Genomic DNA, 115343 nt, shown 5'->3' with positions numbered 1-115343 from the left:
TTGTTACCAGTATTGCTGCGATACACTGATTTCCTGAAACTAACTGAAGATGAAGCCAAGCTGCTCTTTCGGTTAACTAGTCCTGCGGCGATCGCTCAAGCCTATAGCCATCTTGAAGGCATTATCATTACCAATGGCGATAAGGACTGTCGCTATTATTTAGGCGAAAAACAGAGCAAACATCCTGCTTTTCCTGTCTATTCGATTGATACAACAGGTGCGGGGGATGCATTTTTAGCTGCCTTCATTCATAAGATCTATCATCGACCACTGACCCACCTGCAAGATCCGCAATTTGCCGATGAGGTAATTGCCTATGCCAGTGCCGCAGGTGCATTATCCACTCTGGATATGGGAGCGATCGCAGGACAACCAAACGATCGCCAAATTCGTGAATTTTTAGCTATGCGCGAAGCAAAACACTAAGTTTTATAGGTGGCGCTTCGCACCACCTATAAACAAGAACAGAAACTACTATGCACGCTCTCTCTTTGCCAACTTGGATAATTCATGTCTCTAGCGTGATCGAATGGGTTTTAGCGATTTGGCTCATTTGGCAATATGACAAGCAAAATCCCGATCGCGGATGGCGCGGTTTAGCATGGGCGATGTTTCCCGCTTTGGTGAGTGCCATGTGTGCTGTGACTTGGCATTTTTTTGATAATGCTGACTCTTTAGAATGGTTAGTAACCGTTCAAGCTGCCATGACCTTAGTGGGTAATTGCACTTTAGCGATCGCTACCTATTTCATTTGGAAAATTTCGCGATCGGTCGAAACTTGATAAATCTATGTCAAAAGAAACCCTATTCGGATTATCTCTATTTCCCTATCTTGCCTTTCTCTGGTTTGCGACCAAATCCAAGCAATTTCCTAAATTAGGACTCTGGGGTTTTTATGGCACATTAGTGTTTGTGGCAATTACCATCCCTGCAGGGATTTATGCTCAAACTAAATATCACGATGTCTTAGCGAATGTCGATTGGCTACATGGTAGTGCCGAATCTTTTTTGACAATGACCAATATTTTGTTGGTCTTGGGATTTAAAAATGCCCTCAAAGCCAAGAAATAACTCTATTTAAAACCCAAGAAACGAGTTGCGGCGCTCCGCGCCGCAACTCGTTTCTTGGGTTTTGATTTGTTCTAGCTATCTCTTTCGTTGCTATATGTGGCGCACCTCCTTTTTTGGGGTTGTGATGGCTATAATGAGCAATTATGCGGATCATGTTGCTAACCGCCGAGACGAGGAATTTATGAACAAATATTATCAATACATTTCTCAAGTTTCTATGGTCGCAATTTTGGCGATCGCTGGTGCTGCAAGTCCAGTATGGGCACAACAACAAGATTCGCTCCAGCCCCATAAAGGCGATGCGGAGCGGTTACGACCTGCCCAAGGTCAACCGATTGTGCCGACTAATACCGACCAATTTTCCCTAGAACGCGATTTACCAAATTCCAATCTCAAGATTCAGAATATCAATCTTGAGGTTGAGGCTATTCAGCCAGTCATCCCCGGTAATTACAATGCGTCGCCTCAAAAAGTTAATCGCTCTGGCACTTTCAGTAGCGATCCTCTCAATGCTGTGCAGATTTTCCAAGAGTCAGGCACATCGCGTCGCGAAAAATAATTAGCAACAGGGCAAAGCCCTGTTGCTAATTATTTTGATGTCGCCTGCATAGCGGACGACATCAAAATCTAGTAATGCTAAGGGACTTGCTATTAATTAAAGTACCTCTGGCTTCGACTCCGCTCAGCCAACGTTAGCTGAGCGAAGTCGAAGCTAGATAACTTTGGTGGGACATTTTTATTCGTAAGAGCCTAAGCTACTTATTTTTCAATCAGTAAATGACCTGTGGCTAAACCGCAAGCTCTCTTAATTGGTAAAGCGGCGGCTAGCTCAAAAGCGGCTTGTCGAGCGATCGCACCATCAATAGTTGTCGTCACCACTACATCTAAGCCCGCTTGCAAAGCCATGAATGCCGCATGATGGGCAGTTAGGATACCCCCTAATGCCATTGGTTTGAGAATAATAATATCGGCGGCTTGAGATGTAATCACCTGCTGTAATTGGGTGAGATTATTGACAGACTCATCGGCGGCGACAGGAATTGATTGAGATCGCCTTACTGCTGCCATACCTGTTAAATCTAAAGCCGCAACAGGCTGCTCGACATATTCGATTTGCAGAAATGCTAATTTTGTTAAATTCGCGATCGCCTCAGCCACAGACCATGCCTGATTAGCATCGATGCGAATTTGAATATCATGACCAACTTGCGATCGCACTGCTTCGACTCTTCGCAAATCTGAGCTAAAATCCTGAGTACCAACTTTAATTTTGAGGCAACGATAGCCTTGAGTAATATATTCTTGAGCTTTGGCGGCAGCGAGTTCTGGCGCGATCGCCCCAATCACCGCATTCATGGAGACTTGATCGCGGACTATTCCATTCACAGAATTTGCTAATAATTGCGCCAATGATAGGTTTTGAGATTGGGCCAATAAATTGATTAAGGCTAACTCAAGTCCATGTTTTGCCGCAGGTGTGCGATCGCATTCTCTCAGTAATTCCTCAATATCACACAGATTCTCGATTTCGGCATTAATTAATGATTTTGAGAACTGTCTTAAAATCGCTTCGGACTCCACAAGTGATTCCATACCAAAGCCATCTAATGGCGCAGTTTCTCCTAAGCCAATGCGATTTTGGCGATCGCGAATTTCAATCACAAATCCTTCCCGATGGGAAAGTATGCCTAAAGCAGTCCGAAAAGGTTCATAGAAGGCTAGGCGATAGGGCTTAAAGAGAATGGATTGAATAGTGAAAGACACAGGATAAAATTGGTGTTTTAGGGATAGGATAGGCGGCGCTTCGATCTGCCCATCCTACAGCAGTTTTCGATCAAAAGAACCACAAGAAATTTTTTAAAAGCGTTGCTTTGCAACGCTTTTAAAAAATTTCTTGGTTTGGGTTTGAGCGCAAAGTGCTGTAATTCTATGCAGAAATTGTTAGATGAAAATTATGTCAGTAGTTTCTGGATAGCTAGAGATAATTCTTTTAATTTCACAGGTTTTGAGAGATATTCATCGGCTCCTGCCTCCAAACAACGTTCACGATCGCCACTCATGGCTAATGCAGTAAGCGCCACAATTGGCACTTTCTCCAAACTTGGATCAAGACGAATTTGTCTGATCGCTTCTAATCCATCGAGTCTGGGCATTTGAATATCCATCAAGATCAGATTTGGTCTCTGCGATTTTGCTAAAGCGATCGCTTCTTCCCCATTTTTTGCGACGACAAGACGATATTCCTTTGCATGAAGGTAAGCAGAAATGGAAATGATATTCGCTTCATTATCTTCTGCTAATAAAACTAGCGGTGATGTCAATTTATCTGATTGTATCGATGGCATCAACTGCTCACTGGGAGAAAGCTTTTTCGCTACATCTGGAAGAGGCACTTCTATCTCTTCATAGGGTAAATCAATCGTAAAGCAACTGCCTACACCAAGCTGACTGCTAATCGTTACAACACCACCATGTAGTTCCACTAGCCGTTTCACCAAGGTCAGTCCTAAACCTGTACCCTCATATTGACGATTAAGATCGCTATCGACTTGGACAAAGGGCTGGAAGAGGCGATCAATATCTTCGGGAGCTATGCCTACACCAGTATCAATAATACCGAAACGTAAATAAGTTTTTGATGATGGCAATTCTTGCTTAACTAATGGGAATGTCACTTCTAAGGTAATAGTTCCACCCTCAGGCGTGAATTTGACCGCATTGGTAAGCAGATTGATTAAAGCTTGGCAGATCCGCCGTTCATCGACTCTTAAGTTAGGTAAATTAATTGGTAACTTAATGAGTATTTGAATTCCTTTCTTTTGAGCCTGTTGCTTAATAAAAGTTAGACTAGCTTGGCAAAGTTGGTCAACGCTGACAATACTATAATCAAGATTGATTTGTCCTGATTCAATTTTGGCAACATCGAGAATGTCATTAATTAGGGATAGTAAATGGTAAGCACTGCTTTCCACAATTTGACAGGCTTTAACTTGTTTCTCGTTGATTTCTCCAAAAACTTCGTCCTGTAATCCTTCAGTAATTCCTAAAATTGCATTGAGGGGAGTCCGCAGTTCATGACTCATATTTGCCAGAAATTGACTTTTGGCAATATTGGCTTTCTCCGCAGCTTCTTTAGCTTGCTTGAGGGAAATGACCTGCTCTGCAACTTCCTTTTCTAAATGTTTAGTAAGTTTGCTTAATTGTAAGTGGGTTTTAATGCGAGCTAAAACTTCTCGATCTTGAAAGGGTTTAGTAATGTAGTCTAAAGCGCCTAGATCAAAGCCCTTCATTTTACTGTCTAAATCCGTTAAGGCAGTCATAAAAATGACAGGGATTTGAGCAGTTTCAGGAGATGATTTGAGCTTTTGACAGACACTAAAGCCATCCATCTCAGGCATTTGAATATCCAGCAAAATGAGATCAGGTAATATCCGCGATATTTGGAGTAAGGCACGTTCCCCGCTCGTCGCGATCGACACATCATAGCCTTCATGACTCAAAGTTTCTGATAGAACATCTAGATTGGCTGGGACATCATCAACAATGAGGATTAGGCTGGGAGATTTTGGTGGTTGGGCAGTCATATGTTTACTTTTTATTTTTTATAATTTCGCTTTAATGCTGCTCAAGTTGCAGATATTGCAACATTAGAGACTCAATCTCTTCAATTTGGAACTGTTTTGCCATTTGCGTGATCTTCTTTGTGAAAGGAAGATAGCGATTGCTCTGCTGACCAATCTGTTCTGCAATCTGGACTAATTTGAGTAATAGACCATTTTGGGCTAATTCTAAGAGTTGCCGCAAATACTCTGAAGGCGGAATAACCATGTCAACAACCTGATAATCTTGACTAGTATCTTCTATTGGTGAGGAGAATGGCTGGACTTGAGTATATTGCCACTTCAACTGGAGATGGTTGGCAATGAGGCTAAATAACTCCTCAACATTAACAGGCTTGGGCAAGAAATCATTGCCACCCATTTGTAGGCTTTTCTGACGATCAATATCCGATACGGATGCCGAGGACACGATCACAGGCACTGATTTAATGGGTTCTTCACTTCGTACTAGTTTTAAAAATTCAAAGCCATTCATCACAGGCATCACGATATCTGTGATGACTAAATCTACAGGCTGTTGTTGTAACTTTGCTAATGCTTGTTCCCCATGTTCTGCCTCGATTAATTGAAAGCCAACTGCTTCCAATAAACTGACCAGCACTGAGCGATTTTCCCAACGATCATCAACGACTAAAATTCGTCTTGGTGCGCCTTCATAGCCCGTTATTTGCTGCTCGCGATCGCTCAACAGATATTTCACCCAGTCATGAGAGGTGTCACAGTTAATCTCAAAGCTGAAGGTACTACCTACACCGAGTTCGCTCTTGACTTGAATACTACTGCCCATGATTTGGACAATTCTTTGACTAATTGCTAAGCCTAAGCCTGTACCTTCGCTATAGCGTTTTTTGTCGCCAACCTGTTCAAAGGCATGGAAGATGCTCTCTAGATTTGCCGCATCAATACCCACACCTGTATCAGCAACTTGAAACAGAATGCGAGTTTGAGACTGTGATTCTACAGCTTCAGGAGTAACATTGTGAACGCTAAAGTTCACATGACCTTGATCGGTAAACTTAATGGCATTATTGATCAGATTCAGCAAGACTTGGCGCAGACGCTTTTCATCAAAAACAATTGCCGATGGGAGATGAGAATCTACTTGGTAAATAAACTGAATATTTTTTTTGTCTGCCCTGACTCGACAAATTTCTGCTATACCCTGCAAAAATGAGGTTAAATGAACGGGTTGAAGATCTAAGTCCAGTTTCCTTGCTTCAATTTTGGATAGATCGAGAACATCATTAATGAGAGTGAGTAAATGGGTTCCGCATTGATGAATGATTTGGATACCATGCCGTTCTTTTTCGGATAAGGTTGTTGAGCGACTGAGAATCTGAGTATAGCCAAGAATGCCATTGAGGGGAGTGCGTAACTCATGGCTCATGTTGGCAAGAAACTCACTCTTGGCTTGATTAGCAGCATCAGCAATATCCTTGGCTTCACGAATCTTATCGGTATAGTCCTGTTGTGTTTGCAGTAGCTCCTGCACATAATGAATCATACGATTGATGGAAGAAGCTAAAATCCCAACTTCGTCTTCAGTTTCTATAGGAACTTGCAGATTGAAGTTAGATTCGTTCGTAACTTGTAAAGCAATCTTGTTAACTGTCTGAATTGGTTTAGCGATCGTTTGACTTACATATAAGGCGATAACAATAGCAATGATTATCGAGATTAATAGACTAGAGATAATAATTTGGGTGCGGATAGTTTCTGCATTAAGCAGACTAATATTTGCTGAGTTTTCTAGATCTTCAGCTTTTTCATAAAAGGCTCTTAAGCGATCGGGAAATTCAATAAATTTAACAAATTCTTTGCTTTGGACAAGATTGACCACCATTGTTTGCAATTTTTGACTGTCCACTGGTTCATTGTTAAAAATTGCATTACTCTCTTCTACAAAATCTTGAGCTTTTTGAGTAAAGGTGGTAACAGTGACTTCATAATCTTGCAAAATTGGCTGTAATCCCTCAAGAGAAGACGGTTTCCCAGATTGATTATGTTTGATTACAAGGGACTTGATTTTATTAACTCTTTCCACTAGTTTCAAGCTTTCTTCTCGAAAAGCCTGTGGATTTTTGATTAAAGGTGTCAGTTGTTTAGCAGGGCGATTATATAAAATATCAACTTGCAATGTACTCAGTAGTTTCCTTTCTCGAAAGGCATTTTGCAGTGTTTGCAAGGCTTGTTGTTGATAGTAGTTACCTGCTATTAATCCTCCACCAGTTCCCATGAGTGCTATGCCTAATGCTAGTACATAGCCATAAACTATTTTCTCTTTAATTTTCATATTCTCAATCTCTTTTTAGTTGACTAATTAACTATTCGGTAGTCCTAAAAAGTAAAGGATGTATATAGCTAAGGATAGACCGTACAAATCACCATCTATCCTTACTCTTTTAGAACTACCAACTATTCAAGTTGTCAAGATATTGCTGTCAAACCAGTCAAATATCCCCCCGCTACCCATCATTATAATTACTATTTATCTATTCATTTTTGTTTTTTTGATAACTATTATTACTATTCAGTTTGAAAGCAAGACGAAGACACACTTTCAAAACTATTTTTTTCTTTATTGTTGAGAAGAATCTACTAAAAATGTCACTAGTGGTGAACACATAACCGTGGTTACGATCGCCATAATCACCATGATCGTAAATAAAGTGGGTGTGATTAACCCCTGCTCTAAACCAATATTTAAAATAATTAATTCCATCATCCCCCGCGTATTCATCAAAGCCCCTACGGTCATCGAATTGCGCCAATTCTCGCCTGAATATTTAGCGGCAAGTGTACAGGCTAGCCCTTTGCCCAGTACCGCAATCAGGATAATTAGCAAGGCGATCGCCCATAAATGCGGTGCATTCAGTAGCCCCAGTTGCGTATTCAATCCTGAAAATACAAAGAAAATCGGTACGAGTAATGAGGTGGTCAGATATTCCAGATGCTTATGGACTGATTCGGCGAAATGACCACGTGGCATGACGATACCTAAAACAAATGCGCCAAAAATAGCATGAACACCCACAAAATCAGTGTAATAAGCACAAACCATCATGATGATAAACACAAAGGTTAAGGTTTGAATCGTCACCTCACCATCGCGTCTAGTCCAATAACTAAAGACTCGAAGAAGGCGTTGCCCGAAAAACCACATGAAGATCACGTAGGCTAATGTGCCACCGATCGCAATAAACGCCACATTAATAGAGCTTTTAATACTGGCAAGAACCAATGCTAGTAAACACCATGCGATCGCGTCATCAAGTGAACCTGCGGCTAACACCAGCGTACCGAGTTTAGTTTTGATCAACCCCCGTTCATGCAAAATTCTTGCCAACATCGGAAAGGCAGTAATCGACATGGAAGCGCCCATATACAAAGCGGCTGCCCAAGGCGTAATGTTGGGACTGAATAAGTCCTTGCCATGCAAACCAAAAGCGGCGATCGCTCCCAAGCTAAACGGTACGAGAATTCCTGCGATCGAGACAATGCCTGCACTTTTCGCCCGATTGCGTAATAGATCCATGTTTAGATCTAAGCCCACCAAAAACATATAAATCATTAGCCCAATTTGGCTGAGCGCATACAAAATCGACATCGAAGGGTTCGGTAAGAGATGTGTTGCATCGGCAATAATTGGGCTTTTGGGAAATAGCCATTGCTGGAGATCTGGTGCAATCATGCCAAATAATGAAGGTCCCAGCATAATCCCAGCCAACATTTCCCCTACGACCTCAGTTTGTCCTAAATAGCGTTTTCCAAAGTAAGACACTAATTTGCAAGCAGACAAAATCACGGTCAATTGCAACAATAGCTCAAGCAGTAGTTCTGAATTTGTCATAAATTCTGGTGCTTTAATAGGGCGATCGCAATAAAAAAAGTATCCTCTCGCAAGGATACTTGAAATATCAAGATATTACAAAAAAGAAAAAAAGGTGGTTTAGCACCTTTTTTAAGTTTATGGGGTTGATTCAAGAACGCGATCGATCAGACCATATTCCAGAGCTTCCTGTGAAGACATGTAGTAGTCACGGTTCATGTCCCGCTCAATTTTTTCGAGGGGCTTACCAGTGCGCTTAGCATATTCCTCATTCAACTTATGGCGGATGCGAATAATTTCCTTTGCCTCAATCTCAATATCAGAGGCTTGACCTCTTGTACCGCCTGAAGGCTGGTGGATCATGATCCGCGCATTGGGCAGAGCATAGCGCTTGCCCTTAGAGCCAGCCATCAGCAGGTAGGAACCCATCGAGGCAGCAAGACCAACGCAAATAGTGGTGACATCTGACTTGATATGCTGCATGGTGTCAAAGATCGCCAACCCTGCGGAAACCGATCCACCGGGGGAGTTGATATACATGTAGATATCTTTGTTTTGATCTTCAGAATCAAAGTAGAGCAGACGGGCAATGATCGAGTTTGCCATGCCATCTGTAACTTCTCCACTCAAAAAGATGATGCGCTCCATCGATAGACGCTCGTAGATGCTGATCCACTGCGTAAAGGAGTCACCGGGATAGCGATAGGGAACTCTAGGAACACCGATAGGCATAGTTTTAGAATTGGTAATTAAGTGATTGGCTTTGGCTTTTAGCTTTTAGCTTTTAGCTTTTAGCTTTTAGCTTTTAGCTTTTAGCTTTTAGCTTTTAGCTTTTAGCTTTTAGCTTTTAGCTTTTAGCTTTTAGCTTTTAGCTTTTAGCTTTTAGCTTTTAGCTTTTAGCTTTTAGCTTTTAGCTTTTGATAGCTATCTTGATGTTGGCTATGGAATTTGAAATTAACTGAGCTAACGGCTAATAGCTAACAGCTAACAGCTAATGGCTAACAGCTAAACAAGGGCAGGAACAGCTTTCGGTAAGTCCTTAGTACTTTCGAGAACGCGATCGATGATGCCATATTCCTTGGCTTGCTCAGGAGTCATGTAGAACATCCGATCCATATCTTTAGTCAGTACTTCGGGCGTTTTACCAGTAGTGCGCGATAGGATGCGTAACATCGCTTCGCGGTTAGTTAAGACTTCCTTTGCCTGAATTTGAAGGTCAGAGGCTTGTCCTCTAGTTTGGCGACGTGCTTGGTGCAGGACAATGCTGGCATTGGGTAAACTGGCGCGGAAACCTTTAGTGCCACTGGCGAGGATCATCGCTGCTGTTCCCATTGCTTGTCCGAGGCAAATGGTATGGACGGGAGGCTTGATATAGTTGAGTGTGTCACAGATGGCAAAGGCTTCGGTTTCAAAGCCGATCGCATCACCTGTGTACCAAGATGTCCCCGTGGAGTTGATATATAGGAAAATCGGTTTTTCAGGATCTTCGTATTGCAAATAGAGGAGTTGGGCGATGAGCAATTCTGTAACATCGACACCAAGCTGCTGTTTGTATTCGTCGGGTGATACAAGAGGCAACCCAAAGTAAATAATCCGCTCTTTTAGCAATAGCGAAGGTAAGTCAGGCGGCGGTGTGCGTCCGTATGACGAATCCCCGTAATAGGCGGCTTGTGCGGCTTGGGGAACAGAGCGAGAAGGTCGATCCATGTTTATTCGTGTTAATGACACTAACACTGTTAGCTTATCACAGCGATCCCACTGCAATTGCCGATCTGAGCCAAGATTGATGTAGGGTTAGCCGCCTAAGTCTCGATTTTGAGAGCGATCGCCTCTAGTGTCAGCAAGCCAATTTTCTCGTTTTAATATCATTGATGTGACATCTAGAGCTTTTATCTTTGCTGCATATTTAACTGCTAAGAGACTGCTAAGAGACTGCTAAGAGCGATCGCATTGTCGTCTCAGCTTGCGGTGTGGTCAACTATGGATATTTAGTAGAGAAGTCAAGGCGGGTAAGTTGGGATGCGTTTGAGAAGGTGTTGGCGAAAGTACCTCATGGGGAACCTGATGAGCACGATCGCTTGTAAGCGATCGCCAAAAATAATACCAATCTGTAGGGGCAATCCCCTCGTGGTTGCCCTGCTGTGCTAGCAGCAAGAAGTTCATACCCTGAGTTCCACGTAACTTCCTAAGAAAGTTGTCTCGCCCAGACTTCGCTAATAGTTTCTAAAACCCAAGGTATAACTTGGCAGGGAATAGACTTTTATCCTAGAGTTTACGCTTTCGTATTAGAAGTTACAAAACATCCTTCAATGCAGCGCTTACTCTCAGGACAAGCTATCAAAAGGGAAGTTCGTAAATGCAAAATCATTATTCCGTAATCATAGTTGGTGGCGGTCAGGCTGGGCTGTCTATGAGCTATTGCTTAAAGGAAAGAGGTATCGATCATATTATTTTTGAAAAAAATAGAATTGGACATTCATGGCGCGATCGCCGATGGGATTCTTTTTGTTTAGTTACGCCTAATTGGCAATGTCAACTTCCTGGTTATCACTACAATGGCAACGATCCTCATGGGTTTATGCAAAAGGATGACATTGTTAAATATATTGAGGAATATGCCGCGTCATTCTCGCCACCGATTAAGGAAAGCGTAGAGGTCTTAAAAGTAAGTAAGAATCACACCTTGAATGCATATGAAATCATTACTTCGATTGGTGATTTTACAGCCGATCAGGTCGTGGTTGCGGTGGGCGGCTATCACAATCCCAAAATACCTAAAATTGCAGAAAGATTCCCAGAAAATATCGCGCAGATCCATTCGTCTCAATACCAAAATCCAGAGTCACTACCTGATGGCGCAATCTTGGTGGTCGGGACAGGGCAATCGGGCTGTCAGATTGCCGAAGATTTGCACCTAGCAGGTAAGCAGGTGCATCTATGTGTTGGCAGTGCACCGCGATCGCCTCGGCGTTATCGTGGACAAGATGTGGTGGATTGGCTAGATCGCATGGGCTATTATGATTTGACGATCGATGAGCATCCTCAAAAAGATAAGGTCAGAGCGAAGGCAAACCATTATGTGACAGGGCGAGATGGTGGTCGGGAAATTAATTTACGTCAATTTGCGATCGAAGGGATGCAATTGCATGGGCGATTGAAGTCGGTTAATCACGAAAAATTAGAGTTTTTTGATGACTTAGCTCAAAATCTTGATGCTGCTGATGCGGTGGCGGAGAGCATCAAGAAAACTATTGATGAATTTATAGAGAAGAATCAGATTCAAGCACCTGTCGATCCGCCCTATCAACCTGTATGGCAACCTCAGGAATCAATCTTAGAGATCGATTGGGTCGTAGCGAATATTAGCACTGTGATCTGGTGTACGGGCTACCATAGTGATTTTAGTTGGATTGAGATTCCTGTGTTTGATGGCAAGGGTTATCCAGGACATAAGCGTGGTGTCACTGATGCGAGTGGCTTTTACTTCTTGGGACTTCCTTGGCTATACACTTGGGGTTCAGGAAGATTTTCGGGAGTGGCGAGGGATGCTAATTATTTAGCTGACCATATTATTTCTAGTAAAAAAGTCACTCAGTCTAGTGCTTGGAATGTTGTCAATGAGTTTTTATTAGGTTCGTAAGTGGAATGTTTTACATGCTAAGCGTGCGAAATATTTTTTGAAATTCGTAACATTGGTTACAGCTTTGCCTCTTCCGTATTCAGTGTTACAAAAGTTCATACAAAAGAGCGCTTAATCTAAACGTGATTGATTGCATTTGATCAAGCATTTCATCAATCAATATCCATCATCTTATTAAAGATAAAAATTATGCCTCAGGTTACGACCCCTGCTCATCAAAGTGGTGACTGCTTTGTTGATTACGAAGAGAAAGTATTTCCAGATGTCAAAGCGGATCCGGGAGAGAAAGCACTGGTGACTTTTCATACAGTTGCTTTTGAAGGTTCGATTGGGTTTGTAAACTTGCTGCAAGCAACCCGCCTACAGAGAAAAGGATTTGAGACTTCTATTCTGCTCTATGGACCTGGGGTAACTTTAGGAATTCAGCGCGGTTTTCCTAAATTAGGTGATAGCGCCTTCCCAGGACATCAGAATTTTGGCGATCAAATCACCAAATTTATATCTGAAGGTGGCAAGGTCTACGCTTGTCGGTTTGCGCTCCAAGCTCTCTATGGTCATGGAGAACCATCTCTCCTCCCTGGAATTCGTCCAATTAGCCCCCTTGATGTGTTGGATATTATCCTGATGCATCGCAAGGATGGTGCTTTTATTCTCGATACTTGGACTCTGTAGGTTACTATTTCCCATGGATTATTCGCGCACAGTTAGAGCCGCCGCCGTTCAAATTAGCCCTGTTCTGTTTAGTCGCGATGGTACAACTGAGAAGGTTCTCGATGCGATCGCTAAAGCCGCAAAAGAAGGCGCTCAACTGGTTGTTTTTCCAGAAACATTTATTCCTTACTATCCCTATTTCTCCTTTGTGCAGCCGCCCGTATTAATGGGTAAAGAACATATGCGTCTTTACGAAGAGGCGGTGACTGTACCCAGTCCTGTGACTGAGGCGGTCGGTGATGCTGCTAAAGCCTATGAGATCGCGGTGGTGCTAGGGATAAATGAACGTGATCGCGGTTCGCTGTACAATACGCAGCTAATTTTTGATGCCGATGGCACTTTGTTGTTAAAGCGGCGCAAAATTACGCCAACCTATCACGAACGTATGGTTTGGGGACAAGGTGATGGCGCGGGGCTAATTGTGGTGGATAGTGCTGTGGGAAAACTTGGAGCTTTGGCATGTTGGGAGCATTACAATCCTTTAGCAAGATATGCGCTGATGTCCCAACATGAGCAAATCCATTGCGCTCAGTTCCCTGGTTCGATGGTTGGACAGATTTTTACGGATCAGATTGAAGTGACAATTCGTCATCATGCTTTGGAGTCGGGTTGCTTTGTAGTAAATTCCACAGGTTGGCTGTCACCAGAACAGGTCGCGCAGATTACTACTGACGAAAAGTTACAAAAAGTACTCAGTGGTGGTTGTAACACTGCCATTATTGGACCAGAGGGCAATCATCTCTGTCCGCCAATTACGGAAGGGGAAGGTATGGCGATCGCTGATCTTGATTTTTCGCTGATCACGAAACGTAAGCGGATGATGGATTCAGTTGGTCACTATTCCCGCCCCGATCTTCTGCAATTGCATCTCAACTCCCAGCCTTGGTCGGCGATGGATAACCGATTTTCTAGCCAATTCCCCGATCAATTAACTAATGTAGCCGATGAATAAGCAACAATTAATTACAGACATTCAAACGCAGGGTTTGAGTTGGGTAGAGCCGAATATTGGGGTGGCGGGTCGTAAAGGTGGTGCAGGTCCTTCCGATCACAAGGCGATCGCCATTGATGGCACTACGGTAATGGTTCCCATTTATACTGACTCATCGTCGCGATCGCCCTATACGGCAGCGATCGATCCAGAGACCGATCAGCTAGTACTGCGAATGGATGGGCAGGAAATCATGCCGATCGCCTTTCCGCAGGAACCTAAATTTTACAGCCTGACAACTGCGGATGGAATTCCCTATCGCAAAATTGCTTTGTTACATAGCCGTGATGTGCTAGCCACAACGGTTTTACAAACCTGTATGCGTTACAACAACACTGAAACATCCTGTCAATTTTGCGCGATCGGTGCATCCCTAGAAGCAGGGCGGACGATCGCCAAAAAGACTCCATCACAACTTGCGGAAGTTGCCGAAGCTGCTGTACGTCTTGACGGGGTTAAACATCTGGTGATGACTACAGGTACACCAAATACTAGCGATCGCGGTGCAGCTTATTTAACTGAATGCGCTAAGGCAATTAAGGCAAAAGTGGATATTCCAATTCAGGCGCAATGCGAACCGCCCGATGATTTTATCTGGTTTGAGAGGATGAAGGCGGCTGGAATTGATACTTTAGGGATGCATTTGGAAGCAGCCGATCCAAAGGTGCGATCGTGGATTATGGCAGGTAAAGCATCAGTACCAATCGAATATTATTTTGAAGCGTTTGCGGCGGCGGTGAAAGTATTTGGTTGGGGACAGGTGAGTACCTATTTACTAGCTGGCTTGGGTGATAGTTTTGAGACGCTAGTGGAAATTAGCGATCGCCTGATTAAGTGTGGTGTTTATCCCTTTGTGGTTCCCTTTGTGCCGATCTCTGGAACACCTTTAGCCAATCATCCTGCTCCCAAGAGTGAGTTTATGTTTGCGCTCTATGAAAAGATTGGGCAAATGCTCAAGCAAGCAGGAATGTCTTCGGCAGATATGAAAGCGGGTTGCGGTAAGTGCGGCGCTTGCTCGGCGCTTTCTACTTTTGAAAAATTATAGAAAGAAGAATATGACACAACCTTATATTTTTAAACTTGCCACCTCTCCTAAAGAAATAAAAGATTACTTCGATTTAAGAAGGGCGATCTTTGTGGAAGAGCAGGATGTATTTGAAGAAGACGATCTTGATGATATCGATAAAACCGCTTATCCCATTGTTGCCATAGAAACCGCCAGCGATCGCGTTGTCGGTGTGGTCAGAATATACGAAACCCAGCCCAGACTTTGGTATGGGGGGAGATTGGGGACTCATCCAGAATTTCGTCGTGGTTGGCAGATTGGCAAAGGATTGATCCATAAGGCTGTCACCACGGCAAATACTTGGGGCTGCGATCGCTTTTTGGCAACAGTCCAATTACAGAACGTGCGCTTTTTCCAGCGTCTCCATTGGGAATCTCTAAAAGAGATCACGATTTGCGATCGCCCTCATCACTTAATGGAAGCCGATCTCAATTTCTATCCTGCGGCGATCGAGCTATGTCCTAGTCTCCTTTGGCAAAGTCACAAGGTATCTTAGTAAGAATGGGCAGCGCGAAGCGTCGCCTATTCTTATCCATATTTTATTAGGACTACAATGCTTTCAGAACTGGTAAAAAGATTGCAGCGATCGCTTAGTTTGCCACAAAAGCAAGATATTCAAACGGCGGCAAAGGCGTTATATCGGGCGAGGCAAGCTGACATATGGCAAAGCGATCGGGTTTTAATCGGTGATGACTGTGCAGCGATTCCCGATAGCGATGGCTATTTACTATTAGCTTCTGAGGGAATGTTACCCCAACTAATTGAAACTGACCCTTGGTTTGCGGGTTGGTGTGCGGTGATGGTCAATGTGAGCGATATCTACGCGATGGGAGGCGTGCCGATCGCCGTTGTCGATAGCATTTGGAGTCAAACCCGCGAACAGACCGCACCAATATGGGAAGGAATGTGCGCTGCATCTCTTGCCTATCAAGTTCCCATTGTTGGCGGTCATACTAATTGTCATAGTATTTACAATGCTCTATCTGTGGCTATTTTAGGACGCGCTCACCATCTGATCTCTAGTTTCAAGGCTCAGCCCAACGATTTGTTATTAATCGCAACGGATTTTCGCGGGCAATGTCATTCCGATTATGCCTTTTGGAATGCTGCCACCACCGCCGAGCCTGAGCGATTGCGCCAAAATCTAGCCATCTTACCAAGACTAGCGGCGAATGGTTGGTGTGACGCAGGTAAGGATATCAGCATGGGTGGAATTGTTGGCACATTGCTGATGCTCTTAGAAACCTCTAAATGTGGCGCAATTCTCGATCTCGATCGCGTTCCTTGCCCTGATTCACTTTCGCTCGAAAAATGGTTAACTTCATTTCCTAGCTATGGATTTCTCTTGAGCATCCGACCCGAACATTTAGCTAATGTACAAGCGGAATTTGAGCAACAGGATTTAGTCTGCGCGGTGATTGGGGAAGTACAAGCAAACACTCAATTGATATTGCGATCGCAAGGTGAATCATGTTTGTTTTGGGATTTCAAGCATGAAGCTTTAACTGGATTTTGAGTTGCAGTTTTGAGAAACAAGAGATTGTAAAATAGTAAATCACCTACGGTTTGTTAAGTTTTCAATAGTAAATGATTTTCGTTTGTCTAGCTTTTTAACCATTAATTATTAGGGATTAATTTCTTAGAAATGTTATCATCGATAACATACATATAACAACATAAAAATCAATGAAAATATAGCAAATTGCAGCTTGGTGAGGTACAGCATAGGAGAAAGGATAAAAGTTTTTTAGATATAAATCAGCATGAGAGTATATTCAATAGTCTTTCTAGTTCAGATTTTCAACCTTGGTTTACTCTCTCTTGCTACTGTACTCGCCAAGCTAAAATTTGCTATATTTTTCGCTGAAATATTGAATAAACCAAACAAATCAAACATCAGGAAATCCTCACGTAGCTATGAGACAATTTATCGAATGATCTATTGTATTTCATCCTCACTACATCTTTAGAATTGGTGAATCAATAGGTTGTAAACGATACAATCTCCATTTTTGTGAGTTCTATAATAGTTATCACGTAGCTAAGTGAAATTAAACATATAATCCTAAAACTTTTGACGCACGCGCAGCCTGCACTATAGTTTTTGGATATTGGTTTTAATTATACCTAGATACTTAACTGTTAATATCCTTGCTAAGACTTCGTAAATCAAGAACAAATATTGTTGTTGATTCTTTTATTAAATTAGCTATGGATTTGAGTTGTATTTATTAATTATAAAATGTTTAGCAATCAAATTAAGAAGCAAGAGTAATTATTATTATTTCTCAGCACGTCTTTTGCAGCTAAACAAAATCTAAATTTATTTATAATAAGTAGAGGATTTTATGTCTTATCATGGCGATATATCTTCGAGCGAAGATGCCGTTGGAGTTGCGGTTGTTAATTACAAAATGCCGCGCCTGCATACCAAGGAAGAAGTCATTGAAAATTGCAAGAAAATTGCTTCAATGATTGATGGAATGAAGGTTGGCTTACCTGGTATGGATCTGGTGATCTTTCCAGAATATTCTACCCACGGCATCATGTACGATCCTAAGGAAATGATGGAAACTGCCGCAACAGTTCCTGGTGAAGAAACTGCAATCTTTTCACAAGCTTGTATTAGGAATAAAGTCTGGGGAGTATTTTCTTTAACAGGTGAAAAACATGAGGCTCATCCAAATAAAGTGCCTTATAACACCTTGATTTTAATGAATGATCGCGGTGAAATTGTTCAGAAATATCGCAAGATCATGCCTTGGACTCCAATAGAAGGTTGGTATCCTGGCGACTGCACCTACGTCTCAGAGGGTCCTAAGGGCTTGAAGATCAGCTTGATTATTTGTGATGATGGTAACTATCCTGAAATTTGGCGCGATTGTGTCATGCGTGGCGCAGAGTTGGTTGTGCGCTGTCAGGGTTATATGTATCCCGCTAAGGAGCAGCAAATCATTGTTTCTAAGGCGATGGCATGGATGAATAATACCTATGTGGCGGTGGCAAATGCCTCTGGATTTGATGGGGTTTATAGTTACTTTGGTCATTCGGCGATCGTTGGATTTGATGGGCGCACCCTTGGTGAATGCGGAGAAGAAGAAAATGGTATTCAATATGCTGCTTTGTCTAAGTTTGCGATCCGCGACTTCCGTAAGAATGCCCAATCGCAGAATCACATCTTCAAGCTGATGCATCGTGGCTATACTGGAATGCTCAATTCAGGTGATGGCAATCAAGGTAAGGGAGAATGTCCCTTTGAATTCTATCGAGATTGGGTTCTTGATCCAAAGAAGGCAAAAGAAAGTTCCGAGGCAATTACTCGTTCAACTGTTGGTACAGCAGAATGTCCAATTGTTGGTATTCCGAACCAGCAGGCTATCCCCTCGGTAGAAAAAGCCAAACCCGAAACCGTTCCAGTTTCAGTTAAGGGCTAGTTTTATAGCGCTTTTCAAGCAAGCGAGATACATAGGTTTGGTTCCCCGCCAAAGGCAGGGAACCAAACCTGAACTTCACTAGGTTGGTAAACGCTATAACTAGATTATTTTTAATTACAGTGCAAATTAGTGAAGAAAAAGGTTTTTATTGAAACTATTGCAAAGTAGCAGTTTCAATAAAAGCCTTCTTTTTTGATATTGCAGTTCTCTATATAGCATTCCTAAATCATTTGTAGATTTTTGGATTTGTGGAAGCGCACCCCTTTGGGGTGCGCTTCCACAAACCATTTAGGATTGCTATATATTAGCGATCGCATTTCCAGTTTTGCAGTATTACACCACCAACCCCAGAAAATTTTAATGAATTAGATTTAATCTTTTTTCAAATTTGCGAGAAGTACTACATCGTAACCGAGGCGATCGCCTGCATTTGTCTTTTCGGCTTTTCATGTTGCCCACAAAATATAAACGATGCTTCAGACTTCTAGATTGCGTATCGCTCTATTTACTTACTCCACCAAGCCGAGAGGCAGTGTCATCCATACTTTAGAACTAGCCGAAGCATTACAGGCTTTAGGACATCAGGTTTGTATTTTTGCTTTAGATAAAGATGGAACGGGATTCGATCGCAATTTATCCTGTGAATTTCGCCTGATTCCTGCTAGGGATGCGCCAAAAGAAATTGATTTATTGATTAAGCAACGCATTCAAGAATTTGTGAATTATCTAATCGATGATTCGCAAAATTCGCAACTGGATTATGACATTTACCATGCTCAAGACTGCATCAGTGCCAATGCTCTAGCTATCGTGCGATCGCAACAAATCATCCCCCACTTTATCCGCACGATTCACCATATCGAAGATTACAATAGCCCCTATTTACGAGCATGTCAGGATCGTTCTATTCGCGAAGCTTCGTTATGTCTATGTGTGAGTGATAGTTGGCAAAAGCAGATTCAAAAAGATTATCAAATTCATGCGCCGCGAGTCATAAATGGTATTAATGTAAGCAGATTTTCCGATCGCAAAGATGGTTCTGAGGATTCACTCAAAGAACATTTTGGGCTAACTGGATCGCCAATTTATCTGACGGTGGGCGGCATCGAACCAAGGAAAAATTCTATTAATCTCTTAAAAGCATTTTCACAGGTATTGACAGATTTCCCTAATGCTCAGTTAGCGATCGCGGGTGGTTCTACACTCTTTGATTACCAAGATTATCGCGATCGTTTTTTGACTACGGCTCAGCAATTAGGGATTGCCATCGGTAAATCTGTTGTGATTACGGGTGTACTATCCGATGCAGAAATATGTACGATTTATCGTTGTGCGGATATATTTGTATTTCCCTCAATCAAGGAAGGTTGGGGACTGGTAATCTTTGAAGCGATCGCTTCGGGTTTACCGATGATCACCTCCAATATGTTGCCGTTTACTGAGTTCTTAACATCTACACAAGCCTTATTAGTCGATCCTAATGCAGTGGAAGCGATCGCCCAAGCCATGCGATCGCTCAATAATCCCGATCTTGCTAATTCCTTAATCCAAGCCAGTCGGTGTATTTTGGCTGATTATCTTTGGGAGCGATCGGCAAAAACACATCTTCACGAATATCAAAAACTTCTTTTATAGAAACTGTTTGAGGAGAGAAAGCTATAATTTAATTACGAATTACGAATTACGAATTACGAATTATCAACAACTAATCACCAATCACCTATGCCTCAAATCAATTTCCAAATTAGCTGGCCCGATGGTTCCGAACAAACTTGCTATTCTCCATCGTTGATCGTCAAAGAATATTTTGCTCCTGATGTTGAATACAAATTAGATGAGTTTGTAGAATCTGCACGAATTGCTCTTAATATTGCTAGCGATCGCGTTAAAGCAAAATATGGTAGACCATGCGGATTAGCGATCGGGCAGTTACAGGATATTGAGGCAAGGGCATCTGAGTATCAAAATCTGGAAAACCCAAAAGTCAAGTTCATCCGATTTATTGAGTAGAGAATATCGATCTCTCCGATTTGTTAAAACGATCTCGATTTTTTTGATTGATGTCCCGATCGCCTCATTATTGCAAGCTACTTTGATCGAGTCGCTCATGGTTTATCGCCTTCAGCGCGATCGCTATTTGGCAAACCATAAGGCTCGATACCGTTTTGTTTAAGCAATGACTCAAAATAATCACGCTCTCTACGGATCTCATCATCTAGAGCAAACCCTTCACTCAAATTAGCAAGGTCACTTTCGAGAGCCTTGATTCTTGCTGTAGTTACCTCATTGCGCTCTTGTTCGGTGCGAATCACACCAAAAGCATTGTCAAATCTACGTTCTAGGGATTCAGACAGTAATGCCCAAACTAGAGCTAGAGCTTTTTGATTGCCCTGACTGCTTTGATACAGCCAATAAGCGGTTACAACGTCCAAGGGGAGTGCATTAAAGCGAGTTTGACCTCTCTTGTCGGAGAGTGACTCAATTTCAATACTGTCGGGCGTATAACCCTCTCCTCGTATGGCGTTGATGTTCTTAGAAGACAAAAACCGTCGGGCGTTAATTTCGTCTTTGCCAACAGTTTCAGCCGCCTGAGTTTGTGACATCCGATAACTGCCATCGGGCAGCATGAAGCCATCGATAGTTAAAGAACCGATCGCCACATTAGCGCGGGTTGCTTTGATTGACTCACTCATGTTTTTTGGCTGCGGTGCGATCGCCTAAGCTGTAGAGATGATCTATATGACTCAAGAAACTTATAGAGAGCTATATGACTTAATGCTGATGTTACGTGGAAGGAATTCCTACAATGGTTGAAGTATGGGGCTGGCACAGGGGCGCAGCCCCTACAAGATATAAAATTTACAGGTAGGGGCAATCCCCCCGTGGTTGCCCTGCTTCGCTAGCAGCAAGAGATTTATCATCTGCGTTCCACGTAACATCAGTTAATGTATGGTTTAACCGCCGATCTACCAATCAGAAAGTTAAGGCGGCTCTGCAAAGGTTGGAGGTAGCGAAGATTGCTAGCTAGATTGACTTTGATGACTATCTTGCCCTTTTTTTTACGTATCCTTTATCTACCCAGATTGGATAAAGAGATAAAGGTAATATCTGCATATATTGAAGCCAGTCAGGATAATGTAGAGCAATTGCTACATGAGATTGATCAGCTTAAGTCTAGGCTGTCAGGAGTAACTGGTGCGATTAGGGTGGAAATGGAAGCTGAAATAGTATTTGTAGAGAATGAGCTTAAAATAGCGCGGCAAATAGTAGAAGATGGCAAGGACTATCTCAAAGTTTTACTGGATTACCAAGCTTTACTTAAATAATTATTTCACCACTTCACAGTCTCTAAAATATGCTTGGATATTAATCCCCAAGAGTTTCTCAGTATGGTTTAGCCACCGAGTTATGGGGGTGTTCGTGGTGTGGATGATGCTTTGGAGTTTTCCGCAAGTTAGTGATCATGTTTGCTCCACTCAGTTGGCAACTATATGTATTTTTTTATACAAGAAATATCTATGCATAGTTGATTTCTTCTAAGAAATATAAGTATGAGAATGCTTATATTTATGCAGGAGTGAAATATGAAATCATTCTCTTTTTCCAATTTTTTGAAGACTTTTGGTGTGACATTATTTAGCGCACTGATTATGTTTGGTGAACGGGTTTGTGGTGAAAATTATGATAACAAACAAGTTGCCAAACAAAGAGATTTAACAGGAGTTTGGACAATTGACTACACACCTTTGTTTACATCTAACGAGGGATGTTCTATTAATACTATTGCTAAATTTTCTCAGATAAAACGTACATACATAAATGGGAGAGATTTAGGGAATAAAATAACCTTGGTTCAAAAGGCTAACAAACTGATATCGCCTCCAATACTTGTATTTTCTCCTTTACTCTATACTCAAGATATTGGTAAGCCGATAATATCGTCTGGAATAATATTCTCTACACCTAACAATCCTGTTTTTGCTAATTATTCGTCAGGTAGTATAAACGGGAATCAAATTGTTTTTGATAAATATGCAGTTGAACAAAATATATTATCTAGCGTGTTGAATTACACTGGAACAATCAGTGCTGATGGCAATAAGATTGTGGGTACGGTGGTTTGTCATGCTTCTAGCGGTTCACGGACTGCTCAGGGGAATTTCCAGTGGACAAGACATGCTGAAGATCAGCTTTCCCTTATAAACTTACTGGCGCGTTTTTACGATTTTCCAAGTTTTCCATAGTTTTTCCTTTTAAATTTTGCTCATCACGGAGTTAAGCAGGTTGGTCTGTTTGCTTTCTGCTGCGTCAATTTGTTTTTCTAGCTCGTCGCGAAGGGGCATCAGGCGATCGATTTTGGCAATGACTTACTTTTACTTACTTGTTTTCTGTTGATGGTTGACGTAGGTGCGTAGGACATTATTAATAGTTGATTGATAGCCTTTACCTTGGCTTTTAAACCATTCAAGGATGTCGCTGTCTAAGCGAATAGATACGGCTTGTTTGGTAATTGGCGTTACCATTTTGGCGTTTGCCCAAAATTGATCATCTAGTTCTGGGATATCTGATGTATCAATTTCTTCATCAGGGATATTTTGAATTTCTTCAAGACGTTTGCGTGAGATATTCATAGTATTTTCTCCTTTCTTTTGGAGTTGCTTTTCGGGCTGAAATAATGCGAATTTTTCCCTGTCGATCTGTGTGAACTACGGCAACAACTACAAGGTTTTGGATCGCACCGATACTAAGTTCTCGGATTTCGCCATAGTCGATCTTGTTGCTTACAGAGGTAAATGTAACTCCCTGAAAAATTTCTGTTGCTTCTTCAAAGCTAATGTGGTGTTTTTGTTGATTTTGCTGGTTTTTGGTTTCGTCCCATTCAAATTGCATGAGATTTAAGATACAAATTGTATATACAATATCACACTATAGTCTTAAACCTTTGCCATCAATGAGTTAAGCAGGTTGGTCTGTTTGCTTTCTGCTGCGTCAATTTGTTTTTCTAGCTCGTCGCAAAGGGTCATGAGTTGATCGATTTTGGCAACGATGCGATGTTGTTCGGCGAGGGGAGGAAGTGGAAAAAGTAGTGACGATATATGATTTTGATTAACTGTTTTCTGACCAGCAGTTGTAATAAATTTAGAAATTATTTGCTCTCGCAAAATTTTGCTTTTAGCTACCTTACATAAATAAACACTTGAGCTAAAGTTTTGAGAAATACGCAATCGAATAAAGTGGTCACAATAAGTCAATCCATTTTTACTTTTAATAAGTGTAAAATTACCGATTAAATCAGTACTTCCATTGACACGAGTAATCAAAATATCGTTTGTAGCTAATTCCTAAGTACAGGACAAAAATTTAATGGAGTTAAAGAAGGCTTGAGAATTGAGATGTAAGTCAAAGATGATGTGACGAAGGAAATCAAAACCAAGGCGAAAAATGCTTTTAGGAAGACGACCGTGTTTTTTAGGCTTGAGGGGATTTAGTTGAGCCAACCAAAGCCCAGAAGAAAAAGCCCAACATAAAGCCAGAGTAAGCAAAGCAATTAGTTTGGAAAGACGTTCAGGATCTTGAAGATGAGTGGACTCCAAACAAAAGCCACGGGTTTTAAAGCACCCGAATAAAGTCTCAATAGCCCAACGCTTAGCATAGTCAGCAATAGCCGTATCAGGGTCATGAGTCGTCGCGACAATTAATAAATCGCCATCATCAAGACGCATAGCGGCTATACGAAGCCAATGGTTCCAAACCTTTCTGGGCTTGGACAATACTTTGGACTGACCAACTTGGAGGTCTTGAAAACAAATGTCGGCACGCAGTTTTTTCTGCCCGTCATTGAGCAAAGTATTTTTACGGCGGATACGAAAACGGTTACATGGTTCACACAACAAGTAATCTAACCAATCCTCCCCGACAAACTCTCGGTCTGCACTCAAAAAGTCGATTTTGCGGTCTCCAAATATTTCCAGAAATCGATTACACAATTCACAGCGCTCACGGGTGTTTGAGTTACCTTTTTTGTCCAGCATCATCCATACCAACGGGAATGCAATACCGTAATGCACTATTCCCAATGTCAGCACATTAAACACGGTTTTACCGAATTCCCAATCGGTGCGGTCGATAGAAATTACCCAAGGTTCGGGGATTTGCATGACTTTGACGACCATGAGTGCGATCTTTTCATAGTCCACTTCAAAGTCTCGAAAAAATCTCTGTAACCTCTTATAGTGTGATTCGACTTTGGCATAACCACTAAATCCTGTGGCAATTTCAGCTAGGTTTACTGTCTTTACTCGCATTAGCGCGATCAAGAACATGGACACAAAGGCTAGTCTTGCTCTATTCCATTGCAGATGTTGCTGCAACTTTTCTCGGAATAGGTTAATCTCTTTCATAGGGGTTTTATTTACGATGTGGTTATCTTTTATAAAACCCCTCCCTGCCTACTTTTGCAACTTTTTGTCCTGTACTAAGCGATATTAGTAAAAATGAGATTTATATAAGTCGAAATACTATTCGAGATCAAATCGCCTCTACATCCTATTGCAGAAAAAATGAAACTAGCACTTAGGCTCTTGTCAGTATTTTTTATCGGTTCAGGAATAGCTTTCGCGACCTGTAGCGTTGTCATCATCGTGCATGTAATTCGAGAACCTTCTGTAAAATCCGACCTTTTTATAATCGCCACTAGCATTGTTTTGGTACTTCTAGGGTTTATCTGCTGCCAAAAAGGAATTTCTCTATGGAAAAGTTTAAAAAGAGATCGGTTGCTACCATAACTCTCAACTTTAGGCGATCGCGGGATAGCTACAGGATACTTTTATAAATTGTCGATGTTGCCAATTAGCATCTCATGCGAGGGATTCCAATTGGCATCCGTTAGTTGTACTCTCCCGGAATATCAGCTTTTCTAACCGTAACCCTATCAACCTTCTTCCCTGACATTCTCAATAACTCATCACCTGAAAATTCAAAACCAAACTTTAGTGCTATTCGCGCAACATCATCGGCGGTTGATGCTCCGAGTACCTCGTTTTTAAGTTCAGGTTCAGACTGCATTTTCTTTAAAAATGCTTCAATTTGCTCAAAAGCCATATTTATAATTCCTATTCTCGCTAGTTACTCGTAATGTAAAGAAAAAAAGCAGCATATTCTTTAAGACTATCAGCTTTGAGATTTTTCCCCCATCGGTAATAAAGTATCTTTAAATGCGATCGCAATCACAGGCACGAACTTACAAGCGCAGCTTCGCTATATCTTTACCGTATGGGCTAACTCTCTTACACACTGGAGTTTAGACTAAAAAAGGTAAAAAAGGCAGAGTAAAAGAGATACAAACTGCCTAAAGTAGATGAAAAGTAAAGAGACATCTACAGCCATGATTATTGATAAACTACAAGACTTTCGTCAACAGGTATATAGATTTTTAGGGAACGGACGGGATGCAATATTTGACTTGATGGATGCAGTATTGACCAGTCCGAGAGTGAAATCATTTGTAGAATTATCGTTATCCGCAGTGTATCGAAGAAATGGTCAAGTCTGTATGAATCATTAAAAGACAGTCGCCCCAACCGAGGCAGGATAAGACGGTTATGTGTGGAACAAATACCCAAAGACATCCGCCCTTTGCTAGCAGGAGACCATACAGGATGGGGAAGACCCCATGCCAAAACGCTAAAAGACAGGAGTTTTGTGCATCAACCGAATTTGGTAGAAGGGAACAAACCGATCGTGTTAGGGCATGACTACAGCACCTTGGCATGGATACCAGAGATGACAGGGAGTTGGGCAATCCCGTTATGTCACGAGCGGATCAGTAGTTTTGAGACAGCAGGGCAAAGAGCCGCATTCCAACTGAGTCAAGTATGTCGAGATTTAACGGTAAGACCAATCGCTACTTACGACAGTGAATATGGCAGTGCCGTCTTTATGAATTTGACTGAGGATATCCCTGCCGATTTACTAATACGTCTACGTCCTAACCGATGCTTATACAAAGCCCCTGCGCCCTACAGTGGTTATGGTCGTCCTCGTAAGCATGGGGATAAATTCCAACTTGCCAATGCTGATAGTTGGGGAGAGCCATCGGCAACTTTTAGCTTAGAAGATGAGACGGTTGGACAGGTGCAAATCCAGCAATGGTCTAACTTACACTTTCGGCAAGCAGCCCAACGACATATTCAAGTTATTCGAGTTACACATTCTCATTGCTCTGGTTTGTGGTTAGCTTGGGTGGGTGAACAGATGCCGACTTTAGACTCCCTTTGGCGCTTGTACTTACGTCGTTTTGCCATCGACCATTGTATCGTTTTGCCAAACAAAGATTACATTGGACTCTTCCCCATTTGTTGACTCCTCAGCAAGCTTTGCGTTGGAGTGACCTTATGCCTTTACTCTCTTGGCAATTGTGGTTGGCTCGTCAACTGGTTATTGATACTCCTTTGCCTTGGCAGAAACCTCAAACCAATCTTAATTTTGGTCGAGTCGCTCAGGGCTTTGCCGCACTTTTGGTCAGGATTGGCTCTCCTGCTTGTTCTCCCCAACCTCGTGGTAAGTCTCTCGGTTGGAAATCTGGACGCAAGCGTTCTCCTTTTTCTCGCTTTCCTGTCGTCAAAAAACGAGCTTCTCGCTCGAAAAAGGTCAATCAAGACTACCTTAATTCCTAACTTTCAATATTCTCTTTTTCTCCTGATTGACTGACAAAAGTGGTAAGAGAAGTTGCGAGAAAGTATACAGAGATTGAATTTGAGTAAAAAAGAGGCGTATGCTGTTTTTTGAAGAAAAAGGAGCATAGGACAAATGACCAAAACGCCTCACGTATCTATAATGAAACTAATAAAATTCGGGAGTCAATACAGCCAGTGGTCAGATGTGCGCCATTTGGGAGTAATGGCGTGGATGATGGTGGGAATGATCGCCACAGGGAGTGTGAATTTAACGAAGTGGTTAAGCCATATCAACACAAAAGCATTGATCGCCCAAAGCACGCAAAGACAACTATCAAGATGGCTGAACAATCCGCGCATAAATCCAGCTAAGCTATACAGTCCAGTAATCAAAGAGTTAATCGCTAAATGGAAAGAGCCAGAAATATATCTGAGTTTTGATACCAGTCAACTGTGGGAAGAATACAGCATGATCCGATTGTGTGTAGTTCATCAGGGAAGAGCTTTACCGTTATGTTGGCGTGTAATCAAACATCGCAGTAGTAGTGTGGAGATGAGTAGCTATCAAGACATGCTCAAACGCGCATCGAAACTGTTGCCGTGAATGTCAAAGTAGTTTTATTAGCAGACCGAGCATTTGCTAATCCAGAACTGGTGCGCTATGTGTGGGAATTAAAATGGCAATGTCGGATCGGATCAAGGGTAATTTCTGGATATATGCCCCCAAGCATGGCTGGCAAACAGTCAAACAATTACATCTTCGTCTTGGTGAAGCTAAGTTGATCCACAATGTTAAAGTTCACAAAACTGAGTCCAAGCGTCTTACCGATGTGCATATTGCGGCGGCTTGGGAATCTGGGAGCCGAGAGTATTGGTATATTCTCAGTACTGAACCTACCACACTCCAAACTTTTTGGGAGTATGGTCTGAGATTCGATATTGAGGAGAATTTCTTGGATGATAAATCTAATGGCTTTGATTTAGAATCTTCGCGTTTACGTTCGGCTCCTGCCATTTCTCGCCTTTGTTTTGTGATAGCACTGACCACCTTTGTTTTTAACGGCTCAAGGACTGGCGGTTGCTGATTCTGGCTATCGTCGTTTGGTTGATCCTCATTGGTTTCGTGGGCTTAGTTATCTCAAGATTGGCTGGAACTGGATTCACACCGCTATCACTAAAAACTGGGCTTTCTTGCCTTTCTACTCTTTTACTTTATCTTGACTCTCACCCTGCTATTGCTTCTCGTCGAAAACATCTTCAGAAATTATTCCGCATTGAGTTCTATGCTTCTACTCTCGACTATGCTTCATAGACTTTTGTCAGTCAATCAGCTGTTGGAGATTTAATTAATATATCTTTAAGTTCTTGTAAATGTCCTGAGATCCTAGTGTCTGGTACATATAAATAAGATGCTATAGAATTTCTTGAAATTTCATCTTTTGGATTTAAAATCTTTATAGCCTTAAGTAAATTTACAATCAAGGCTCCTTGGTCTAAAGAATCTGACATATATTAAATAAATTCAATAGGTTCTTTGGCTATAGCAATTACATCAAAAGACATCTCGTCATAGTCTTCAATAGTTTCTCTACATTCAGGACAAGTCCAAGGTAAGGTAGGGAAACTGAGATCTTGCACCAATCTAAAAAAAGGTTGCAAAAAAAGTAGAGATGTGAAAAAAAGGGCGTAGTAGAAAATTCAATAACGATTATGGAAAGCATCGTTAAGTACGCCCAAGGGCTAGTGTATAGCCTAATTTGTCTGATGCCAAGTGTGTATCAAAAAGCAAGTCTGAATGCAATATTGGGACTATTCCTCGAAGCACAAGGGCATCCATATCCAGAACATACACAGATAAAATCAGCCAGTTCGTTAAGTCGATTTCTCAATCACTATAACTGGTCAACGAAAGGGTTGATTCGAGAAACAAGGCAGGCAGTTTTGGGACAAATCGCCAAGTATCGTCCATCGAAACAAGTGCCATTAAAGATACTGATAGACTTGACCACCCTAGAAAAAAGCGGCAAGTTTTTACATTTGAGTAATCCCCCTAAAGACGAACCTGACCCATGGGTGAGAATACTCAACGGCAAGCGAGGACTACATTTGGTTGTACTGTATCTGGTCTATGGAGAGTGGCGCGTACCGTGGAGTTTTAGAGTATGGCGAGGTAAAGGATACCCCAGTCCCTCTGACTTAGCCTGTAAATTATTGGGGACAGTCCCGAAGCAACTAACCCAAAACAGAACTGTGATTGTCCTTGCTGATACTGAGTTTAGTACCATCAAGTTTTTCAACTCTGTCCGAGTCAAGTCTTGGCGCATTGTTGTCGGTGTACGCAACAATCGTAAACTTCAAGATGGACGTACTGTCAAACAACTTTATCGCCATGGCAAACGTGGACAACAAGAGATGCTCGAAGGGCTAACTACGCCTTTGAGCATCTCTTGGTTCTGGCTCAAAAGAGCCGATAATAAACGTGAGTTACGCTTTGTTGTCTCTTCTCATCCTTATTCTGGTGCTTATCTGGTTATATTGGGGCGTAAGCGTTGGGCAATTGAGGGTTTCTTCAAAACCATCAAACATCGTTTTGGTTTGCATTGTTTTGGACAATCGACAAAACTTGGTGTTTACCGTTGGCTTATCCTCTCTCTCCTTGCTTATCTTTTGGCTCATTGGATTGATCAATGGTCGAGTCCTCCTATCTTGGATTGGAAAGCTACATCTGATTTAACTCTTTCAGTTTTATTCCCTTCTGTCCTTTGGTTGAAGCTTCTCCGATACATCCGAATTAATGCCGATATTGCTGCTCGTCATGACTTTGAAATTGTTCTTAAACCTATTCCCATTTAGAATATTCAGGAATGGTGCAAGATCTGAGTTAAGCTTCTATTTTCTTCCTTTGTTCTACCAAACTGGTGTTATCTGCCTGTGACTCACTGCTAACTCTTAGATAACCTACCAGTTTCATCGTTATTTCCTTTCTCTGTATGTCATAGGATACGATCAAGCGTACAGATTATTACAATATTTTGTACGCTTGCTTGATTGAAAGCTCTAATCAACAATGGCTTTGTTGCATGAATAAAAAGAAGCCAAAAGATGGAGGATCTTAGAAAATTAACGAACAACAGGAGAGGAGAGAGGTTTAGCCAGTTGAATCATGCGATTAAGAGCAGCACATTTGATGAACAACTCAACCGCCTGATTGTCAAATTTACGAGAACATAAAGTAGCACCAAAGATTTTTTTGAAACGAAACATCGTAGTTTCTGCCAAAGAGCGCCGATGATAACCTGAGTCACGTTTCCATTTTTTACGCCCATGTTTACGGATATAACGGAGATTTTGGTCACGCGGATGTGGTGGAGCATTGGTATTGCCATGCTGCCAGATTTTGGCATCTTTGCGCGGAGGAATCACGGCTTTAGCACCATGTTGGGCAATCTCGTCATAACAATGACGATGGTCATAAGCTCCATCTGCGGAAACTTGAGCAATTTCAGCATCAATCGCATCGAGAATATCGGCGAGTACTTCTCCATCGTGGCAATCATTCGTGGTGACGACCGCAGCCAGTATTTCTCCTGTTGATTCATCGGCTCCTAGGTGTAATTTGCGCCATGTCCGTCTCTTACTAATTCCATGCTGCCGTGTTTTCCATTCCCCTTCGCCGTATACTTTGATCCCTGTCGAATCAACTACTACATGCACTGCTCCCTGTTTCGGGATTACTGGTAAGGTCACACTTAAACTTGCTGTCCGTCTTGACACGGTGCTGTGGTCTGGTACTGGTAAATCTATTCCCATCAAGGCAAATATTGACTCTAACAGTCCTTGCGTTTGTCTTCCTGCTTGCTGATATACCGCTTTGACCGTGATAAATGTCGCTATTGCTATATCACTGTAATCTTTGGAAGCTCCCCGTTTGCCACTTAATGTTTGATTTAACCATCCTTCAATTACTTCTTCGCTCATCCAAAAAGTCAGGCTTCCTCTTTGTTTTAGCCCTGCGTTATACTCTGTCCAGTGCGGATCTCATGTTTCTGTGTCATTTGCTGGGACTCCATCTCCTGATTTTTATCTAATTTACCTTCTCTTCCCCTTTTTATGCAACAACGCCATCAACAATTATTAGAAAGTGTAAAAGGTTTTATCAAGTGCTTTACCTTGCAAAGTGCTGTACAAAGTAAATTGCAGATTACTGTGCAAAGCTTGATCGATACTGCTATCAACGATCGCATCAAGTCTTGATGATTTCGATCAGCGAATCAATTTGCTTGCTGTTATTACAAGTTCGGATATTCAAGGCGATCTACAAAGATTTGCAGCTTTAGGGATAACGATCGCCTGTCTACAAAAGTCTCTAATTTCAGGCGATCGCATGGCAGAAGTTAGCAACATCGCTGCGAGGGATGACGGCTTTGTTATTTCTGAATGGGAAAGCATTACCCACCTATCTCTTCATGATGAGCAGCAATTCAAGGTTCAAAATATTTTGATGCAATTTTAATTTGACGGGGGAGTTTGGCGATCGCGTAGATACTGGAGATTATTGCGAACAGTTTTTGTATTTGGATGTTCCATACCTAGCGACACTTCCATAATTTCTAATGCTTTCACATATAGAGGTTTTGCTTCCTCATATCTTCCTTGCGACTCGTACAGCCCTGCAAGGTTGTTAAAACTGGATGCGATATCGGGATGGCGCTCTCCTAACAGTTCTTGCCTCAGTGCAAGGGCTTGTTTATACAGTGGTTCTGCTTCTTCATATCTTCTTTGCGAATCGTACAGCGAGGCAATGTTATTGAGACTGGTGGCGACATCGGGATGGCGCTCTCCCAGAACTTCTTTCATCAGTGTAAGGGCTTGTTTATACAGTGATTCTGCTTCTTCATATCTTCCTTGCGATTTGTACAGAAATGCGATGTCGTTGATACTGGTCGCGACAGAGGGATGGAGATCGCCTAACAGTTCTTGCCTCAGTGCAAGGGCTTGTTTCAACATTGGTTCTGATTCCTCATATCTCCCTTGCAAACAGTATAGAAACGCGAGGTTGTGAATACTGGTCGCGACAGAGGGATGGCGCTCTCCTAACATTTCTTGTTGCTGGGATAGAGCTTGTTTCAACAGTAGTTCTGCTTCCTCATATCTTCCTTTCGATTTGTACAGAAATGCAAGGTTGTGGATACCGATCGCGATAGAGGGATGGCGCTCTCCTAATAGTTCTTGCTTAAGTGATAGAGCTTGTTTATACAGTGGTTCTGCTTCCTCATATCTCCCTTGCGACTCGTACAGCCCTGCGAGGTTGTTAAGAATACTCGCGATAGAAGGATGGCGATCAGCTAACAGTTCCTGCATCAGTGTAAGGGCTTGTTTATACAGTGGTTCTGCTTCCTCATATCTCCCTTGTGATTCGTAAAACCTTGCGAGGTTATTGAGGTAGAGTGACAAATTGAGAGTTTTTGCTTTTGTTTCAGCAATTTTGACGGCTTCTTCGGCGGGAGAAATACCTACGCTATAGTTCCCTAATTTATAAAATAATTGAGATATCTGATAGAGATAACCTGCCAAGATCATACTATTTTTAGGCAATGCCACTCGCGCTTGCTCAATCGCTCTCTGGTAACCTTTTATCGCCTCATCAAAATAATTTTGAGCAATTGCATTTTGCCCCTTAGCCAAAGCCGCCTTTGCACTGTCATGCTTACCGATCGCTTGGCGATAGGTTGCCTCAAAAATTGGTGCTTGATTTAACCGAAAACAGCCAGCCATGAGATTGTTGGCTTGGCTTTTATAGACAGCGATCGCCGCAGGACTCTTAGCTGTATGGCGCAAATTTTCGGCAATTTTCTTCGCTGATTCCAAATGAGGGCGCAAGGGTTGCCAAGTCGTCACTTGCTCCCAATCCGCAGAGGCAGGAATCTCTTGGGCGCGATCGCTCAATCCACGCACCCACGCATTTACCCAACCTTCGCGATCGGCATCTGCCCATTGCCTTCCCAAGAACTCATGGGTCAACCGATGTAAGCGATAGGTTTTACCATCTTCCACACTTTGAAGCAGATTTTTTGTCCGTAGCTCTATTTCCGCTTTCTTCAGATTGCGAATGTGGACAAAGACTGATTGAGTCTGCATCACGGGTTTTGCTAAGAATGGTAATAGCTGCCTCAGCAATTGCCCTAACGAATCCCTAAACCTTTGCCACCAACTTTTGCGAACGGGTGGTGCTTCTGACTGGTTGGGATAGGCTTGCACCACAAACACCACCAATTCCCAAGGCAAATTTATCGCTTCAAATAAACTCAAAACTCTTCCAAGTTGCTGGGCATCAGGTGACAACTGTTGCCAAATCACCATCAGTACTGCTTTCAAACCCTGCTTAATGTTCTTGCCAGAATCGATATTTTCGGGAGCTACTTCATAGGGTTCCAATACTTCGCTTTCTAGCCCATTTTGTTCTAATTCCGCGATCGCTTTCGGTAAAGTTGCTTGGGAATTCTTGAGCCAACTACCTACCAAAGTTAGGGCTAAGGGCAAACAACCTAAACGATTGCAAAGACTGGTGGCGATCGCAGGATGGTCTAGCAAGGTTTGCTGATTTGGTTCTGCCCATTTGGTCAATAACTGTAATGCTGCCTCGGTCTGCAATTCCTCAATTTCCAGCACTGCTAATTTACCCTGCAATCGCGATCGCGAGGTCAGCACAAATCGAAACGGCTGGACATCTCCTAAATTCTTCGGCAAATATGGCAAAACCTGTGTTTGATATTCGGTCACGTCATCGATCAGGATCAGCGCTATTTTCTCCTCGCCGCAAAATTTTTGCCACTGCTGCCAGCCTTCCTCTACCTGTGTTTCTAATTTGGTGAAATGCCGTAAATCCCCATCTTCACAAAATCTCAACTGCATAAAGTCTCTCAGGGATTCACCAAACTGCGCCGCCTCGAATATTCCCACCCCACCCGCATACTCATCTAAGTGCAATTTGCCATACTGTCGCGCCATTTCGCTTTTCCCCATCCCTGCCATGCCAGAAATTAACACCATTGGCAAAGGCGAGCTTTCGCTTTGCGTCTGCAATAAATTATGCAATTCCTCTAAATCCTGCTCCCGCCCAACAAAGTTTCCAGCCCGATCAATTTCGCGATCGCCTAGATTATGATAAAAGCTATTTTGGTGGAGGAATTTTGCCGAGCGATCGCGATTCTGAGGATAGTTGACATTTATTGTCCCAATATTCACAGTACTGTCAGGTTGTGCCAATACCCCAATGGTTTCCGCAATTTTATTCGGTTCGTGATGTATTTCCTGCGTGATTGTGGCATTGATATCGCCGCCAGCATTCACGTTTTCTAGGGCGGTTTGCTTGACCTGTGGCTGTAACTTCAGCACATCTGCTAAAACCCGTTGCAAGATTTCCTGCAACATCTCTGGCTGCACATCATTGAGGTAAGTATTGCCAATATTAGCTACACCTCCCGCAACCCAAGTTTGATAACCGTTGCTCCCATCTCGATTAATCTGCGTTAACTGGCGATCGCTTTGGATTGCCTCACCTAACTGGGAATCAGCATCGATGCTTTTTTTCACCAACTCCACCAACTCAGCCAAATCCCCTTGAGGATTAGCTTTCAGTGTCTCTGCCGTTAGCTGACATAGTTGCGTAATTAAATCTGACATGAGCGATCGCCTGCTTTTAAAATCACAGATGTGCGGAAAATCTATGTACAGTTAGTAAGCATCTTTGCGATGACTAACGCTTAGCAACAGAATGATGAGTTCTTTGTCTTGAACTTTATAAATGACTTGATAATCACCAAATCTAATCCGATAAGTTTCCTCATAGCCCTTGAGCTTTTTGACTCCAGTTGGGCGCGGCTCATCAGTCAGCGATCGCACTGCTGCAATTGCCCGATCGCGTTGAGTTTTTGGCAAGCTATCTAGTTGTTTTTGAACTGGTTTGGGGATAATAATTTGATAGCTCATACCTGATTTACTTCGTATTGTTCGAGGGTGAGATAGTCTCCTAATTCATAGGCAGCTTGAGATAAAAGGATTGTGTCTTGTTCTTCGGTGGTGATTTCGGTATCAAGGTAACGAGTTTTGAGAAATAGCACAAAGTCAAGTGCTTCGGCTAGGAGCGCATCAGGAAATGTTTCTACTTCTTGAATGAGTTGTTCTTTGATGGTCATAGTCGAGTTTGTTGATCAATTAATTTGGGCTGATTTGATTTTACAGTGCCTTTTGAAGTGAATGTAATCAACTGAATGATTAACTTAAGCGCGATCGCCTAAATCAATATCAAAATACACTCGCGATCAGCAGAGATATTTTAAGCACAAGTAACGGTCTGTACTTTGATATCGACTTGAAGGGTTTTACGCAGGACTTTGAGAATAGCGGTGAGATTATCCATTGTGGGATTCCCTTTTGCAGAGAGCATTCTATGAAGGCTTTTACTAGGTTTAGATGTGGCGATCGCTAGTTCTTCAAATCCGATGGTTGCATTGACCAGATCTCTCAGTATGAGTCTCGCGGTTTCTGGTTCGCCATTGAAGAAAAGGGAAATAGCTTCATCAAGTAAAGCGGCGGCAAATGCGGAATCTCTTTGGACTCTTGCATTGACTGTTTCTTTAAAGTCGCGTGTTAGGGGTGTAGTTGTCATTTTTTCTTATCAATTTTGCCGCAGCGATCGCTCAATAATCCCAAGGATTAATAATTGTGATTTGGCAATCTAGGAAGTCGTCAACATTGCGAGTGCTGATCGCTGCATTATTAGCCAGACATATAGAGGCGATCAGAGCGTCTGCTTAAGCTATTGGTTTACCTTTTTTGCGGCGATCGCTTGTAATTTGAGCAAAACAGTTTGCTGAGTCTGAGTCAAAAACTAAAATCTGTCCCGCGAAGTCTTCAGTAAACATAGCCTGTGCAAGTTCTTGTAAAGCTTTGCTGCGTTTACCTTCTGGCATAATAGCGATACCGCCAAGGATCTCGGCTTGGTTAATACTGGTGGTAAATAGGTTTTCTCTAGGCTGGGCTGCAACCCAAGATTTGACAGTCTGTGAACCTTGGGGCTTCATCAGTTCTGACAAGACGTTGGTATCAAGAACAATTTTCATAGATCGCCCATGTCAAAGGTCGGTAAGGAACGCATGGGTTCTCTAGGAATTTCGGGAATTTCAAAGTCTCCAAAGTCTGCAAAGCGTCTATTAATGGCTGTAGCGAGGTCAATATTGCTTAACTTTTTGGGTGCTAATACGCTTTTGAGAATTGCCTTAATTTCAAGCTCGATGGTACGCCCATGTTGGGCGGCGCGTTGTTCTAGCTGTTGGGCAATGTCTGGCTCTAGTTGATGAATAGTTATGGTTGACATGGCATTGGGTAATAGTGGAAAAGTGTCATTAAAATTGTAACAATCCATCCGTAACCAAGGTTTGCGTTTTAACTAAGCGTTTTAACTAAGAATTTGGAGTTTGACCATGCTGAATGTGAATCTCGCCAATATAAGCCGTACCACCCTCAACCTTAGTCTGCCAACCTCTCGCATTATCAGAATTATTCTGCATCATCGTACTGTTATCTTGAATCTTGCCAGCTTGAATCGTTTGCGCCAAAAGTTTTAGTTCATTCGCAAATTCTGGATCTGTAATCAACTCTGTACCAAGCACCGTGCTAACCGTTTCAATAGCAGCGAGATCGCCCGATTCTACCTTTACCAAAGTCTCATCGACCGTTGGATGTTTCCCTGACAACTTGTTCTTAATTTTTTGCTATAGCTCAGGAATCTTCGCGATCGCCTCAGTCGTAAATTTCTTGGCTAGCTCACCCGCACTCGACTCAACGAATTTTTGTGCCGCTAATGCCACCAATGCCCCAGCCGTTAAAGGATCTGCCATAACCTTTACTTTTTCTCTAAATTATCAGCAATAATAACATGACCGAAAAAGTTGGTACAGGAAGAGAACCATCATTGAAGTCCCCCAGAATGAAAGGTATAGATAATTCAAATAAGAACTACAGCTTCGACTTCGCTCAGCTAGCTTACACCGATGGCTGAGCGGAGTCGAAGCCCCTCTGCAAATTATTTAAAACAACTATAGCTAATCAAGGAGTTTATTTCAACGCGATCGCTGGTAATCCTTTCAAATCTTCAAACTGATGTCGCACCAACCACGACTCCCACTCAGCCTGAATTCGCTGATTGCTAGGATTATTTCGGCGCAACAAATCTAAGACCATCAAAGCATCATACTCAAACGCTCGATAGCGTTCCCATAAAGTCAACTGAGAAGGAACATTAGCATCAACCAAAGCCACCCTTTGCAATTCACCTACCAGAAAATCATCAATGCCACGATTTTCTGGATCACAAACGATATTAAATTCCCATCTATAGCTTTGCCCTACAGCAAGCTTTTGGCTGTTAGTTTCATTAGGTAAAACTATCCGCAAAATCCCCGACTGACCTGACAAACTAAAAGTCTGTCGATAAATCGACTTGCGATCTCCATCGCGCTCGCGAATTGAGAACTGTAACTGACGCGCTGTTGTGGTCGGCACAAAAAACAGAAACGTAGGATAATCAGTCGTTGTTGTGATGAGTTTATCCGAGGTAGGAGCCAACACCTTAGGAGGGAGCGAAGAACAGTTATTACCGCGTGACTCAAAAGTATTGGTATTTATACGATTTGCAGAAGAGGAAGGGCAAATTGTGCTTAATCCTGAATAGATCCCAGATTGTACTATACGGATTTGTTTGTCAGGACAAATAACCTCTAATACCTCACCAATCTCTGGTTTCACGAGATCCTGAGCCTCTAGCACCATCTGATATCTAGCTGGTTTACTCACTCCATCACGGAGAATACTCGCCTTAGGACTAAACGACCAAATCCTGACAGGATTAGCAGCAGCCATCTCAGGCAATGACATCATCCCTAACACACCTAAACCACAACCAAATATAACGGCTTGCCAAACTCGCGATCGCTTTTGCATAGTTACTTATCCTTACTTGTATCTTTATTAGAAAACGTCTTATCCAAACGCTTATTTGCCAGTCCGTACCAGTCATCACCCTCTGGCTGAGAAAAATCCCTCGGAGTTGCGGAACTGATACATTTTGTCCAAAGCTCTAAGCCGATCGCTTGATTTTTCGGCTCTTTAGCCTCTAAAACCTGAGCTAGCAAGCAGTAAGCGGAACTGCGTTTAGAATCTAACAAGATCGCTGAACGCAGATGAACTTCTGCCTCAACATAGCGCTCCTGCATGAGCCTCACCCAGCCCATATTTTTGCGTAAATTGTAATAAACTCCTGCCTCACTAGAATTTTCTCTTGAAGTCATAGATTTAGTGCTTTCGCTCTCTTGGATACCTTGACTGAGAAAACGTACAGCCGTTCCATATTCCTTTTTGAGAATGTATAAACGCCCTAAATTATTTAATGCCTTGAGATAGGTAATCACATGATCAAATTTTTGCGGATCGCCTTGGACTGCCAACTCATACTGTACTTTCGCATTATCAAGATCATTGAGTTCTTCGTAAAGCCAGCCAAGATTGTAGCGAGCTTCCCCATAGTCAGGACGCATGGCGATCGCCCTTTCAAAATCAGCTTTTGCACTTTCTATGCGCTTATTGTTGTAATTTTCAATACCACTACGATTAACGGCGATCGCCCAGTTGGGTAAGGTAGAATTCACTCCGAATAAAACGCACAATACTAAAAAAGATAAACCGCAACTAATCTCTTGCCAAAACTGTTTATCAATCTGTAAGCTAATCAGAATTTTCTCATAGGCTTCTTTTCCTACTTTTGTAAATGCCCCACCGCCTGCCACTAAAGGTAATACGCTTTGCAACACGACAAATACTGTATTTCCAGAGGTTGCGCCACCACTTAGCAGCCTTGTCGATGTATTGAGAAGTAAACCTAAGGAAACAGCCAAAAACAGAATAGAACCAGCATTCCATAACCAATCAAATCTCTCCCATTTAGAAGAGAAAAACCACCACCAATGATTTTCAGGTGGTGCGAGAATTGATCGCCATTCGGAAAGCTTTATTAATTTGGCAATTACATTTTTTTGCTTTTTTAGCCGCTTATCTAAATCAGCGATCGCGATCAGGTCAGCAGTTAACAATTCAGAATGTTCTGAGAGTAAAGCTTGCAAATCCTCTCGCTTCATTAGGACAACTAAAACATCAGTAGATGATGGCTCTGGATCTTTGGCTTCCAGTTTCTCAAGCGCTGATTTATAACCTAAGAGAACTTGGGATACTGATTTAACCTCTGACATAGATTCATCAATAACTGGCTAGCTATTTCATAAGATTATCACAAATAAGTTGCGCTTTTCAACCACAAAAAATGTCAACAGTTATTGAGTTCTTATAGCCAAGCGATCGCTTCTTCAGTTTGAGATCTCTCCTCAGATTTGAGCCAAGGCATTAGTAATTTAGCCCTGAGCATTGCTAATTGCGATCGCGCCTTGCTCGGATCAGCATTGACGATTACTTGAATCTTTTCAAGGGTTGATGAATTTTGTCGTGGTGGTTCTTTAAGTTTGTGCCATTTTGAGATTTCGAGCATCATTGGACTGGGGCAAGTTGAGGCGATCGCTACTTGCTGCTCAAAAGTCATAATATGCTTGTATCCCTCTTCCTGTATAGGCTTTAAGGTTTCATCAGGAAATTTGGAGACTTCGGGCAAGGAGACGGGATTGATTTGATTAGGTTTTTCTTTTTTGGATTCAGGAAAAAACACTTCATTAGGATCTTTAACTGTAACAAGGCTTTCTGTAATGATTTTAGGATTTTGGAAAGTTGGCTGTTTTTCTGTTTTTTCTGATTCTGGTGCGTTGAAATCATTGCTGGTGTTTGTGTTACAGCTTTTGATTAGGGGTTGCCATAGTTTTTTGATTTCGGGTTTGTATAGGGTGGTGGGGCTGCATTTGGCGATCGCTCTAATTGCGGCGATCGCTTCGCGTACTTTGCTGAAGGCTTGAGTGCTTAATTGGGCGATGGCTTGGGTAATTCGCTCGATGGCAGTTGGTTTGTTTTCTTGTTGCTTTTGCTTTTTTTTAGTTGTGGCATTGGTTGTGAAGTTGTTTTGGTTGTTTGGTTGGCTGCCGTAGGGATAATGGGTCATCATTACGCTTTGGGCGGTATATATTGCTCTGCTTTCGATTTCTCTAGTGTGATTGGAGTATTGGTAGAATCCTTGGCAGTTTTTGGCGGTGGTGGCGATCGCTTGGGCTAGTTCGTTGGTGTCGTCAATTCCGTCAAATACGCGATGCTTGATCGCGATCTGAAATAGCATTTCGTTGGTTTGTCCTTTGCCTGTCCAGCCGATCGCAATCCTTGCTTCGATGTTGGTTCTCCATTCTGTGCCTTTGCCCTGTGGTTGAGTTTGATAGTTTTTTGGTTTTGGGGCTTTGGCTATTGCGGTTTCTAGTAGTTCTGGGTCTTGGGCGATCGCGGCTTGGATCCACAGGTTTAGAAATGTTTCTAGGGTTTGACTGTGGGGCTGGAGGTCGTCGTTGAGGATATAACTATTTTCTTGTAGGGTTTAAGCATTTGCACCACAATATTCAAACTCCTCACCACAATATCGATCCGCAAATGCTTAAACCTCGTTGCTCTCACCGATAAATTATGACTGCGTTATGAGGTTTAGGCGTAACATTACCGTTTGATGATCGCAATGATCTGCGTAAATGGTGACGATATTCTTGCGTGTAAAATTCGCTAAAATAATCCGATGCGAACTGACACGATCTTTTTTCAGTTATTTCAAACCTTTGATGGCTTGCTATTTGAGTTGGTGGGATTACCACCCGAAACAGCAGCAGGATATCGCTTTACTTCTGTGGAAATTAAGGAAAAAGCCTTTCGCTTCGATGGCATTTTCATCCCAGAAGCATTGGATAAAAATATTTGGTTTGTGGAGGTGCAATTTCAAAAACGAGCAGAATTTTATTGGGAGTTTGTTGGCGAGATATTTCTGTATTTGAGCCAATACAAGCCTGAGCAAGATTGGCAAGCTGTCGCGATATTTGCAAAGCGCAATATTGAGCCTGAAGTACCAAAACAATTTAGAACACTATTTACTGATGGACATATTGGACGGATATATCTGGATGAGTTACCAGCAAATCAGTCGTTGCATTTAGAACTAGTGAGGCTGATCGTTGCGCCGAAGAAAGAAACAGTAGCTTTAGCAAAGCGGTTGGCTGGTCAGGTGGGGCAAGTAGAGCGCGAGAGGATGATAGAATTTATTGAGACAGTTTTGCTGTACAAGTTTCCCCAAATGAGTCGAGAGGAGGTTGAAGCGATGTTTACATTAGGTGATCTCAAGAAAACAAGGGTTTATCGGGAGGCAAAACTTGAAGGCAAACTTGAGGGCAAACTTGAGGGCAAACTTGAGGGTAAACTTGAGGGTGAAAAGATTGGGACACAGCGTGGTCAAATACTAGGACTGAAGCAAGCTGTAGTAAGACTATTAACTCGGAAGTTTGGTAAGGTGACACTGAAGACGCTTAAGCGGTTGGATAAGCTATCGGCGGAGCAGTTGGAGGATTTGGCGGAGGCGGTGTTGGATTTTGAGAAGGTGGCGGATTTGGAAGCATGGTTGTCAAGTAGAAAGTAAAAAGTAGAAAGTAGGGGTTAAGCATTTGCGCCACAATATTCAAACTCCTCACAAAAAATCTCGATCGCGAAAAATGCTTAACCCTCTTTGCTCTCGCCGATCGCTTGTGGCTGCGTTGTGAGGTTTGGGCGTAGCATTACCGTTTGGAGGTTGTGGTGAAATGCCTAAATGGTGGCGGTAATGCTTCGCCCCTACGATAATTTTTACTTTCTACTTTTTCCTTTTTCCTTGCTTGGGTGAATGTTTAAAAAATTCGGGGAGATGGAGAGACAAGAAAATTTAGTGATATATTGACTTTGCGGATCGTAGGGTTTGGGATGTAATCGCGCCCAAAAGCCCCAAAACTCGCGCACTTTTTCCTTTTGCCTTTCTACTTTTTCCTTGCCAAATTATGATGCCCCATCGCAAGAAATCATCGAAACTCGCTCACTTTTTCCTTTTGCCTTTTTCTCTTTGCCTTGTTGGTGGAGTGGCGGTGAGTGAGGTGGTGCTGGCGAAAACAGCAGAGGAGCGCAAGGCGGAAGAAGATCGAATCTTAAAGTCATGTCGCGATAATTTGAATGCTCAAAAGTTTCAAGAGGGATTATTGGCTTGTCAGGGAGCGTTAGAGGATTTCAAGAAAACTGATAACTTGAGGGGACAGGGGATTGCAATTACTAATATCGGTTTTGCCTATGCCTCTCTCAATCAATATCAAAAAGCGATTGATAATTTGCAACAAGCTTTAAAGATCGTAAGGGAAGTCAAAGATCGGCGAATTGAGGCAATCTCTCTAGGGAATCTGGGAAGAGCTTACGTTTCCCTCAACAAATATGACAAAGCGATCGAGGTTTTTCTACAAACTTTAGTAATCTTACGGGAAATCAAAGATCGTCTGGGTGAGGGCAGAGTGCTGATAAGTATTGGACTTGCTTACGATGCCCTCGGCAAATATGACAAAGCGATCGAATACCAACTGCAAAGCTTAGCGATCGCGCGGGAAATCAAAGACCGTCTCGGTGAGGGAGCCTCGCTGGGAAATCTGGGACTCGCTTACCGAAAACTCGGCAAATATGACAAAGAGTTCGAGTTCCAACTGCAAAGCTTAGAAATCGCGAGGGAAATCAAAGACCGTAGAGGCGAGGGACAGTCGCTGGGAAATCTAGGACTCGCTTACACAAACCTCGGAAAATATGAAAAAGCGATCGAATACCAACTACAAAGTTTAGCGATCGCGCGGGAAATCAAAGACCGTCTCGGCGAGGGGAATGCGCTGGGAAATCTAGGACTCGCTTACACAAACCTCGGAAAATATGAAAAAGCGATCGAATACCAACTACAAAGTTTAGCGATCGCGCGGGAAATTAAAAACCGTCTCGGTGAGGGAAATGCTCTGGGAAATCTAGGAAATGCTTACTATTCCCTCGGCAAATATGACAAAGCGATCGAGAACCTACAGCAAGTATTAGCGATCGCAAGGGAAATCAAAGATCGTCTCGGCGAGGGGAATACGCTGGGAAATCTGGGTGGTGCTTACCAAGAACTCGGCAAATATGATAAAGCGATTGAGTTCAATCTGCAAAGCTTAGAAATCAAACGGGAAATCAAAGACCGTCTCGGAGAGGGAAGGGCGCTGGGAAATCTGGGTCAAGCTTACCGAAACCTCGGTAAATATGACAAAGCGATTGAATACTATCTGCAAAGTTTAGCAATCTCGCAGGAAGTCAAAAATCGTCAGGGAGAAGGGGAAGCGCTGGGGAATTTGGGACTTGTACACAGTTCCATCGGCAAATATGACAGGGCAATCAATTTCCATCTGCAAAGCTTAGCAATCGCACGGGAAATTAAATACCGCCGTGGTGAAATCAGTGAACTAAATAACTTAGCTATTGCCTACGATAACCTGAATCGAGATCAAGAAGTGATGATTTCTCTTCAGCAAGCATTGACCATTGCTAGAGAAATCGGTGATAGGAATGTCGAAGGTTATGCTCTCGCAAATCTAGGAATTGTATTATCCAGAGCCAAACGCCCCGAACTAGCGATTCTCTTTTACAAGCAATCGATCAACGTCCGCGAAGCGATTCGCAAAGACATCAAAAAACTCGATAAAGACCTCCAACAATCCTATTTAGCCACCGTCGAATCTACCTATCGCGCCCTCGCAGACATCCTTCTCCAACAAAACCGCATCATCGAAGCCCTGCAAGTCCTCGACCTCCTCAAAGTCCAAGAACTCGAAGACTACCTCAAAAACATCAAAGGCAGCGACAGATCCGCACAGGGAGTCAGACTATTAGCGCCAGAATTAGCTATTAGCGATAAGCTGTTAACCATTAACCCAGACAATAGCCAAGACATCAACAATCAACTTGCCAATCAAATTCAACAACTTCCCAAAACCGAAATCAACAAAGTTCCCGACTATCTCAACCAAATCCCACAAGGAACCGTATTACTCTATCCATTCATCTTAGGCGATCGCCTCGAAATTATCCTCTTTGCCCCCAACAACCTCCCCATCCGCCGCACCACTAAAATCTCCAAAGACCAATTAGAAACCTTAATTAATGACTTTAGGTCAGGACTCCTTGATGCTGGTTCTGAGGACTTCAAAGAGCCATCAATCCAACTCTATAACCTCCTGATTAAACCCATCGAAGCCGAACTTGTTCAATTCAAAGCCAAAACAATCCTCTATGCCCCCGATGGACAACTGCGCTACATCCCCATCGCCGCACTCTATGACGGTAAACAATGGCTAGTTGAGAAATACCAGATTAGCAACCTCATTGCCTATACCCTTTTTGACTTCTCATCCCAACCCAAAAACGCACCCAACATCCTCGCAGGAGCCTTTGGCGGAAAAGCAGGCGATCGCAAGTTTGGACAAACAGCCTTACCTGCAACCGTCAGAGAAGTCCAAGCGATCGCCAACTCTTTCCAAAACTCAGTCACCCTGATCGAAGAACAATTTAGTCGCCAAGCCATTGAATCGAAATTCAAAAACCATAATATTCTCCACCTAGCCACCCATGCCGAATTTAACACTGGTGCGCCAGACAACTCCTTTATCATCTTTGGCAATGGCGACAAAATCCGTCTCAATGAAATTACCGATTGGCAGATTCCCAATATCGATTTGATTATCTTGAGTGCCTGTCAGACGGGAGTAGGAAAACTTGGCAGTGGTGTAGAAATCTTAGGCTTTGGCTATCAGGTGCAGAAGGCAGGGGCAAAACAGGCGATCGCTTCGCTCTGGTCTGTCAATGATGATGGGACTCAAGCTTTGATGGCAGCTTTTTATCGGGAATTGCAAAAAGGTGATGTCACAGCGATTGAGGCTTTGCATAGAGCACAAGTCACCTTGATTAAATCAGACAAGTTTAATCATCCGAATTACTGGTCAGCATTTTTTGCGATCAGCAATGGCTTGTAAGTATAAGTAGCTCAACTTAATTAAACCCAAAAACCAGAGTTTGTTCCGCCCGCGTAGCAGGCGGAACAAACTTCTGGGTTTTGGGTTACTACTGAACACGGAACAAAATTGCAATTTTTCAGACTATTTTGAACGTAAAAGCATCAGATGCTCAACAGAAATTTGTATGAACTACCCAAAGATCATCGCGGCAAGTTTAGTAGCTTTAGTTCAAGCTTGTAGCACAACTTCCACAAAAGCTCTAGACAATACCCCAATATTGCAGGAATCGATCGCAGGATCTGGGAGTAAAGCTCAAGTTGCGCCTAATTCTTCTAAGAATCCAATTAATGGAAGTTCTGCCCAAAAGATAAATACTGAACAGCAAAATGCTGAAGTTGAGCAACAGAGCAATGCACCTCTACCTGTCTCCTGTGCAAAAGAGGAATACACAAGTTTCTTTGAGCAATTTGTGCGTGGCAAAGATGATCAGGGTAATGAGATTCGCTATACCTTTACATCGCCCTATGTGCAAGTTAGAGATTATCAAGATCCTAGTAAGCTTTTGGAGATGATGAGTAGGAAGAATGATGAATTTAGTATTTCTATTAGAGATTACACTTGGGTACAGCTAGTTCCATCTCAAGTTGATAATGCTCCCTATACACGCTTGAAGTTAGACATTCAGCGAGTGAATGATAAAACCTTTCGGGTGGATTACATCAAGGCGCAATACGCAGGAGTGGATGAAAAGGAGCAGCTAGTGCGAACCTATGGCGAACCCAATGCTTATATTTTTGAACATCGCAATGGTTGCTGGAATCTCACCCAAAAATTGCAATCAACTAAGCGATCGCCAAAGGATAATGCTCCGACAAGTAGCAGAGCAGCGATTGAATCCCAACTAACGCAACAAATGCCCTATGGTGATTTACGCAATATTTTACTGAAGAATGGTTGGCAACCTGTAGTTACGCCAGATTGCAAAATCAACGTTGGTGGCAAAGCGGAAGTTTGTGATCAACTGCCTGAAGTCGAGGCATGTAGTGGCGATGGATATTGCCTGATGAATTTTGCGAATCAAAGTGATGGCTCAAAGTTGACGGTTACAACCTATGGCGACTATCGCGATTGGCGCACCACAGGTCAAGAGTCGAAATTACGGGTAACACGCTGGCAATAGCTATGCGAGGTACAGAAGTTAGTTTCCCCGTCAAAGGCGGAGAAACTAACCAAACGCTATAGATGGGATTGAAGATAAAAAAATTTTCGGGTATCGTTTGTTGAGACCGCGAAAAAGCGTTTTACTAATTCAGGTTTAAGGCTATGAATAAAGGTTTGGGTATCACCATTGCGGCATTGTTAGTTGGCTTACCTATGCAGGGTGTGATCAGCGAGGCAACAATGGCTCAAGCAGTAACAGAAGACCGCAAAGTAAATGCAGATCAATTGCTTAATTTAGGGCTGCAAAAATATCAAGTTGGTCAGTTTGAGGCAGCTTTACAGGGATGGCAACAAGCCTTGGCAGTCTATCGAGCAATCAAGGATCGTCAAGGAGAAGGAAAATCGCTAGATAATCTGGGAAAAGCTTACGAGTCGCTTGGTAAATATGATGAGGCAATCGCATCGCATACAAAGAGTTTAGAAATCGCAAAAGAGCTTGGCGATCGTCGCAGCGAAGCAGAATCGCTAATCAATCTAGGTGTGGTCTATCGCTCTCGTGGTAACTATGCTCAGGCGATCGCATACCATGAACAGGGTTTAGCCATTGCCCGTGAAATTGGCGATCGCCGTGCTGAAGGCTCAGCTTTAGGTAATTTGGGGATGAATTACTATGCTCAGGGCAACTATCCGAAAGCGATCGATTATCATGAACAGCGTTTGGTGATTGCTCGCGAAATCAATGATCGCCAAGGTGAAGGCAATGCGATGGGCAATCTTGGCAACGCCTATCGCGCTCAGGGCAAATTTGCAAAAGCCATTGAATATCAAGAAAAGCGTTTAGCCATTACTCGCGAACTCAAGGAAGTACGCGGCGAAGGACAGGCTCTCGGTTTCCTCGGACTGGTGTATCGTTCCCTTGGAGACTATCCCAAATCCATCGAATATTACCAACAGAGCTTAGCGATCGCGACCAAGATTAATGATCGACTAGGTAAAGCCAAGTCTCTGGGGTACTTGGGTAATGTGTATTACGATCTAGGGGACTATCCATCGGCAATTAAATATCATCAATCCAGCTTAAAAGCTGCTCAGGAAATTAAAGATCGGCGAGGGGAAGGAAAGTCCTTAGGATATTTAGGCAACGCTTATGAAGCTCAAGGGAAATATGATGACGCGATTAAATACTACAATTCCAGTTTAAAAATTGCCCGTGAAGTTAAAGATATCCGTGGAGCAGGAAAGACATTAAGCTCCTTAGGAAGTGCTTACTATCATCTGGGAGACTATAACCAAGCGATTACCAATCATCGATCAGGATTAGAAATTGCGCGTAGTATTAAAAATCGTGATGGCGAGAGAATTGCTCTTAGTAATCTTGGTTTGACTTTCCAAAAATTAGATCAACCTGATTTAGCGATTGTTTTCTATAAGCAGTCAGTCAATGTCAGTGAATCCATCCGCCAAGATATTCGTAAATTAGATCGCGATTTACAGAATTCCTATTTAAGTAATATTGAAGGTTCCTATCGCCGCCTTGCGGATTTATTGCTGAAGCAGGGTCGCGTGATGGAAGCGCTCCAAATTCTCGATTTGCTCAAGGTACAAGAACTTGAAGACTATCTCAAAAATGTTAAAGGTAGCGATCGCTCGGCGCAGGGAGTGAGACTATTAGCACCAGAGAAGGCGATTAGCGATAAGCTATCATCAGTGAGCTTTGACAATAGCAAGGAAATCAATAGCCAACTTGCCAATCAGATCCAGAAACTTCCTAAATCAGAAATCAACAAAGTTCCTGACTATCTGCAACAAATTCCACAGGGAACTGTCCTTGTTTATCCTTTAATTTTAAGCGATCGCCTTGAAATTATTCTCTTCTCCCCAAATTCGCTACCCATTAGCCGCACTGTCCAAGTCTCAAAAGAACAACTTGAATCTCTAGTTAGCGAATTTAGGGCAGGACTGAGAGACAGTTCTTCAGAAGACTATAAAGAACCTGCGATCGCTCTTTATAAAATCTTGATTAAACCCATCGAAGCTGAACTCACACAGGTGAAAGCTCAAACTATTCTCTATGCCCCCGATGGAACTCTGCGCTATATCCCGCTTGCGGCTCTCTATGATGGTCAAAAATGGATGGCGCAAAGGTATCAAATTAGTAATCTGATAGCCTATAGCCTCTCCGACTTTTCGTCCAAGTCCAAAATCATGCCAAATATCCTTGCAGGAGCCTTTGGCGGTAAGGCAAGTGAGAAGAAGTTTGGGCAGCAAGCCCTACCTGCAACGATTACAGAAGTACAGGCGATCGCCAATACCTTCCAAAATTCCGTTGCCCTCATCGAAGACGAGTTTAGCCGCCAAGCTACGGAAGCTAAATTTAAGGACTATAATGTGCTGCACTTTGCGACCCATGCCGAGTTTAACCAAGGTGTGCCAGACAACTCCTTTATCATTTTTGGCAATGGTGACAAAATTGGTTTAAGTGAAATCGCGGCTTGGCAGATTCCCCATGTGGAATTGATTGTACTCAGTGCTTGTCAAACTGGTGAGGGCAAATTGGGAAGTGGTGTAGAGATATTAGGCTTTGGTTATCAAGTGCAAAAAGCAGGCGCAAAAACGGCGATCGCTTCTCTCTGGTCTGTCGATGATGTGGCAACGCAGGTACTGATGAAGTCTTTTTATCAAGAATTTCAAAAGGGTAATGTCTCTACGACAGAAGCTCTAAATAAAGCCCAAATTTCCTTGATTCGTTCATCAGAGTTTAATCACCCTAAATACTGGTCAGCATTTTTTGCGATCGGTAATGGACTTTAAGCGTACAACTGGTTTAATTACTGAAGAATTCAACAATTAGGTTACTAATATGGCTTCTCAAGCATTCTGTCTATTCCTCTTAACTGGGATTTGTAGCGTCGGTGGTGGTTTATCGCTGGCAATGTCACCCATGAATGTCCAAGCTCAACCAATGCAATGGCGAAAATTTGAAGCCGATCGCCTATTCAATCAATCCATTCAACAGTTTCAGTTGAGCCAGTTTCGTGAATCTTTGACATCTGCTGAGCAAGCATTACAGATTTATCAAGAAATCAACGACTACCCCAGTCAAGCCAATGTGCGCCTATTACTTGGCAATATCTCTATAATTTTTAGTCAATATGATCGCGCCATTAGTTCTTTTAAGCAAAGCCTAGAACTTGCAAGGCAATTGCAGATTACCAATTTGGAAGTGAAAGTACTCAATAATTTAGGAGCTACTTACTTTGCCTTAGGACAATATCAAAAGGCAATTGAGCATCATCAACAAGCGCTCAAAATTTCTCAAAACCTTAGCGATCGCCAAGGAGAAAGCCTCAGTCTTGGTCTTTTAGGCAATAACTATGTGGCTCTGGGACAATATCAAAAAGCTTTAGACTTCTATCAGCAATATTTAGCCGCCACCAAGAACATCGGTGATCGCCAAGGAGAAGCCTATGCTACAGGAAATATTGGTAATACTTATGCTTATTTAGGTCAATATCAAAAAGCAGTGGAATGGCTTCAGCAGAGTTTACAGCTTGTCCGAGCGATCGCAGATCGTCGTGCTGAAGCGAAAGCGCTCGAAAATCTGGGTAATGCCTATGGATACTTGAACAAACACCAGCAAGCCAATGATGTATACCAACAGGCGCTAGTCATCTATCAGCAAATTGGCGATCGCAATGGTGAAGCCACAGCTTTGGGTAATTTAGGCAATACCTTGAATAGCCTTGGACAGCACCAAAAAGCGATTGATTATCTACAACAGAACTTAGAGATTGTCCGCAATATCAAAGACCGTCAAGCGGAAGGTGCAACCTTAGGCAATTTGGGCAATGCTTACTATGCGCTCAAACAATATGAAAAAGCATTAGATTTGTATCAGCAACATCTCACAATTGTGCGGGAAATTGGTGAACGTAGGGGAGAAGCACAGGCAAATGCGGAGATTGCCGCGACTCTAGTTAATCTCAATCAAAATCACTTAGCGATCGCTTTCTACAAGTCTTCGATCAATATCACCGAAGCTATCCGTAAGGATATTCGTAATCTCGCCCAAGCCGATCGCCAATCCTATTTAACCACCGTAGCTGATCGCTATCGTCATCTCGCGGATCTATTGCTCAAACAAGGGCGAGTCATGGAGGCCTTACAAGTCCTTGATTTACTGAAGGTGCAAGAACTAGAGGACTATTTTAAAAATATCAAAGGTAGCGATCGCACGGTACAAGGGGTAAGGCTTTTAGAACCAGAGAAAGCTGTTAGCGATAAGCTATTAGCGATTAGCTTTGATAATAGTAAAAATATCAATACTCAATTATCTAATCAGATTCTGCAACTCCCCCAAACCGAAATCAATAAAGTTCCCGACTATCTCAAACAAATTCCCAAGGGAACTGTATTACTCTATCCATTCATTTTAGGCGATCGCTTAGAAATCATCCTCTTTTCATCGCAGAATCTCCCCATCCAGCGCACCGTCAATATAACTAAAGATAAATTAGAAGCGTTAGTTGCCGAATTCAAATCTGGGCTGATCGATGCTGGCTCTGAAGACTATAAAGAACCTGCAATTGCGCTCTATAAGCTATTAATTAAACCTATTGAGACAGAACTAAGTCAAGCTCAGACAATCCTCTATGCCCCTGATGGCATTTTGCGCTATATTCCCCTAAGCGCTCTCAATGACGGCAAGCAGTGGATTGGTGAAAAATATCGCATTAGCAACCTCATTGCCTATACCCTTTCCGACTTCTCTCCGAAACCTAAAACGCAGCCACGGATTCTCGCAGGAGCCTTTGGTGGTAAAGCGGGAGCCAAAAAATTTGGACAACAGGGCTTACCTGCTACGCTCAAGGAAGTAATAGCGATCGCCAATTCATTTCAGGATTCGATTACTTTAATAGAGGATGATTTTAGCCGTGCCAATACTGAAGCCAAATTCAACAGCTACAATATTCTCCATTTTGCAACCCATGCTGAGTTTAATGACGGTGTGCCTGAAAATTCGTTCATCATCTTTGGCAATGGTGATAAAGTCCGCTTGAACGAACTGACCAATTGGCAGATTCCCAATGTGGAATTAATTGTCCTCAGTGCCTGTCAGACTGGGGTTGGCAAACTCGGTAGTGGTGTGGAAATACTAGGCTTTGGCTATCAGATTCAGAAAGCTGGTGCAAAACAGGCGATCGCTTCTCTCTGGTCTGTTGATGATGCAGGCACACAAGCACTCATGGAAGCATTTTATAAGGAACTTAAAACAGGTAATGTTACGACTGTCGAAGCATTGCACAGAGCGCAAATTTCACTGATTAAGTCATCGCAGTTCAATCATCCTAAATACTGGTCAGCATTTTTTGCGATCGGGAATGGGTTGTAGACAGTATGCGATCACGATTACTTTTTGGGCTTCTGAGGCTTTTTATTCGATAGCTTTTGTAGTTTCTGCACTTGCTTAGTGGTCAGTCCAGTCAGTTGGGCTACGACATCTACAGCAATATTAGAACGCAGCATATTGAGGGCAATTTGATTAGTTGCTTCAGCTTTGCCTTTAGCCTCACCTTTGGCTAAACCTCTAGCCTCACCTTCAGCTAAACCTTCATGTAATATTTCTTGATAAATTACTGATTCTTTCATGATGTCGCTCCTGAGTAATCTTTGGATGATTTCTTTGCTTAGGGCTATACCAGATATTATAGCGGTCGAGGCTGCGACGTTACTTTGGAGTTGCTTGTCGGTAATATTTGCAATTTGTCTCGCTACTTGTCTTAGGGTTTCTTCGGGGGCGCTGGTTTGGGTTAGTGCCGCAAAGGGTAATAGTCCTTGATATTGCTGAAATATTTCTGTTGGTTGTTCCCATAGTCTGATCACATGGAAGTTATGGATTAGTTCTCCAAGGTCAAATGTGGTTTCATGGACTAGGTGCGATCGCGAGGGGCTGAGATAAATGACGACTTGATGGACTTTCCTTTCGGGATATTTGCGATATAGCCGTAGTCGGTAGTCGGTCATGCGGAAGGGGATATTTTTATTTGGCTCGGTCTGAAATTCGATGTGTAGGATGATTTCATCGGATTCGAGAAATATTACTGAGTCGGCGCGAATTGGTTCGACTGTGAGTTCGGATTGTTCGATTTTGGTTAGGGTGATGGGTTTGCCTAGTAGCCAACTGGCAAAGTCGGTGGAGTAGCTTTCTGCGAGAAATTTACAGACGTTATCGATCATTGCAGGGTTTGATCATTTCACAAAAATTAAGTAGCTAGGCATAAGAAAACTTAAAAAGCTTAGGTTGAGATCCCCGACTTTTTTTGTGAATTTGCAAATAGTCTTTGCTAGCTTAGAAAAAGTCGGGGATCTGTGCATTTACAGGTTTCTTTTGACGATCTACTTTATATCACCTAGTAGATAGTTTCGATTTTGGGTTGGTTATGTTTTTTGTAACGAATAGCTGTTTTGGGGAATATCGCTTTATGCTGGCTGGTATGCAACTGCGGGTTTTGATGTAAACGTGAGGATGTGGGCGATGAATAAGGTGATCGGTATCACAATGTTGACTTTTTTATCTTATGGGCAAGTGCAGATAGTGATGAGTGAGAGCGCCCAAGCACAAACGACTCAAGCCCGCAAAGCAGAAGCAGATCGGCTGTTGCAACAAGGAATTCAGCAATGCAAAACTGGACAGTGCGAGGCAGCTATGCAGTCATTTCAGAATGCACTGAATATCTATCGGGAAATCAAAGACCGTCGCGGCGAGGGAAAGGCGCTGGGAAATCTGGGAATCGCTTACGATGCCCTCGGCAAATATGACAAAGCGATCGAGTTCCAACTGCAAAGCTTAGCCATCAAGCGGGAAATCAAAGACCGTCTCGGTGAGGGAAATTCGCTGGGAAATCTAGGAAACGCTTACGATGCCCTCGGCAAATATGGCAAAGCAATCGAGTTCCATTTGCAAAGCTTAGCAATCGCGAGGGAAATCAAAGACCGTCTCGGTGAGGGAAATTTGCTGGGAAATTTGGGAAACGCTTACGATGCCCTCGGCAAATATGACAAAGCGATTGAGTTCCATCTGCAATACTTAGCGATCGCGAGGGAAATCAAAGACCGTCTCGGTGAGGGGAATTCACTGGGAAATCTGGGAAATGTTTACTATGCCCTCGGCAAATATGACAAAGCGATCGAGTTCCAACTGCAAAGTTTAGCGATCGCGAGAGAAATCAAAGACCGTCTCGGTGAGGAAGCAGCGCTGGGAAATCTGGGAGGTGCTTACATGTCTCTCGAAAAATATGACAAAGCAATCGAGTTCCAACTGAAAAGATTAGCAATCGCGCGGGAAATCAAAAACCGTAGGGGTGAGGGGAATTCGCTGGGAAATCTGGGAATCGCTTACGATGCTCTCAGTAAATATGACAAAGCGATCGAGTTCCATTTACAACGATTAGCGATCGCGCGCGAAATCAAAGACCGAAGTGGCGAAATGTATGGGCTGAATAATTTAGCTGTTGCCTACGGAAAACTAAATCGAGATCGAGAAGCAATGATTTCTTATCAACAATCATTGACCATCGCTAGAGAGATCGGCGATAGAAGCACCGAAGGTTTAGCTCTCTCAAATCTGGGAATTGTATTATCCAAAGCAAAACGCCTTGAACTAGCAATTCTCTTTTACAAACAATCGATCAACGTCCGCGAAGCGATCCGCAAAGACATTCGCAAACTCGATAAAGATATCCAAAAATCCTATTTAGAAACTGTTTCTAGCAGCTATAAACGTCTTGCCAACCTCCTAATTCAGCAAGATCGCATCATGGAAGCCCTCCAAGTCCTCGATCTCCTCAAAGTCCAAGAACTCGAAGACTACTTCAAAAATATCAAAGGCAGTGACAGATCGGCGCAAGGTGTCCGACTGTTAGAACCAGAGAAAGCGATGAGCGATAAGCTATTAGCGGTTAGCTTTGAGAATAGTCCTGAAATTAACAGCCAACTTGCTAAGCAGATCCAACAACTTCCCAAATCCGAAATTAACCAAGTCCCCGAATATCTCAACCAAATCCCACAGGGCAACGTCCTGCTCTATCCCTTCATCTTAGGTGACAGACTGGAAATCATTCTCTTTGCACCCAATACATTACCAATTCATCGCACAGTTGCCATCAAACAAGATGAGCTAACTGCTTTAATTACAGCACTCCGCTCAGTACTGCCAGATCAATATTCAGAAGACTTTCGAGAACCATCGCAAAAACTCTATAAATTGCTGATTAAACCCATCGAAAGCGAACTCATCAATAATAAAACCACCACTATTCGCTATGCTCCTGATGGTATTTTGCGATATATCCCCATCGCTGCTCTCTATGACGGTAAACAATGGCTAGTAGAGAAATATCGGATTAGTAATCTCATCGCCTATAGCCTTAGTGATTTTAGTCCTCAGACTCAAATAGAGCCAAGCATTCTCGCGGGAGCCTTTGGCGGTAAAGCAGGCGAGAGAAAATTTGGACAGGAACCATTACCTGCGACAATTGCCGAAGTTCGCATGATCGCTAAAACATTACCCAACTCCAACACCCTCGAAGAAAATGCCTTTAGTCGTCAAGCCACAGAAAGAGACTTAAAACAGCACAGCATTCTCCACCTTGCGACCCATGCCGAATTTAACACAGGTAGTCCCGACAACTCACGCATCTTCTTTGGTAATGGCGATATCCTCAAGTTGCGCGAAATCTCTGACCTATCCCTGCAAAATATTAACCTAATTGTATTGAGTGCCTGCCAAACGGGTTTAGCGGGATATAGTGATGGGATTGAAATTTTGGGCTTTGGTTATCAAGTTCAAAAAGCAGGGGCAAAACAGGCGATCGCTTCGCTTTGGGCTGTCAATGATGAAGGTACTCAGGCTTTGATGGAAGCATTTTATCGTGAACTCCTAAGTACAGGACAAAAATTTAATGGAGTTAAAGAAGGCTTGAGAATTGAGATGTAAGTCAAAGATGATGTGACGAAGGAAATCAAAACCAAGGCGAAAAATGCTTTTAGGAAGACGACCGTGTTTTTTAGGCTTGAGGGGATTTAGTTGAGCCAACCAAAGCCCAGAAGAAAAAGCCCAACATAAAGCCAGAGTAAGCAAAGCAATTAGTTTGGAAAGACGTTCAGGATCTTGAAGATGAGTGGACTCCAAACAAAAGCCACGGGTTTTAAAGCACCCGAATAAAGTCTCAATAGCCCAACGCTTAGCATAGTCAGCAATAGCCGTATCAGGGTCATGAGTCGTCGCGACAATTAATAAATCGCCATCATCAAGACGCATAGCGGCTATACGAAGCCAATGGTTCCAAACCTTTCTGGGCTTGGACAATACTTTGGACTGACCAACTTGGAGGTCTTGAAAACAAATGTCGGCACGCAGTTTTTTCTGCCCGTCATTGAGCAAAGTATTTTTACGGCGGATACGAAAACGGTTACATGGTTCACACAACAAGTAATCTAACCAATCCTCACCGACAAACTCTCGGTCTGCACTCAAAAAGTCGATTTTGCGGTCTCCAAATATTTCCAGAAATCGATTACACAATTCACAGCGCTCACGGGTGTTTGAGTTACCTTTTTTGTCCAGCATCATCCATACCAACGGGAATGCAATACCGTAATGCACTATTCCCAATGTCAGCACATTAAACACGGTTTTACCGAATTCCCAATCGGTGCGGTCGATAGAAATTACCCAAGGTTCGGGATTTGCATGACTTTGACGACCATGAGTGCGATCTTTTCATAGTCCACTTCAAAGTCTCGAAAAAATCTCTGTAACCTCTTATAGTGTGATTCGACTTTGGCATAACCACTAAATCCTGTGGCAATTTCAGCTAGGTTTACTGTCTTTACTCGCATTAGCGCGATCAAGAACATGGACACAAAGGCTAGTCTTGCTCTATTCCATTGCAGATGTTGCTGCAACTTTTCTCGGAATAGGTTAATCTCTTTCATAGGGGTTTTATTTACGATGTGGTTATCTTTTATAAAACCCCTCCCTGCCTACTTTTGCAACTTTTTGTCCTGTACTAAGCGTGAACTCAAAAAAGGCGATGTTACACCCACTGAGGCTTTGCGTAGGGCGCAAGTTGCTCTGATTAAATCAGCAAACTATAGTCACCCTAGCTACTGGTCAGCATTTTTTACGATCAGTAATGGACTATAGCAACGGTAATTGTATAGAAGGTTTGCGTGGCAAACCTTCTATACAATTAGCATAAGAAAAAGCCTTGCTTAGCAAGGCTTTTTCTTATGGTTTATCTAGCAGGAGGTAGAGAAACAGGAGGCTTCTGGCTAATGTTAGTTTCTTCTCTAGCTTTTTCTTTTTTGCGAATATCGCGACGCTTCCAATACTCTTGGAGGTTTTCCATGTAGACATAGAAAACAGGCGTGATGTAAAGCGTGAGCAACTGGGAGAATAGCAAACCGCCAACTACAGCTAAACCTAAGGCTCGGCGAGATTCTGCACCTGCACCAATACCGAGGGCGATCGGTAAGGTTCCCATTAAGGCAGCGAGGGTGGTCATCATGATCGGACGGAAGCGTACTAAACATGCCTCGTAGATTGCATCATAGGCGGTACTGCCTTGTTTACGAGCACCGATCGCAAAGTCCACCATCATAATCCCGTTCTTTTTGACGATTCCTACTAAAAGAATCACACCGACAAAGGCGTAAACATTGAGTTCACTACCGAAGATCAATAACGTGAGCAACGCACCAAATCCTGCGGAGGGTAAGCTGGTGAGAATCGTAATTGGATGAATGAAGCTCTCGTAGAGAATCCCTAAGACAATGTAGATGACGAGAATTGCGGCTAAGAGCAACAGTCCTAAGCCCTGTTGCGAGTCTTGGAATACTTGGGCTGTCCCTTGGAATTTTCCTGAAGCAGTGGCGGGTAAGGTTTCTCTAGCAAGACTTTCAATTTTACCGACGACATCACTAAGGGAAATCCCCGGTTTGAGGTTAAAGGAAATTGTGACCGCAGGTAACTGCGATAGGTGATTCACCGATAGCGCCCCTACAGTCTGTTTGAAGGAGGCAAATGTACCGAGGGGAACTAGTTGTCCATTACTCGATCGCACCGATAGCAATTCCAGAGATTGCAAATCCTTTTGATATTCGGGCATGACACCCATAATCACAGCATATTGGTTATCAGAGCCATAGATCGTCGAGACTTGACGGGTGGAATAGGCATAGGATAGGGCTGATTCGATTTGGCTAGCGGTGATGCCTAATGCCGAAGCGCGATCGCGATCGATTTCAACGGTAACTTGAGGATTCTTGATCTGCAAATCACTACTGACATCTTGGAGACTGTCGAATTGGCGGAGCTTTTTCTCTAGTTCAGGTACAGTGCCATAAAGTTTTTCAATATCAGTATCAGAGATAGTGTATTGATACATTGCCTTAGTAATTTGTCCACCAAGGCGAATCGTGGGTGGATTTTGCAAGAAACAGCGAATACCCGCAACCTTTGCCAATTTGGGACGCAGTTCTTGAATGATTTGGTCAACACTGCGCGATCGCTTACTACGTTCTTTTAACCGCATAAATAAGCGTCCGTTGTTAGGCAAAGAGATAAATCCCGAAGCCCCAACCGTCGAGTTAATCGCTTCGACATCGGGGTCTTTGCTGACAATATCGGCGATTTTTGCTTGCAGCTTAGACATATCCTCATAGGAGATGCCTTGGATGGCTTCGGTGGTAATCAATAGCTGGTTAAGATCGTCATTGGGAATGAATCCCTTCGGTACTATCCCAAACAGGACAACTGTGGCAATTAAAACGGCTACGGAAATCGCTGAAGTGACACGGTGATATTTGAGCGCCTTCCGCAAACTCCACGCATAAAAGCGCTGGAAGAATCCCCCATCATTGTCATGATGACCATTGCTACCGTGACCATTATTGTGACCATTCAGGTTTTCGTGACCATGACCATTGCTAACAGTGAGATCATCAATCCCATCATCGCCAAGAACCTCTGTATGATTAGTGGGAATTGGTTTACCACTATGGGGCGCATGTTTGAGAAAGCGACTGCAAAGCATCGGGGTCAAACTGATGGAGACAAATCCTGACACCAGAATGGCGACACTAATGGTGACGGCAAATTCCTGAAATAGGCGACCGATAATGCCAGCCATAAACAGAATCGGAATAAATACCGCCACCAGTGAAATCGTCATCGATAGCACCGTAAAGCTGATCTCTTTAGAACCATCGATCGCTGCTTGATAGGGCGATTTACCCATTTCTAGGTGACGGACAATATTTTCCAGAACAACCACAGCATCATCGACCACAAAGCCTACAGATAGGGTCAATGCCATCAAAGAGAGGTTATCGAGGGAATAGCCCAGTTTATACATCACCCCAAAGGTGGCGACGATGGACAATGGCACGGCAACGCTGGGAATCAAGGTAGCGTAGAAATTCCGTAGAAATAGGAAGATCACCATGATCACAAGGGCGATCGCTAAGAGTAAGCTGAACTGCACATCTTCAACGGAATGGCGTACAGAGATCGAGCGATCGTATAGAATTTCCATATCGATCGCCGCAGGAATCTGTTCGCGGAAAGTGGGTAGTAACTTCTCTAAAGTCTCCACAATCGCCACAGTATTTGTCCCCGGTTGACGTTGAATCGAGAGCACAATACCCCTTGTGCCGTTATACCAAGTGGCAAGGCGATTGTTTTCCACGCTGTCGGTGACATTGGCAATCTCGTTCAAGCGCACAGGCGCACCATTGCGATAGGCGGCAATGAGCTTACCGTAGGAAGCAGCATTTTCCAGACCCGCATTGGTATCAATGGTCAAGGTGCGATTTTCGCCATAGAGGGTTCCCGTTGGCTGATTAGAGTTACCCTGCGCGATCGCTGTAGCAACCTCATCAATCCCAATACCTTTCGTTTTTAATGCTTGCGGATCGAGTTCAATCCGCACCGCATATTTTTGAGAACCTTGGACGGTAACGAGTGCGACCCCATCGACGGTGGATAACCTCTGCGCTAGTAAGTTCTCCGCATATTTATCAACTTCCGCTAGGGTCAGCACATCGGATTTGAGAACAATAAAGAGAATCGGCAGATCGGCAGGATTGACCTTACGATATTGGGGCGGATTGGGGAGGGTCGGTGGCAATTGCCTTGCAGCTTTAGCGATCGCGGCTTGGACATCCTGTGCGGCTCCGTCAATTTGGCGATTGAGGTTAAATTGCAAAGTAATCGTGGTATTGCCAAGGGCGCTGCTGGAGGTCATCGAGTCCAAACCTGCGATCGAGGAGAACTGCTGCTCCAACGGTGTCGCCACCGAAGATGCCATCGTTTCAGGACTAGCCCCCGGTAATGTCGCTGTCACGCTAATCGTGGGGAAATCCACCGTTGGCAAATCACTAATCGGTAATAGGCGATAACTGACAAACCCAAAAATGAGAATCGCCAGCATGACGAGGGTAGTCATGACAGGACGACGAATAAAGGGTTGAGTAATGTTCATCGGGAATGGGGGATTGGGAATGGGGGATTGGTGGAAAATCGCAATTATTTTTTGTCTTTCTTCTCTTGTTGATCGCCTTTTTCAGGTTTATCCTTTTTCTCAGAATTCTGATTTTGAGCTTCTTTGATCTCAACCTTGGCATTGGGTGAGAGGGCAAATTGACCATCGACCACTACCTTCTCACCAACCTCCAAACCACTAGCGATCGCTGATTCATTACCAACAGCATTAGCTACCTTGATTTGGCGAATCTCTACGGTGTTATCAGCTTTGACAACATAGACAAACTGACCTTTCTGCCCTGTTTGGATCGCCTGCGTAGGGATAGAAAGTGCATTCTGTTCTTCTGTCAATTTGAGAATGACATCCACGCGCTGACCGGGCGCAATGCGATCGTCTAGGTTGGCAAAGGTTGCCTTCAGTTGGACAGTGCCTGTAGTCGCATCAACCACACTATCAATAAAAGTCAGTTCTCCTTCCACAGGCTTTTTATCATTGCTAACGAAAGCTTGGACTTTGAGTTTGCTCCGTTTCTGATATTGCTTTACCTGAGCGAGGGACTTTTCGGGAACTGTGAAAGTTACATAAATTGGTTTAACTTGCACAATTGTTACCAATGGGGCATCAGCATCAGCCTTGACTAAATTGCCCTGATTCACCTTCAGACTACTTACTCTCCCATCTACAGGTGAATAAATTTCTGTATAGGAAAGTTGCACTTTGGCATTGTCGATTAAAGCTTCCCCTGCGGCGAGGTTTGCTTGAGCGGCGGCGATATCAGCTTTAGTAGATTCGGCTGCGGCTACGGTGGTATCGATCGCACTGCCTGAAGCATTTACATTTGCTTGAGAGACACTGGCATTGGTACGAAACTGCTCAGCTTGGGTACGACTAATTGCACCTTCAGCATAGAGACTGTCATAGCTTTTGCGTTGAAAATCGGCAAACTGTAGCTGGGCAGCATCGCGATCTTTGTTGGCCTTTGCCTGAGCAATGGTGGTTTCCGCACGGACTTGATTGGCAATCGCCTGTTGTAACTGAGCTTGATTACGCGCTTGTGCAGCGATCGCCTGTTGTAATTGAGCTTCTAGGGGACGTGGATCGATCCGAAATAGCAAATCTCCTTGCTTAACATCCTGTCCATCCCGAAAGCCTACCTCAATTAACTGTCCGCCAATCCGTGACTTTACCGCCACAGTGGAATAAGCCTCTACTACACCCGTACTGCGAATCTGGATGGGAAGAGTTTTTTGAACGACGGGGGCAACAACGACTGGCACAGCAGGACGAGGCTTCTCCTTGCCAGATTCGGCTTGAGATGAACCACAAGCAGTAAGCAAACTAGGGGTTCCTATCGAAACCGATATTAATATTAATGCTGATAAGAGAGGATACCGCATAGGTTTCAAGCGATCGTGATGATTGGGACTTATGCAAATGAAATCTACATAATTTGGGTAGATTCTGCTGTATGGTAATTGTTAACTTATCTAACTGTTAGTAGTACTACATTAATACATCTTTAGCGTCAAGATGAATGCATCACATAATTTGATTTCTCCACAACTGCCTACTTCACAATTATCAGCGTTATCATCGAGATTGGCTTGTGCTGCTAAGGTTGTGGATATTGTCCCTGCGGTGATGCAGCATATCTATACTGAAGTGCGCCAACAGAAATCTTCTTTTCTCACAATTCCACAGCTACGTGCTCTAGCCTTTTTGCAAACCAATTCCTGTTCGTCGCTCACAATCCTTGCTGAGTACTTGGGTGTGACGAGTGCATCTGCTTCTACGATGGTTGAGCGCCTAGTCCAAAAAGAATTTATTACCCGTACTGAGCATCCCACCTTGAGACGACAGATTGTACTTTGCCTGACGATCGCAGGGGAGGCGCATTTACAACAAGTTCGTCAAGTTACTAGCGATCGCCTTGCTGATAAGTTGGCACATCTACCGCCAGAGCAGCTCACTCATCTCATCAAGGGGCTAGAAGAACTCAGTCAGATATTTCGCTAGAGCGCCTTAATTGCCTATTTGGACTTGCTATCCAAAACATCAGGGCTAAGTAGCTGGGCATAATTAAAAACCAGAACCAAAACCTGTGGCGCACGCTGCGCGTGCGCCACAGGTTTTGGTTTTTTATATTTAATTGCACCCACCAACTTACTCATGTTTTGAGTTTCGTTCTAACAATTCGGGAGCGCTTATTGTTAAACTGGCAAGATATCTGACCATCTACTTCCTGCACCATGACCTGCCCAGTTCCCAAAGAGCAACAACCACTAAATGAATATATCGAGCTGAAAGAAGCTTTCTTTTATCGTTGGGCAAAGCTGGCGCGATCGCAATATCTGCGTGTATTAGCACTGATGTGGCTAGGATTTGTAGTTCTATTTTCGCCCGTTGCCATGAGCATTGAGTCGCCCAGTCGGCATTTATGGCAATTTATATGTGTGGCAAGTATTGGCGGCGCAGTGGGGTTAATTTTGCCAGTGCTGTTGTTGCTATCAGGCTGGAGTCATGTGAAGCAACGCCTTGATAGTCCTAAGATTTTCTACGAAGAATCGGGTTGGTACGATGGGCAGACATGGGAAAAGCCCGAAGCAGATTTAGCCAAGGATCGCTTACTGGTTGCTTATGAAATTAAGCCTGTGATGACGAGGTTACAAAAAACCCTGTTAGGCATAATTGTTTTTCTGGCTTTAGGTATCAGTTCTCTCAATATTTTCGGCTAGTTGTTATCCTTCATAATCGCAAAATAAAAATGGTGACGCTTTGCGTCACCATTTTTATTTTGCGATTTCACCCCTATGTAGTATGTCAATTCCGCCCCATAGGGTGAAGTTAATTGTGGAAAATATGACTTAACATATGTTTACAATAAAGCAAGACTAAATAGTAAAGCGACGAAAACCCTTTAAAGCTCATATTTAAATGAAGTATTGAAGGTTTTCTAGCTTAAAAAGCTGCGAGGTAAGGGAATATGACTGTTTTAGATCGATATTTTGAGCTTTCTGATCGCGCCACTGCTGATGAAGAAGCATTTCATGAGTTGGTAGAACTGTTTGCTGAAGAGGCTGAAGTACAGCCTGCGGGGGCGCGTAAGGTCGTTGGCAAAGATGCGATCGCTAATTTATATCGCCAGTTTTTCCAAAGTTATTCAGGAATGCAGCGTGTGTGGACGACCAGAAGGACGGAAAATGGACTAGAAGCTATTTGGGCGATCGCAGGCAAGCGTGATAGTGGTGAACTATTTGCGATGCAGGGAAGGCATATTGCCGAAGTCGATGCCCAAGGCAAAATCTACGCCTTAGAAGTTCATGTCTCCAAAGCTAATTAATTCATCTCCCGAAGCATATCTTGACAGTTTTGATAAGTTTGGTATTCATCTCGGTTTAGAACGAATTCAACAACTGCTCGATGCTTTAGGAAATCCCCATCAACAAATTCCCGTGATTCATGTCGCAGGCACAAATGGAAAAGGTTCTGTTTGTGCTTTTTTGCTGTCAATTTTGCAGGCGGCGGGTTATCGCGTTGGGCGTTATACTTCGCCACATCTGATTGATTGGCGTGAAAGAATTACGATTAACGGTGAATGGATTCGCGATCAGGATTTGCTAGAGGCTCTGCAACAAGTGGCAGCCGTGATTAATCCTGAATTTCCACCCACGCAGTTTGAAGTGATTACGGCGGCGATGTGGTGGTACTTCGCTGCCCAAAAAGTCGATATTGCGATCCTAGAGACAGGATTAGGCGGGAGATTAGATGCCACCAATGTCTGCGATCGCCCTTTAGTTTCTGTCATTACTTCCATTGGTCTCGATCATTGTCAGCAGTTGGGCAATACCTTAGGTGCGATCGCTTCCGAAAAAGCAGGCATCATCAAACCTAAATGTCCTGTCGTCATTGCCGAGAATGATGCTGAGACGATCTCGGTTTTGCAAGCAAAGGTAACAGAATGTGAGGCTCCTGTAACTTGGGTAAGTTCGGCTCAGCCTACAGCGACAGGGGCAATCTATCAAGGCTTTGAGTATCCTTTGTCATTATTGGGAAATCATCAGTTAATTAACTCCGCAGTGGCGATCGCCACAATTCAATCCTTGCGAAATCAGGGTTGGGAGATTAGTGATGCGGCGATGCGTACAGGCTTGGCTAATACGCAATGGTCAGGGCGATTGCAATGGATCGAGTTTAATCTTGATGGCAAGTTCCATAAAATCCTGATTGATGGAGCGCATAATGTGGCGGCGGCAGAATATCTACGGCAATTTGTCGATGAGGCTTTTCCCCATCGGCATAAACGTTGGGTCATAGGTATTCTGAATACAAAAGATCAAGCGGGAATTCTCAAAGCGCTTTTAGCTCCTGATGATTTACTTTTTCCTGTCCCTGTACCTAGCGCTGCAACTACTTCACCAGAGGATTTAGCTCAAATGGCATCTTCTATGGTTAGGGTTAAACCGTATCCTTATGCAAGTTTAACTTTAGGACTAGCAGCCGCTTTTGAGGATCAGCAAAATGATGTCGTTATTCTCTGTGGTTCTTTATATCTAGTAGGTGAGTTTCTCAGTCAAGTAGCAAGTACTTAGCTTTTCTCAATCAAACTTCTTATCGACATAGTAAGCGATGTTTTGGGAGGTCATTTCTTGGGGCTATGAAATATATCGCCAATCTTACTAAGAAAAGCATCGTAAAGGGTAGCTTGCTTTAGAACTGCCAGAATAATTTTCTCAAAGGATTGACCTTCCATTTGTCCAGATGCTTTGAGTACAAAAATTACGGCGATAACCATCAACAGAATAATTGAAAACATCGCTATGACTAGCTGTGTAATATTTAGAATCCCTGCAAAGGTAAGTACCAAAAAAGCCGTAGTTGAAAATAGAAATCCAAAGGAAATTGATGCAGCAATTACTGAGGGAAGTTGAACTTCTTGAGATTTAGGTGTATTTTCGGGCTGAGGCTTTTCAGGTGGTGTCATAACAGTTGACTGTTGATTGCTGTTGTAGATATTAACAGTTACAGGAGGCTGTGGTTGCCCACTGCTCCAATCTCGTTCTCGATAGTCTTCTTTTGAATGCGATCGCCTATCTTCGATGCCTTCGATCAGTTCGCGGATATTGTAACTGTGATCGGCTTCTTCAGGAAAACAGGTTATCTCACCGCGCTCTAATTGTTTGAGTAGATGTTTGTAACTGGCAGTACCTTGGGGCTTATCTGGTAAACCGATACGCTCATCGGGAGTGAGTTTTGGGCAGTCGTGAATGTCGTCAAATTTGTCGCGGATCACGGAGAGAAAATTATGGCGGGTGTGGGGATTGCCAGAGATGCGGATAAAGATTTTCGCGTCTTCGAGATCGGCTTTGATGTAGGCGAAGTTGCCTGTATCGGAGGCGAGGATTACGCCTGTACGCCAGTAGGTGCGGCTGTTGGTGCGGGCGATCAGTTTGTGTGCCTTGACGATGAAACGGGAAATGACGCTATTGGGTAGGACTTTATCGTAGCGATATTCAAATCTCAGGCAGTCGTCCCATGTGCCTGTGTGGGGTTCCTCTTTGGGTAGTAAATCGGGAATGAGATATTCGGGATAGTCGCGATCGCGGGAGTTTTCCATTGCAAAGCATAGCTCAAACTTTTCCATCATGCTGAGAATGAATTTACGCGCTTCTGCGGTGGTATAGCAATCCTGTTCTTTGCGAGATTTGGGCTGAAAGATGCGCTCTGTGTCTTGCCAATGCAATACGCCATGATGTTCCGTCATCAAGAGGTTATCGTTAATGATTTTGTATGCGGCGACTGTAATCCACTCGGGATTAAGAACGTTGGTATCTTTGAGGCGTTTGTCATCAGAGAAGTTGAGAACGATGCCAAGTTCATGCAGGAGACGGACGAGGGTATGGCGTGATGATTCTCTAGTGATGCCCGTTTCGATGCATTTTTGTTCGTATTCCTGATAGGTGATGTAGTCGCGATCGTCTTGTTCCAGTTTGTCCTTGAGATTTAGCCATTTGACGGGAATGGGATCGAAGACATGAGGCATTTCGTTAGCGATGATTTCGGTAATTTGTTGTTTGAGTTCGCTAATCCCTAATCCTATGGCGCAGGATGTGCCGATAAAGCCTTTGATGTTGAGATATTTGGTTTGCAAGCCGTGGCGATCGAGGTCGAGGGGATGGTCATCGATTTTATTGCCGACAATTATCACGGGGGCTTTATTTCCCAGACTTTCAATCAGTTTCAGCCAATATTCGATGCGATTGGCAAGTTCGTCTTCGCGGGTGTTGATGACCAATAGATAGAGGCTGCGCTCGGTGAGAAAAAACTGATGAGTGGCGTGCATGATTTCCTGTCCGCCAAAGTCCCAGACACGCAGTTTCACCTGTTCATTTTTGGCTGTAATCTGCCAATCCCGAATATTAATGCCATCGGTTTTGCGTTCGGCTGCATCAAATTGATTGTCGAGTAAGCGCTTGACTAGTGAGGTTTTGCCTACAGTTCCCTGTCCAACTAAAATCACCTTCGCTTCGTTTAATGGCTGTCTTTCTCGCTCCAGCCAAAAATCGAAAATTGCTTTTGGGTTATTATAATCATTGAGAATCTCTGTTGGAATTGATAAAGGATTTTCTCGTAAATCCAATTGCTTCAGATTTGCTAAATTAGCGATAGCATCTGGAATCGATGTGATTTGGTTTCTAGACAGGTAGAGTGTAGTCAGATTTACTAAGTTAGTGAGATCAACCTCTGGTATCACAATAATTTGATTGTTATATAGAGAAAGCGTTTTCAGATTTGCTAATTGGGTGATCACCTCTGGAATCGTGGTGATTTTATTATTAGAGAGATTCAACGTAGTAAGTTTTGACAATTGAGCGATCGCCTCTGGTATCTCCGTGATTTGGTTGCTATGAAGGTTAAGTGTAGTCAGATTTGATAATTGGGCGATCGCCTCTGGTATCTCCGTGATTTGGTTACCCCAGAGGTAAAGCTTAGTCAAATTTGATAATTGAGCGATCGCCTCTGGTATCTCTTTGATTTGGTTTAAATTGAGGTAAAGCTTAGTTAGATTTGATAATTGTGTGATTGCTTCTGTTATCTCTTTGATTTGGTTTCCAAAGAGGAAAAGCGTAGTCAGATTTGATGATTGTGTGATTACCTCTGATATTTCCGTAATTTGGTTGCTAGAGAGGTTAAGTGTAGTCAAATTTGATAATTTGGCGATCACCTCTGGTATCTCCGTAATTTCGTTGAGATGGAGGTCAAGTTCCGTCAAATTAGCTAAATAGGCAATCGCGTCTGGTATCTCCGTAATTTGGTTGTATGGAATATGTAGTTTTTTGAGATTGGTTAATTGGAAAATCTCTTGAGGAATAGCAATTAAACGATTTCCTTTTATTTCTCCTTTCCCAAAATCCAACTTACCTAAAATTAACTTTTCCAGACTTTGCAACCGTCCAATTTCGCTAGGCAATTCTTCCAGATCGTTCCCCGATAGATCGAGTTCTGTCCAGCACTCACGCTCCGCTTGGGCGATTATTGCCAATAACTCTGCATCTGTCATAAATTCAAGGAAAAAGTAGAAAGGAAAAAGGAAAAAATTAGAAAGTGATGATTTCTAAGCCACGATTTTTGACCAGATGTAACAACTTTAGCGCAGTTCCACTAGGTCGCTTCTGCCCGATTTCCCACTTCTGCACCGTAGACACACTCGTATTTAGCAAAGAAGCAAATACCGCCTGACTCACTCGACAAGCTTCTCGAATTTGCCTAATTTGCTCAGGTTGTAACGGTTCCACTGGAGGCAAACACAAGCGATCAAATTCCCGTAAAGTCACTTGATCCATCACCCCAGCCTGATGTAGCCCCCTAGCCGTTTCATGCACCGCTTCAAGAATTGCTGATTTCTTCATCACAAATTACCTCTATTAATTCATCATTACTTTGAGCAATAGCTAAATCTTTTACCGATAGGGTAAGAAGATGATTAGACAATTTCTTCAAAGCTTCCTCTTCCTGTTTATTGATATTACCGCGATCGCTCTTAGCAAAACCAAATACAAAAATCCAGCGATCGCCTCTATTTGTAGCAACTAATGTCCGAAAACCTCCACTTTTACCCTGTCCAGTTCGTGCAACTCGTTTTTTGACTAATCCACCACCCAGATCAGCCTCATATAGCCCTTCCATCATTTCTCGCACAGCTAAACATAGACTAAGATTATTTAGCCCCTGCTTCCGCGCCCAACGGTCGAACCAACGAGTCTTGTAAATACTCATTACTCTAATATAGCACTTAGTGCTATATATTGTACATCCGTCCAATTGCGATCGGCAATCCTTCCAGATCATTCCCCCGACAGATCGAGTTCTGTCCAGCCCTCACGTTCTGCTTGTGCGATTATTGCCAATAACTCTGCATCTATCATAAATTCAAGGAAAAAGTAGAAAGGGAAAAGGAAAAAGTTTGTTTTAGAATAAGATTAATTTTTGCGAATTGGTAAAATTCTTACCTTCGATTCGATCGCTGCATATCAATAGAAACTAGCGCACCAGCTTCAAGTTCTTCACGAAACTGGGCGATACCTGCCATTACCACATCTCCAAAATTCCTGATGCTGCAAAATAACTTACCCAATCAGGCGACAAATTCATATCAATCAAAATCTTCATGTCGACACCAAAGCAACCTCAATCTCCTCAGCCCTCCAAGCCGCATAGGACAACGCCGCCGTAATATCCTCGGCGTTGCACAAATGAAGGATGAATCAAGAAAAGGTGGGAATCGATTTGTACTTGAGATAATGAATTAACAGACGAATTGAATACCGCAACATTTGTTCAGATTTTGAATAACATAAAGTTTTGCGATGCAATCTGGCAAGATAATGTCTCAGTCTCGTATTTTCACCCTCAACTCTGGTCATGTAGGTTTTGCTAATAATTTGATCTTCCGAGTTGATAAACATTTTGTAGACACAGTAGCCATCGGTAACCCAGAAATAGCATTGCCAAACCTTAATCAATGTCCATAGAGGTTCAAAGGTTTTGCTACTCCTATCCCCTAATACCCAAGCCAAGATACCTTGGCTAAAATGATTCACCGCAGTCCATAGCCAAATCAAGTTTTTTTTGACCCAACAAAAGTCTGGAGTTCATCCAGTTCACCAACATCAGGAATAGTCTCAATCGGTGGATGTTCTGGTAATTGCTTGGCTGCTTCCTTAACCCAGTTGATGACTGAGTTGTGACTAACATCGGTACATCTCTCAATTTGTCTAAATCCCATGCCGTTGCAGTACATTTTTAGGCATATTTTTTTGACATCTTGGGAATATCCCAGCACTGAGTAATGATCAATGAACTGACGACCGCAATCAGCGCAAATATGATTTTGTTTGTCTCCTCGTTTCCCATTTTTACGAATATGTGTTGAACCACACTTTGGACATTTCATTGTTTTTCATTGCTTAAACTCGTTATCTTTAATATTTACTCATTCATCCCTCATTTATGCAACGCCATATCCTCTTTCTCTAAATAAGGATAAGCATTTAAAATCTCTTCAACCGAATGTCCAACCGCCAATAGTCCAACCAATGTACCCACAGTAATCCGCATTCCACGAATGCAAGGTTTACCTCCCATCACATCAGAATCAAAAGTAATTCACGCTAAATGTTTCATAGGTCTTGCTGGCTCCGAAAACGTATTAGTATCAAGCAAATATTGAAAGCTCATAGAATAATTTCTCTGCCCACACTGCGATCGCGCAAATCCGCAAAATCCTCATTAGTAAACCCCACTCCCTCATTTTGAATTGTCAATCTAAATTTTTGCAATCCTTTCCAGAAATCAGATTTTTGCTGACCTTCTTTGAGATTTTCAGATTCTTGGTTAACTTGGCGATCGGCTAACTCAAACGCGATAAATTCAATAAATCGCAAGACTTGTTGCTGTTCCTCAGTTGGTAATTTCTGCATTTTACTCACAGCATTTTCTATCACCGTCATTCTCTGAATCCTCCTGCATATTTAGCCTAGTGACATTTTACAGGATTTTTTAGATAGGCGATCAGCTATATTCTCATGCCAACAAGCGACCTCAATCTCCTCAAAACTCATTGATATCTTTCCTGAAAAGCTAACATCGCATCTAACTGAGACTCCATTAGCAAACATTGTTCCAAATGAGCAATATCCAAATCAGGCAACCACTCACTCGCTGCAAGCAGAACATACTCTTCATCCTGCAAGCGATAAATACTAATCTTGCCATCCTGCCAAAACCAAACTTCAGGCACACCTTTTAACTGGTATTTTCTCAGCTTTTTGACACTGCCGCTAGTAACAACTATCTCAATACATAAATCAGAAATCTCTTTTTCTGTGCCAAAGTTATAGGACAAATCAGCTTGAAATTCAGCCTTTCCTGTTAACTCCTGAGTATATGCACCTGTAGCAACAAAGGCTATACGCTTTAAAACAAAATATTGCCCAAGTAGCAATGTTAGTAATACACAAATCTTTTCATGTAATCTTCCAAGCCCCACAATTTCCAGTACTCCCTCGCAATAAATTAATCGCACACCACCAATTTCTGCAAAAGCAGATTGTAGAGCCTTAAACTGCTCCCATGTCACAGCCTGCTTGATGAGATATTGGTCAGCAGATTTCGTTAAAGTTTGATTCATGGCTTCACCTCGGCAATCAGGTAGTTACTAGTATAGCAATGCCAATTTCGCGATCAAATCCAAATTTAAGAAAGGCGGCGCATCGCGCCGCCTTTCTTAAATTTGGGATTGAAGTTCTTGATAAATTGCTGCCAGATATTCATCAATAAATTTTGACCAGCCAATCACAATTAGTTGATTGTGAGTTAATTTCTCAGGATGAATATCATCATATCCAAATCCAATTTCTCGACCTGAGAGATCACAACACACTAGCCCTGCGGCTTTAGCGATCGCTAAAGGTCCCACCGTATCCCAGAGCTTCACCCGACGATTGAGATAGATATAGGCACTGGCGCGACCTTGGACAACTTCCATTACCTTCAAGCCAAAACTGCCAAGGGTATAAAACTCCACATTCGGAACCGCCGCACGAATGGCATCACCATAGGCGAGATCATCTTTTTTACTGACGATCACGCGATCGCTACTTGCGCCAATCGGCGGCACAGCATAGAGAACTTCAGGAACATTCCCATTCGTGACGGTGAATACTCCATTTATCGCCGTACCGCCAAAATATAAGAGATCGCTCTTTGGTGCATAGATCCAACCCAGCGTCGGCTGAAATGCTTCTAAGATCCCAACCATCACCGAATAGAACTCGCGTCCATGAATGAAGTCATCCGTGCCATCAATGGGATCGATAAACCAGTACTTTTGATGCAGTTCTGCATATTGCTTCCATAGTTCCTGAGATCGCGAATTTTCTTCACTAATTACCACATCATCGGGAAACCATGCTTGAAACCTTTGGCTGAGGAGATGATCAAGTTCGCGATCGACATTAGTTACATAATCATCAAAGCCCTTCTCATCGACCTGAAAACCAGACTCTCTCAGGTGAATTGCTTTTTGTCCGATCTCCCGAATAAATTTACAGATTTCTGTTTGTAATGCGAGATTCATATTATTGCTTACGGTGAGAGAATAGTCGGAAATAAAGCGATCGCCAAAATTCTTTGACAGGATAAGTAATAAAGGTAATAGGATTAATCGTGACGATAATATCGCGAAAACCGAGTTGAGCTAAAAAGGCGATCGCCCAAGCGACAAAACTTGCCGACATCACTCCATAGGGATTGAGATCGCTTTTAAACGGGCCCAAAATCAATTTGCGAATTGTGCAAGAGTCATCAAGGCGACGGAGGGTGACTAAATCACCAATGGCACGTTTGGAAAGCTCATACAAGGGACTGAGGGCAGGATTAACTTCCGCTTCAGAAGTATTGACCCAAATTTCTTTCTGATTGGCATTGTCTGCATCAGGTATTGTTTCGAGGAATAGATCAATCCAGCGAAAAACAGAAAAAGTATTGACTTCATAGGATTTGTAAATAGATGCTGAATCTCTGGCTCCCAATACATTTACACCATGATTGAGAATGAGAATATCCACTTTTTGTAAGCGATCGCGCAGTTCAGCCTCATGACCTAATTGCCATGTAAGTACCTCAATGGTAGGGCGATCGCTAGCCTCAAAGCTGGCACTAGGTGAAGTTGTTAGAGCAATGATTTGTGCCTCCCGTTTGCTCAGTTCAGCTACTAAAGCCCTGCCCATAGTGCCTGACGCACCTGTAATTGCAATACGTTTGCCTTTAAATGACAATACCTTACCCAAAACCTTCTCTACAAGTTTAAACCGACATAGCCTCACCGTGACTACACTTTATGTTGCAAAAATCCTACTAAGCTTTGCAAAAATGCACTGCTGATCTCCGTACGGGTTGGAGCACTGGTCAATGAACCACTGGTATCCCCCTCTATATCTGTTATCTCCTCCTCATTGCTCGTATTGCTCATGCCCATATCAATGTCAGGGACTTCTTCTACTAATCCAACGACGATTAATCGAAAGGCGATTTGCTGAAGTTTGGGTAGAGGAATTTGCAATTTCTCCGCCATTTTTTTGAGGTTCATCATCCCATCAGCAAGGTTACGCACCTGAGTCTCATGAGCATCTAAGCGTAAACTCGATTCATCAGACAAAATATTAAATAATGTAGAGCTGGGATCTGGTAGCTTGCTTTGTAAAACTTTCCAGTCTTTGAGACTGCGTAAGCCCATTAAGGTTGTTTCCGTCGCAGGCAAGCTTAAACCCGTCATTTCCGACTTAGGTAGATCGGTTTTGGCTTCAAAGCGAAACTGACCTGTCTCTACTTGAAACAAAGAACAAACCTGTCGTAAAACCTGCACACTAAACAGCAACTTCAGTTGATCTGGCTGTAATATTCCTAATGACTTTAGGTTTAAACCTAAGGGGACATTTTCTTGGATGAGTCGCTCTAATTGAGGACGATTGGCTTCAGTGATCCAACCTCTTTGTTCGATTAATCTTGCTAAGCCACGATTGTCTAAGCGATCGCCCGCAGCGACAACCCTCCCACTATGCAACCAAATATGTCGTAAAAAAGGCTTGCCCGTTCGCAAGTCTTGAGGATCTCTAATCGTTAATATTCCAGTTTTTTGTCCCTGATCTAAAAACTGAAAGATCTCTGGGAGAGAAAACTCGGATAAAGAGCCTGTAATTGCCATAACTGTAAACCAGAGAGTTAATGCCCAAATCTATAGCGGAGAATAGCCGTAATTCCTAACAAGATCAATTAAAGCAACTATAACAAAATCAATCAATTCCAAAAATCAAGCAACGGATTTAGTTTGGATATAGTATTGCACTAAAGCCACGATCGCTTGAATGACTGTATCGCGTTCTTCCGCATTTAAAACCACCACGGGTGGTTGATTTTTTTGATCAACAAACCCTAATGCTAGCTTAATATTCTCACTTGACCAAGCTCCTTCACAATCCATATGGGTGATTCCGATAATGTAAGGAATCTGAACGCGCCGATTCATATAGCTGAGAATGCGACGGGCATAGCGAAACTCATGGGGGCGATGTGCTGCCACTAATAAAATAAATGCATGGGCTTTACGGATCAAAATATCCCACATAAAGTCAAAACGCTGTTGTCCAGGGGTTCCATAAATATGTAGAGCCATATCTGGTCCAAAGGTTAATCGCCCAAAATCCATGGCAACCGTAGTTTTATGTTTGATCTCTGCTGTTTCGTCTGTAGCTCGGCGATCGGTATCGACGACATCAATTTCACTCACAGTCCGAATAAAAGTTGACTTCCCTGCGCCAACAGTACCAGCCACAACTAACCGCATGATTTCCATAACTCTCTCTTGTCCCTTCCCTTTGTCATTCTACAATCTGGGTAGTGATCTAGAGCTTAAGATCACGCCAAGCATCCTAAACCTAAAGTTAGGGACTTGCAATTAATTAAAGTACCTACGGCTTCGACTTCGCTCAGTCAACGTTGGCTGAGCGAAGTCGAAGCCATACAAACTCGGTGGTATCTTTTTTCTCGTCAAGTCCCTTATGCCATCCTTAGCACTACCACAATCTGAACTATTAGGAAAAACAAGGGGCTTAAGCCCCTTGTTTCTGAGGATTAGATCTTTTGCCTTTGGCAAAGAGGCTTTCCTACAGTTCACAACGTTTTAATTAAGTGTGACTTAACTAAGTGCAGCTTTCAGTTCGCTTGTGACACGCTTAATCTCTAACATTAATAAACCTTGTTTGGCAGCCTTGCTTGCCAACACCAATAAAACAGCTTCCTCACCACAACTAGTGAGAATGCCATAGCCCTTGTCACCTTCTACATAAAGGCGATCAATCGTACCTCTAGCTAGCTCATTACCAATACGTTCGCCCAATGAGAGCATAGCTGCTGACATTGCAGAAACTCTTTCTTCATCCATGCCACTTGGTAAAGTCGAGGCTAAAGGTAGTCCATCAGGTGATACAAGTGCAGCTCCCTGTACATCACTGGTACTAGTGACCAAGTTTTGTAAAATACTTTCCAACTTCACAACATTAATGCTCATCTGTTCTCTCCTTGATTTGAATTGTTATTTATAGATATAGAGTCTGAGAAGGTGATACTACCCGAGCACTTCAAACTCAATGACATCGTGGGTACTGCCACGTAGAACTGATTCTGTTTGTTTACCACGTAGGCGTTCTCCCATAACCTGTTCAATCACCCCTTGGATTGCTCCTAGGGTAAAGGTTAGTTTCCGAGGCGAGCCTTCAGGTTCACCAGCAGAACAAATAGTCTCTCGACAGTAGACCTTGATAGTTGCATCAACTTGTTCAATCTTGTCGATAATGCAGAGTCTAGTCCCATCTTTCCCTAATGCTTTTTGGAGAAGAGGAACCAGATCGGCATGGGATGTTCCTTTTCCGACAATGCCAAGTTGTTCGGCTAGTTGTTTACCACGATGACGACCTGCGGCAATTAGTGTGATCATTGCCGCCTTTTCACCTAGAGCCTCTTCAGCTCCAGTTACGATCGCTTTAAAACAAACAATACTGCTAAATTCGCCAAGCTCTGGACGCATAAAAACCTCAAAAATAATCAAAAACTACAATGCATTCCTACTTCATGCTGGCTGCGCCTGTGGAGATCATGCGTTTGAATAACCCCTCAGTCCATCCCGTTTCGCGTAAAACCGCTTGCGAAGAAACTTCGACATAGGCTTGCTCAATGAAAGCCAAATCAATCATACAAATCCGTCCTAACGCATCTCTAAGATCCTCAGGGAGACCTGCTGATTTGAGTTGCTTTCCCACTTCGTTGACGACGGTTGCCATGGCGGGAACCACATGTTGTGGTCCAATGCCAATCTGGACATGGACTAAGCCAATGCGCCAACGACGTGCCGCATAAGCATTTCCCCAATCATCCATCCCTGTAAACATTTCTCCAAACCATTCTATGAAGGTTTCATTTAGACGATGCATTCGTCCTTCTTTTGCTGTAAGGATGGCGTTCATTTCGGCATCACGCGCTAAATAGGCATAGAAAACCTCTGCCATTTGGCGTGCGATCGTATTTCCCCATGTTGCATTTGCCTTGAGTAAAGCTTTATCTGCATCCGAGAAAGATATCCGTTGCGTCATTGTTGTCATGAAAACTTGTGGATCAAGAGTCATAAACCATTCCTTGATAATTTTGTTAAAGAACAACACAACTCTTCTCTACAACTTTTCTATCTCCCCCAGATAGATTTCTTAATCTAAACTTTAGTCTTTGGAAGACTATTTTATGAGACTAAGCGCTGTAGATTTAAGTGGTTAACTTTAGGTGATTGATTCTGTCGTGTTTTTAGATAGCGCAAATTTATTTCTTTCAACACATCCTTAATTATAGATGCTATGAGTAATATTCAACACAAAAAATTGCTTCTTAAAAAAAATATAACTATAAAATAACTTTAGGCTGTCTTAAATAATGAATTGAGATGGATTGCAGCTTCAACCAGTGAGCATTTGACTGTTTGAATGAAATCACAGCCTGTAATTCCCTTAAATGAATTAGGATTGCTTAATCAGCGATCATTATACGTAGCACAAACAAAAACTATGGCACACGCGCAGCGTGTGCCATAGTTTTTGTTTGTATTTTTTTGTAACATTTGTTGTGAAATCCAGTTATTTCTTAACTGAAACTTAATAAAACTTTTTTGGATATGCCATTCCTAAGATTCTGATGAGTTACTACTTTGTAGATAAATCTCTTATCGTTCTTGCAAACTTATCAATTAACCATAAACTAGGATTATTATTAGGAGATGGAAATAGGACAGTTTTGGTAAATTTATGTTGGCGATGAATATTAAGCAAGAACAAACTATTCGCGAGGTTGTGCAAAGATTCAAGGCTGCATTATCAGGATTTCCAGAAAGCGTTAGAAAGAGGGGAGGCGAGATTGATGAAGCTTATTTTGTTCATGCCATCTCTAAAGCAGCAAGTCAATATGCACGTAACTATATCAAGTCCTATGCATTTACGCAGATATTTGGCAGTCAAAAACTAACAACCCTATCTTCCATTTATATCGGTCAGAAATTTCAAGCCTATACCTCTGTCCGTAGTTTTGAATCAGTTAATGATTTGGAAGAAGCCTTTGCTCACGACCTTCAGAGAAGTAACTACAGTAAAGGCAATAATCTGTTGGGATTGAATATTGCTAATGAAGAAGTCTATCTAATGATCTTAGGAAAGCCTACGGTGGGGAAGACGACTTTCTTAAAATACATTGGATTAGAGGCTTTGTACTATCCAGAATCCCGATATAAGCATGATGTTTTGCCTGTGTTTATCCATTTGTGGAAATTTTGTCTGAATACGGACAATTTACTACAGGCGATCGCAGAGGAATTTGAGAAATGCGGTTTCCCTGAATCTCGTGAGCTTACCATATGGATGTTAGAGCAAGGGAACCTATTAATTTTGGTGGATGGTTTAAATGAATCGACCTTATCGCAAAGGTATCTATCTCAACATTTAAAAGAATTTGTCAAAGCCTATCCGCATAACCGTTACATTGTTTCTAGTCGTTTGGTGTCTTACCAAAGGAATTTGGGGCAGTTCTTAGAATTAGAAATGCAAACTTGGGATGATTTACATATTCAGGAATATATTCATAAGTGGTTTACGATCAACTATGAATCTAGAGCTAATCGAGATGTAAATGGGACTTCTAATGATTCTTCCAAGCTTGCTGATATAGCATCACAGGAAGCGCAACGCTGCTGGCAAATCTTGCAATTAAATGCAGTTGCCAGAGACTTAGCCAATTCGCCTTTGTCTTTATCATTTTTATGCTTGCTATGCGATCGCCGATTGAGTTTACCGAGCAATGTGAGTGGTCTTTATCAAAAAGCAATCAATTTAGTCTTAGAGGAGCAGGTACTGAACTATCAATTATTGAATGATCAAGGTCAAAATATTATTAGTACCGACATTTTAGAGATTCTGCTGACGGAGATTGCCTATAAGAGCTTTGAGCTATGTCAGTCGCTCCTGCCATTTCAAGATTTGACAGAATATTTACAGGAAATCTTAACTAGCTATATTGGGGTGTTAGAAAAAGTTGAAGTTAGTTTTAACTTATTAAAAGTTTTACAGAAGATAGGAATTTGCAAAATCAATACTGTTGCAGGTTTAACGAGTTTCACCTTTAGCCATATTACTTTTCAGGAATATTTTGTAGCTCGCTACATCTACAATCACAATTTAGTAAAACAGATAGTTCCACAGCACTTGAGCGATCGCCGTTGGCAGAATATATTTCTATTACTTGCAGGAATTGCTAATGGCAATGTTGAAGAACTGTTGTTATCGATAGAGATACAGGCTGCCAGTTATATTAATACAAATAAACTAAGCGATATTTTAGAATGGATAGAACAGATTAATATTCATTCTCGGGGGACACAAAAAAGTGTAGCTAAACGTATTGCCGCATTGTTTTTGGCACGTCCTCGGTTTTTAGCGGAAATCTCGCCTGCACTTGTTTTGACGAGAATGTTAGAACTTGCCCGTGAGCTATATTGTACTTTTGATTTATCACCTAATTTCGATAAAGTGTTTGCCTCAGATTTATCGCTGAGTCTCGCTCAAGCTTTGGATTTTGATAGTAATACTGAACTTAATTTAGTGATCCAGCTATGTAATGATCTAGAACAAACTCTTGTGAAGATTGATTTTGACAAGAGATATATTAATTTTATGGCTTTGAGTGCTAGATTGGAATCTTTAATTGATCAAGTCCCCAGCTACGATCAACCCTTTGAAGTTCGCGAAGATTTTCGTAATCAGATCAGTCGGGTCTGGATACAAACTTTATATCTACCCGTGGACTTAAATCAAATTTCCCATCATGAAGTGGAATCCCTCGAAAATTATCTATACGCCAATTTATTAATGGTGAAATGCAAGAATATTGCGATCGCGGTTTCTCGCAAAGTATGGGAAGAAATCGAATCAAGAATTCTCCGCATTACAGGCATATAAGCTTGTGCCGCAAGCCTAGAGAGGGTGTGCTACGCATACCCTCTCTCACTTTTTAAGCAGGTAGGGATACAAAATTGACTAATTCACGACACGGAGTTTGGTAACTTTTAGTGTAAATTTGCCACCGCTACTGCCACCAAAAGAAGAAACTCGGATCGTATATGTCCCTGACTGCCGAACTTTAAAAAAGATCAAAGAGTTGGTGGTATCACTTGCCGCATCATCATTTTCAGCAATTACCTCACCCTTAGTATCGAGCAAACTCAAAACCGTATCAAAACTTCCCGAATTTACCGTGATTTCTAAACGCTCATCTTTCTGTGCTTCGAGGATATAGTCACGGGCAAAACCTTTCTGACCTGTAGGAATATCTTTATCCGTGAGAAGGTCATTAATTTCTGAGCCGCTCGATATTGCTGTGGGTTTATAGACATTGCGACTTTGCGCGAAGGCCTCAGGTACGGAGCCTAGACCAAGGGCGATCGCACTTACATTAATAATGGCACTAGTCATGATCCCAGCAATGAGCGTAGTCGAGATTCTTGGAAAACAACGAAAATGATGACGGTCAGAACGGCTTAAATATTTCACGAAACTTCTTTTAATTCAGAGAATGTCAATTGTAGCTGAGTAGATTCTACTGTGGAATTAGATGTGCTGTTGGCAAAGGGGACTTCCTTGATAGTTGCGGTTTTAACCGTCGGGACGATTTGAATTTTGCCATAAAATTCTTCTTGAAATAATTCCACCTTGGACTGCGAAGACATTAGTAGTAAGCCCCAAAATACGCCCACACGATCATTAAATACTGCGGCTAAATCCGATATCTCAATCTCTTCATCGGGATGTAGTAAAAAATAACGCTCAATTTCTTCCACCATCTCTGAGAGATTTTCTTTGTGGGCGAGTTGGGCGATCGCTTTCATTGCAGCCTTACGCGCTACTTTACTTTGTTTCTGGCGTTTGGCAGGTTTACTACTTTTACGATCTACAATTTCGGCGATCGCTTCGATCTGGGCAATTAACTCTTCGAGGGTAATCCGTCGGGCTTTAGGAGGCAGGGCAACAGGTAAGCGCCGCAGCCTCTTATCAAAATCCGTAGGCAGGCGTAGAGATGTTGCGACTTCAGACTCTAATTCTTCTAACTCCCCAGCAAGTTCTTCGGCTTGGTCATAGGCACTTTGACTTTCTGATAAGGAGTTTGCCTTAAGTAAGACCAACATCGCTGCATAGAGCATCGCCTGTCCTGAGTCATATAAATCACGACGATCGCTCACAATTAGCCGTGATAAAAAGCGATCAACCACATCAATAACCTGTACATCCCACGGATCGATCTCGCCACGTTCTGCAAGGTCAATCAATAAGGCAATGGCATCTTTGGTAACTGATTCGGCGATCGATAGGGTCATGGAGCTTGCGAGAAGCGGATGTTTAAAAATATCACCGATTGGAGCGATCTATCCATAAAAAACTAAAAATAAAGGACGCAAAGCGCCCTTTATTTTTAGTTTTTAGATTTGTCTTCATCAATCTCGACATCGATCGCTGAAGCAGAGACCAAGCGTTTGCGCTCTTCAATCTCAACAGTTAAATTTTCAACAGTTTCTTTTAAATTCTGGATTTGCATATTCTGGTTACGCATTTCGATCGATTTTTGCAACCCCGACCAAACGCTAAAAATCCAAGCTAAGACTGCACCTAAGCCCATTGCTAAAATTAGCTCTACGGAAATCGGTGCTGCGACTTTAATTTGGGGAATGATTTGGATAGGAGCAGCAGCAGTATTTTCTAGGGCAAACAATACTAAAGCAAGAGCAACGACAAAAATAACAACAAAATTAAGCTGGCGCACAGTGATTAAACCTTGTTTCTAAAAATTTCTTAGCTAATGGTTTATCAAACAATGCTCATAATGTCCATAGAGCAAAGGAGGGGCAAAATGTACCCCTCTTTGCTCTATACAGAAGCTTTAGCTACGGTTTTGCGTACACCTGATATTTTGGAATTGTTACGCTTAATTTCCTCTTCGGTGAGAGGCACAATATCAATGTGATTAAATAATGTGGTGACGAAGGTAAAGAGCAAAAATGGTAGAGATGTCACTACAATTAAGCCAACTGCTCCAAAGGAATAAACGGGTTTACTCATCAGGGAGAGTGCTGCCGCAAGGGAGGCAAAAATTACGCCTAGCCAAACAATTACCTGACCCAGAATGTCGCTGAGAGTAAGGGTACAAACAAAGCGATACTTACCAATGTCGTTCATCATATTGCACCAATTTAAGGTAGTTTTTAAAAATTAATTGTTGATTCAATTATTTAAGTCATTGTGTTAGTTCACAGTATACGAACCGTCTTTAAATTTTGGGGTTACGTTTTATTGAGAACATAGGCTAAACCTCTACTCAATTGTGTATTTCGGATTAAAAACTATGTGGGATGAAATTGCGATCGCTATTTCGCAGGCAACGGGTGCAAAATTTACAAGCGATCGCCGTCAAGCGCAGTCGGGTGGCTGCATTAACCAGACCACTAAAATATCCGATGGAAAGCGTGATTTTTTTGTAAAAACAAATACCGCTAATCAGTTAGATATGTTTGTGGCGGAGGCGATCGCACTCCAGCAAATGTATGCGACCAAAACAATGCGCGTACCCCAGCCGATCTGTTGGGGGATCGCTGGTGAGGCAGCTTATTTGGTGATGGAAAATCTCGATTTAGGTGGAGGTCAGGATTGGGAAGCGATGGGTCGGTATCTAGCGGCGATGCATCGGGTGACGAGAGATCGCGGGTTTGGTTGGGATCGTGACAATACGATTGGTACAACTCCCCAGATTAACAATTGGACAAATAGTTGGCTGGATTTCTGGCGTGAATATCGGCTCGCTTTTCAAATTCGTTTAGCGAAACGCAAAGGTTGGCGTTGCAGTATTCCCGAAGAGAAAATCTATGCGGCTCTACCTAAATTTTTTCGCGATTATCAGCCACAACCCTCGATGGTGCATGGGGATCTCTGGGGTGGCAATGCTGCCTTTGTCAAGGGTGAGCCTGTGATTTTCGACCCTGCGCTATATTTTGGCGATCGCGAAGTGGATTTAGCAATGACTGAGTTATTTGGTGGCTTTCCATCGCAGTTTTATCGCGCCTACAATGCGGCTTATCCTCTTGATGCTGGCTACAAAGAGCGCAAGACTCTCTACAATCTCTATCACATTCTCAATCACTTCAATCTCTTTGGCGGCGGCTACGGCTCCCAAGCTAATCGGATGATTGAAAGTATCTGCCAATAAGAAAGAGCGCAAAGCGCTCTTTCTTATTGATATTTTAAGCGGTTGCTTCTTGTTCGCTTTCGATTAAAGGCGATCGCAAACAGAGATAAATCAATGCGCCGACTAGGGGAACTAGGGCAATAAATGTAAAAAAGCGATCGTCGGTCATGCCGCGTCTTTCCATGTCATCGCTGAGTAACCAAGGAAATAGCAGTGACAACATACAGAAGTCTAATGTCATCACATGGATAAATCGGCTAGTTTGCCATTGCTGGATAAAATCAGCCCAGTCACCATTGGCGAATCCATAGACGAGAAAGTAAATGGCGATCGCGCTAAGTCCAATCCCTGTCCAGCGTGACTCTAAGGCGGAAATCAGTCGATTCTTTTTGCCGATAAAGGTGGGATTTAGTTCGCGCAGGGCGAAGTAGGGAAGTAAAGCAAAGGCTCCGACCAAAAATGAGAGGCTGCCAAATAGCCAAGCGGGTACTTTTTGTCCTCGTCCGTCGCTGGCTAGCATACAGGCATAAATGAAGGGAAATACGCCCATGAGGTTAAACAGGGCAACGATCAAGGCGTTTGTGCCTTGCCAGTCTCCCGTACTCAACTTGAGAATTAGTTGCAAGGTGTCGGGGCGATCGGGCGGCGCAAAGATGAAGGCATAGACCGAAAATAAAATCCAAATCAACCAAAATCCAAGTTTATTAGGCATAAATCAAATAGTTGCTTACTAGTCCTATTAAAACCTAGAAATAGTTTTGGTGATAAGTTGCGATCGTTTAGGGACTTGCGATTAATTAAAGTACCTGTGGCTTCGACTCCGCTCAGCCAACTTTAGCTGAGCGAAGTCGAAGCTAGATAACTTTGGTGGGAAATTTTTTATCCGCAAGAGCCTTGGTCAGTTTATTAGTGCAAAGTTAAATTGGAGACTTTGGTATAATTTCATATAAGTTGATCCTATGCCCTAGACAGCTATGAAACCGCTACGATCAGAACCTTCGACAGCTATCAAACATAATGGTATTGCGGCGAGTTTAATAGGTATTGCCAAGACTGACGCACCTTCACCTACGGATGAGGAAGTTAAATCTATTTTAGAAACAAGGTTGTTGCAGAAATAATTCCATATTTCAGATTAAAGTTGCTGCCATTCCTTTTCAATTTCTTCTAGGTCTTTGATTGCGCCGAGTTGTTGATAGATGTTTTTTGCTTTGTCGTAATATTGCTGAGCAAGGGTGAGATTTCCGCGTTGTTTTTCGAGTAAGGCAAAATCAGAAAAATTTACAGCAATTTTGTAAGAATCACCTAACTCTTCATGTAATTGCAAAGATTGCTGATAGAGAGATTCCGCCGCATCCCAGTTGCCACGATTGCGCTCGATGTCTCCCAATACTCCCCAAGAAGTTGCCATACCCGCGCGATCACCTAATTCAGTACATATTTGCAAATATTGCTTGTAGAGAGATTCCGCCGCATCCCAGTTGCCACGATTGCGCTCAATGTCTCCCAATTGTCCCCAAGAAGTTGCCATACCCGCGCGATCACCTAACTCTTCATGTAATTGCAAAGATTGCTGATAGAGAGATTCCGCCGCATCCCAGTTGCCACGATTGCGCTCGATGTCTCCCAATACTCCCCAAGAAGTTGCCATACCCGCGCGATCACCTAATTCAGTTCTTAATTGCAAAGATTGCCTGTAGAGAGATTCCGCCGCATCCCAGTTGCCACGATTGCGCTCGATGTCTCCCCATTGTCCCCAGATAGAAGCCATACCTGCGCGATCGCCTAATTCAGTTCTTAATTGCAAAGATTGCCTGTAGAGAGATTCCGCCGCATCCCAGTTGCCACGATTGCGCTCGATGTCTCCCAATACTCCCCAAGAAGTTGCCATACCCGCGCGATCGCCTAATTCAGTCCTTAATTGCAAAGATTGCCTGTAGAGAGATTCCGCCGCATCCCAGTTGCCACGGATTTGCTCAAGTCCTCCCCATTGACCCCAAATCATAGCCATACCCGCGCGATCGCCTAATTCAGTTCTTAATTGCAAAGATTGCCTGTAGAGAGACTCCGCCGCATCCCAGTTGCCACGATTGCGCTCGATGTCTCCTAATGTACCGATAACTTGTGACATTCCATGCTTATCGTCTAATTCAGTACAAGTTTCAAGTTTTAATTTGTAGAGAGATTCCGCCGCATCCCAGTTGCCACGATTGCGCTCGATGTCTCCCAATAGTCCCCAAGAACTTGCCATACCCGTGCGAATACCTAATTCTTCTTCAACTGCTAAACATTGTTTGTAGAAAGTTTCTGCTTTGTTCCAATCTCCTAATCTGGAATACATAAAACCTAAATAAGAGAGAGAAAAAGTTAAATCAGATTTGCGATTAAATCTTTTTTGTAATTCTATAGCCTTATTAAGATAAGTTTCTGCTAACTCAATCTCAAGCTTTAAGTTTTCCGTTTCGCCTTTCCATACTCGCTCAACATAAGCTCTTCCCAATAATGCATAAATTGGTTCAATATTTGCACTATCCTCACCCCAAGTAACCAAAGCCTCTGCAAGAGAAGATTCTAATTGTCTGATCGACAGAACTGAACTTGATTTTTGAGGATTATCAATTGGCTTGAATATCGGGTCTTTGACAGCATCATCAATTGGCAAATTCAACTTCGCAAAGCCAAACTGAAACGTTCCACCACTGCGCCAACTCCAAAAATCGGGCGCTTTTTGGGCGACCTCCACCAATACCGCCGAAGGCAACCACAACACAATCGGCAAAGGATAACCCCGCAAAGCCTCCCTTGTCCATTGCAAATAGCCAAGAAAACTATCTAACTTTTCGCGATTATTCGCACCCAAATTACTTAACTTCTCTGCCCCTAACACCGTCGAGATCGCCTGTTGATTAATATCAATCTTGCCATCGATCAAAGCCTGCAACAAACTCGGCTCATCAGGATTTAGCGCCAACCGATAGACCCGCACCCCCTGCGCCTCCAACTCCGACCCATAGCGTCGGATAATCTCCTGCCGCAATGCCGAGTTATCACATACCGCCAGCAAAATCTGCAAAGTTCCCAACCCAGCCTCAAGGGACACGACCAAGCGATCGTACACCTTCGCATTTTCCTCATTGAGAACAATTAAGTCAGACATTTTCTCTTGCTACGGCTACAGGTTTCGCCCCCTAGCCCCCAATACTGGGGGAACAAGATTTTTCTTGAAGTCCCCCAGTATTGGGGGATTTAGGGGGCTAGACAACATTACTTACGGAATCAACTTCTCAATCTTCAACTGCTCTACCATCAAAGGATGCACATCATACCAACTCTCACGATTGCGATATTCGATCGCTACTAGATTATGCAACAAATCCAAAAACTCCTGCTCTTTAGGATCATCGGGCGTATAGTTTGCATAGGTTTGTAGCAAAATTTGGCGATCGCTCTTACTCAAAGTAATCTTCATATCATTGCGAATATTATCCAGAGCCTCAGCCAAAATCGCTTGATCGATTTTCAAATTCTCAATATTCTGCTTACGCCGCATTTGCTGCCTTAACTTCACCAAAATTAAATCACAACATTCCTTCGTAATTCGCATCACCTCACGCAACACACCACCACTATTCAGCGCAATTTTTACCTCAATTCCAGCCTCAAACAAATCAGGATCAATCCGTCGCGTTAATACCGATTGTAAAATCTCGATCGCATTATGATTTGGCTTACCGTCAGGTTTGCGGCTTTCACCCATCGGATAAAGCTTCAGCACGGGCATTACAAAAATGCGATTACCCGTCTCGTCTTCAATGTACTTTTTCAGCTTACCATCACGAATCGTAGCGATCGGCACTGTGTAAATGATAATGAATTTAGGCTGAAGCAAAGCCTTGAGATTCTTTTGGAAAATATCATCGATTTGCGCCAAATCTGTCTTATCAAGATCATCAACGATGACCAAGATTTCTAATTTTGTTGCCAACTTAATTTCTGTCGCAATCTCATTTAAAGTCTCTATCAAATCACGGAAATTTTGCGTGAACTTAGTCTTAATCTCTTCCTTAGTACTTTGTTCGGTCGAGAGTTTGCTTTTAATTACATCAAACAGACTCAAACCCGCACTCATCTGACCTTTTAGCTCAACGGTTTCCGTCTTCGTGCGTTCCTTAAACCAATCAAAAAAAGCTTGTTTTTTATCATCAGCTATTTTTACATTATCCCGTTCCGCCTTTTCCATCATCTTCAAGGCGATCGCAAACAGAATATTAATATGGCTGATCTCTTTCATCTGAATTAAATCAGATATTGAGAAAAACACCGTAAAAAATTGTCCCTCCATTTGCTGAGCAAAATCGCATAGCAAGGTCGATTTGCCACAACCACGATGTCCCGCAAACACAAACTGATTAGTATTTTCATCGCAACCTGAAACCTTCTGCTCCAATGAATCAATACACTCGCTGCCATAATCCACCATAAATTTTTGGCGCTCCTCTTCAGTCAAAAGGGGCTGCAACTGCAAGTTACGCGAAGCTTTCTGAAATTGTTCGATGCGATCGCTCATACTTTAATTCTAGAAGACACGTTTTGATTCTGCTAGCACGATATCACGAAAATAAGGCTGCAAAGAATCAGGTGTCCCCAAGTCGATCGCACAACCTAAAACCTTTTCCAAATAACGTTGTAACCGCGCAAAGGTAAACAAACCGACAGGCTTCTCAAATTCCACCAACAAATCTACATCACTTTTAACATTTGCCTCATTTCTACCCACCGAGCCAAACAAAAACAAAGCTGAAACATGAAACTGCGCGATCATCTCACGGTGTTCTTGCAATAATGTGATCGCCTCTTCGCAAGACAACACCGTACTATTTGCATTTACGATTTCAAGATCTCGATCTGCTAGTTTCATTTTGCAAAATTATTTTTGTATTGAGCATTAGCAAAACATTAATTTCAATGATAAGGGCAATCTAGGAAATAATAGGGAAACTTCGGGAATATGATCGTTGCGATTTATTGCATCCCGTAACCAATCCCAACGCTTTGCGTCAGCTAACTTAGTGATTCCTCACAAAGCCATGCTGCCAGAATCTAACGCCCCAACCCCCAAAGCATTTCCCCAACTCTTTAGCGGAATGCTCGCCCTTGCGATCGCCCTCGTCGGTAGCGCCTATCTCGCCAGTAATGCCCTGCGATCGCTCAGGTCAAACGACAACCTGACTGTAATTGGTTCCTCAACCCGTCCGATTCGTTCCGATTTTGTGATTTGGCGAAGTTCCGTTTCTAGCCAGCAAGCCACATTGCCCCTCGCCTACCAAGAACTGAAGCGCCATTCCGAAAAAGTGCAAACCTACTTCAAGAGCAAAAATATTCCCAATGAGGCGATCACCCTGAGTGCGATCGATACGCAACCGATTCCCGAAACAAATAGTAACGGCGTGCAAACAGGTCGAACCATTGCCTATCGCCTCGTCCAGCGTTTTGAAATCCGTTCCAAAGATGTCGATGCAATTACCGCGATCGCGCGATCGAGTACGGAATTGATTAATGATGGTTTGCCCTTCATTTCCGAACCTGCGGAATATCTCTATACAGAACTCGGCAAATTGCGGGTAGATATGATTTCTGAAGCGACTAAGGATGCTAAGGCGAGAGGTGAAGCGATCGTCAATGTCTCAGGCAGTCGCCTCGGCACAATCCGCAAAGCCGAAACCGATGTCTTCCAAATTACTGCCCGATATTCCACCGAAGTCAGCAACAGTGGCGCATACAACACCACCACCATCGACAAAGATATCCGCGCCGTAGTCGCGATTACCTTTGCAGTCGAATAAAAAAGCGGCGCTTTGCGCCGCCTTTTTAGCTTCAAGTTATCGAAAAGAAAGTTGTCAAAAAGCTAAAAGCTAATGGCTAAAAGCTAAAAGCCCAAAACTAAATTCCTAACCTTTGATAAATCTGGTCAAGATTCTTCAAATGCTTATTGGGATCGAAACAAGCGGCTAACTCTTCTTCGGAGAAAGTTTTCTTCACGGTTTCATCTTCGCTGATTAACTTACGGAAATCACCGTCGGTTTTATTCCATGCAAGGTGAGCAGCTTTCTGGACGATCGCATAGCTCTCTTCACGGCTCAAGCCCTTAGTGACTAGTCCTAGCAACACCTGCTGACTGAAGACCACACCACCATAACAATAGAGATTGCGCTCCATGTTGTGGGTATGCACCAACAGATTCTTGGTCAAGTCCGTGATTTCTCGAAGCATGAAGTGAGTGAGAATGCAGCTATCAGGGAGCAATACCCGTTCCGCCGCACTGTGGGAAATATCGCGTTCATGCCATAGCGCCACATTTTCTAAAGCCGTAGTTGCATAGCCACGCAACAAACGCGCCATACCTGTTAAACGTTCCGAACGGATCGGATTACGTTTGTGGGGCATCGCTGAGGAACCTTTTTGTCCCTTGGTGAAATGCTCTTCCACTTCGAGGACATCGGTGCGCTGAAGGTTACGAATCTCCACTGCAAAGCGCTCAATCGATGCGCCGATCAGGGCTAATACTTGCGAGAACTCGGCGTGGCGATCGCGAGAAATTACCTGCGTCGATGCACAGTCGGGCTGTAGTCCCAACTTTTGACAGGCGATCGCTTCAATGCGTGGGTCAACATTGGCATAAGTACCGACTGCGCCCGAAATTTTGCCGACAGCGATCGTTTTATTTAAGTTCAATAGGCGATCGCGATGGCGCAACATTTCCGCTAACCAGCCAGCGAGCTTAAATCCAAAGGTAATTGGCTCCGCATGAATACCATGCGTCCGACCCGACATAATCGTGTAGCGATGTTGTTGGGCTTGGTAGCGAATTGCTTGGATGGCTTCTTCTAACTGGGCTTGGATGATTTCTAAGCTATCGACTAATTGCACTGCTAGAGCCGTATCTAGCACATCGGAACTAGTCAAGCCGAGGTGAATATAGCGTCCTGCATCACCTACATATTCATTTACGTTGGTCAAAAACGCGATCATGTCGTGCTTGACCGTTAACTCAATTTCATTGACGCGATCGGCATCAAAGTTTGCTTTCGCCTTAATTTCTTCGACAGCATCGGCAGGAATATATCCTAGTTCTGCCTGTGCTTCGCAAACGGCGATCTCAACTTGCAACCAAGTTTGGTATTTATGGCGATCCGTCCATAACCGACCCATTTCGGGTAACGTATAGCGTTCTATCAAAACTTACGCTCTTGAAATAATCACAATTTTTAATTATAGCAAGTTTTTCTAGATAAATGTTTAACACCTGCGGTGTTAAACATTTATTTATTGAAGCATGGTCAAAATGCCTTGCTGACCTAATAACATTTCGCGCAAAAGGCTGAAAATGCCCACACCGATCACAGGGGAAATATCAATGCCGCCGATCGGTGGGATTAATTTCCGCAGCACGAATAATAAAGGCTCAGTGGGGAATGTAATCAGGCTGTAGGGAAATTGCTTGAGGGGAATCTGGGGATACCATGTCATCACGATGCGAAATATATACATGAGGATGAATAGTCCCAACACAATATTGAGCGCAAGAGAGCTAACAGCGATCGCGTCCACGATAGTCACCAATTTTCAAAACTTATTGCGATCGATCCTAACAGTTTTACTAATTTTTTCTTAAGGCACTTACTGAGAAAAATGTCCTACCAAGTTGCATAGCTTCGACTCCGCTCAGCTAACGTTGGCTGAGCGGAGCCGAAGCCAGAGGCACTTTAATTAATAGAAAGTCCCCAACAACCATAGAAGCAATTCATGAATTGCCACGACAGTCTGAACTTAGTGGCATAATACTAGATGGACAAATTATGCCAATTCGTAATATTGTTTACGGATTTTTAGCGACACGATCGCTTTTTACCCAAATCTTGAAATCAAACCCTAAATCATAAGTTCATGGCTAGCCTTCCCTCCCTTACTGGTGCTGAAATTCGTGCGAAATTCCTCAAATTCTTTGAAGAGCGTAACCACAAAGTACTACCTAGCGCCTCCCTCGTCCCCGCCGATCCCACCGTACTGCTCACCATCGCGGGAATGCTACCATTCAAACCGATTTTTTTAGGGCAACAAGAGCCTGAAGTTCCTCGCGCCACCACATCTCAGAAATGTATCCGTACCAATGACATCGAGAATGTGGGTAGAACTGCGCGTCACCATACCTTTTTTGAAATGTTAGGGAATTTCAGCTTTGGTGACTATTTCAAAAAAGAAGCGATCGCATGGGGATGGGAACTAGTCACTAAAGTATTTCAACTGCCACCCGATCGCCTCGTGGTTAGTGTCTATCACACCGATGAAGATGCCTTTGCGATTTGGCGCGATGCGATCGGGATTCCTGCCCATCGGATTCAGCGCATGGGTGATGATAACTTCTGGGCATCGGGCGCAACGGGTCCCTGTGGGCCTTGCTCAGAAATCTATTATGACTTCCATCCAGAACTAGGAGATGAGCATATCGATTTAGAAGATGATTCGCGCTTCCTAGAGATTTATAACCTTGTCTTCATGGAATTGAATCGTGATGCTCAAGGTAATCTGACTAAGCTGAAGAAGCAGAATATTGATACAGGCTTAGGCTTGGAACGGATGGCGCAGGTATTGCAAGGCGTTCCTAATAATTACGAAACCGATTTAATCTTCCCAATCATCAAAAAAGCTGCCGATATTGCAGGGCTTGATTATCACAAGAGCGATGAAAAAGTCAAAACTTCGCTCAAAGTAATTGGCGACCATGTGCGATCGGTTGTCCATATGATTGCCGATGGAATTAATGCCTCTAATGTCGGACGTGGTTATATTTTGCGCCGCCTCCTGCGTCGAGTCGTGCGCCATGGGCGCTTGATTGGCATCTCAGGAACATTTGCCTCCGAAGTTGCGGAAGTAGCGATCGCCCTTTCCGAGTCGGTTTATCCCAATACCCGCGAAAGAGAACAGGTGATCAAGGATGAAATCAAAATCGAAGAAACTCGCTTCTTACAAACCCTAGAGCGTGGTGAGAAGTTGTTAGAAGAAATTCTGGCTAAACCTGAAGTCAAAGCTAGCAAAACTATTTCGGGCGTTGATGCCTTCACTCTTTATGATACCTACGGATTCCCCCTTGAGTTAACGCAGGAGATTGCCGAAGAGGAAGGTTTCAGCGTTGATGCCGATGGCTTTGAGTCAGAAATGAAGAAGCAACAGGAGCGATCACAAGCTGCCCATGAAGATATTGATTTGCTAGCCAAAGACAACTGGGTAAATATCGCTAAGGAAATCGGTAAGACTGAATTTCTCGGCTATACAGAACTCAGTAGCACCGCTACGGTCAAAGCAATTCTGGTCAATGGCGAACTGGCAAAAAGGGCGATCGCTGGCAGTAAAGTCCAAATCGTGCTAGATCGGACTCCCTTCTATGCGGAGTCTGGTGGACAGGTTGGCGATACAGGTCATCTTGCCATTGGTGAAGCGATCGCCAAAATCAGTGATGTGCAAAAGCAGGCTGATTTATTTATCCATATTGGACAAATTGAACGTGGCGAAATTGTGGTCGGTGATAGTGTCAATGCTCAAATCGCCGTATCCGAGCGTCGCCGCATCCAAGCCCACCACACCGCTACCCACCTCTTACAATCAGCCCTGAAGAAAATCGTTGACTCTAACGTATCTCAAGCAGGTTCTTTAGTGGATAGCGATCGCCTCCGTTTTGACTTCAATCTCAATCGTGGTGTCACCGCGGAAGAAATCCAGCAAATCGAACTCCAAATCAATAACTGGATTGCCGAAGCCCATGACTCTGTAATTGAAGTATTACCCATCGCCCAAGCCAAAGCGAAAGGTGCGATCGCCATGTTCGGTGAAAAATACGGTGCAGAAGTCCGCGTGATGGATATTCCTAACGTATCGATGGAACTTTGTGGCGGTACTCACGTTAAGAACACCAGCGAAATCGGTGTATTCAAAATCATTTCTGAAACTGGTGTTGCCTCAGGTGTACGCCGCATCGAAGCGATCGCAGGTCAAGCGGTTCTAGAATATTTAACCGTGCGTGACAACATCACCAAGGACTTAAGCGATCGCTTTAAAATCAAGCCCGAAGAAATTAGCGATCGGATTACAGGCTTGCAAAACGAGTTGAAAAATTCCCAAAAAGAAGTAGAAACTCTCAAGCAACAGCTTGCCCTAGTCAAAGCTGATAGCCTCCTGACTGAAGCTCAACCCGTTGGCGATTTCAAGATCTTGGTCGCCCAACTCCCTGATATTGAAGCCGAAGCTTTGAAATCTGCTGCCGAAAAACTCTCAGCAAAGCTCGGTAACAGTGCTGTAGTTCTCGGTTCCTTTACTGAAGATGGCAAAGTAACCTTGGTTGCTTCCTTCAGTAAAGAGGTCAATGCTAAAGGTTTACAGGCTGGCAAATTTATCGGCGCGATCGCCAAAATCTGTGGCGGCGGCGGCGGCGGTCGTCCGAACCTCGCTCAAGCAGGTGGCAAAGATGCGAGCAAATTGCCTGAAGCCCTAGAAGCTGCGGAATCTCAGCTAAAGATAGCACTTGCCTAAAGAGAATAGAAGGGGTGCAATGCACCCCTTCTATTTTTTGGAAGAGAATAATGGAATTAAGAAATCATGCTGACTAACATCAGAATGCTCATACAGGCTTGCCAAAAATCATCTATTGACTACGAAATTTTGCATCCGAATCAGAATGTGGTTAAGGTTAAATTTGGCGATCGCGAATATTATTTCACTAACTACTCAACGCCTTTAACACCGCAATCCGTTGCTGAGATTTTTAAAGACAAGCAGTATTTTTATCAAATCTTTCAAGACGTGGTGAAGATGCCGCGCACGATATCTTTTATTTCTCCTTACTGTGATGAAAAGTATTTAGAGTATTTGGAATTCCCTTCTATCGATAAAATCATTGCAGAAATAGAAAAAAATTTTGCGTTGCCAGTTATTATCAAAAGAAATCGGGGATCGGGTGGGAATAACGTTTTTAAATGTGAAAATCTACCAAAGATTCGTAAGGCTTTAGATCATATTTTCAACGTTAATAGTAAAAATTATGATTATGTAGCACTGGTACAGGAACCTATCAATATTGTTAAAGAATATCGTTCTGTTTGCCTTAATCAAGAGCAAATAGTTCTATACGAAAAGGATATTTCTCAAGCATTGTTTACAGGCAATCTCAGCCCATTGCATTGGGAAGGGGCGATCGCGAAACAAGTAAACGATGCTCAAGTTATACAGGCGATCAAGCAATTCATTAAACCAATTTTTCAGAAAATGGCGATCGCCTATGTGGGTTTAGATGTTGCCTTAGATGATCAGGGTAATTACTGGTTGATTGAGGCGAACTCACATCCGAATTTTGATATTTTCATTCGGGACAATGGCGAAGAAGCGATCGTGCAGCTTTTTCAAAAAGTCCTCGAATATTTAAAAACATAAAAAAGGGGGCAGCGCTAAGCGCTGCCCCCTTTTTTAATTAAAACTATAGCAAGCCAATTTGAGAAAGAATACCTTGACCAGTGAGCAACTCTGTCGCTAAACCGATAACGAAGCCAAGCATTGCAAGACGACCGTTCCAAGTTTCAGCGAAGTTATTAAAACCAAATTTGGGTTCTGTAGTGTCAGACATTGCAATTATCTCCTTTGTGTTTTGATTTTCAGACTTTAAAAATCTTTGCTTGAATTAATAATACTTTATATTTCTTAACACACCATACCACCTAGGGTAGATTCGATAAAGCTATCAGAGTCATTACCAAAGTAAATGCAAGTATAGCTGTCGCCAAGTGTATCAAGACATAAAACCCAATAAGAGAAAGGCGGCGCTTCACGCCGCCTTTCTCTTATTGGGTTTTGATTTTGTCCTAACAGAAGTGACGACAGCTATACTTGCTGAACAAGGGATTTAAAAAGAAACGCAACATTTGTAAAGTCTAGTGTCAGAATTAAAATAGGTAATTTTAGCTAATGGTTGATCTTAATGTCTGCGGAACATCCACCAGTAATGTTGGTGGACGGTTATAACGTAATTGGTCTATGGCGACACTTGCAGGAAATTCGAGATCTGCGGGGGTTTGATGTGGCGCGATCGCATTTAACCGAGACAATGGTCAACTTTAGCGCCTATCACGGCTATAAAACCACATTAGTCTTTGATGCCTACGTGCAAGCTACACCCGCCAAAGCCGAAAGGATTACCAAAAATCTCAAACTATATTTCACCGATCATAACGAAACTGCGGATACCTATATTGAGCGTCAATGTGGCAAATACCGACGCGATCCGCTCAGGCATTTAAAAAGAATTATCGTGGTCACTTCCGATCGCGCTCAGCAGCTTACTGCCGTTGGCTTTGGGGCAGAGTGGCTATCGGCAACGGCTCTAGAACAGGAAGTAGAATCAACTTTGCGATCGGTACAAAGTCGGCAAAGACCACAAAAGGCAAATACCAATAATCTATTAGGCAATCGCATCGATAGGGATACCAAAGACAAATTAGCTAAGTGGCGCAATCGACTGAATTAACGTCAGTTCGACGAAAGCGGAAAATGGTAAAAATCGCTAAGCGATTTTTACCATTTTCCGCCATTTGCGCGGCGCGAAGCGCCGCGCAAATGGTGTTATCAAACTCACGTTGAATTAACATTTTTCGCCTGCGTTGAACTAATGTTGAATGAAGGATATGGAGTAAAAAAGATTGTTTGCTTCAAACAATCTTTTTCAATAATCATTGCTTCGCAGAAAGTTGCCCAACCATTTCTGCCCGTGACGAAACCTCAAGCTTACGGAACATCCGCTTCAAAGCCTGTTTGACAGAGTTTTCTGTAATCCATAGCTCATTCCCTATCTCTACATTGGTGTGTCCACGAGCCACCAATTCCGCAATTTGTAACTCGCGAGGCGTTAAGCGATCGCTTCTCAGAGGTTGACACTGCAAGCTATTGGTTGCGCTCCAAGCTGATAAATGTAAACAGATTGCGCTCAAATCGACTAAGTTTTGCATATCAAAGCTAGTCATAGACTTCTCACGGGTACAGCCGACTACAGCCACTAATTGACCACTATTGACAATAGGACCTGCCATAACATGCCAATGATCGGGACGGGGACAAATTAATGACCAGACTTTGGGTGTTACAACTAAACCTTCATGGACAGGAGAATGTCTCTCAACGAGATAACGGGCAATGGGATTATGTTCGACCGATAGCGCCACATTCAATATTTTCTGAAAATCGCGATTGCCCGAGTGTAATTGGTCAAAGAAAAAAATCGCCGATCGCGTAGCTGCAAAATATTCACCAATTTTCGGTGCAACCTGTGATCGTAAATTGTGCCGATCCTGCGATTGGTTGATTGATTCAAAGATCAGCTTTAAGGGACTTGTCATAACGCAAACTTTTAAACGAAGTGTACCTGATCGAGGTCTAGAAGAATTAATGCACTCACCTTAATATTACTCTCGTTCTCCCAAATGGATTGAAATGATCGCAATGATACAGGAATCTATCTTCAGTCCCTTCTTTGCAACCATACTCCTCACAATTTTAGTGTGGGTATACATGTATATTCGCCGCATCAATTTTATTGTGAGCAGAAAGCTAACTCCCAAAGAGCTTACACCAATTTCCCTCTCTCAGTTATCTCCTCCAGCAGTATCCAATCCATCAGACAATCTCAAAAATTTATTTGAACTTCCAATCATTTTTTATGCACTAGTCTTCTATCTCTTCATCACCAAGCAGGTAGATTCAATATATATTAACGCGGCATGGATTTTCTTTGGGTTTCGCACCTTGCACAGCCTTGTCCACTGCACATTCAATCTAATTCTGTTGCGATTTTATCTCTATTTGATTTCCGCGATCGCCCTATGGTTTATGACAATTCGTGCGTTTCTAATGTACGTTAACTCGTAAATCCAATGACCAGAAAGCCTTGAGAACATCTCGTCAATTAGCATCATACAAAAGCATGAGTGTATTTCGCTCTTCTTTACTTTGGTAAGCGACTGTTTTATCGTTGAAGCTAGACAAAGTTTAAATTCGTAGGAGTAAAGCCGCATCGTGCTTGATTTAAAAGGAAAGATAGCTTTAATCACTGGTGCATCGCGAGGCATTGGTGCGGCTGTTGCTCAACTGTTGGCTGAACGAGGAGCCGATATCATCATCAACTACCGCAGCAAAGCACATCGTGCTGAAGAAATTGCCGCAAATGTGATGGCAACTGGACAACGTGCAGTTCTCGCACAGGCAGATATTACCAATGAAGAGGAAGTTGGCAAAATGATGCAGAACATTGCCACTAACCTGACAAAATTAGACTTGCTAGTACTGAATGCCAGTGGTGGTATGGAAAAGGATAAATCCACCGACTATGCGATGGATCTCAATCTTAAGGCTCAAGAACGATTAGCAGATCTAGCAGTTCTCCTAATGAAAGATGGTGGGCGAATTGTGTTTGTGACTAGTCACTTAGCGCATTTTTATGGACAAAAGCCTGTAAGTGCCATCTACGAAAACGTTGCTGCAAGTAAATACGCAGGTGAGCAGTCGCTGCGCGATCGCATTCCTAAATTTACTGAAAAAGGAATTCGTTTGGTAGTCGTTAGTGGAGATTTAATCGAAGGGACAATCACACCAAAACTAATGGAACGAGCCAATCGAGGATTTATCAACGAACGACGCGAACAAGCAGGTACATTACCAACCGTTGCTGATTTTGCCACGGCGATCGCTGATGCCTGTGCAAATAAAAGTCTCCGCAGTGGAGAGACTATATTTGTAGGAAGTACAGAATGGTAATTAGAAGCAAAGGGGGGCGCTTAGCGCCCCCCTTTGAAAAACTAACTTCTCAAAGTTGCTTGGAACTTCTCTTCGAGTAAATCGCGAACTTTCTGATGAACGGGGTTAATGTCGGCATCAGTTAAGGTGCGATCGCTAGCTCGATAGACTAGTCTGAAGGCAAGACTGCGCGAACCTTCGGGAACACCTTTACCAATATATTGATCGAAGAGGGTGACAGAATCGAGCAACTCGCCACCCACATGGGTAATCGATCGCTGAATATCGGCAACGGTGAATTTGAGTGGTGCGAAGAAAGCAATATCGCGATCGCTACTGGGGTAAGTCGAGAAGGGCTGGAAAGTGGGAATTGACTTCTTCATCATCGCATCGAGCAAGGTGTAGAAATCTAACTCAAACACATAGATCTCATCGGGAAGTTCCTTTTCGGCGCGTAGTTGTGGATGGAGTTGACCAAATGTACCGAGGCGCTCACCCGAAATCCAGAGGGAAGCGGTGCGTCCGGGGTGTAGGCGATCGTCCTTTTGATCGGGTTGATATTCCACAGTGACCGAGAGATTGTGGAATACGGAATCGAGTAGACCTTTGGCTTCGTAAAAGTTTAGAGGCTTAGAATCATGCTGCCATGCGCCCACGGTGGGATCGCCGCCGAAAATACCTGCAATGCGATCGGTTTCATCACTACCCGCTTCATCGAGCCAGAACACACGACCGATTTCAAAGCCATTCAAGATGCCATTACCTTGATTGATATTGAAGGCGCAAGCATCAATCAAATTAGTGAGCAGGTCACCGCGCAAGGCTCCATACTCGATCGCTACGGGGTTATTGATTTTCACCTGATGGGATTCGGTGGGACTGCATAGAGACATATGCATTACTTCCGTTAAGCCAACGGCGCGGAAGGCGGCGCGAATCATCCGACCACCTTCTTGATCGGCGGAAAGGAAGCCAAATTCGGTTCTGGCTGGCAGAGTTTCTACAAATTTGTCATAGCCATAGATCCGCGCAATCTCTTCTACGAGGTCAATTTCGCGCTCAATATCCGCATAGCGATAGGGCGGAACGGTTACTTTCCAAGTGGCATAGCTACCTTCTTCAATGGGGTGTTTTTCCAGTTCAAAGGACAAGACCTTGAGGGTTTGCTCAACTTCTGCTTCCGAAAGGAGAGGCAATACACTTTCATCTTCGCGATCGACTTCACCGAGAATTTGCCACACTTTCGTCAAGCGCAAATCAATCACCCGCACTTCCTGAGAACGCGCATCGGCAACACTTTGCTCGATAACTTCACCACCTGCGAGTTCCACAATCATTTGGATTGCCTTGGCGGTAGCTGACTCGATCGCTGCCTGATTGACACCACGTTCATAGCGTGCCGATGCCTCAGTGCGTAAACCCTGAGCGCGTGCCGATCGCCTTGTCGTAACTTGCGTAAAGAGAGCCGCTTCTAAAACAATATTGGTCGTTTGTTCAGAAACTTCGGTTTCTGCGCCACCCATTACCCCCGCGATCGCGATCGGTTTGTCGCCAGAGGTGATTAAGAAGTTCTGACTGGTGAGAGTGCGATCGGTATCATCAAGGGTTTTAATTTTTTCGCCAGCCTTAGCAAAGCGCACCCCGATATTCAGATCCTTGTCCAAGGTATCCGCATCAAATGCATGGAGCGGCTGTCCCCATTCCAATAGGATGTAATTGGTGATATCGACAATATTGTTGATCGATCGCATTCCTGCGGCTTCCACGCGACGCTTGAGCCATTCAGGAGATGGGGCAACCTTTACGCCTTTAATCAAAGTACCGATATAGGCAGGGCAGGACTTGGGATCTTCCACCTTCACCCAGTTGGCAACCTTGGGCTGAAAATCTTTAGTGGCTAAGGGTAAACGCACCTCTTTACCGAGTAGAGCCGCCACTTCACGGGCGATCCCCACCACACTCAAGGCATCGGCACGGTTGGCAGTCGATGTCACATCAAGGATGGCATCATCCAGACCTAGCAAGGGGCGCACGTCTGCACCAACGTTTAAGCCATCAGGAAATTCATGGATGCCGCTTGATTCTTTGGCTAAGCCAATCTCGGCGAGGGAGCAGATCATCCCTTCAGAACGCTCACCCCGTAACTTTGTGGGGCGCAATTTTAAATCAATAGTCGGTAAATAAGTCCCAATTGTGGCTACAGGCACAAATAAGCCCTGTCTCGCGTTTGCCGCACCACAGACAATTTGCAAGGGTTCAGGTGCGCCAATATCGACTTTACATACCTGTAATTTATCGGCATTAGGATGGCGATCGGCGGTGAGGATATGACCAACGACCACGCCCTCAGCCCATGTTCTGCGGTCTTCGATGGACTCCACTTCAAAGCCTGCCATCGTGAGTTTTTCTTCTAGCTCTTGGGGCGAGAGATCGCAGTCAACAAGTTCGCGGAGCCAATTCAAAGAGATACGCATTGGGAGTTTCTAGGGAAAAGTGTTAAGAAATATTCAGGTTATAGTAGTTTAGCAAAATCCGCACGGCAAACTTACTAACTGCATTGCATGTCTAAGTAGCTAGGCGCAATTAAGCTATGGGGCACGCGCAGCGTGCCCCATAGCTTTTGGTTAGCGATCGCCTTGCTCATAAGTAGTAATAATGTTCTGAATTTCATCTGCGGCAATATCAACCTGTTCAGATTTGGGATAAATAGTCAGTAAGATAATCCCCGTTGCAGTTTTGACGTAATAAATTAAACGATAGCCACCACTTTTGCCCTTTTGATTATCACTATTGCGAACTCTCAGTTTAAAAACTGCATAGCCAATTCCAGAGATTTGATCACCTAGTATTTGACCTTGTTCTAATTGGGTGATGATTGGTTGGATATCTTTACGAATACTTCGATATTTTTTAGCTAGTGTGCGTAAGTTTTTTTGAAAAGTTGGTGATGCTTCAACTTGAATTAAAGGTTTCTCAGTCATCTTCAATTCCATCCCACAATTGAGAAACTGGAATTGTTTGTCCAGTCATGGCTTCATGCCAAGCTTGGCGAAAATCTGATAGGATTTCTGATTGTGTTGGGTCTGTCGCTTCTGGGATTAGGACAATAACTTCTACTCGACTATTTTTGTCATTCAAGAGAGGATGATCTAGAGTAAGTTGACCTTCCTCATTGATGGTTGCCATTGCTTTCAGTGCTTTCATTATTGCTCCAAAATGCTTTTATTACTTAGACACTTTCCCCATTTTTATTACGGGCTATAAGATGGTATTCTGCAACTGATATTAAGCGGATATCTAGTAACATTGTCATTACTGAATACTTCTTGCTATATAAAGCCCAATCCTATCATGCCTGAAGTTAATCCTGCTTCAATTAGTCAAACGATCGCTGATCGTCTTAATCAAATTCGTGTCAATATCCCGCCGCAGGTGAAACTGGTTGCTGTTAGTAAATACACGACTACGGAAGCTGTGAGGGCTGCCTATGCGGCAGGGGTGCGTGATTTTGGTGAATCGCGAGTGCAGGACTCCAAAATCAAACAAACGGAACTTGCAGATTTAACGGATATTACTTGGCACATGATTGGATCATTGCAAAGTAACAAAGCAAGGCAAGCGATCGCCCAATTTGATTGGATTCATTCGCTTGATCGCCTTAGCCTTGCCTCACAATGCGATCGCTTAATTCAGGAACTCGGCAAATCACCAAAATTACTATTGCAGGTAAAGCTGGCGGAAGATCCTCATAAATCAGGTTGGACAGAAGCAGAACTATTAGCGGATTTACCTCAATTAGAGAAGTTGCAAAACCTTGATATTGTGGGACTGATGACGATTTTGCCTTTGGGCTTAAATGGAGATCAAGCCTATGAGGTTTTTAGTCGTGTAGGGGAATTAGCCGCAAAGTTGCGATCGCTCGGTTGGGCAAATATTCAAGAACTCTCGATGGGGATGTCGGCGGACTATGCGATCGCAGTTAAGGCAGGTGCAACGATGATTCGGGTTGGTAGCCAAATATTTTCTGGTTATTAAGTACAGCGCTTTGCACGGATTTAAAACTCGGAAAAATTTTTGAAAGCGCGGCAAAGCCGTGCTTTCAATTTGCTAAAGCCAAAAATCTTGATAGGCAGCACTTTTCACGAATTGTCAAGATTACCTCATGATTTCCTCATTTTGTTTTTTTATATTAAGGAATAACCCTACTGAAAATCCTCAATGATTTGATGATTTAGGGTTGATTTAGTGTTTTTGATATCTAGGCAATCAGTATTGAGGAGGCAAGCATCTTGAAAATTTTAATAGTGGAGGATGATCGTCTCTCGGCATCAATACTGTTGCAACTACTAACGGAATCTAATTACACCATTGATACGGCTGCCGATGCTAAAACTGCGTGGCAATATATCGAGACCTATACCTATGACTTGCTGGTTCTCGATATCATGTTGCCTGATAGTGATGGCATTGATCTCTGCACTAAGTTACGAGCCGCAGGTTACATGATTCCGATCTTGCTGCTTACGGCGAAGGATAGTACTAGCGATCGCGTTATGGGTTTAGAAGCAGGAGCCGATGACTATGTGGTGAAACCCTATGCCTTTCAGGAGTTAATTGCAAGGATTCGGGCGTTATTACGGCGCTACCATGATCACGATACATTGGTGCAGGGGCTGACTTGGGAGAATCTCCGTTTAGATTTCAGTACCAATACTGTGACCTATAATCAGCAACCTTTACGCTTAACTCAAAAAGAATATGGTTTATTGGAACTATTCCTCAGACATCCTCAACAGGTATTTAGCCGCAGTGTGTTAATAGATAAGGTCTGGTCAGCAGGAGAGTTTCCCAGTGAGGAGGCTGTAACGACACATATTAAAGGATTGCGACAGAAGTTGAAGGCGGCAGGGATTAGCGAAGATCCGATTGAGACTTTGTATGGATTGGGATATCGACTCAAGGCGGAACCTACTGCCAAACAACAGGATCAGCCTAGTGCGATCGCTTCTATACCACAGCAAACTGCCGAGGCGCGGGTGAAAGAGGCTCTAGCCGAGATTACGAAAAGATTGCATGACAATTTAGCGGAATTAATCCCGATGTTTCGGCGGGTAGCGATCGCCGTGGAGGAGGGGAATTTAGATTTAGAAATGCGCCATAAAGCTTGTATGGAAGCGCATCGGCTGATTGGCTCCTTGGGAACTTTGGGATTTCCGCAAGGCTCAACGATCGCACGTCAGATTGAGCAACTGCTCAAGGATGATGAGACTCTAAACTCAACTGATGCTGACAATCTGAAGCAATTGATCAATACCTTGCAAGCAATTACGACGGATTCTCTGAATACGACTAATCATCATGTAGCGGTGTCGCATCCACCGATTGAGTCTGCTAAGTTACCACTGTTGCTGATTGTGGATGATGATGTGGAATTTGTCCAAGAGATTCAACTGGAGGCGGAAACTTGGGGAATGCGGGTGGAAACAGCGCATAGCTTAGCGATCGCAAGGGAAAAAATTGATCAAGAGCGACCTAATATCATTCTCTTAGATGTAATGTTTCCTGAGAGTGACAATGGCTTTGTGCTGTTGGATGAACTGGCGCAAAAGCAAATTGATATTCCCACGGTGATCACTACTGCTACAAGTGGATTGAGTGAGCGGGTGATGGCTGCCCAGAGAGGGGGACAAGCCTTTATCGAAAAGCCAGCTTCGGCAGAGGAAATCCTCAGTACGATCGCGCAGGTAATGCAGCAACAACGGAACGATCGCCCCAGAGTGCTAATCGTTGATGACGATATCCATATATTGAAAGTCTTGCAAATTCTATTGGCGCAATGGGATCTTGAAGTTTCGCTGTTAGCCGATCCTAAGCAGTTTTGGCAGGTTTTGGAATCCGCTGCTCCTGATTTGCTGATTTTGGATTTGAATATGCCCGACTATAGTGGCATCGATCTCTGTCGAGCAGTCCGAACCGCTTCACTATGGCACGATTTACCGATTGTCTTTTTGTCATCCCAGAGCGATCGCCAGACGATTCGCCAAATATTTGCGGCGGGGGCAGATGACTATTTGAATAAGCCAATTGTGGAAGCGGATTTGCAGACAAGGATTCTCAGTCGATTAGAACGCAGTCGCGTATCGCGTCAGGCAGCAGATTTTGATGGACTCACGGGTATCTATACTCATCGTCGTGGTATCCAAAGCTTGACACAACTTATCCGACTCGCGACTCGCAATCATCAAAGCCTCTGTTTAGCGATTTTGGATCTGGACTTATTTAAGCAGGTGAACGATCGCTATGGACATGGCGTAGGCGATTTAGTGCTCAAACAGTTTGGGAAGCTATTGCGGCAAAATTTCCGTAGTGAGGATGTGACAATGCGCTGGGGTGGTGAGGAATTTGTGGTGGGCTTGTATGGAGCTAATAGTCAGCAAAGTATAGAACGTCTGAATGAATTCTTAGAAATTTGGCGACAGCAAAAATTTTTGGTCACGGCAACAGAATCTTTTAGTGTGACCTTTAGTGCAGGAGTAGTTGAATATCTCCAAGATGGTAGTAGTGTTGAGCTTTTATATCAACGGATGGATAAGGCTCTTTATCAAGCAAAGGAGACAGGAAGAAATAGAATTGTATTAGCAAGTAATTTCTAGGTAAGATGATCACATCCTCACCGAATGAACGCGATCACCATCTCCAATCGCTCAAAGCGTATATGCTCAAATATGGCTTTGGGGTAGCATTTTTACTGTTATTTGGTTGTGGGATTGCCTCTTATGTCAGTATTCAGCGCTTAAAGGAAAATCGCCACAGTTTAGTCCATACTCGTGCGGTAATTGAGAATCTACAGGGAATCATTGGCGATATCGTTGATGCAGAACTGGGGCGACGGGGGCAGATTATTACCGAAGATCCAATTTTTGTGCTCGGCATCGATACCAAAATTAAAGGACTACGAGATCGCCTCAAAGACTTACGCCAATTGATCCAAGACAATCCTAATCAGCAAAAACATTTTGCTATTGTCGAGCCATTAGTCAATCAACGCCTTGAGGTTCTCGAAAAATCGCTGCAACTATGGCAACAAAATCCTAAGAATACAGCTAATCAAGTGGAATTGACCTATCGGGCTTGGCAATTGCGTCAGGAAATTGAGGCGAAGATCGCCCAAATGCGAAAGGTAGAAGATCAGCTAATTATCGTGCAATCGCAAGCCGTTGAGGATAATGTTCAAACCACCCTGATTTTTGTCATTCTTGGTTCTGTAACTGGTTTTAGCTTATTTGTATTCATTTACTTGATGCTGACTCAAGAAGTAGCTATTCGCAAACAAGCGGAACTGCAATTACAACAAAATAATCAAGACTTAGAGCAAAAAGTTGAGGAACGCACGGCAGAGTTACAAACAAAAGAGCAACTATTTCGCCTAGCGATTTTTAATGCACCTTTGCCGATTACTTTACATATCGAAAATGATGAATTTTTATTGGTAAATCAGGCATGGACAGACCTATCTGGCTATGCGATCGCCGATATTCCCACTGTGCGTGATTGGACGCGCCAAGTCTATGGTGAGAGACATCTTGAGGTTGATGCTTTTTTACAGGAATTTTATGCCAGATCTGAGCATTTTAATAGTGATATTGCTCAAGTAGATACTGCTCAAATAATCACCAAACAGGGACAGAGGCTATTTTGGGACTATTATTCTGCGCCCTTAGACATTCAACCTAACGGCAAGCGTCTATGGATCTCGATGGCGATCGATGTGACCGATCGCAAACTTGCTGAAGATGCTTTACGCGCTAGTCAGAGACAATATGAAACCCTTGCAGAAGTAGTACCTGTGGGTATCTTTCGTGCTGATCTACAAGGCAACAGTATTTATGTAAATCACCGCAGTTGCGAAATTATGGGGATCAGTTTTGCGGAGGCGATGGGTTCAGGCTGGGCAAAGAGTATTCATCCCGAAGATCGCGATCGCGTATTTAGGCAATGGCATGAGGCAGCCACACATCGCCAAAAATTTTATGCTGAATATCGATTTCTCCATCCTGATGGAAAAATTACATGGGTAGTTGCTCAGGTAATTCCCGAAATCGAAAATGACATCATGCTGGGATATGTCGGCACGATGACGGATATTAATTTGCTCAAATCCGTCGAAAAAGAACTCCAAGATGCCAAGGATGAACTCGAAATTAGGGTTGCCGATCGCACTGCGGAGTTGTCTCAACGCCAAATCGAACTAGAAAACCTTAACCGTCGTTGGCAATCATTGCTAGACAATGTGCGTCTATTAGTGATTGGTATCAATCATGAGGGCTGCATCGAATATGTTAATCCATTTTTTCTGGCAGAAACAGGTTACACATTAGATGAGGTAATTGGTCAAGATGTCTTTACCTTATTGTTGCAAGGCGAACAAGCAAAAGCATCAAAGTTAGCATTTGATGAACTAATTACAAGTGGTGAATATCCTCACTTTCAAAATAAGATTTTGACCAAGGCAGGTGAGCTATTAGCGATCGCTTGGAATAACACTGCAATGCGCGATAGCACGGGCAATATTATTGGCACATTAAGCATCGGTGAAGATATTACCGATAAGTTGGCAGTAGAAAAGCTTAAGAGTGAATTTATCTCGGTAGTCAGTCATGAATTGCGAACACCCCTATCTTCAATTCGCGGGGCACTAGGTTTACTCGCCTCAGGAGTGTTAGCCAATCAACCTGATACATCTCAACATATGCTGAATATCGCAGCCTCTGACACAGAGCGCCTAGTCCGTCTAGTCAATGACATTCTCGACTTAGAGCGTTTAGAATCCAATATCATCAACCTTGATCGCCAATGGTGGGATACGGCGGAGATCTGCCAGCAAGCCATAGAAACCCTGCAAGCGATCGCTGAGACAAGTCAGGTCAAGCTATCGAGTCATGTGCCATCCTTGCAAATTTTTGGCGATCGCGATCGGCTTGTGCAAATTCTGGTGAATTTATTGAGCAATGCCGTCAAGTTTTCGCCGCCTCAGAGTGAAGTATTACTTACAGTTGAGTCATCGCCCCATGAGATTATTTTCCATATTCAAGATCATGGAAGGGGCATTCCTGAACAAATGCTAGAGAAGATTTTTGACCGCTTCAGTCAAGTTAATGGCTCGGATTCTCGACAGGGAGGGACAGGTTTAGGCTTAGCGATCTGTCGTACTATCGTCAAGCAGCATGGCGGTAAGATCTGGGCAGAAAGCGTTTGGTCAGAGGGGAGTAACTTTTCATTCACAATTCCCAATCAAATCAGCTAAAACAAATAAATACTGATATTACGTGGAAGGAATACCTGCGATGTTGAAAGATCGGGGCTGGCACGGGGGCACAGCCCCTACCCAAAATTTAAATTATTCAGGTAGGGGCAATCCCCCCGTGGTTGCCCTGCTGTGCTAGCAGCAAGAAATTCATACCCTGAGTTCCACATAACACCAGTAAATAAACGAACTGTAATCTTAGCCCCCCTAGCCCCCCAATTCTGGGGGGAACCAGATTTAAGTCCCCCAGAATTGGGGGATTTAGGGGGCTTATTGCTAGACTTTTAGCCGCAATTTTATGTGTCATGGAATTCTGAAATGATTTCTAAAACTTTCTATTGTCCTCAGATTGTTCTCATTTTCTTAGATTAGGCTATTCATAACTGATGTTACGTGGAAGGAATTCCTGCAATGTTGAAGGATCGGGGCTGGCACGACGGAGGCACAGCCCCTACCCAAAATTTAAATTATTTAGGTAGGGGCAATCCCTCCGTGGTTGCCCTGCTGTGCTAGCAGTAAGAAATTCATACCCTGAGTTCCACGTAACACCAGTTCATAATTCTGAGCTAAGGCTCTTGTGGATAAAAAATGTCCCACCAACGGTAGCTTCGACTCCGCTCAGCCAACGGTAGCTGAGCGGAGTCGAAGCCACAGTTACTTTAATTAATAGCAAGTTCCTAAGGTAATTTTTACCCCGATATTATGGTTACAGCTAGTTCCGATAAAACTCTACTTCTCATTGATGATGAATATATGATTCGTCAGGTCGTGCAGGTTTGTCTCGAAAACCTGAGTAATTGGAAAACCACGATCGCAACATCAGGCAAAGAAGGATTAACTACCGTCGCGCAAGTTAAACCCGATGCCATTTTGCTAGATATGATGATGCCAGAGATGAATGGGTTTGACTTTCTCGAAAAATTGCAAGCAGATGATGAAATCGCCCATATTCCCGTCATCTTATTAACATCCTGTACCACTCTCCTCAGTCATAGAACTCTGTTAGATCTCGGATGCAAAGGTGTAATTAGTAAACCCTTTGAGCCGATCACCCTTGTTTCACAAATTGCCTATATATTAGGTTGGTAGCGATGATCTCTTGCATCTTCCTAAAATCATGACCACCTTAACTCCAAACTCTAATGATTATCTGTTTAAGTCAATCATGACAGTTTTGATTGTGGATGATGCGGAAGCCGATCGCATTACCTATATGCGCTATCTTCAGGGCGATCAAAACCATCGCTACAGATTTTTAGAAGCGGAAACCATCGAGGAAGGTCTAGCACTATGGCGATCGCAAAATCCTGACATTGTGCTGCTTGACTATGCTCTGCCCGATGGTGATGGCTTAGAAATCTTGCAAGCGATGAGAACAGAAAATCTCATGGGCAAACTAGAAACCATCATGCTCACTGGTCAAGGCAATGATGAGCTTGCAGTCAAGGCGATGCGTCTAGGAGCTGCCGATTATTTGGTAAAAGGTGAGCTTACTGCCATTTCCCTCTGTACCCGTGTAGGGCAAGTATGCGATCGCATCCATATCAATCGTCAACTTAAGCGATCGCAAGAGCAGGAACTTTTAATTGCTCAAATCTCCCTTAAGATTCGGAAATATCTAGAATTAGAAGATGTTCTCAGTGTGATTGTCCAAGAAGTACGCGCCTTTCTCAATGCCGATCGCACTGTCATTTATCAATTTAATCCCGACTTTAGTGGCATGGTCGTGGCGGAATCCGTCTTACCACCTTGGGAAGCTTGTTTTCATAAACAACTCAGTGATGAGCATTTTCCTGAGACTATGGGCGGAGCCTATCGCGAAGGACGAGTTTTTGTCGCTCCTGATGTATATCAAGCAAATCTCAGTGAATGTCATCTGCAATTACTGGAGCAGTTCCACATCAGAGCCAGCCTGATCGTACCAATTCTCCAAAATCAAGATCACAACAATCGTCTATGGGGCTTGCTCTGCGCCTATCAATGCTTTGAACCACGCCATTGGGAAGAAGTTGATATTCGCCTGCTCCAGCAATTATCCGTACAGTTAGCGATCGCCCTGCAACAGGCTGAACTATATCGCAGTTTGCAAGTTACCAATAACTTACTCTCCAAAGAGATTCAAGATCGCCTCCAAGCCGAAATTGAACTACTGCAATCCAATGCTCTATTAGAAATGCGTGTAGCCGAGCGCACAGCAGCGCTATATCAAAGTCAACAGGAATTTCTTTCCCTTGCCGAAAATTCGCCTAACATTATTGGTCGTCTCGATCGCCAAATGCGTTATCTATATATCAACTCGGCAATAGAAAAATTAACAGGAATTCCTGCACAAGCATTTATAGGCAAAACAGGGCGAGAAATGGGAATACCTGAAGAAAATCTCGCCCTCCAAGAAGCTGCCGTCACTAAATTATTAGAAACAGGTAATTCGCAATCCTATGAGATTGGCTATTTATTACCAACGAGCAAAGAGAGGGAGTATTACAGAGTCTACATTGTTCCTGAATATAACCATGATGGCGAAATTACGACCATGTTAATTATTTTTCAAGACATTACCCCTAATAAACTGAAAGAAATTGCTGTCCAAGAAATCAATCAACGTTGGCAATCGTTGCTTGATAATGTGCGTCTAATCGTTGTGGGACTGACAGCACAGGGGCTTGTGGAATATGTAAATCCTTTCTTTTTAGAAATTACGGGTTATAAATTTGCCGAGGTCATTGGGCAAGATTGGTTTTATAACTTTTTACCGCAAATTGACCAAGAAAAACTTAAGCAAACTTTCATCGATGCCCTAGCTAACGACGCAATATTTAATAATTTCCCGCGTTACTATCAAAATCCGATCATCACTAGAGCAGGTGAAGAGCGCATGATTGCATGGAACAATACCCCCTTACGCAATCCAAATAATAAAATTATCGGCACAATCAGCATTGGCGAAGACATTACCGATAAGTTAAAGGTTGACAAAATCAAAGGTGAATTTATTTCGATCGTGAGCCATGAACTCCGCACGCCCTTATCTTCAATTCGCGGGGCATTAGGTTTACTGGCTTCGGGAGTATTAGATGAAAAACCTGACACAGCGAAACATATGCTGAATATTGCGGTGGCAGATACCGAAAGGCTAGTACGACTAGTAAATGATATTCTGGATTTGGAACGTTTAGAATCTAGTCGCATCACTCTCAATCGCCATTGGTATGATGTGACCGAGCTATGCGAACAAGCACTGAAAACAATGCAAACGCTTACTACTGATCATCAAATCCAGATAGTTAGCAATGTCCCATCCTTACAAATTTGGTGTGATCGCGATCGCCTTGTCCAAACCATTGTCAATTTACTTAGCAATGCGATCAAGTTCTCTCCGCCCCATAGCGAAGTTCGCTTTGACGTATACTCAACTACCCAAGATATTCTGTTTAAAATCAGCGATCAAGGTCGTGGTATTCCTGAAAACTCTTTAGAAAGTGTTTTTGAGCGGTTTCATCAAGTCGATGCCTCCGACTCTCGCCAAAAGGGAGGCACAGGCTTAGGTTTAGCCATCTGTCGCAGCATTATTCAGCAACATGGCGGTAAAATTTGGGCTGAGAGCGTTCTATCCCAAGGCAGTACATTTTCCTTTACGATTCCCCATCATCTAGGTTAGGAGCAATGACGATGTATACCAAATCACTGTTATTAATTGACGATGAACCCAATCTCGCATCGGTAATTGCCGTATGTTTAGAAAGCTTTAAGGGGTGGTCAGTGCGCGTCAGCAATTCTGGGAAAGAGGCTTTGAGCATTGTGGAAAGTCTGCAACCTGATGCGATTTTGCTAGATGTGATGATGCCCGAAATGGATGGGATTCAAGTCTATCAACAACTACAAACCAATTCCCATACTCAAAATATTCCTGTCATTCTATTAACCGCTAAAGTCCAAACTAGCGATCGCGAACAGTTTGCCAAACTAGGCGTAGCAGGGACAATCGCCAAACCCTTTGATCCGATCGCGATCGCCGACCAAATCGCTCAACTTTTAAATTGGTAAATCATTAGTTGCTAATGATTTACCTCAATCCCCTTTAAAAAAGGGGAAGAAGAAAATTCTCCCCCTTTTTAAGCTACCGTGTACACACAAGTCATAAAACCTATCTAAGTCAACAATTAATCGCCCCCTAGCCCCCAATTCTGGGGGAACAAGAAAATAAAATCTCTTCAAAGTCCCCCAGAATTGGGGGATTTAGGGGGCTTAGATACATTGAAACGAAGACAGATAGACTTGTGTGTAAACGGTAGCTTAATGGGAGAGGGGGCTGAAGGGTGAGGGATACAATTAAACTAGTAAATTCCTCCATCCTCAGATTGTTCTCATTTTTAGTAACTACAATATTTTTAAATTCTTAATTAGAAGAAATACTTTTCTTTAAATCCAAAATGGAAGTTATAGCTCAAAAAACGATTTTAGTAATAGACGATGACTACTATATTTGTGATGTCTTAAAGACTTGCTTAGAAATTTTCGGGGGATGTAAAGCCATTACAACACTCTATGCGGAAGAAGGGTTAGACATAGTTGCTGAAAATCCTCCTGACGCAATTGTGCTGGATATTTTGATGCCAAATATGGATGGATTTGCCTTTCTCAAAAAATTACAAGCCAATCCCCAAATAGCTGACATTCCTGTTGTTTTATTAACCGCTCGCGCAGATCTCACAGATCCGCAAGCGATCGCCAAGTTAGGAGTTAATGGTGCGATCGCCAAGCCGTTCCATCCAGTCAAATTATTTTCAGAAATTTCTCAGATATTGGGCTGGTAGTATTTATACCCAGAAGAGAATTGCGGCGCGAAGCGCCGCAATTCTCTTCTGGGTTTGCTTCGGCTAGATTAACTATCTTTACACCTCATAATTCCTTTATTTTCTGCTGATATCTTAATTTGCATCGAAGTAAATAAGTAGCTGGGCGCAATTAAATATAAAACCCCAAAACCTGTGGCGCACGCTGCGCGTGCGCCACAGGTTTTGTCTCTGGGTTTTAGCTATTTAGTATTTCGATCGCACTTGTGTAGAACAGTTTTTGAGGCGCATTCATAAATTATTTATGAATTAATAAACTTAATGAAAAAACACCTATATAGGAATGGAGACATGAAGGATTTAGGGATTCTGAAAATAGTCCCTACGAAAACCAGACAGTTAATTTACAAACTAGATCCAGAGACCTATCAACATTGCTGTCGCTTATCATTGCTAGCCAAAGCTTTCAGCAAGTTCCTGCAATTATCAAACCAAGAAACGCAACTTTTAATGTGGGGGGCTTATTTCCATGACATCGGTAAAGTCTTTATCTCTCCAAACATTTTGCATAAACCCACCGCCTTAGATCTAGAAGAGTGGGGGATCATGAAACTCCATCCCATGATCGACAATACCGATCTACATTTGCCCGAAGAGCTAGAGACGATTATCCCAATTATCCAATGCCATCACGAGCGATGGGATGGCTCAGGCTATCCCTATGGTTTATGCAAAGAAGAAATTCCCCATTTAGCAAGGATTGTCCAAATATTAGATATCTATGAGGCTTTAACCCATAAACGTAGCTACAAACCCGCCTTTAGTCCATTAGTAGCGATCGCCATCATTCAAGAAGAAGCTCGCAAAGGTTGGTATCAGCCATTATTAATCGAACAAATCGTTGAATTTGTATATTCTTCCCATACTGACCATCGCTAAGGGAAGCAGATTTTTTGTAGCGCGACGAAGTGATGCCAAAAAAATTAGGTTACTGAAATAGTAATATTTCACCATCCACAGAATTTCCTCATTTTTGGATATTAACCTAAATATTCAACCTATAATAAACAAATAGACTATTTGTTAAACCATCAATGAGGTTAGTCTGATCCCAAAAACTATGTTTTTTAACCTGTTAATTTTCACTATAGATTTGTTGTTAGCGGAAAACACTGATAGTGATTTAATTGGGATTCTAACTTAAATTCCATTTTTGAGTTTAAATATAGCCTCTAGGGGATGTTATTAGGTCTCTCACCGCTATTTACCCCCATTATCAAGTTTATGAATCAAATTACGGTCAATAACTCTACTTGTGAGTTAGGTTGGTGGCTAGAAATTTTGACTGCACAACCTCTCTGCCTATACTACTTTGGTGCATTTACAAGTCGCCAAGAGGCAGAAGCCCAACAAGCTGGATTTATCCAAGATCTCCTACAGGAAAATGCACTGCTCCTTTCGACTAACCTACAATTTTTGCAACCTAATCAGATAACTTTGATAGGGGATGATTTGCGATCGCATATTCATGGATTTAGAAAACTACCTAAACCCAGAAGAATTGCCGCAACCCCACTTGTTTGAGTTTGCAGTTTGCCCAAATACATCGGTTTAAGCACTTTAGATTATTGCTATTATGAAAAACATCGATCGCCTTTATCAATGCCATGTTTTCGGTCAAGAAACTGATATTTGGCAACTGCAATGCCATTTACGCATCATTTATCAACAATTCGGGCAACAAATTGTGATCGTATCTCCGCAAAATTGTGAAATTGGTTGGTTCATCGAATCCAAAACAACAAAACTTGCTACACAAATCGTGCGAGAGTTTCATCTTAATCCTGAGAGCTTAGTCTGGATTGAGCATGATCCCCATTATGCTAACCGTCCAATTGGCACAGAATATAGTGAGGTGAGATTTGAATGGCATCAAGCGATCGCCTTTAATCCTCAATGGCATCCCATCTCCAATGAGGAACTAGAACTTATGATTGGCAATCAATGGCTCACGGGAAGTTTGGAAAATCAGTTGGCTTTAACAAAGGAAGAAATTTTAAGAAAGATGGTTAATGTCTAATTGATGTAATGATCCCCCTCAATTCCACTTTTTAAGGGCGAAGAAGAAAATTCTCTCTCCTTTTGTAGCTACGCTGTACACACAAGTCTAACTGTCTTCGTTTCAATATATCTAAGCCCCCTCAATCCCCCAATTCTGGGGGACTTTGAAAGACTTTTATTTTCTTGTTCCCCCAGAATTGGGGGCTAGGGGGCGATTAACTGTTGATTTAGCACAGCAGGGCAACCACGGGGGGATTGCCCCTACCTAAATAATTTAAATTTTCGGTAGGGGCTGCGCCCCCGTGCCAGCCCCGATCCTTCAATATCGCAGGAATTCCTTCCACGTAACATCAGTGCTAAAGAGAATTATTCTCAAACAAGCTCTTATCGGAGCAACAGAACATTAATATGGATTTGCTACTCTTCTCCTGCGGGAGAAAAAATTGGGGGATAAAGTTTTGTCTAAATATCAGTAATTAAAAAATAGTGCAAAAAAAGTAACGCCCGCACTCTATGCGTCACAGCTTTTTAATTACGATTAAATGCTGAACTACATAATTGCCTCATTTTTAACTGTTACTATTTCTTGTAATCAAACTTTCGTGATTTATATAGCAATCCTAAAGGGTTTGTGGAAGCGCACCCCTTCGGGGTGCGCTTCCACAAACCCAAAAATCTACAAATGATTTAGGACTGCTATACAAGAGTTTAGATTAATCTAAGCAACAATATCGTAATCGCTCAGCCCCTTACCTTCGATGCAAATCGTCAATCTCCCCATCAATAACGAAGAAGCAGTTAACCTCACTAATTGCGATCGCGAACCGATTCATGTCCCCAGTTCGATCCAGCCCCACGGAGTACTGCTCGTGCTCAGTGAACCTGATATCAAAATTATGCAGGTCAGCGAAAACACCTTTGATCTTTTGGGACTTACACCTGCGGAATTGCTCGATCGCCGATTAGATGAATTTATTAGTAGTGAGCATATTGAAGCAATTAGTAGCTGCTTAGATCGAAGTTTTGAACATATCAATCCCATTCCCCTCAAATTTTATACGCCAGATGATGATAGCACTCCTCTCAGCTTTAACGGAATTGTGCACCGTGCGATCACTGGTGAGCTAGTTTTGGAATTGGAACCAACAGTTTCCATAATTAAAAATGACTTTTTTCAGTTTTATCATCAAATTAAGAACACCCTCACCAAAATGCAGACGGCTCTTAATTTGACAGAGCTATGTAACTTAATTGTCCAAGAGATCCAAGCCATCACAGGTTTTGATCGGGTGATGATCTATCGCTTTAATGAGAATGGCGATGGTACTGTCATTGCCGAAGCTAAGCAAGATGAGCAAGAAGCATTTTTGGGAATGCACTTTCCCGACACCGACATTCCCAAACAAGCAAAACATCTCTATACACTTAATTGGTTGCGCCTAATTCCAGATATAAACTATCAAGCGATCGGGCTAGCAACCCATCAAGAGGAAGACTCAGAACCATTGCCAAAACTGGACATGAGTTATTGCAGTTTGCGATCTGTCTCTCCCATTCATATTGAATATCTCAAGAATATGGAAGTGGCTGCATCCATGTCAGTTTCCCTCATTCAAAATCAGGAGCTTTGGGGATTGATCTCCTGTCATCACTCCACTCCCAAATTTATTCCCTATGAAATCCGCACAATCTGCGAGTTTTTGGGACAGCTTATGTCTACGGAAATCGCCAATAAGGAAGCGAACGAAAACCTTGATTACAAACTCTATCTCAAAACCCTTCAGGGACAGTTTGTAGAGCGATTAGCCCGCACCGATGATTTTGTTAGTGAACTAATTGCTGATCCTGAGGCGTTGCTGAAGTTGACAGGAGCCGCAGGGGTTGCCGTTTGTCAAAGCAATGTCGATATCACTCTGATTGGACAGACTCCTACCTTAGAGCAGATCAAAACATTGCTGCCTTGGTTACTTGAGCATTACAACCAAGATATTTTTGTCACCGATAGTCTGTCTAGACTCTATCCCCTAGCTGAGGAATATACTGCGATCGCTAGTGGAGTCTTAGCAATGGCTATCTCCAAAATTCAGCATCGCTATATCATTTGGTTTCGTCCTGAAATGCTGCAAACCGTGAACTGGGCAGGAAACCCAGACAAGCCCAAGCGACTCGAAGAAGATGGGACAATCACGATCTTTCCGCGCCAGTCTTTTGAGTTATGGCAAGAAACCGTAAATGGCAAGTCTAGTCCTTGGCTCGATTGCGAAATAGCGGGAGCGCTGGAACTACGGCAAGCGATCGTTGATATCGTATTACGCCAAGCGGAAGATCTTGCCAATATCAATCTCGAACTAGAGCGTAGTAATAGTGAGTTAGATTCCTTTGCTTATATTGCTTCTCACGACTTGAAGGAACCTTTGCGCGGCATTCATAACTATGCCACTTTTTTGTTAGAGGACTATAGCGATATGCTCCAAGGAGATGGAGCTGAGAAACTAAATACCCTAGTACGGTTGACGAAGCGGATGGAGTCATTGATTGATTCATTGCTGAAGTTTTCGCGCTTGGGTAGACAAGAGTTGCAAATGTATCCGATCGCGCTCGATCAATTGCTAAAAACCGTAACTGAGTTATTTGCGATCAATCCCCAATGGACAAATTGTCAGATTCGGGTTCCCCAATCACTACCAACGG

110 protein-coding genes and 3 pseudogenes (2 of these 113 running past the window's edge) are annotated in these 115343 nt (G+C 43.0%); 53 read left to right on the top strand and 60 right to left on the bottom strand.

The window, feature by feature from the left end; genetic code table 11:
• The 4 genes from HC246_RS14085 to HC246_RS14070 all read left to right on the top strand — a co-directional run.
• Window positions 1–426 carry the end of a carbohydrate kinase family protein gene (locus HC246_RS14085; RefSeq protein ID WP_169363926.1) on the top strand. Its footprint begins 552 nt before the window's first position, so the window shows 426 of its 978 coding nt (coding positions 553–978); the start codon falls outside the window, past its left edge; its stop codon occupies window positions 424–426.
• A 50-nt stretch (window positions 427–476) separates the two neighbouring features.
• Complete coding sequence (locus HC246_RS14080; RefSeq protein ID WP_169363925.1) at window positions 477–782, top strand: DUF2499 domain-containing protein; 306 nt, start codon at window positions 477–479, stop codon at window positions 780–782.
• 7 nt (window positions 783–789) lie between these two features.
• The gene (locus HC246_RS14075; protein WP_169363924.1) at window positions 790–1071 is read left to right on the top strand and encodes a DUF3593 domain-containing protein; all 282 of its coding nucleotides are present in this window, start codon (window positions 790–792) and stop codon (window positions 1069–1071) included.
• Window positions 1072–1252: 181 nt separating this feature from the next.
• Window positions 1253–1630, top strand: a complete 378-nt coding sequence (locus HC246_RS14070; protein ID WP_169363923.1) for a hypothetical protein — start codon at window positions 1253–1255, stop codon at window positions 1628–1630.
• 200 nt (window positions 1631–1830) lie between these two features.
• On the opposite strand, the gene menC is transcribed toward HC246_RS14070, so the two are convergent.
• The 7 genes from menC to HC246_RS14035 all read right to left on the bottom strand — a co-directional run bounded on the left by menC (window position 1831) and on the right by HC246_RS14035 (window position 10683).
• Window positions 1831–2835 (bottom strand): o-succinylbenzoate synthase, encoded by a 1005-nt coding sequence (gene menC / locus HC246_RS14065; RefSeq protein WP_169363922.1) that lies wholly within the window; start codon window positions 2833–2835, stop codon window positions 1831–1833.
• A 188-nt stretch (window positions 2836–3023) separates the two neighbouring features.
• Window positions 3024–4655 (bottom strand): response regulator, encoded by a 1632-nt coding sequence (locus tag HC246_RS14060; RefSeq protein WP_225902957.1) that lies wholly within the window; start codon window positions 4653–4655, stop codon window positions 3024–3026.
• Between the two features lie 31 nt (window positions 4656–4686).
• Window positions 4687–6984 (bottom strand): response regulator, encoded by a 2298-nt coding sequence (locus HC246_RS14055; protein ID WP_169363921.1) that lies wholly within the window; start codon window positions 6982–6984, stop codon window positions 4687–4689.
• A gap of 285 nt (window positions 6985–7269) precedes the next feature.
• A complete protein-coding gene (locus HC246_RS14050) occupies window positions 7270–8541 on the bottom strand; it encodes a cation:proton antiporter (RefSeq protein ID WP_169363920.1) in 1272 nt (423 codons plus the stop codon).
• Window positions 8542–8658: 117 nt separating this feature from the next.
• Window positions 8659–9252, bottom strand: a complete 594-nt coding sequence (locus HC246_RS14045; RefSeq protein WP_169363919.1) for an ATP-dependent Clp protease proteolytic subunit — start codon at window positions 9250–9252, stop codon at window positions 8659–8661.
• A gap of 273 nt (window positions 9253–9525) precedes the next feature.
• Window positions 9526–10227 (bottom strand): ATP-dependent Clp protease proteolytic subunit, encoded by a 702-nt coding sequence (locus tag HC246_RS14040; RefSeq protein WP_126389628.1) that lies wholly within the window; start codon window positions 10225–10227, stop codon window positions 9526–9528.
• Window positions 10228–10494: 267 nt separating this feature from the next.
• Window positions 10495–10683 carry a hypothetical protein gene (locus HC246_RS14035; RefSeq protein ID WP_169363918.1) on the bottom strand — a complete coding sequence of 63 codons (189 nt, stop codon included), beginning with the start codon at window positions 10681–10683 and terminating at the stop codon, window positions 10495–10497.
• A gap of 193 nt (window positions 10684–10876) precedes the next feature.
• Here HC246_RS14035 and HC246_RS14030 point away from each other — a divergent pair, with 193 nt between their 5' ends.
• The 9 genes from HC246_RS14030 to HC246_RS13990 all read left to right on the top strand — a co-directional run bounded on the left by HC246_RS14030 (window position 10877) and on the right by HC246_RS13990 (window position 20372).
• Window positions 10877–12160: an MSMEG_0569 family flavin-dependent oxidoreductase gene (locus tag HC246_RS14030; protein WP_169363917.1), complete on the top strand. Its 1284-nt coding sequence runs from the start codon at window positions 10877–10879 to the stop codon at window positions 12158–12160.
• Between the two features lie 189 nt (window positions 12161–12349).
• A complete protein-coding gene (locus HC246_RS14025; RefSeq protein WP_169363916.1) occupies window positions 12350–12832 on the top strand; it encodes an MSMEG_0572/Sll0783 family nitrogen starvation response protein in 483 nt (160 codons plus the stop codon).
• A gap of 13 nt (window positions 12833–12845) precedes the next feature.
• The gene (locus HC246_RS14020; protein ID WP_169363915.1) at window positions 12846–13823 is read left to right on the top strand and encodes a Nit6803 family nitrilase; all 978 of its coding nucleotides are present in this window, start codon (window positions 12846–12848) and stop codon (window positions 13821–13823) included.
• A complete protein-coding gene (locus tag HC246_RS14015) occupies window positions 13816–14907 on the top strand; it encodes an MSMEG_0568 family radical SAM protein (RefSeq protein WP_169363914.1) in 1092 nt (363 codons plus the stop codon). The genes HC246_RS14020 and HC246_RS14015 overlap by 8 nt, the downstream gene beginning before the upstream one ends.
• A gap of 10 nt (window positions 14908–14917) precedes the next feature.
• Window positions 14918–15424, top strand: a complete 507-nt coding sequence (locus HC246_RS14010) for an MSMEG_0567/Sll0786 family nitrogen starvation N-acetyltransferase (RefSeq protein ID WP_169363913.1) — start codon at window positions 14918–14920, stop codon at window positions 15422–15424.
• 57 nt (window positions 15425–15481) lie between these two features.
• Complete coding sequence (locus tag HC246_RS14005) at window positions 15482–16444, top strand: sll0787 family AIR synthase-like protein (protein ID WP_169363912.1); 963 nt, start codon at window positions 15482–15484, stop codon at window positions 16442–16444.
• 832 nt (window positions 16445–17276) lie between these two features.
• Window positions 17277–18362, top strand: a complete 1086-nt coding sequence (locus HC246_RS14000; RefSeq protein ID WP_169363911.1) for an aliphatic amidase — start codon at window positions 17277–17279, stop codon at window positions 18360–18362.
• A 471-nt stretch (window positions 18363–18833) separates the two neighbouring features.
• The gene (locus HC246_RS13995; protein WP_169363910.1) at window positions 18834–19997 is read left to right on the top strand and encodes an MSMEG_0565 family glycosyltransferase; all 1164 of its coding nucleotides are present in this window, start codon (window positions 18834–18836) and stop codon (window positions 19995–19997) included.
• An 87-nt stretch (window positions 19998–20084) separates the two neighbouring features.
• Window positions 20085–20372, top strand: a complete 288-nt coding sequence (locus tag HC246_RS13990; RefSeq protein WP_169363909.1) for an MSMEG_0570 family nitrogen starvation response protein — start codon at window positions 20085–20087, stop codon at window positions 20370–20372.
• Window positions 20373–20467: 95 nt separating this feature from the next.
• Here the strand turns inward: HC246_RS13990 and HC246_RS13985 are convergent, their stop codons facing one another.
• On the bottom strand, window positions 20468–21055 hold the full coding sequence (locus tag HC246_RS13985) for a hypothetical protein (RefSeq protein ID WP_169363908.1): 588 nt from the start codon (window positions 21053–21055) through the stop codon (window positions 20468–20470).
• Window positions 21056–21400: 345 nt separating this feature from the next.
• Here HC246_RS13985 and HC246_RS13980 point away from each other — a divergent pair, with 345 nt between their 5' ends.
• Window positions 21401–21688, top strand: coding sequence for a hypothetical protein (locus tag HC246_RS13980; RefSeq protein ID WP_169363907.1), 288 nt, complete (start codon window positions 21401–21403; stop codon window positions 21686–21688).
• A 258-nt stretch (window positions 21689–21946) separates the two neighbouring features.
• Complete coding sequence (locus HC246_RS13975) at window positions 21947–22606, top strand: hypothetical protein (protein WP_169363906.1); 660 nt, start codon at window positions 21947–21949, stop codon at window positions 22604–22606.
• A gap of 129 nt (window positions 22607–22735) precedes the next feature.
• Here the strand turns inward: HC246_RS13975 and HC246_RS13970 are convergent, their stop codons facing one another.
• From HC246_RS13970 to HC246_RS13950, 5 genes are all read right to left on the bottom strand, one after another.
• Window positions 22736–22993 carry a BrnA antitoxin family protein gene (locus HC246_RS13970; RefSeq protein ID WP_169363905.1) on the bottom strand — a complete coding sequence of 86 codons (258 nt, stop codon included), beginning with the start codon at window positions 22991–22993 and terminating at the stop codon, window positions 22736–22738.
• Window positions 22968–23252 carry a BrnT family toxin gene (locus HC246_RS13965; protein WP_169363904.1) on the bottom strand — a complete coding sequence of 95 codons (285 nt, stop codon included), beginning with the start codon at window positions 23250–23252 and terminating at the stop codon, window positions 22968–22970. The genes HC246_RS13970 and HC246_RS13965 overlap by 26 nt, the downstream gene beginning before the upstream one ends.
• 44 nt (window positions 23253–23296) lie before the next feature.
• Complete coding sequence (locus HC246_RS13960; RefSeq protein ID WP_169363903.1) at window positions 23297–23683, bottom strand: restriction endonuclease subunit S; 387 nt, start codon at window positions 23681–23683, stop codon at window positions 23297–23299.
• A gap of 21 nt (window positions 23684–23704) precedes the next feature.
• Window positions 23705–24763 (bottom strand): IS4 family transposase, encoded by a 1059-nt coding sequence (locus HC246_RS13955; protein WP_169361901.1) that lies wholly within the window; start codon window positions 24761–24763, stop codon window positions 23705–23707.
• A 484-nt stretch (window positions 24764–25247) separates the two neighbouring features.
• Window positions 25248–25463, bottom strand: coding sequence for a Nif11-like leader peptide family natural product precursor (locus tag HC246_RS13950; protein ID WP_169363902.1), 216 nt, complete (start codon window positions 25461–25463; stop codon window positions 25248–25250).
• Between the two features lie 283 nt (window positions 25464–25746).
• On the opposite strand from HC246_RS13950, the pseudogene HC246_RS26740 reads away from it, so the two are divergent.
• The 4 genes and pseudogenes from HC246_RS26740 to HC246_RS25915 all read left to right on the top strand — a co-directional run bounded on the left by HC246_RS26740 (window position 25747) and on the right by HC246_RS25915 (window position 28258).
• Window positions 25747–27037 (top strand): annotated as a pseudogene (locus tag HC246_RS26740) (NF041680 family putative transposase).
• A gap of 133 nt (window positions 27038–27170) precedes the next feature.
• Window positions 27171–27641, top strand: coding sequence for a hypothetical protein (locus HC246_RS13935; RefSeq protein ID WP_169363901.1), 471 nt, complete (start codon window positions 27171–27173; stop codon window positions 27639–27641).
• Between the two features lie 73 nt (window positions 27642–27714).
• A complete protein-coding gene (locus HC246_RS25535) occupies window positions 27715–28122 on the top strand; it encodes a hypothetical protein (protein WP_211167711.1) in 408 nt (135 codons plus the stop codon).
• Entirely contained in the window at window positions 28088–28258 is a 171-nt protein-coding gene (locus HC246_RS25915) for a hypothetical protein (RefSeq protein WP_225902956.1), read from the top strand. The genes HC246_RS25535 and HC246_RS25915 overlap by 35 nt, the downstream gene beginning before the upstream one ends.
• Window positions 28259–28360: 102 nt before the next feature.
• Here HC246_RS25915 and HC246_RS13925 read toward each other — a convergent pair whose 3' ends face one another.
• Both HC246_RS13925 and HC246_RS13920 read right to left on the bottom strand, forming a co-directional pair.
• Window positions 28361–28546 (bottom strand): hypothetical protein, encoded by a 186-nt coding sequence (locus HC246_RS13925; protein WP_169363900.1) that lies wholly within the window; start codon window positions 28544–28546, stop codon window positions 28361–28363.
• A gap of 3 nt (window positions 28547–28549) precedes the next feature.
• Window positions 28550–28696, bottom strand: a complete 147-nt coding sequence (locus HC246_RS13920) for a hypothetical protein (RefSeq protein ID WP_169363899.1) — start codon at window positions 28694–28696, stop codon at window positions 28550–28552.
• A gap of 51 nt (window positions 28697–28747) precedes the next feature.
• On the opposite strand from HC246_RS13920, the gene HC246_RS13915 reads away from it, so the two are divergent.
• Window positions 28748–29890: a transposase gene (locus HC246_RS13915; RefSeq protein ID WP_225902955.1), complete on the top strand. Its 1143-nt coding sequence runs from the start codon at window positions 28748–28750 to the stop codon at window positions 29888–29890.
• A 267-nt stretch (window positions 29891–30157) separates the two neighbouring features.
• Here the strand turns inward: HC246_RS13915 and HC246_RS13910 are convergent, their stop codons facing one another.
• Entirely contained in the window at window positions 30158–31027 is an 870-nt protein-coding gene (locus tag HC246_RS13910; protein ID WP_169364599.1) for an IS5 family transposase, read from the bottom strand.
• A 286-nt stretch (window positions 31028–31313) separates the two neighbouring features.
• On the opposite strand from HC246_RS13910, the gene HC246_RS13905 reads away from it, so the two are divergent.
• Window positions 31314–31550 carry a hypothetical protein gene (locus HC246_RS13905; protein WP_169363898.1) on the top strand — a complete coding sequence of 79 codons (237 nt, stop codon included), beginning with the start codon at window positions 31314–31316 and terminating at the stop codon, window positions 31548–31550.
• Here the strand turns inward: HC246_RS13905 and HC246_RS13900 are convergent.
• From HC246_RS13900 to HC246_RS13855, 11 genes are all read right to left on the bottom strand, one after another.
• Window positions 31547–34720: a tetratricopeptide repeat protein gene (locus tag HC246_RS13900; protein WP_169363897.1), complete on the bottom strand. Its 3174-nt coding sequence runs from the start codon at window positions 34718–34720 to the stop codon at window positions 31547–31549. The genes HC246_RS13905 and HC246_RS13900 overlap by 4 nt on opposite strands.
• 51 nt (window positions 34721–34771) lie before the next feature.
• Window positions 34772–35026, bottom strand: coding sequence for a type II toxin-antitoxin system RelE family toxin (locus HC246_RS13895; RefSeq protein WP_169363896.1), 255 nt, complete (start codon window positions 35024–35026; stop codon window positions 34772–34774).
• Window positions 35023–35232 carry a DUF2281 domain-containing protein gene (locus HC246_RS13890; RefSeq protein WP_169363895.1) on the bottom strand — a complete coding sequence of 70 codons (210 nt, stop codon included), beginning with the start codon at window positions 35230–35232 and terminating at the stop codon, window positions 35023–35025. Before HC246_RS13890 ends, HC246_RS13895 begins: the two co-directional genes overlap by 4 nt.
• A gap of 140 nt (window positions 35233–35372) precedes the next feature.
• Window positions 35373–35705: a helix-turn-helix domain-containing transcriptional regulator gene (locus HC246_RS13885; protein WP_169363894.1), complete on the bottom strand. Its 333-nt coding sequence runs from the start codon at window positions 35703–35705 to the stop codon at window positions 35373–35375.
• Window positions 35706–35850: 145 nt separating this feature from the next.
• Window positions 35851–36159 (bottom strand): type II toxin-antitoxin system VapC family toxin, encoded by a 309-nt coding sequence (locus HC246_RS13880; protein ID WP_263972481.1) that lies wholly within the window; start codon window positions 36157–36159, stop codon window positions 35851–35853.
• Window positions 36156–36413, bottom strand: coding sequence for a FitA-like ribbon-helix-helix domain-containing protein (locus tag HC246_RS13875; RefSeq protein WP_169363893.1), 258 nt, complete (start codon window positions 36411–36413; stop codon window positions 36156–36158). The genes HC246_RS13880 and HC246_RS13875 overlap by 4 nt, the downstream gene beginning before the upstream one ends.
• Before the next feature lie 85 nt (window positions 36414–36498).
• A complete protein-coding gene (locus tag HC246_RS13870) occupies window positions 36499–36792 on the bottom strand; it encodes a hypothetical protein (RefSeq protein ID WP_225902954.1) in 294 nt (97 codons plus the stop codon).
• A gap of 18 nt (window positions 36793–36810) precedes the next feature.
• Window positions 36811–36936: a hypothetical protein gene (locus HC246_RS26415; protein ID WP_263972480.1), complete on the bottom strand. Its 126-nt coding sequence runs from the start codon at window positions 36934–36936 to the stop codon at window positions 36811–36813.
• Between the two features lie 217 nt (window positions 36937–37153).
• Window positions 37154–38038: a DUF928 domain-containing protein gene (locus HC246_RS13865; protein WP_169363892.1), complete on the bottom strand. Its 885-nt coding sequence runs from the start codon at window positions 38036–38038 to the stop codon at window positions 37154–37156.
• Window positions 38039–38040: 2 nt separating this feature from the next.
• Complete coding sequence (locus tag HC246_RS13860) at window positions 38041–39339, bottom strand: tetratricopeptide repeat protein (protein WP_169363891.1); 1299 nt, start codon at window positions 39337–39339, stop codon at window positions 38041–38043.
• A gap of 92 nt (window positions 39340–39431) precedes the next feature.
• Window positions 39432–40361 (bottom strand): hypothetical protein, encoded by a 930-nt coding sequence (locus HC246_RS13855; protein ID WP_169363890.1) that lies wholly within the window; start codon window positions 40359–40361, stop codon window positions 39432–39434.
• 80 nt (window positions 40362–40441) lie between these two features.
• Between HC246_RS13855 and HC246_RS13850 the strand changes: the two genes are divergently transcribed.
• The 6 genes from HC246_RS13850 to HC246_RS13825 all read left to right on the top strand — a co-directional run bounded on the left by HC246_RS13850 (window position 40442) and on the right by HC246_RS13825 (window position 51643).
• Window positions 40442–40585 (top strand): hypothetical protein, encoded by a 144-nt coding sequence (locus HC246_RS13850; protein ID WP_169363889.1) that lies wholly within the window; start codon window positions 40442–40444, stop codon window positions 40583–40585.
• Window positions 40586–40802: 217 nt separating this feature from the next.
• Window positions 40803–41690, top strand: a complete 888-nt coding sequence (locus HC246_RS13845; RefSeq protein ID WP_169363888.1) for an Rpn family recombination-promoting nuclease/putative transposase — start codon at window positions 40803–40805, stop codon at window positions 41688–41690.
• Between the two features lie 391 nt (window positions 41691–42081).
• Window positions 42082–45108 carry a CHAT domain-containing protein gene (locus HC246_RS13840; RefSeq protein ID WP_169363887.1) on the top strand — a complete coding sequence of 1009 codons (3027 nt, stop codon included), beginning with the start codon at window positions 42082–42084 and terminating at the stop codon, window positions 45106–45108.
• A 166-nt stretch (window positions 45109–45274) separates the two neighbouring features.
• Window positions 45275–46270, top strand: a complete 996-nt coding sequence (locus tag HC246_RS13835; protein WP_169363886.1) for a hypothetical protein — start codon at window positions 45275–45277, stop codon at window positions 46268–46270.
• Between the two features lie 143 nt (window positions 46271–46413).
• Window positions 46414–49062: a CHAT domain-containing protein gene (locus tag HC246_RS13830; RefSeq protein WP_169363885.1), complete on the top strand. Its 2649-nt coding sequence runs from the start codon at window positions 46414–46416 to the stop codon at window positions 49060–49062.
• Window positions 49063–49111: 49 nt separating this feature from the next.
• On the top strand, window positions 49112–51643 hold the full coding sequence (locus HC246_RS13825) for a CHAT domain-containing protein (protein WP_169363884.1): 2532 nt from the start codon (window positions 49112–49114) through the stop codon (window positions 51641–51643).
• Between the two features lie 17 nt (window positions 51644–51660).
• Here HC246_RS13825 and HC246_RS13820 read toward each other — a convergent pair whose 3' ends face one another.
• The gene (locus tag HC246_RS13820; protein WP_169363883.1) at window positions 51661–52488 is read right to left on the bottom strand and encodes an Rpn family recombination-promoting nuclease/putative transposase; all 828 of its coding nucleotides are present in this window, start codon (window positions 52486–52488) and stop codon (window positions 51661–51663) included.
• A 361-nt stretch (window positions 52489–52849) separates the two neighbouring features.
• Here HC246_RS13820 and HC246_RS13815 point away from each other — a divergent pair, with 361 nt between their 5' ends.
• Window positions 52850–55246: a CHAT domain-containing protein gene (locus tag HC246_RS13815; protein ID WP_169363882.1), complete on the top strand. Its 2397-nt coding sequence runs from the start codon at window positions 52850–52852 to the stop codon at window positions 55244–55246.
• Here HC246_RS13815 and HC246_RS13810 read toward each other — a convergent pair.
• Window positions 55190–56247, bottom strand: a pseudogene (locus HC246_RS13810) (IS4 family transposase). The gene HC246_RS13815 and the pseudogene HC246_RS13810 sit on opposite strands and share 57 nt — an antisense overlap.
• A gap of 64 nt (window positions 56248–56311) precedes the next feature.
• On the opposite strand from HC246_RS13810, the gene HC246_RS13805 reads away from it, so the two are divergent.
• Complete coding sequence (locus HC246_RS13805; protein ID WP_169363881.1) at window positions 56312–56458, top strand: CHAT domain-containing protein; 147 nt, start codon at window positions 56312–56314, stop codon at window positions 56456–56458.
• A gap of 91 nt (window positions 56459–56549) precedes the next feature.
• Here HC246_RS13805 and HC246_RS13800 read toward each other — a convergent pair whose 3' ends face one another.
• Together HC246_RS13800 and HC246_RS13795 are read right to left on the bottom strand one after the other, a co-directional pair.
• Window positions 56550–59798: an efflux RND transporter permease subunit gene (locus HC246_RS13800; RefSeq protein WP_169363880.1), complete on the bottom strand. Its 3249-nt coding sequence runs from the start codon at window positions 59796–59798 to the stop codon at window positions 56550–56552.
• A gap of 44 nt (window positions 59799–59842) precedes the next feature.
• The gene (locus HC246_RS13795; RefSeq protein ID WP_169363879.1) at window positions 59843–61198 is read right to left on the bottom strand and encodes an efflux RND transporter periplasmic adaptor subunit; all 1356 of its coding nucleotides are present in this window, start codon (window positions 61196–61198) and stop codon (window positions 59843–59845) included.
• 133 nt (window positions 61199–61331) lie between these two features.
• On the opposite strand from HC246_RS13795, the gene HC246_RS13790 reads away from it, so the two are divergent.
• From HC246_RS13790 to HC246_RS13775, 4 genes are all read left to right on the top strand, one after another.
• Entirely contained in the window at window positions 61332–61817 is a 486-nt protein-coding gene (locus tag HC246_RS13790; protein ID WP_169363878.1) for a MarR family winged helix-turn-helix transcriptional regulator, read from the top strand.
• Window positions 61818–62050: 233 nt separating this feature from the next.
• Window positions 62051–62536, top strand: coding sequence for a CGLD27 family protein (locus HC246_RS13785; protein ID WP_169363877.1), 486 nt, complete (start codon window positions 62051–62053; stop codon window positions 62534–62536).
• A gap of 248 nt (window positions 62537–62784) precedes the next feature.
• Window positions 62785–63141, top strand: coding sequence for a nuclear transport factor 2 family protein (locus tag HC246_RS13780; protein ID WP_169363876.1), 357 nt, complete (start codon window positions 62785–62787; stop codon window positions 63139–63141).
• Window positions 63122–64390: a bifunctional folylpolyglutamate synthase/dihydrofolate synthase gene (locus HC246_RS13775; RefSeq protein ID WP_169363875.1), complete on the top strand. Its 1269-nt coding sequence runs from the start codon at window positions 63122–63124 to the stop codon at window positions 64388–64390. Before HC246_RS13780 ends, HC246_RS13775 begins: the two co-directional genes overlap by 20 nt.
• A 50-nt stretch (window positions 64391–64440) precedes the next feature.
• On the opposite strand, the gene HC246_RS13770 is transcribed toward HC246_RS13775, so the two are convergent.
• The 14 genes and pseudogenes from HC246_RS13770 to HC246_RS13705 all read right to left on the bottom strand — a co-directional run bounded on the left by HC246_RS13770 (window position 64441) and on the right by HC246_RS13705 (window position 75535).
• On the bottom strand, window positions 64441–67359 hold the full coding sequence (locus HC246_RS13770) for a leucine-rich repeat domain-containing protein (RefSeq protein WP_169363874.1): 2919 nt from the start codon (window positions 67357–67359) through the stop codon (window positions 64441–64443).
• Window positions 67360–67396: 37 nt separating this feature from the next.
• Window positions 67397–67708 carry a helix-turn-helix domain-containing protein gene (locus tag HC246_RS13765; protein WP_169363873.1) on the bottom strand — a complete coding sequence of 104 codons (312 nt, stop codon included), beginning with the start codon at window positions 67706–67708 and terminating at the stop codon, window positions 67397–67399.
• Window positions 67686–68075, bottom strand: coding sequence for a type II toxin-antitoxin system RelE/ParE family toxin (locus tag HC246_RS13760; RefSeq protein WP_169363872.1), 390 nt, complete (start codon window positions 68073–68075; stop codon window positions 67686–67688). The genes HC246_RS13765 and HC246_RS13760 overlap by 23 nt, the downstream gene beginning before the upstream one ends.
• Before the next feature lie 488 nt (window positions 68076–68563).
• A protein-coding gene (locus tag HC246_RS13755) for an IS1 family transposase (protein ID WP_169361945.1) occupies window positions 68564–69252 on the bottom strand; the annotation gives its coding sequence in 2 pieces (ribosomal slippage) (window positions 68564–68917 and window positions 68920–69252; 687 coding nt in all).
• A 65-nt stretch (window positions 69253–69317) separates the two neighbouring features.
• Window positions 69318–69464: pseudogene (locus HC246_RS13750) on the bottom strand (DUF433 domain-containing protein); the annotation flags it as partial.
• 68 nt (window positions 69465–69532) lie between these two features.
• Window positions 69533–69808, bottom strand: coding sequence for a hypothetical protein (locus tag HC246_RS13745; RefSeq protein WP_169363871.1), 276 nt, complete (start codon window positions 69806–69808; stop codon window positions 69533–69535).
• A 107-nt stretch (window positions 69809–69915) separates the two neighbouring features.
• Complete coding sequence (locus tag HC246_RS13740) at window positions 69916–70488, bottom strand: Uma2 family endonuclease (RefSeq protein WP_169363870.1); 573 nt, start codon at window positions 70486–70488, stop codon at window positions 69916–69918.
• Between the two features lie 96 nt (window positions 70489–70584).
• Window positions 70585–71436, bottom strand: a complete 852-nt coding sequence (locus HC246_RS13735; protein ID WP_169363869.1) for a 3'(2'),5'-bisphosphate nucleotidase CysQ family protein — start codon at window positions 71434–71436, stop codon at window positions 70585–70587.
• Between the two features lies 1 nt (window position 71437).
• On the bottom strand, window positions 71438–72184 hold the full coding sequence (locus HC246_RS13730; protein ID WP_169363868.1) for a bifunctional sterol desaturase/short chain dehydrogenase: 747 nt from the start codon (window positions 72182–72184) through the stop codon (window positions 71438–71440).
• A gap of 5 nt (window positions 72185–72189) precedes the next feature.
• Window positions 72190–73062, bottom strand: a complete 873-nt coding sequence (locus HC246_RS13725) for a DUF4388 domain-containing protein (RefSeq protein ID WP_169363867.1) — start codon at window positions 73060–73062, stop codon at window positions 72190–72192.
• A 105-nt stretch (window positions 73063–73167) separates the two neighbouring features.
• Window positions 73168–73710: a GTP-binding protein gene (locus HC246_RS13720; protein WP_169363866.1), complete on the bottom strand. Its 543-nt coding sequence runs from the start codon at window positions 73708–73710 to the stop codon at window positions 73168–73170.
• Window positions 73711–74052: 342 nt separating this feature from the next.
• Window positions 74053–74424, bottom strand: a complete 372-nt coding sequence (locus tag HC246_RS13715; protein ID WP_169363865.1) for a roadblock/LC7 domain-containing protein — start codon at window positions 74422–74424, stop codon at window positions 74053–74055.
• A gap of 57 nt (window positions 74425–74481) precedes the next feature.
• Window positions 74482–74940, bottom strand: a complete 459-nt coding sequence (locus HC246_RS13710; RefSeq protein WP_169363864.1) for a hypothetical protein — start codon at window positions 74938–74940, stop codon at window positions 74482–74484.
• A 37-nt stretch (window positions 74941–74977) separates the two neighbouring features.
• Window positions 74978–75535, bottom strand: a complete 558-nt coding sequence (locus HC246_RS13705) for a protoglobin domain-containing protein (protein WP_169363863.1) — start codon at window positions 75533–75535, stop codon at window positions 74978–74980.
• Window positions 75536–76201: 666 nt separating this feature from the next.
• Here HC246_RS13705 and HC246_RS13700 point away from each other — a divergent pair.
• Window positions 76202–78400 (top strand): NACHT domain-containing protein, encoded by a 2199-nt coding sequence (locus HC246_RS13700; protein WP_169363862.1) that lies wholly within the window; start codon window positions 76202–76204, stop codon window positions 78398–78400.
• A 78-nt stretch (window positions 78401–78478) separates the two neighbouring features.
• Here HC246_RS13700 and HC246_RS13695 read toward each other — a convergent pair whose 3' ends face one another.
• The 4 genes from HC246_RS13695 to HC246_RS13680 form a co-directional block, all read right to left on the bottom strand.
• A complete protein-coding gene (locus tag HC246_RS13695) occupies window positions 78479–78913 on the bottom strand; it encodes a PPC domain-containing protein (protein WP_169363861.1) in 435 nt (144 codons plus the stop codon).
• 74 nt (window positions 78914–78987) lie between these two features.
• Window positions 78988–79812 (bottom strand): segregation/condensation protein A, encoded by an 825-nt coding sequence (locus HC246_RS13690; protein WP_169363860.1) that lies wholly within the window; start codon window positions 79810–79812, stop codon window positions 78988–78990.
• A gap of 95 nt (window positions 79813–79907) precedes the next feature.
• The gene (locus HC246_RS13685; protein ID WP_169363859.1) at window positions 79908–80255 is read right to left on the bottom strand and encodes a LapA family protein; all 348 of its coding nucleotides are present in this window, start codon (window positions 80253–80255) and stop codon (window positions 79908–79910) included.
• A gap of 104 nt (window positions 80256–80359) precedes the next feature.
• A complete protein-coding gene (locus tag HC246_RS13680) occupies window positions 80360–80668 on the bottom strand; it encodes a hypothetical protein (RefSeq protein ID WP_169364598.1) in 309 nt (102 codons plus the stop codon).
• Between the two features lie 166 nt (window positions 80669–80834).
• On the opposite strand from HC246_RS13680, the gene HC246_RS13675 reads away from it, so the two are divergent.
• The gene (locus tag HC246_RS13675; RefSeq protein ID WP_169363858.1) at window positions 80835–81692 is read left to right on the top strand and encodes a fructosamine kinase family protein; all 858 of its coding nucleotides are present in this window, start codon (window positions 80835–80837) and stop codon (window positions 81690–81692) included.
• Between the two features lie 34 nt (window positions 81693–81726).
• On the opposite strand, the gene HC246_RS13670 is transcribed toward HC246_RS13675, so the two are convergent.
• The gene (locus HC246_RS13670) at window positions 81727–82383 is read right to left on the bottom strand and encodes a DUF2834 domain-containing protein (protein WP_169363857.1); all 657 of its coding nucleotides are present in this window, start codon (window positions 82381–82383) and stop codon (window positions 81727–81729) included.
• A 262-nt stretch (window positions 82384–82645) separates the two neighbouring features.
• Here HC246_RS13670 and HC246_RS13665 point away from each other — a divergent pair, with 262 nt between their 5' ends.
• Window positions 82646–82792, top strand: coding sequence for a hypothetical protein (locus HC246_RS13665; RefSeq protein WP_225902953.1), 147 nt, complete (start codon window positions 82646–82648; stop codon window positions 82790–82792).
• Window positions 82793–82806: 14 nt separating this feature from the next.
• Here the strand turns inward: HC246_RS13665 and HC246_RS13660 are convergent, their stop codons facing one another.
• The 3 genes from HC246_RS13660 to HC246_RS13650 all read right to left on the bottom strand — a co-directional run bounded on the left by HC246_RS13660 (window position 82807) and on the right by HC246_RS13650 (window position 86589).
• Entirely contained in the window at window positions 82807–84828 is a 2022-nt protein-coding gene (locus tag HC246_RS13660) for a tetratricopeptide repeat protein (RefSeq protein ID WP_169363856.1), read from the bottom strand.
• A gap of 111 nt (window positions 84829–84939) precedes the next feature.
• The gene (locus HC246_RS13655) at window positions 84940–86238 is read right to left on the bottom strand and encodes a P-loop NTPase fold protein (RefSeq protein WP_169363855.1); all 1299 of its coding nucleotides are present in this window, start codon (window positions 86236–86238) and stop codon (window positions 84940–84942) included.
• Between the two features lie 9 nt (window positions 86239–86247).
• The gene (locus HC246_RS13650) at window positions 86248–86589 is read right to left on the bottom strand and encodes a nucleotidyltransferase family protein (protein ID WP_263972478.1); all 342 of its coding nucleotides are present in this window, start codon (window positions 86587–86589) and stop codon (window positions 86248–86250) included.
• Window positions 86590–86758: 169 nt separating this feature from the next.
• Here HC246_RS13650 and HC246_RS13645 point away from each other — a divergent pair, with 169 nt between their 5' ends.
• Window positions 86759–87514 carry an SIMPL domain-containing protein gene (locus tag HC246_RS13645; RefSeq protein ID WP_169364596.1) on the top strand — a complete coding sequence of 252 codons (756 nt, stop codon included), beginning with the start codon at window positions 86759–86761 and terminating at the stop codon, window positions 87512–87514.
• A gap of 97 nt (window positions 87515–87611) precedes the next feature.
• On the opposite strand, the gene purB is transcribed toward HC246_RS13645, so the two are convergent.
• Both purB and HC246_RS13635 read right to left on the bottom strand, forming a co-directional pair.
• Window positions 87612–88907 (bottom strand): adenylosuccinate lyase, encoded by a 1296-nt coding sequence (purB, locus tag HC246_RS13640; RefSeq protein WP_169363854.1) that lies wholly within the window; start codon window positions 88905–88907, stop codon window positions 87612–87614.
• Window positions 88908–88994: 87 nt separating this feature from the next.
• Window positions 88995–89279 (bottom strand): YggT family protein, encoded by a 285-nt coding sequence (locus HC246_RS13635; protein WP_126390402.1) that lies wholly within the window; start codon window positions 89277–89279, stop codon window positions 88995–88997.
• A 336-nt stretch (window positions 89280–89615) separates the two neighbouring features.
• Between HC246_RS13635 and alaS the strand changes: the two genes are divergently transcribed.
• Together alaS and HC246_RS13625 are read left to right on the top strand one after the other, a co-directional pair.
• Window positions 89616–92252, top strand: a complete 2637-nt coding sequence (gene alaS, locus HC246_RS13630) for an alanine--tRNA ligase (protein WP_169363853.1) — start codon at window positions 89616–89618, stop codon at window positions 92250–92252.
• Window positions 92253–92318: 66 nt separating this feature from the next.
• Window positions 92319–93149, top strand: coding sequence for an ATP-grasp domain-containing protein (locus tag HC246_RS13625; protein WP_169363852.1), 831 nt, complete (start codon window positions 92319–92321; stop codon window positions 93147–93149).
• A gap of 43 nt (window positions 93150–93192) precedes the next feature.
• On the opposite strand, the gene HC246_RS13620 is transcribed toward HC246_RS13625, so the two are convergent.
• Window positions 93193–93339 (bottom strand): chlorophyll a/b-binding protein, encoded by a 147-nt coding sequence (locus tag HC246_RS13620; protein WP_126388604.1) that lies wholly within the window; start codon window positions 93337–93339, stop codon window positions 93193–93195.
• A gap of 351 nt (window positions 93340–93690) precedes the next feature.
• Between HC246_RS13620 and HC246_RS13615 the strand changes: the two genes are divergently transcribed.
• Entirely contained in the window at window positions 93691–94236 is a 546-nt protein-coding gene (locus HC246_RS13615) for an NYN domain-containing protein (protein WP_169363851.1), read from the top strand.
• Window positions 94237–94438: 202 nt separating this feature from the next.
• Here HC246_RS13615 and HC246_RS13610 read toward each other — a convergent pair whose 3' ends face one another.
• Complete coding sequence (locus HC246_RS13610; RefSeq protein ID WP_169363850.1) at window positions 94439–95101, bottom strand: LuxR C-terminal-related transcriptional regulator; 663 nt, start codon at window positions 95099–95101, stop codon at window positions 94439–94441.
• Between the two features lie 94 nt (window positions 95102–95195).
• On the opposite strand from HC246_RS13610, the gene HC246_RS13605 reads away from it, so the two are divergent.
• Window positions 95196–95630 (top strand): MAPEG family protein, encoded by a 435-nt coding sequence (locus HC246_RS13605; protein WP_318655939.1) that lies wholly within the window; start codon window positions 95196–95198, stop codon window positions 95628–95630.
• Between the two features lie 147 nt (window positions 95631–95777).
• Window positions 95778–96515, top strand: coding sequence for an SDR family oxidoreductase (locus HC246_RS13600; RefSeq protein ID WP_169363849.1), 738 nt, complete (start codon window positions 95778–95780; stop codon window positions 96513–96515).
• Window positions 96516–96556: 41 nt separating this feature from the next.
• Here the strand turns inward: HC246_RS13600 and pheT are convergent, their stop codons facing one another.
• The 3 genes from pheT to HC246_RS13585 all read right to left on the bottom strand — a co-directional run bounded on the left by pheT (window position 96557) and on the right by HC246_RS13585 (window position 99698).
• Window positions 96557–98968: a phenylalanine--tRNA ligase subunit beta gene (gene pheT / locus HC246_RS13595; protein ID WP_169363848.1), complete on the bottom strand. Its 2412-nt coding sequence runs from the start codon at window positions 98966–98968 to the stop codon at window positions 96557–96559.
• Window positions 98969–99118: 150 nt separating this feature from the next.
• Window positions 99119–99475, bottom strand: a complete 357-nt coding sequence (locus HC246_RS13590; RefSeq protein WP_169363847.1) for a type II toxin-antitoxin system RelE family toxin — start codon at window positions 99473–99475, stop codon at window positions 99119–99121.
• Entirely contained in the window at window positions 99468–99698 is a 231-nt protein-coding gene (locus tag HC246_RS13585; protein ID WP_169363846.1) for a type II toxin-antitoxin system RelN family antitoxin, read from the bottom strand. The genes HC246_RS13590 and HC246_RS13585 overlap by 8 nt, the downstream gene beginning before the upstream one ends.
• A 171-nt stretch (window positions 99699–99869) precedes the next feature.
• Between HC246_RS13585 and HC246_RS13580 the strand changes: the two genes are divergently transcribed.
• From HC246_RS13580 to HC246_RS13530, 11 genes are all read left to right on the top strand, one after another.
• Complete coding sequence (locus HC246_RS13580) at window positions 99870–100529, top strand: YggS family pyridoxal phosphate-dependent enzyme (RefSeq protein ID WP_169364594.1); 660 nt, start codon at window positions 99870–99872, stop codon at window positions 100527–100529.
• A 254-nt stretch (window positions 100530–100783) separates the two neighbouring features.
• Window positions 100784–103147, top strand: a complete 2364-nt coding sequence (locus HC246_RS13575; protein ID WP_169363845.1) for a response regulator — start codon at window positions 100784–100786, stop codon at window positions 103145–103147.
• A 5-nt stretch (window positions 103148–103152) separates the two neighbouring features.
• A complete protein-coding gene (locus tag HC246_RS13570) occupies window positions 103153–105798 on the top strand; it encodes a PAS domain S-box protein (RefSeq protein ID WP_169363844.1) in 2646 nt (881 codons plus the stop codon).
• A 702-nt stretch (window positions 105799–106500) separates the two neighbouring features.
• Window positions 106501–106887, top strand: coding sequence for a response regulator (locus tag HC246_RS13565; protein ID WP_169363843.1), 387 nt, complete (start codon window positions 106501–106503; stop codon window positions 106885–106887).
• A gap of 28 nt (window positions 106888–106915) precedes the next feature.
• Window positions 106916–109456, top strand: a complete 2541-nt coding sequence (locus HC246_RS13560; protein ID WP_169363842.1) for an ATP-binding protein — start codon at window positions 106916–106918, stop codon at window positions 109454–109456.
• Between the two features lie 11 nt (window positions 109457–109467).
• Window positions 109468–109842: a response regulator gene (locus tag HC246_RS13555; protein WP_169364593.1), complete on the top strand. Its 375-nt coding sequence runs from the start codon at window positions 109468–109470 to the stop codon at window positions 109840–109842.
• Window positions 109843–110228: 386 nt separating this feature from the next.
• Window positions 110229–110612, top strand: a complete 384-nt coding sequence (locus HC246_RS13550; RefSeq protein WP_169363841.1) for a response regulator — start codon at window positions 110229–110231, stop codon at window positions 110610–110612.
• Between the two features lie 300 nt (window positions 110613–110912).
• A complete protein-coding gene (locus tag HC246_RS13545; RefSeq protein WP_169363840.1) occupies window positions 110913–111530 on the top strand; it encodes an HD-GYP domain-containing protein in 618 nt (205 codons plus the stop codon).
• A 345-nt stretch (window positions 111531–111875) separates the two neighbouring features.
• Complete coding sequence (locus HC246_RS13540; protein ID WP_169363839.1) at window positions 111876–112175, top strand: DUF1816 domain-containing protein; 300 nt, start codon at window positions 111876–111878, stop codon at window positions 112173–112175.
• Window positions 112176–112227: 52 nt separating this feature from the next.
• Window positions 112228–112671 carry a hypothetical protein gene (locus HC246_RS13535; RefSeq protein WP_169363838.1) on the top strand — a complete coding sequence of 148 codons (444 nt, stop codon included), beginning with the start codon at window positions 112228–112230 and terminating at the stop codon, window positions 112669–112671.
• Between the two features lie 739 nt (window positions 112672–113410).
• Window positions 113411–115343, top strand: partial view of an ATP-binding protein gene (locus tag HC246_RS13530; RefSeq protein ID WP_169363837.1) — the 5' portion only. Its footprint extends 413 nt past the window's final position; only the first 1933 of its 2346 coding nucleotides appear in the window; the start codon lies at window positions 113411–113413; its stop codon lies beyond the right edge, outside the window.

The organism is Pseudanabaena yagii GIHE-NHR1 (assembly GCF_012863495.1).
Classification (GTDB): domain Bacteria; phylum Cyanobacteriota; class Cyanobacteriia; order Pseudanabaenales; family Pseudanabaenaceae; genus Pseudanabaena; species Pseudanabaena yagii.
This window is presented reverse-complemented; position numbering and strand designations above follow the sequence as displayed.

What these genes read in the sequence shown, in the direction of transcription:
- HC246_RS13535 (WP_169363838.1), top strand. Translation starts at nt 112,228, where the DNA reads ATGAAAAACATCGATCGCCTTTATCAATGCCATGTTTTCGGTCAAGAA.
- HC246_RS14030 (WP_169363917.1), top strand. Translation starts at nt 10,877, where the DNA reads ATGCAAAATCATTATTCCGTAATCATAGTTGGTGGCGGTCAGGCTGGG.
- HC246_RS13785 (WP_169363877.1), top strand. Translation starts at nt 62,051, where the DNA reads ATGACCTGCCCAGTTCCCAAAGAGCAACAACCACTAAATGAATATATC.
- HC246_RS14040 (WP_126389628.1), bottom strand. Translation starts at nt 10,227, where the DNA reads ATGGATCGACCTTCTCGCTCTGTTCCCCAAGCCGCACAAGCCGCCTAT.
- HC246_RS13625 (WP_169363852.1), top strand. Translation starts at nt 92,319, where the DNA reads ATGCTGACTAACATCAGAATGCTCATACAGGCTTGCCAAAAATCATCT.
- HC246_RS13935 (WP_169363901.1), top strand. Translation starts at nt 27,171, where the DNA reads ATGACCAAAACGCCTCACGTATCTATAATGAAACTAATAAAATTCGGG.
- HC246_RS13615 (WP_169363851.1), top strand. Translation starts at nt 93,691, where the DNA reads ATGTCTGCGGAACATCCACCAGTAATGTTGGTGGACGGTTATAACGTA.
- HC246_RS13975 (WP_169363906.1), top strand. Translation starts at nt 21,947, where the DNA reads ATGAAATCATTCTCTTTTTCCAATTTTTTGAAGACTTTTGGTGTGACA.
- HC246_RS13790 (WP_169363878.1), top strand. Translation starts at nt 61,332, where the DNA reads ATGAATGCATCACATAATTTGATTTCTCCACAACTGCCTACTTCACAA.
- HC246_RS14075 (WP_169363924.1), top strand. Translation starts at nt 790, where the DNA reads ATGTCAAAAGAAACCCTATTCGGATTATCTCTATTTCCCTATCTTGCC.
- HC246_RS25535 (WP_211167711.1), top strand. Translation starts at nt 27,715, where the DNA reads ATGGCAATGTCGGATCGGATCAAGGGTAATTTCTGGATATATGCCCCC.
- HC246_RS13770 (WP_169363874.1), bottom strand. Translation starts at nt 67,359, where the DNA reads ATGACAGATGCAGAGTTATTGGCAATAATCGCCCAAGCGGAGCGTGAG.
- HC246_RS13565 (WP_169363843.1), top strand. Translation starts at nt 106,501, where the DNA reads ATGGTTACAGCTAGTTCCGATAAAACTCTACTTCTCATTGATGATGAA.
- HC246_RS14070 (WP_169363923.1), top strand. Translation starts at nt 1,253, where the DNA reads ATGAACAAATATTATCAATACATTTCTCAAGTTTCTATGGTCGCAATT.
- HC246_RS13865 (WP_169363892.1), bottom strand. Translation starts at nt 38,038, where the DNA reads ATGCAAAAGCGATCGCGAGTTTGGCAAGCCGTTATATTTGGTTGTGGT.
- HC246_RS13620 (WP_126388604.1), bottom strand. Translation starts at nt 93,339, where the DNA reads ATGTCTGACACTACAGAACCCAAATTTGGTTTTAATAACTTCGCTGAA.
- HC246_RS14020 (WP_169363915.1), top strand. Translation starts at nt 12,846, where the DNA reads ATGGATTATTCGCGCACAGTTAGAGCCGCCGCCGTTCAAATTAGCCCT.
- HC246_RS13820 (WP_169363883.1), bottom strand. Translation starts at nt 52,488, where the DNA reads ATGATCGATAACGTCTGTAAATTTCTCGCAGAAAGCTACTCCACCGAC.
- HC246_RS13765 (WP_169363873.1), bottom strand. Translation starts at nt 67,708, where the DNA reads ATGAAGAAATCAGCAATTCTTGAAGCGGTGCATGAAACGGCTAGGGGG.
- HC246_RS13735 (WP_169363869.1), bottom strand. Translation starts at nt 71,436, where the DNA reads ATGAATCTCGCATTACAAACAGAAATCTGTAAATTTATTCGGGAGATC.
- HC246_RS13800 (WP_169363880.1), bottom strand. Translation starts at nt 59,798, where the DNA reads ATGAACATTACTCAACCCTTTATTCGTCGTCCTGTCATGACTACCCTC.
- HC246_RS13885 (WP_169363894.1), bottom strand. Translation starts at nt 35,705, where the DNA reads ATGACAACTACACCCCTAACACGCGACTTTAAAGAAACAGTCAATGCA.
- HC246_RS13570 (WP_169363844.1), top strand. Translation starts at nt 103,153, where the DNA reads ATGATCACATCCTCACCGAATGAACGCGATCACCATCTCCAATCGCTC.
- HC246_RS14045 (WP_169363919.1), bottom strand. Translation starts at nt 9,252, where the DNA reads ATGCCTATCGGTGTTCCTAGAGTTCCCTATCGCTATCCCGGTGACTCC.
- HC246_RS14010 (WP_169363913.1), top strand. Translation starts at nt 14,918, where the DNA reads ATGACACAACCTTATATTTTTAAACTTGCCACCTCTCCTAAAGAAATA.
- HC246_RS13970 (WP_169363905.1), bottom strand. Translation starts at nt 22,993, where the DNA reads ATGAATATCTCACGCAAACGTCTTGAAGAAATTCAAAATATCCCTGAT.
- HC246_RS13715 (WP_169363865.1), bottom strand. Translation starts at nt 74,424, where the DNA reads ATGAGCATTAATGTTGTGAAGTTGGAAAGTATTTTACAAAACTTGGTC.
- pheT (WP_169363848.1), bottom strand. Translation starts at nt 98,968, where the DNA reads ATGCGTATCTCTTTGAATTGGCTCCGCGAACTTGTTGACTGCGATCTC.
- HC246_RS13795 (WP_169363879.1), bottom strand. Translation starts at nt 61,198, where the DNA reads ATGCGGTATCCTCTCTTATCAGCATTAATATTAATATCGGTTTCGATA.
- HC246_RS13710 (WP_169363864.1), bottom strand. Translation starts at nt 74,940, where the DNA reads ATGCGTCCAGAGCTTGGCGAATTTAGCAGTATTGTTTGTTTTAAAGCG.
- HC246_RS13965 (WP_169363904.1), bottom strand. Translation starts at nt 23,252, where the DNA reads ATGCAATTTGAATGGGACGAAACCAAAAACCAGCAAAATCAACAAAAA.
- HC246_RS13815 (WP_169363882.1), top strand. Translation starts at nt 52,850, where the DNA reads ATGAGTGAGAGCGCCCAAGCACAAACGACTCAAGCCCGCAAAGCAGAA.
- HC246_RS14080 (WP_169363925.1), top strand. Translation starts at nt 477, where the DNA reads ATGCACGCTCTCTCTTTGCCAACTTGGATAATTCATGTCTCTAGCGTG.
- HC246_RS13650 (WP_263972478.1), bottom strand. Translation starts at nt 86,589, where the DNA reads ATGAAACTAGCAGATCGAGATCTTGAAATCGTAAATGCAAATAGTACG.
- HC246_RS13955 (WP_169361901.1), bottom strand. Translation starts at nt 24,763, where the DNA reads ATGAAAGAGATTAACCTATTCCGAGAAAAGTTGCAGCAACATCTGCAA.
- HC246_RS14015 (WP_169363914.1), top strand. Translation starts at nt 13,816, where the DNA reads ATGAATAAGCAACAATTAATTACAGACATTCAAACGCAGGGTTTGAGT.
- HC246_RS14055 (WP_169363921.1), bottom strand. Translation starts at nt 6,984, where the DNA reads ATGAAAATTAAAGAGAAAATAGTTTATGGCTATGTACTAGCATTAGGC.
- HC246_RS13915 (WP_225902955.1), top strand. Translation starts at nt 28,748, where the DNA reads ATGGAAAGCATCGTTAAGTACGCCCAAGGGCTAGTGTATAGCCTAATT.
- HC246_RS14005 (WP_169363912.1), top strand. Translation starts at nt 15,482, where the DNA reads ATGCTTTCAGAACTGGTAAAAAGATTGCAGCGATCGCTTAGTTTGCCA.
- HC246_RS26415 (WP_263972480.1), bottom strand. Translation starts at nt 36,936, where the DNA reads ATGGCAGATCCTTTAACGGCTGGGGCATTGGTGGCATTAGCGGCACAA.
- HC246_RS13555 (WP_169364593.1), top strand. Translation starts at nt 109,468, where the DNA reads ATGTATACCAAATCACTGTTATTAATTGACGATGAACCCAATCTCGCA.
- HC246_RS13860 (WP_169363891.1), bottom strand. Translation starts at nt 39,339, where the DNA reads ATGTCAGAGGTTAAATCAGTATCCCAAGTTCTCTTAGGTTATAAATCA.
- HC246_RS13690 (WP_169363860.1), bottom strand. Translation starts at nt 79,812, where the DNA reads ATGACCCTATCGATCGCCGAATCAGTTACCAAAGATGCCATTGCCTTA.
- HC246_RS13830 (WP_169363885.1), top strand. Translation starts at nt 46,414, where the DNA reads ATGAATAAAGGTTTGGGTATCACCATTGCGGCATTGTTAGTTGGCTTA.
- HC246_RS13560 (WP_169363842.1), top strand. Translation starts at nt 106,916, where the DNA reads ATGACCACCTTAACTCCAAACTCTAATGATTATCTGTTTAAGTCAATC.
- HC246_RS13925 (WP_169363900.1), bottom strand. Translation starts at nt 28,546, where the DNA reads ATGTCAGATTCTTTAGACCAAGGAGCCTTGATTGTAAATTTACTTAAG.
- HC246_RS13890 (WP_169363895.1), bottom strand. Translation starts at nt 35,232, where the DNA reads ATGACCATCAAAGAACAACTCATTCAAGAAGTAGAAACATTTCCTGAT.
- HC246_RS13585 (WP_169363846.1), bottom strand. Translation starts at nt 99,698, where the DNA reads ATGAAAGCACTGAAAGCAATGGCAACCATCAATGAGGAAGGTCAACTT.
- HC246_RS14060 (WP_225902957.1), bottom strand. Translation starts at nt 4,655, where the DNA reads ATGACTGCCCAACCACCAAAATCTCCCAGCCTAATCCTCATTGTTGAT.
- HC246_RS13540 (WP_169363839.1), top strand. Translation starts at nt 111,876, where the DNA reads ATGAATCAAATTACGGTCAATAACTCTACTTGTGAGTTAGGTTGGTGG.
- alaS (WP_169363853.1), top strand. Translation starts at nt 89,616, where the DNA reads ATGGCTAGCCTTCCCTCCCTTACTGGTGCTGAAATTCGTGCGAAATTC.
- HC246_RS13670 (WP_169363857.1), bottom strand. Translation starts at nt 82,383, where the DNA reads ATGCCTAATAAACTTGGATTTTGGTTGATTTGGATTTTATTTTCGGTC.
- HC246_RS13780 (WP_169363876.1), top strand. Translation starts at nt 62,785, where the DNA reads ATGACTGTTTTAGATCGATATTTTGAGCTTTCTGATCGCGCCACTGCT.
- HC246_RS14035 (WP_169363918.1), bottom strand. Translation starts at nt 10,683, where the DNA reads ATGAACTTCTTGCTGCTAGCACAGCAGGGCAACCACGAGGGGATTGCC.
- HC246_RS13875 (WP_169363893.1), bottom strand. Translation starts at nt 36,413, where the DNA reads ATGTCAACCATAACTATTCATCAACTAGAGCCAGACATTGCCCAACAG.
- HC246_RS13835 (WP_169363886.1), top strand. Translation starts at nt 45,275, where the DNA reads ATGAACTACCCAAAGATCATCGCGGCAAGTTTAGTAGCTTTAGTTCAA.
- HC246_RS13880 (WP_263972481.1), bottom strand. Translation starts at nt 36,159, where the DNA reads ATGAAAATTGTTCTTGATACCAACGTCTTGTCAGAACTGATGAAGCCC.
- HC246_RS13720 (WP_169363866.1), bottom strand. Translation starts at nt 73,710, where the DNA reads ATGGAAATCATGCGGTTAGTTGTGGCTGGTACTGTTGGCGCAGGGAAG.
- HC246_RS13855 (WP_169363890.1), bottom strand. Translation starts at nt 40,361, where the DNA reads ATGCTATTTCAGATCGCGATCAAGCATCGCGTATTTGACGGAATTGAC.
- HC246_RS13980 (WP_169363907.1), top strand. Translation starts at nt 21,401, where the DNA reads ATGACTATCTTGCCCTTTTTTTTACGTATCCTTTATCTACCCAGATTG.
- HC246_RS13550 (WP_169363841.1), top strand. Translation starts at nt 110,229, where the DNA reads ATGGAAGTTATAGCTCAAAAAACGATTTTAGTAATAGACGATGACTAC.
- HC246_RS13680 (WP_169364598.1), bottom strand. Translation starts at nt 80,668, where the DNA reads ATGAACGACATTGGTAAGTATCGCTTTGTTTGTACCCTTACTCTCAGC.
- HC246_RS13845 (WP_169363888.1), top strand. Translation starts at nt 40,803, where the DNA reads ATGCGAACTGACACGATCTTTTTTCAGTTATTTCAAACCTTTGATGGC.
- HC246_RS13740 (WP_169363870.1), bottom strand. Translation starts at nt 70,488, where the DNA reads ATGAATCAAACTTTAACGAAATCTGCTGACCAATATCTCATCAAGCAG.
- HC246_RS13695 (WP_169363861.1), bottom strand. Translation starts at nt 78,913, where the DNA reads ATGACTAGTGCCATTATTAATGTAAGTGCGATCGCCCTTGGTCTAGGC.
- HC246_RS13605 (WP_318655939.1), top strand. Translation starts at nt 95,196, where the DNA reads ATGATCGCAATGATACAGGAATCTATCTTCAGTCCCTTCTTTGCAACC.
- HC246_RS13745 (WP_169363871.1), bottom strand. Translation starts at nt 69,808, where the DNA reads ATGACGGTGATAGAAAATGCTGTGAGTAAAATGCAGAAATTACCAACT.
- HC246_RS13840 (WP_169363887.1), top strand. Translation starts at nt 42,082, where the DNA reads ATGATGCCCCATCGCAAGAAATCATCGAAACTCGCTCACTTTTTCCTT.
- HC246_RS13655 (WP_169363855.1), bottom strand. Translation starts at nt 86,238, where the DNA reads ATGAGCGATCGCATCGAACAATTTCAGAAAGCTTCGCGTAACTTGCAG.
- HC246_RS13675 (WP_169363858.1), top strand. Translation starts at nt 80,835, where the DNA reads ATGTGGGATGAAATTGCGATCGCTATTTCGCAGGCAACGGGTGCAAAA.
- HC246_RS13775 (WP_169363875.1), top strand. Translation starts at nt 63,122, where the DNA reads ATGTCTCCAAAGCTAATTAATTCATCTCCCGAAGCATATCTTGACAGT.
- HC246_RS13985 (WP_169363908.1), bottom strand. Translation starts at nt 21,055, where the DNA reads ATGAGTGAGTCAATCAAAGCAACCCGCGCTAATGTGGCGATCGGTTCT.
- HC246_RS13995 (WP_169363910.1), top strand. Translation starts at nt 18,834, where the DNA reads ATGCTTCAGACTTCTAGATTGCGTATCGCTCTATTTACTTACTCCACC.
- HC246_RS13825 (WP_169363884.1), top strand. Translation starts at nt 49,112, where the DNA reads ATGGCTTCTCAAGCATTCTGTCTATTCCTCTTAACTGGGATTTGTAGC.
- HC246_RS13660 (WP_169363856.1), bottom strand. Translation starts at nt 84,828, where the DNA reads ATGTCTGACTTAATTGTTCTCAATGAGGAAAATGCGAAGGTGTACGAT.
- HC246_RS13900 (WP_169363897.1), bottom strand. Translation starts at nt 34,720, where the DNA reads ATGTCAGATTTAATTACGCAACTATGTCAGCTAACGGCAGAGACACTG.
- HC246_RS13760 (WP_169363872.1), bottom strand. Translation starts at nt 68,075, where the DNA reads ATGAGTATTTACAAGACTCGTTGGTTCGACCGTTGGGCGCGGAAGCAG.
- HC246_RS14025 (WP_169363916.1), top strand. Translation starts at nt 12,350, where the DNA reads ATGCCTCAGGTTACGACCCCTGCTCATCAAAGTGGTGACTGCTTTGTT.
- HC246_RS13610 (WP_169363850.1), bottom strand. Translation starts at nt 95,101, where the DNA reads ATGACAAGTCCCTTAAAGCTGATCTTTGAATCAATCAACCAATCGCAG.
- HC246_RS14050 (WP_169363920.1), bottom strand. Translation starts at nt 8,541, where the DNA reads ATGACAAATTCAGAACTACTGCTTGAGCTATTGTTGCAATTGACCGTG.
- HC246_RS13705 (WP_169363863.1), bottom strand. Translation starts at nt 75,535, where the DNA reads ATGACTCTTGATCCACAAGTTTTCATGACAACAATGACGCAACGGATA.
- HC246_RS14000 (WP_169363911.1), top strand. Translation starts at nt 17,277, where the DNA reads ATGTCTTATCATGGCGATATATCTTCGAGCGAAGATGCCGTTGGAGTT.
- HC246_RS13990 (WP_169363909.1), top strand. Translation starts at nt 20,085, where the DNA reads ATGCCTCAAATCAATTTCCAAATTAGCTGGCCCGATGGTTCCGAACAA.
- HC246_RS13545 (WP_169363840.1), top strand. Translation starts at nt 110,913, where the DNA reads ATGAAAAAACACCTATATAGGAATGGAGACATGAAGGATTTAGGGATT.
- HC246_RS13725 (WP_169363867.1), bottom strand. Translation starts at nt 73,062, where the DNA reads ATGGCAATTACAGGCTCTTTATCCGAGTTTTCTCTCCCAGAGATCTTT.
- HC246_RS13645 (WP_169364596.1), top strand. Translation starts at nt 86,759, where the DNA reads ATGCTGCCAGAATCTAACGCCCCAACCCCCAAAGCATTTCCCCAACTC.
- HC246_RS13590 (WP_169363847.1), bottom strand. Translation starts at nt 99,475, where the DNA reads ATGACTGAGAAACCTTTAATTCAAGTTGAAGCATCACCAACTTTTCAA.
- HC246_RS13700 (WP_169363862.1), top strand. Translation starts at nt 76,202, where the DNA reads ATGTTGGCGATGAATATTAAGCAAGAACAAACTATTCGCGAGGTTGTG.
- HC246_RS13665 (WP_225902953.1), top strand. Translation starts at nt 82,646, where the DNA reads ATGAAACCGCTACGATCAGAACCTTCGACAGCTATCAAACATAATGGT.
- HC246_RS13895 (WP_169363896.1), bottom strand. Translation starts at nt 35,026, where the DNA reads ATGAGCTATCAAATTATTATCCCCAAACCAGTTCAAAAACAACTAGAT.
- HC246_RS13950 (WP_169363902.1), bottom strand. Translation starts at nt 25,463, where the DNA reads ATGGCTTTTGAGCAAATTGAAGCATTTTTAAAGAAAATGCAGTCTGAA.